Source organism: Nonomuraea sp. B5E05 (assembly GCF_039880665.1).
GTDB lineage: Bacteria > Actinomycetota > Actinomycetes > Streptosporangiales > Streptosporangiaceae > Nonomuraea.
In genome coordinates, this window is sequence record NZ_JBDPMJ010000016.1 from 1 (window position 1) to 110847 (window position 110847).

Annotated in this window: 116 protein-coding genes, 1 tRNA gene and 1 pseudogene (1 of these 118 only partly in view); 73 read left to right on the plus strand and 45 right to left on the minus strand. The window is 69.5% G+C overall.

Annotated features, from left to right (window positions below):
- Positions 1 to 30 precede the first annotated feature (30 nt).
- The 4 genes from ABGB01_RS27140 to ABGB01_RS27155 all read left to right on the plus strand — a co-directional run bounded on the left by ABGB01_RS27140 (position 31) and on the right by ABGB01_RS27155 (position 3834).
- Positions 31 to 615, plus strand: a complete 585-nt coding sequence (locus ABGB01_RS27140) for an ISAs1 family transposase (RefSeq protein WP_347776362.1) — start codon at positions 31 to 33, stop codon at positions 613 to 615.
- A 280-nt stretch (positions 616 to 895) separates the two neighbouring features.
- Positions 896 to 1162, plus strand: coding sequence for a hypothetical protein (locus tag ABGB01_RS27145; protein WP_347776363.1), 267 nt, complete (start codon positions 896 to 898; stop codon positions 1160 to 1162).
- A 559-nt stretch (positions 1163 to 1721) separates the two neighbouring features.
- Positions 1722 to 3176 (plus strand): S1 family peptidase, encoded by a 1455-nt coding sequence (locus tag ABGB01_RS27150; RefSeq protein ID WP_347776364.1) that lies wholly within the window; start codon positions 1722 to 1724, stop codon positions 3174 to 3176.
- 127 nt (positions 3177 to 3303) lie between these two features.
- Complete coding sequence (locus ABGB01_RS27155) at positions 3304 to 3834, plus strand: hypothetical protein (protein ID WP_347776365.1); 531 nt, start codon at positions 3304 to 3306, stop codon at positions 3832 to 3834.
- Positions 3835 to 4010: 176 nt separating this feature from the next.
- Here ABGB01_RS27155 and ABGB01_RS27160 read toward each other — a convergent pair whose 3' ends face one another.
- Positions 4011 to 5435 carry an IS1380 family transposase gene (locus ABGB01_RS27160; RefSeq protein ID WP_347776366.1) on the minus strand — a complete coding sequence of 475 codons (1425 nt, stop codon included), beginning with the start codon at positions 5433 to 5435 and terminating at the stop codon, positions 4011 to 4013.
- A 667-nt stretch (positions 5436 to 6102) separates the two neighbouring features.
- Between ABGB01_RS27160 and ABGB01_RS27165 the strand changes: the two genes are divergently transcribed.
- The 5 genes from ABGB01_RS27165 (at position 6103) to ABGB01_RS27185 (ending at position 9905) form a co-directional block, all read left to right on the plus strand.
- The gene (locus ABGB01_RS27165; RefSeq protein WP_347776367.1) at positions 6103 to 6321 is read left to right on the plus strand and encodes a hypothetical protein; all 219 of its coding nucleotides are present in this window, start codon (positions 6103 to 6105) and stop codon (positions 6319 to 6321) included.
- Positions 6318 to 8144: a cell division protein FtsK gene (locus ABGB01_RS27170; RefSeq protein ID WP_347776368.1), complete on the plus strand. Its 1827-nt coding sequence runs from the start codon at positions 6318 to 6320 to the stop codon at positions 8142 to 8144. The genes ABGB01_RS27165 and ABGB01_RS27170 overlap by 4 nt, the downstream gene beginning before the upstream one ends.
- A 147-nt stretch (positions 8145 to 8291) precedes the next feature.
- A complete protein-coding gene (locus ABGB01_RS27175) occupies positions 8292 to 8468 on the plus strand; it encodes a helix-turn-helix domain-containing protein (RefSeq protein ID WP_347776369.1) in 177 nt (58 codons plus the stop codon).
- A gap of 98 nt (positions 8469 to 8566) precedes the next feature.
- A complete protein-coding gene (locus ABGB01_RS27180) occupies positions 8567 to 8719 on the plus strand; it encodes a ribbon-helix-helix domain-containing protein (protein WP_106240258.1) in 153 nt (50 codons plus the stop codon).
- Between the two features lie 4 nt (positions 8720 to 8723).
- Complete coding sequence (locus tag ABGB01_RS27185) at positions 8724 to 9905, plus strand: site-specific integrase (protein ID WP_347776370.1); 1182 nt, start codon at positions 8724 to 8726, stop codon at positions 9903 to 9905.
- Positions 9906 to 10007: 102 nt separating this feature from the next.
- On the opposite strand, the gene ABGB01_RS27190 is transcribed toward ABGB01_RS27185, so the two are convergent.
- Together ABGB01_RS27190 and ABGB01_RS27195 are read right to left on the minus strand one after the other, a co-directional pair.
- Positions 10008 to 10081 (minus strand) — tRNA-Pro (locus ABGB01_RS27190).
- A gap of 65 nt (positions 10082 to 10146) precedes the next feature.
- On the minus strand, positions 10147 to 11010 hold the full coding sequence (locus ABGB01_RS27195; RefSeq protein ID WP_347776547.1) for a metallophosphoesterase: 864 nt from the start codon (positions 11008 to 11010) through the stop codon (positions 10147 to 10149).
- Positions 11011 to 11099: 89 nt separating this feature from the next.
- Here ABGB01_RS27195 and ABGB01_RS27200 point away from each other — a divergent pair, with 89 nt between their 5' ends.
- On the plus strand, positions 11100 to 11558 hold the full coding sequence (locus ABGB01_RS27200) for a GatB/YqeY domain-containing protein (RefSeq protein ID WP_347617307.1): 459 nt from the start codon (positions 11100 to 11102) through the stop codon (positions 11556 to 11558).
- Positions 11559 to 11775: 217 nt separating this feature from the next.
- On the opposite strand, the gene ABGB01_RS27205 is transcribed toward ABGB01_RS27200, so the two are convergent.
- Positions 11776 to 14025 (minus strand): transglycosylase domain-containing protein, encoded by a 2250-nt coding sequence (locus ABGB01_RS27205; protein ID WP_347776371.1) that lies wholly within the window; start codon positions 14023 to 14025, stop codon positions 11776 to 11778.
- Between the two features lie 243 nt (positions 14026 to 14268).
- On the opposite strand from ABGB01_RS27205, the gene ABGB01_RS27210 reads away from it, so the two are divergent.
- The gene (locus tag ABGB01_RS27210; protein ID WP_090771382.1) at positions 14269 to 14565 is read left to right on the plus strand and encodes a WhiB family transcriptional regulator; all 297 of its coding nucleotides are present in this window, start codon (positions 14269 to 14271) and stop codon (positions 14563 to 14565) included.
- A gap of 55 nt (positions 14566 to 14620) precedes the next feature.
- On the opposite strand, the gene ABGB01_RS27215 is transcribed toward ABGB01_RS27210, so the two are convergent.
- Together ABGB01_RS27215 and ABGB01_RS27220 are read right to left on the minus strand one after the other, a co-directional pair.
- On the minus strand, positions 14621 to 15748 hold the full coding sequence (locus tag ABGB01_RS27215) for an ArsA family ATPase (protein ID WP_132514715.1): 1128 nt from the start codon (positions 15746 to 15748) through the stop codon (positions 14621 to 14623).
- The gene (locus ABGB01_RS27220) at positions 15745 to 16746 is read right to left on the minus strand and encodes an ArsA-related P-loop ATPase (RefSeq protein ID WP_347776372.1); all 1002 of its coding nucleotides are present in this window, start codon (positions 16744 to 16746) and stop codon (positions 15745 to 15747) included. The genes ABGB01_RS27215 and ABGB01_RS27220 overlap by 4 nt, the downstream gene beginning before the upstream one ends.
- A gap of 119 nt (positions 16747 to 16865) precedes the next feature.
- Here ABGB01_RS27220 and ABGB01_RS27225 point away from each other — a divergent pair, with 119 nt between their 5' ends.
- From ABGB01_RS27225 to ABGB01_RS27240, 4 genes are read left to right on the plus strand one after another with little or no spacing between them, the layout of a single operon-like run.
- Positions 16866 to 17021 carry a hypothetical protein gene (locus tag ABGB01_RS27225; RefSeq protein WP_165959776.1) on the plus strand — a complete coding sequence of 52 codons (156 nt, stop codon included), beginning with the start codon at positions 16866 to 16868 and terminating at the stop codon, positions 17019 to 17021.
- Positions 17018 to 17476, plus strand: coding sequence for a RidA family protein (locus tag ABGB01_RS27230; protein ID WP_347776373.1), 459 nt, complete (start codon positions 17018 to 17020; stop codon positions 17474 to 17476). The genes ABGB01_RS27225 and ABGB01_RS27230 overlap by 4 nt, the downstream gene beginning before the upstream one ends.
- A gap of 54 nt (positions 17477 to 17530) precedes the next feature.
- Positions 17531 to 18328 (plus strand): NUDIX hydrolase, encoded by a 798-nt coding sequence (locus tag ABGB01_RS27235; RefSeq protein ID WP_347776548.1) that lies wholly within the window; start codon positions 17531 to 17533, stop codon positions 18326 to 18328.
- The gene (locus ABGB01_RS27240; protein WP_347776374.1) at positions 18325 to 19116 is read left to right on the plus strand and encodes an MBL fold metallo-hydrolase; all 792 of its coding nucleotides are present in this window, start codon (positions 18325 to 18327) and stop codon (positions 19114 to 19116) included. The genes ABGB01_RS27235 and ABGB01_RS27240 overlap by 4 nt, the downstream gene beginning before the upstream one ends.
- A 1-nt stretch (position 19117) precedes the next feature.
- Here ABGB01_RS27240 and ABGB01_RS27245 read toward each other — a convergent pair whose 3' ends face one another.
- Entirely contained in the window at positions 19118 to 19798 is a 681-nt protein-coding gene (locus ABGB01_RS27245; protein WP_347617301.1) for a Crp/Fnr family transcriptional regulator, read from the minus strand.
- Between the two features lie 213 nt (positions 19799 to 20011).
- On the opposite strand from ABGB01_RS27245, the gene nth reads away from it, so the two are divergent.
- Together nth and ABGB01_RS27255 are read left to right on the plus strand one after the other, a co-directional pair.
- Positions 20012 to 20734 carry an endonuclease III gene (gene nth / locus ABGB01_RS27250; protein ID WP_347776375.1) on the plus strand — a complete coding sequence of 241 codons (723 nt, stop codon included), beginning with the start codon at positions 20012 to 20014 and terminating at the stop codon, positions 20732 to 20734.
- A gap of 151 nt (positions 20735 to 20885) precedes the next feature.
- The gene (locus tag ABGB01_RS27255; protein ID WP_347776549.1) at positions 20886 to 21410 is read left to right on the plus strand and encodes a CoA pyrophosphatase; all 525 of its coding nucleotides are present in this window, start codon (positions 20886 to 20888) and stop codon (positions 21408 to 21410) included.
- 7 nt (positions 21411 to 21417) lie between these two features.
- On the opposite strand, the gene ABGB01_RS27260 is transcribed toward ABGB01_RS27255, so the two are convergent.
- Positions 21418 to 21930, minus strand: a complete 513-nt coding sequence (locus tag ABGB01_RS27260) for a HEAT repeat domain-containing protein (protein WP_347776376.1) — start codon at positions 21928 to 21930, stop codon at positions 21418 to 21420.
- Positions 21931 to 22012: 82 nt separating this feature from the next.
- Here ABGB01_RS27260 and ABGB01_RS27265 point away from each other — a divergent pair, with 82 nt between their 5' ends.
- The gene (locus ABGB01_RS27265; protein WP_347776377.1) at positions 22013 to 23206 is read left to right on the plus strand and encodes a MarP family serine protease; all 1194 of its coding nucleotides are present in this window, start codon (positions 22013 to 22015) and stop codon (positions 23204 to 23206) included.
- A 4-nt stretch (positions 23207 to 23210) separates the two neighbouring features.
- On the opposite strand, the gene ABGB01_RS27270 is transcribed toward ABGB01_RS27265, so the two are convergent.
- The 4 genes from ABGB01_RS27270 to acs form a co-directional block, all read right to left on the minus strand.
- Positions 23211 to 23654, minus strand: coding sequence for a DUF309 domain-containing protein (locus ABGB01_RS27270; RefSeq protein ID WP_347776378.1), 444 nt, complete (start codon positions 23652 to 23654; stop codon positions 23211 to 23213).
- Positions 23651 to 24571 (minus strand): alpha/beta hydrolase, encoded by a 921-nt coding sequence (locus ABGB01_RS27275; RefSeq protein ID WP_347776379.1) that lies wholly within the window; start codon positions 24569 to 24571, stop codon positions 23651 to 23653. The genes ABGB01_RS27270 and ABGB01_RS27275 overlap by 4 nt, the downstream gene beginning before the upstream one ends.
- The gene (locus tag ABGB01_RS27280; RefSeq protein ID WP_347776380.1) at positions 24561 to 25001 is read right to left on the minus strand and encodes a phage holin family protein; all 441 of its coding nucleotides are present in this window, start codon (positions 24999 to 25001) and stop codon (positions 24561 to 24563) included. The genes ABGB01_RS27275 and ABGB01_RS27280 overlap by 11 nt, the downstream gene beginning before the upstream one ends.
- 176 nt (positions 25002 to 25177) lie before the next feature.
- On the minus strand, positions 25178 to 27151 hold the full coding sequence (gene acs / locus ABGB01_RS27285; RefSeq protein ID WP_347776381.1) for an acetate--CoA ligase: 1974 nt from the start codon (positions 27149 to 27151) through the stop codon (positions 25178 to 25180).
- Positions 27152 to 27507: 356 nt separating this feature from the next.
- On the opposite strand from acs, the gene ABGB01_RS27290 reads away from it, so the two are divergent.
- The 9 genes from ABGB01_RS27290 to ABGB01_RS27330 all read left to right on the plus strand — a co-directional run bounded on the left by ABGB01_RS27290 (position 27508) and on the right by ABGB01_RS27330 (position 36715).
- The gene (locus ABGB01_RS27290; protein ID WP_347776382.1) at positions 27508 to 28287 is read left to right on the plus strand and encodes an oxidoreductase; all 780 of its coding nucleotides are present in this window, start codon (positions 27508 to 27510) and stop codon (positions 28285 to 28287) included.
- An 815-nt stretch (positions 28288 to 29102) separates the two neighbouring features.
- Positions 29103 to 30143, plus strand: a complete 1041-nt coding sequence (gene ssd, locus ABGB01_RS27295) for a septum site-determining protein Ssd (RefSeq protein ID WP_347776383.1) — start codon at positions 29103 to 29105, stop codon at positions 30141 to 30143.
- Complete coding sequence (locus ABGB01_RS27300) at positions 30140 to 31300, plus strand: TadA family conjugal transfer-associated ATPase (protein ID WP_347776384.1); 1161 nt, start codon at positions 30140 to 30142, stop codon at positions 31298 to 31300. Before ssd ends, ABGB01_RS27300 begins: the two co-directional genes overlap by 4 nt.
- Positions 31297 to 32007, plus strand: coding sequence for a type II secretion system F family protein (locus ABGB01_RS27305; protein ID WP_347776385.1), 711 nt, complete (start codon positions 31297 to 31299; stop codon positions 32005 to 32007). The genes ABGB01_RS27300 and ABGB01_RS27305 overlap by 4 nt, the downstream gene beginning before the upstream one ends.
- 80 nt (positions 32008 to 32087) lie before the next feature.
- Positions 32088 to 32861 (plus strand): type II secretion system F family protein, encoded by a 774-nt coding sequence (locus tag ABGB01_RS27310; RefSeq protein ID WP_347776386.1) that lies wholly within the window; start codon positions 32088 to 32090, stop codon positions 32859 to 32861.
- A 332-nt stretch (positions 32862 to 33193) separates the two neighbouring features.
- On the plus strand, positions 33194 to 33817 hold the full coding sequence (locus ABGB01_RS27315) for a DUF4244 domain-containing protein (RefSeq protein ID WP_347776387.1): 624 nt from the start codon (positions 33194 to 33196) through the stop codon (positions 33815 to 33817).
- Positions 33814 to 34209, plus strand: coding sequence for a TadE family type IV pilus minor pilin (locus ABGB01_RS27320; RefSeq protein WP_347776388.1), 396 nt, complete (start codon positions 33814 to 33816; stop codon positions 34207 to 34209). The genes ABGB01_RS27315 and ABGB01_RS27320 overlap by 4 nt, the downstream gene beginning before the upstream one ends.
- Entirely contained in the window at positions 34131 to 34625 is a 495-nt protein-coding gene (locus ABGB01_RS27325) for an Rv3654c family TadE-like protein (protein ID WP_347776389.1), read from the plus strand. The genes ABGB01_RS27320 and ABGB01_RS27325 overlap by 79 nt, the downstream gene beginning before the upstream one ends.
- Before the next feature lie 371 nt (positions 34626 to 34996).
- The gene (locus ABGB01_RS27330; RefSeq protein WP_347776390.1) at positions 34997 to 36715 is read left to right on the plus strand and encodes a hypothetical protein; all 1719 of its coding nucleotides are present in this window, start codon (positions 34997 to 34999) and stop codon (positions 36713 to 36715) included.
- 31 nt (positions 36716 to 36746) lie between these two features.
- Here ABGB01_RS27330 and ABGB01_RS27335 read toward each other — a convergent pair whose 3' ends face one another.
- Positions 36747 to 39170 (minus strand): DEAD/DEAH box helicase, encoded by a 2424-nt coding sequence (locus ABGB01_RS27335; RefSeq protein WP_347776391.1) that lies wholly within the window; start codon positions 39168 to 39170, stop codon positions 36747 to 36749.
- 409 nt (positions 39171 to 39579) lie between these two features.
- On the opposite strand from ABGB01_RS27335, the gene ABGB01_RS27340 reads away from it, so the two are divergent.
- The 4 genes from ABGB01_RS27340 to ABGB01_RS27355 all read left to right on the plus strand — a co-directional run bounded on the left by ABGB01_RS27340 (position 39580) and on the right by ABGB01_RS27355 (position 44573).
- Positions 39580 to 39930 carry an STAS domain-containing protein gene (locus ABGB01_RS27340; protein WP_043629845.1) on the plus strand — a complete coding sequence of 117 codons (351 nt, stop codon included), beginning with the start codon at positions 39580 to 39582 and terminating at the stop codon, positions 39928 to 39930.
- Between the two features lies 1 nt (position 39931).
- Positions 39932 to 40351, plus strand: a complete 420-nt coding sequence (locus tag ABGB01_RS27345; protein WP_138203197.1) for an ATP-binding protein — start codon at positions 39932 to 39934, stop codon at positions 40349 to 40351.
- A gap of 1067 nt (positions 40352 to 41418) precedes the next feature.
- Positions 41419 to 43734, plus strand: a complete 2316-nt coding sequence (locus tag ABGB01_RS27350; protein WP_347776392.1) for a sodium-translocating pyrophosphatase — start codon at positions 41419 to 41421, stop codon at positions 43732 to 43734.
- A 371-nt stretch (positions 43735 to 44105) separates the two neighbouring features.
- Positions 44106 to 44573 (plus strand): histidine phosphatase family protein, encoded by a 468-nt coding sequence (locus ABGB01_RS27355; protein WP_347776393.1) that lies wholly within the window; start codon positions 44106 to 44108, stop codon positions 44571 to 44573.
- 1 nt (position 44574) lies between these two features.
- Here ABGB01_RS27355 and serB read toward each other — a convergent pair whose 3' ends face one another.
- From serB to ABGB01_RS27370, 3 genes are all read right to left on the minus strand, one after another.
- Positions 44575 to 45795: a phosphoserine phosphatase SerB gene (gene serB / locus ABGB01_RS27360; protein ID WP_347776394.1), complete on the minus strand. Its 1221-nt coding sequence runs from the start codon at positions 45793 to 45795 to the stop codon at positions 44575 to 44577.
- Positions 45796 to 45999: 204 nt separating this feature from the next.
- On the minus strand, positions 46000 to 47022 hold the full coding sequence (locus tag ABGB01_RS27365) for an S-adenosylmethionine:tRNA ribosyltransferase-isomerase (RefSeq protein ID WP_347776395.1): 1023 nt from the start codon (positions 47020 to 47022) through the stop codon (positions 46000 to 46002).
- Entirely contained in the window at positions 47019 to 47675 is a 657-nt protein-coding gene (locus ABGB01_RS27370) for an SDR family oxidoreductase (protein WP_347776396.1), read from the minus strand. Before ABGB01_RS27370 ends, ABGB01_RS27365 begins: the two co-directional genes overlap by 4 nt.
- A gap of 94 nt (positions 47676 to 47769) precedes the next feature.
- On the opposite strand from ABGB01_RS27370, the gene ABGB01_RS27375 reads away from it, so the two are divergent.
- A complete protein-coding gene (locus tag ABGB01_RS27375; protein ID WP_347776397.1) occupies positions 47770 to 48885 on the plus strand; it encodes a GAF domain-containing sensor histidine kinase in 1116 nt (371 codons plus the stop codon).
- Positions 48882 to 49505 carry a response regulator transcription factor gene (locus tag ABGB01_RS27380; RefSeq protein ID WP_347776398.1) on the plus strand — a complete coding sequence of 208 codons (624 nt, stop codon included), beginning with the start codon at positions 48882 to 48884 and terminating at the stop codon, positions 49503 to 49505. The genes ABGB01_RS27375 and ABGB01_RS27380 overlap by 4 nt, the downstream gene beginning before the upstream one ends.
- 5 nt (positions 49506 to 49510) lie before the next feature.
- Here ABGB01_RS27380 and ABGB01_RS27385 read toward each other — a convergent pair whose 3' ends face one another.
- Entirely contained in the window at positions 49511 to 50230 is a 720-nt protein-coding gene (locus tag ABGB01_RS27385) for a hypothetical protein (protein ID WP_347776399.1), read from the minus strand.
- Positions 50231 to 50299: 69 nt separating this feature from the next.
- On the opposite strand from ABGB01_RS27385, the gene ABGB01_RS27390 reads away from it, so the two are divergent.
- The 4 genes from ABGB01_RS27390 to ABGB01_RS27405 all read left to right on the plus strand — a co-directional run bounded on the left by ABGB01_RS27390 (position 50300) and on the right by ABGB01_RS27405 (position 53213).
- On the plus strand, positions 50300 to 51088 hold the full coding sequence (locus tag ABGB01_RS27390) for an ABC transporter ATP-binding protein (RefSeq protein WP_347776400.1): 789 nt from the start codon (positions 50300 to 50302) through the stop codon (positions 51086 to 51088).
- Positions 51089 to 51194: 106 nt separating this feature from the next.
- Positions 51195 to 52118, plus strand: coding sequence for an SPFH domain-containing protein (locus ABGB01_RS27395; RefSeq protein WP_347776401.1), 924 nt, complete (start codon positions 51195 to 51197; stop codon positions 52116 to 52118).
- An 87-nt stretch (positions 52119 to 52205) separates the two neighbouring features.
- Complete coding sequence (locus ABGB01_RS27400; protein WP_347776402.1) at positions 52206 to 52961, plus strand: sulfite exporter TauE/SafE family protein; 756 nt, start codon at positions 52206 to 52208, stop codon at positions 52959 to 52961.
- A gap of 45 nt (positions 52962 to 53006) precedes the next feature.
- On the plus strand, positions 53007 to 53213 hold the full coding sequence (locus ABGB01_RS27405) for a hypothetical protein (RefSeq protein ID WP_246083453.1): 207 nt from the start codon (positions 53007 to 53009) through the stop codon (positions 53211 to 53213).
- Here the strand turns inward: ABGB01_RS27405 and ABGB01_RS27410 are convergent.
- The 5 genes from ABGB01_RS27410 to ABGB01_RS27430 all read right to left on the minus strand — a co-directional run bounded on the left by ABGB01_RS27410 (position 53206) and on the right by ABGB01_RS27430 (position 56558).
- Positions 53206 to 54039 (minus strand): NAD(P)H-binding protein, encoded by an 834-nt coding sequence (locus tag ABGB01_RS27410; protein WP_347776403.1) that lies wholly within the window; start codon positions 54037 to 54039, stop codon positions 53206 to 53208. The two genes, ABGB01_RS27405 and ABGB01_RS27410, sit on opposite strands and share 8 nt — an antisense overlap.
- Positions 54040 to 54067: 28 nt before the next feature.
- A complete protein-coding gene (locus ABGB01_RS27415; RefSeq protein ID WP_347776404.1) occupies positions 54068 to 54889 on the minus strand; it encodes a Rieske 2Fe-2S domain-containing protein in 822 nt (273 codons plus the stop codon).
- Positions 54890 to 55009: 120 nt separating this feature from the next.
- Entirely contained in the window at positions 55010 to 55621 is a 612-nt protein-coding gene (locus ABGB01_RS27420) for an HD domain-containing protein (RefSeq protein ID WP_132514844.1), read from the minus strand.
- Between the two features lie 153 nt (positions 55622 to 55774).
- On the minus strand, positions 55775 to 56425 hold the full coding sequence (locus ABGB01_RS27425; protein WP_347776405.1) for a hypothetical protein: 651 nt from the start codon (positions 56423 to 56425) through the stop codon (positions 55775 to 55777).
- 1 nt (position 56426) lies between these two features.
- Entirely contained in the window at positions 56427 to 56558 is a 132-nt protein-coding gene (locus ABGB01_RS27430) for a hypothetical protein (protein WP_281284129.1), read from the minus strand.
- A 739-nt stretch (positions 56559 to 57297) separates the two neighbouring features.
- Here ABGB01_RS27430 and ABGB01_RS27435 point away from each other — a divergent pair.
- From ABGB01_RS27435 to ABGB01_RS27455, 5 genes are all read left to right on the plus strand, one after another.
- Positions 57298 to 58161 (plus strand): helix-turn-helix transcriptional regulator, encoded by an 864-nt coding sequence (locus tag ABGB01_RS27435; protein ID WP_347776406.1) that lies wholly within the window; start codon positions 57298 to 57300, stop codon positions 58159 to 58161.
- A gap of 49 nt (positions 58162 to 58210) precedes the next feature.
- Positions 58211 to 58435, plus strand: a complete 225-nt coding sequence (locus ABGB01_RS27440) for a DUF397 domain-containing protein (protein ID WP_347776407.1) — start codon at positions 58211 to 58213, stop codon at positions 58433 to 58435.
- 1118 nt (positions 58436 to 59553) lie between these two features.
- Positions 59554 to 60444, plus strand: a complete 891-nt coding sequence (locus tag ABGB01_RS27445) for a CapA family protein (protein ID WP_347776550.1) — start codon at positions 59554 to 59556, stop codon at positions 60442 to 60444.
- 56 nt (positions 60445 to 60500) lie between these two features.
- Positions 60501 to 62225, plus strand: a complete 1725-nt coding sequence (locus tag ABGB01_RS27450; protein WP_347776408.1) for an SDR family oxidoreductase — start codon at positions 60501 to 60503, stop codon at positions 62223 to 62225.
- A 122-nt stretch (positions 62226 to 62347) separates the two neighbouring features.
- Positions 62348 to 62914 carry a TetR/AcrR family transcriptional regulator gene (locus ABGB01_RS27455; RefSeq protein WP_347776409.1) on the plus strand — a complete coding sequence of 189 codons (567 nt, stop codon included), beginning with the start codon at positions 62348 to 62350 and terminating at the stop codon, positions 62912 to 62914.
- Positions 62915 to 62918: 4 nt separating this feature from the next.
- Here ABGB01_RS27455 and ABGB01_RS27460 read toward each other — a convergent pair whose 3' ends face one another.
- Positions 62919 to 63254, minus strand: coding sequence for a hypothetical protein (locus tag ABGB01_RS27460; protein WP_347776410.1), 336 nt, complete (start codon positions 63252 to 63254; stop codon positions 62919 to 62921).
- A 157-nt stretch (positions 63255 to 63411) separates the two neighbouring features.
- Here ABGB01_RS27460 and ABGB01_RS27465 point away from each other — a divergent pair, with 157 nt between their 5' ends.
- Positions 63412 to 63942 (plus strand): tetratricopeptide repeat protein, encoded by a 531-nt coding sequence (locus ABGB01_RS27465; protein WP_347776411.1) that lies wholly within the window; start codon positions 63412 to 63414, stop codon positions 63940 to 63942.
- Between the two features lie 189 nt (positions 63943 to 64131).
- Here ABGB01_RS27465 and ABGB01_RS27470 read toward each other — a convergent pair whose 3' ends face one another.
- From ABGB01_RS27470 to ABGB01_RS27500, 7 genes and pseudogenes are all read right to left on the minus strand, one after another.
- A complete protein-coding gene (locus tag ABGB01_RS27470) occupies positions 64132 to 64794 on the minus strand; it encodes a hypothetical protein (protein ID WP_347776412.1) in 663 nt (220 codons plus the stop codon).
- Positions 64795 to 65018: 224 nt separating this feature from the next.
- Positions 65019 to 67589, minus strand: a complete 2571-nt coding sequence (gene clpB / locus ABGB01_RS27475) for an ATP-dependent chaperone ClpB (RefSeq protein ID WP_347776413.1) — start codon at positions 67587 to 67589, stop codon at positions 65019 to 65021.
- Between the two features lie 73 nt (positions 67590 to 67662).
- Positions 67663 to 67944 (minus strand): annotated as a pseudogene (locus tag ABGB01_RS27480) (helix-turn-helix transcriptional regulator); the annotation flags it as partial.
- A gap of 3 nt (positions 67945 to 67947) precedes the next feature.
- On the minus strand, positions 67948 to 69123 hold the full coding sequence (dnaJ, locus tag ABGB01_RS27485; protein WP_347776414.1) for a molecular chaperone DnaJ: 1176 nt from the start codon (positions 69121 to 69123) through the stop codon (positions 67948 to 67950).
- 21 nt (positions 69124 to 69144) lie between these two features.
- Positions 69145 to 69735 carry a nucleotide exchange factor GrpE gene (gene grpE / locus ABGB01_RS27490; protein ID WP_347776415.1) on the minus strand — a complete coding sequence of 197 codons (591 nt, stop codon included), beginning with the start codon at positions 69733 to 69735 and terminating at the stop codon, positions 69145 to 69147.
- Positions 69735 to 71609 (minus strand): molecular chaperone DnaK, encoded by a 1875-nt coding sequence (dnaK, locus tag ABGB01_RS27495; RefSeq protein WP_347617254.1) that lies wholly within the window; start codon positions 71607 to 71609, stop codon positions 69735 to 69737. The genes grpE and dnaK overlap by 1 nt, the downstream gene beginning before the upstream one ends.
- 231 nt (positions 71610 to 71840) lie before the next feature.
- Positions 71841 to 72299 (minus strand): hypothetical protein, encoded by a 459-nt coding sequence (locus tag ABGB01_RS27500; RefSeq protein WP_347776416.1) that lies wholly within the window; start codon positions 72297 to 72299, stop codon positions 71841 to 71843.
- A 58-nt stretch (positions 72300 to 72357) separates the two neighbouring features.
- On the opposite strand from ABGB01_RS27500, the gene ABGB01_RS27505 reads away from it, so the two are divergent.
- Entirely contained in the window at positions 72358 to 73239 is an 882-nt protein-coding gene (locus ABGB01_RS27505; RefSeq protein WP_347776417.1) for a proline dehydrogenase family protein, read from the plus strand.
- A gap of 60 nt (positions 73240 to 73299) precedes the next feature.
- Positions 73300 to 74094: a pyrroline-5-carboxylate reductase gene (proC, locus tag ABGB01_RS27510; RefSeq protein WP_347776418.1), complete on the plus strand. Its 795-nt coding sequence runs from the start codon at positions 73300 to 73302 to the stop codon at positions 74092 to 74094.
- 4 nt (positions 74095 to 74098) lie between these two features.
- Here proC and ABGB01_RS27515 read toward each other — a convergent pair whose 3' ends face one another.
- The 4 genes from ABGB01_RS27515 to ABGB01_RS27530 form a co-directional block, all read right to left on the minus strand.
- Positions 74099 to 74842, minus strand: a complete 744-nt coding sequence (locus ABGB01_RS27515; protein WP_347776419.1) for an ABC transporter permease subunit — start codon at positions 74840 to 74842, stop codon at positions 74099 to 74101.
- Positions 74839 to 75729 carry an ATP-binding cassette domain-containing protein gene (locus tag ABGB01_RS27520; RefSeq protein WP_347776420.1) on the minus strand — a complete coding sequence of 297 codons (891 nt, stop codon included), beginning with the start codon at positions 75727 to 75729 and terminating at the stop codon, positions 74839 to 74841. Before ABGB01_RS27520 ends, ABGB01_RS27515 begins: the two co-directional genes overlap by 4 nt.
- Before the next feature lie 80 nt (positions 75730 to 75809).
- Positions 75810 to 76481, minus strand: a complete 672-nt coding sequence (locus ABGB01_RS27525) for a response regulator transcription factor (RefSeq protein ID WP_347776421.1) — start codon at positions 76479 to 76481, stop codon at positions 75810 to 75812.
- A complete protein-coding gene (locus tag ABGB01_RS27530; RefSeq protein WP_347776422.1) occupies positions 76478 to 77605 on the minus strand; it encodes a histidine kinase in 1128 nt (375 codons plus the stop codon). Before ABGB01_RS27530 ends, ABGB01_RS27525 begins: the two co-directional genes overlap by 4 nt.
- Positions 77606 to 77729: 124 nt before the next feature.
- On the opposite strand from ABGB01_RS27530, the gene ABGB01_RS27535 reads away from it, so the two are divergent.
- The 6 genes from ABGB01_RS27535 (at position 77730) to ABGB01_RS27560 (ending at position 82400) form a co-directional block, all read left to right on the plus strand.
- A complete protein-coding gene (locus ABGB01_RS27535; protein WP_347776423.1) occupies positions 77730 to 78893 on the plus strand; it encodes an acetoin utilization protein AcuC in 1164 nt (387 codons plus the stop codon).
- Between the two features lie 15 nt (positions 78894 to 78908).
- Positions 78909 to 79697: a phosphatase gene (locus ABGB01_RS27540; protein ID WP_347776424.1), complete on the plus strand. Its 789-nt coding sequence runs from the start codon at positions 78909 to 78911 to the stop codon at positions 79695 to 79697.
- Between the two features lie 306 nt (positions 79698 to 80003).
- Complete coding sequence (locus ABGB01_RS27545; RefSeq protein ID WP_026214222.1) at positions 80004 to 80207, plus strand: helix-turn-helix domain-containing protein; 204 nt, start codon at positions 80004 to 80006, stop codon at positions 80205 to 80207.
- Positions 80208 to 80381: 174 nt separating this feature from the next.
- Entirely contained in the window at positions 80382 to 80480 is a 99-nt protein-coding gene (locus tag ABGB01_RS27550; protein WP_018654693.1) for an AURKAIP1/COX24 domain-containing protein, read from the plus strand.
- 25 nt (positions 80481 to 80505) lie between these two features.
- Positions 80506 to 81501: an NAD-dependent epimerase/dehydratase family protein gene (locus ABGB01_RS27555; RefSeq protein ID WP_347776425.1), complete on the plus strand. Its 996-nt coding sequence runs from the start codon at positions 80506 to 80508 to the stop codon at positions 81499 to 81501.
- On the plus strand, positions 81498 to 82400 hold the full coding sequence (locus ABGB01_RS27560) for a lysophospholipid acyltransferase family protein (protein WP_347776426.1): 903 nt from the start codon (positions 81498 to 81500) through the stop codon (positions 82398 to 82400). The genes ABGB01_RS27555 and ABGB01_RS27560 overlap by 4 nt, the downstream gene beginning before the upstream one ends.
- A gap of 101 nt (positions 82401 to 82501) precedes the next feature.
- Here the strand turns inward: ABGB01_RS27560 and ABGB01_RS27565 are convergent, their stop codons facing one another.
- The 3 genes from ABGB01_RS27565 to ABGB01_RS27575 are packed head-to-tail and all read right to left on the minus strand — an operon-like array spanning position 82502 to position 84777.
- Positions 82502 to 83365, minus strand: a complete 864-nt coding sequence (locus ABGB01_RS27565; RefSeq protein ID WP_347776427.1) for an HAD-IB family hydrolase — start codon at positions 83363 to 83365, stop codon at positions 82502 to 82504.
- A 30-nt stretch (positions 83366 to 83395) separates the two neighbouring features.
- Positions 83396 to 84079, minus strand: a complete 684-nt coding sequence (locus tag ABGB01_RS27570) for a DUF5667 domain-containing protein (protein ID WP_347776428.1) — start codon at positions 84077 to 84079, stop codon at positions 83396 to 83398.
- A 59-nt stretch (positions 84080 to 84138) separates the two neighbouring features.
- Positions 84139 to 84777 carry a sigma-70 family RNA polymerase sigma factor gene (locus ABGB01_RS27575; protein WP_347648335.1) on the minus strand — a complete coding sequence of 213 codons (639 nt, stop codon included), beginning with the start codon at positions 84775 to 84777 and terminating at the stop codon, positions 84139 to 84141.
- A gap of 239 nt (positions 84778 to 85016) precedes the next feature.
- Between ABGB01_RS27575 and ABGB01_RS27580 the strand changes: the two genes are divergently transcribed.
- Positions 85017 to 86468, plus strand: a complete 1452-nt coding sequence (locus ABGB01_RS27580; protein WP_347776429.1) for an antibiotic biosynthesis monooxygenase — start codon at positions 85017 to 85019, stop codon at positions 86466 to 86468.
- On the opposite strand, the gene ABGB01_RS27585 is transcribed toward ABGB01_RS27580, so the two are convergent.
- Positions 86465 to 86701 (minus strand): glutaredoxin family protein, encoded by a 237-nt coding sequence (locus tag ABGB01_RS27585; protein WP_347776430.1) that lies wholly within the window; start codon positions 86699 to 86701, stop codon positions 86465 to 86467. The genes ABGB01_RS27580 and ABGB01_RS27585 overlap by 4 nt on opposite strands.
- A 138-nt stretch (positions 86702 to 86839) precedes the next feature.
- Between ABGB01_RS27585 and ABGB01_RS27590 the strand changes: the two genes are divergently transcribed.
- The 6 genes from ABGB01_RS27590 (at position 86840) to ABGB01_RS27615 (ending at position 93050) form a co-directional block, all read left to right on the plus strand.
- The gene (locus ABGB01_RS27590; RefSeq protein WP_347776431.1) at positions 86840 to 87517 is read left to right on the plus strand and encodes a redox-sensing transcriptional repressor Rex; all 678 of its coding nucleotides are present in this window, start codon (positions 86840 to 86842) and stop codon (positions 87515 to 87517) included.
- Positions 87514 to 88770: a glutamyl-tRNA reductase gene (locus ABGB01_RS27595; protein ID WP_347776432.1), complete on the plus strand. Its 1257-nt coding sequence runs from the start codon at positions 87514 to 87516 to the stop codon at positions 88768 to 88770. Before ABGB01_RS27590 ends, ABGB01_RS27595 begins: the two co-directional genes overlap by 4 nt.
- Positions 88767 to 89687, plus strand: coding sequence for a hydroxymethylbilane synthase (hemC, locus tag ABGB01_RS27600; RefSeq protein WP_347776433.1), 921 nt, complete (start codon positions 88767 to 88769; stop codon positions 89685 to 89687). The genes ABGB01_RS27595 and hemC overlap by 4 nt, the downstream gene beginning before the upstream one ends.
- A 35-nt stretch (positions 89688 to 89722) precedes the next feature.
- Positions 89723 to 91237 carry a uroporphyrinogen-III synthase gene (locus ABGB01_RS27605; RefSeq protein WP_347776434.1) on the plus strand — a complete coding sequence of 505 codons (1515 nt, stop codon included), beginning with the start codon at positions 89723 to 89725 and terminating at the stop codon, positions 91235 to 91237.
- The gene (gene hemB, locus ABGB01_RS27610) at positions 91234 to 92217 is read left to right on the plus strand and encodes a porphobilinogen synthase (RefSeq protein WP_347776435.1); all 984 of its coding nucleotides are present in this window, start codon (positions 91234 to 91236) and stop codon (positions 92215 to 92217) included. Before ABGB01_RS27605 ends, hemB begins: the two co-directional genes overlap by 4 nt.
- Before the next feature lie 203 nt (positions 92218 to 92420).
- On the plus strand, positions 92421 to 93050 hold the full coding sequence (locus ABGB01_RS27615) for a bifunctional DNA primase/polymerase (RefSeq protein WP_347776436.1): 630 nt from the start codon (positions 92421 to 92423) through the stop codon (positions 93048 to 93050).
- Position 93051: 1 nt separating this feature from the next.
- Here ABGB01_RS27615 and ABGB01_RS27620 read toward each other — a convergent pair whose 3' ends face one another.
- Positions 93052 to 93459, minus strand: a complete 408-nt coding sequence (locus ABGB01_RS27620) for a PIN domain nuclease (protein ID WP_347776437.1) — start codon at positions 93457 to 93459, stop codon at positions 93052 to 93054.
- Entirely contained in the window at positions 93459 to 93692 is a 234-nt protein-coding gene (locus ABGB01_RS27625; protein WP_347776438.1) for a type II toxin-antitoxin system VapB family antitoxin, read from the minus strand. The genes ABGB01_RS27620 and ABGB01_RS27625 overlap by 1 nt, the downstream gene beginning before the upstream one ends.
- Positions 93693 to 93796: 104 nt before the next feature.
- On the opposite strand from ABGB01_RS27625, the gene hemL reads away from it, so the two are divergent.
- Positions 93797 to 95086 (plus strand): glutamate-1-semialdehyde 2,1-aminomutase, encoded by a 1290-nt coding sequence (gene hemL / locus ABGB01_RS27630; protein ID WP_347776439.1) that lies wholly within the window; start codon positions 93797 to 93799, stop codon positions 95084 to 95086.
- Positions 95087 to 95400: 314 nt separating this feature from the next.
- Here the strand turns inward: hemL and ABGB01_RS27635 are convergent, their stop codons facing one another.
- The gene (locus tag ABGB01_RS27635) at positions 95401 to 96294 is read right to left on the minus strand and encodes an EamA family transporter (RefSeq protein ID WP_347776440.1); all 894 of its coding nucleotides are present in this window, start codon (positions 96292 to 96294) and stop codon (positions 95401 to 95403) included.
- A 184-nt stretch (positions 96295 to 96478) separates the two neighbouring features.
- On the opposite strand from ABGB01_RS27635, the gene ABGB01_RS27640 reads away from it, so the two are divergent.
- On the plus strand, positions 96479 to 97399 hold the full coding sequence (locus tag ABGB01_RS27640) for a LysR family transcriptional regulator (RefSeq protein WP_347776441.1): 921 nt from the start codon (positions 96479 to 96481) through the stop codon (positions 97397 to 97399).
- Here ABGB01_RS27640 and ABGB01_RS27645 read toward each other — a convergent pair.
- Entirely contained in the window at positions 97392 to 98249 is an 858-nt protein-coding gene (locus ABGB01_RS27645) for a DMT family transporter (RefSeq protein ID WP_347776442.1), read from the minus strand. The genes ABGB01_RS27640 and ABGB01_RS27645 overlap by 8 nt on opposite strands.
- Before the next feature lie 113 nt (positions 98250 to 98362).
- Here ABGB01_RS27645 and ABGB01_RS27650 point away from each other — a divergent pair, with 113 nt between their 5' ends.
- The 5 genes from ABGB01_RS27650 (at position 98363) to ccsA (ending at position 103015) form a co-directional block, all read left to right on the plus strand.
- Entirely contained in the window at positions 98363 to 99001 is a 639-nt protein-coding gene (locus ABGB01_RS27650; RefSeq protein WP_347776443.1) for a histidine phosphatase family protein, read from the plus strand.
- 83 nt (positions 99002 to 99084) lie between these two features.
- A complete protein-coding gene (locus ABGB01_RS27655; protein ID WP_347776444.1) occupies positions 99085 to 99651 on the plus strand; it encodes a TlpA disulfide reductase family protein in 567 nt (188 codons plus the stop codon).
- Entirely contained in the window at positions 99644 to 100366 is a 723-nt protein-coding gene (locus ABGB01_RS27660; protein WP_347776445.1) for a cytochrome c biogenesis protein CcdA, read from the plus strand. Before ABGB01_RS27655 ends, ABGB01_RS27660 begins: the two co-directional genes overlap by 8 nt.
- Positions 100366 to 101925, plus strand: coding sequence for a cytochrome c biogenesis protein ResB (locus ABGB01_RS27665; RefSeq protein ID WP_347776446.1), 1560 nt, complete (start codon positions 100366 to 100368; stop codon positions 101923 to 101925). Before ABGB01_RS27660 ends, ABGB01_RS27665 begins: the two co-directional genes overlap by 1 nt.
- Positions 101915 to 103015: a cytochrome c biogenesis protein CcsA gene (ccsA, locus tag ABGB01_RS27670; protein ID WP_347776447.1), complete on the plus strand. Its 1101-nt coding sequence runs from the start codon at positions 101915 to 101917 to the stop codon at positions 103013 to 103015. Before ABGB01_RS27665 ends, ccsA begins: the two co-directional genes overlap by 11 nt.
- Here ccsA and ABGB01_RS27675 read toward each other — a convergent pair.
- The gene (locus ABGB01_RS27675) at positions 103012 to 103305 is read right to left on the minus strand and encodes a PLD nuclease N-terminal domain-containing protein (RefSeq protein ID WP_132592429.1); all 294 of its coding nucleotides are present in this window, start codon (positions 103303 to 103305) and stop codon (positions 103012 to 103014) included. The two genes, ccsA and ABGB01_RS27675, sit on opposite strands and share 4 nt — an antisense overlap.
- Before the next feature lie 134 nt (positions 103306 to 103439).
- Between ABGB01_RS27675 and ABGB01_RS27680 the strand changes: the two genes are divergently transcribed.
- Positions 103440 to 104627, plus strand: coding sequence for a hypothetical protein (locus tag ABGB01_RS27680; RefSeq protein ID WP_347776448.1), 1188 nt, complete (start codon positions 103440 to 103442; stop codon positions 104625 to 104627).
- 10 nt (positions 104628 to 104637) lie between these two features.
- A complete protein-coding gene (locus ABGB01_RS27685; RefSeq protein WP_347648356.1) occupies positions 104638 to 104880 on the plus strand; it encodes a hypothetical protein in 243 nt (80 codons plus the stop codon).
- Between the two features lie 145 nt (positions 104881 to 105025).
- Here ABGB01_RS27685 and ABGB01_RS27690 read toward each other — a convergent pair whose 3' ends face one another.
- Positions 105026 to 105247: a BldC family transcriptional regulator gene (locus ABGB01_RS27690; protein ID WP_026214226.1), complete on the minus strand. Its 222-nt coding sequence runs from the start codon at positions 105245 to 105247 to the stop codon at positions 105026 to 105028.
- A 256-nt stretch (positions 105248 to 105503) separates the two neighbouring features.
- On the opposite strand from ABGB01_RS27690, the gene ABGB01_RS27695 reads away from it, so the two are divergent.
- Positions 105504 to 105722: a DUF4229 domain-containing protein gene (locus tag ABGB01_RS27695; protein ID WP_132509280.1), complete on the plus strand. Its 219-nt coding sequence runs from the start codon at positions 105504 to 105506 to the stop codon at positions 105720 to 105722.
- On the opposite strand, the gene ABGB01_RS27700 is transcribed toward ABGB01_RS27695, so the two are convergent.
- The gene (locus tag ABGB01_RS27700) at positions 105719 to 106924 is read right to left on the minus strand and encodes a hypothetical protein (protein ID WP_347776449.1); all 1206 of its coding nucleotides are present in this window, start codon (positions 106922 to 106924) and stop codon (positions 105719 to 105721) included. The two genes, ABGB01_RS27695 and ABGB01_RS27700, sit on opposite strands and share 4 nt — an antisense overlap.
- Before the next feature lie 77 nt (positions 106925 to 107001).
- Between ABGB01_RS27700 and ABGB01_RS27705 the strand changes: the two genes are divergently transcribed.
- From ABGB01_RS27705 to ABGB01_RS27725, 5 genes are all read left to right on the plus strand, one after another.
- Positions 107002 to 107718: a demethylmenaquinone methyltransferase gene (locus ABGB01_RS27705; RefSeq protein WP_347776450.1), complete on the plus strand. Its 717-nt coding sequence runs from the start codon at positions 107002 to 107004 to the stop codon at positions 107716 to 107718.
- Positions 107719 to 108493: 775 nt separating this feature from the next.
- Positions 108494 to 108739 (plus strand): Scr1 family TA system antitoxin-like transcriptional regulator, encoded by a 246-nt coding sequence (locus tag ABGB01_RS27710; RefSeq protein WP_347776451.1) that lies wholly within the window; start codon positions 108494 to 108496, stop codon positions 108737 to 108739.
- 112 nt (positions 108740 to 108851) lie between these two features.
- Complete coding sequence (locus ABGB01_RS27715; RefSeq protein ID WP_347776452.1) at positions 108852 to 109055, plus strand: DUF397 domain-containing protein; 204 nt, start codon at positions 108852 to 108854, stop codon at positions 109053 to 109055.
- 191 nt (positions 109056 to 109246) lie between these two features.
- The gene (locus ABGB01_RS27720) at positions 109247 to 110566 is read left to right on the plus strand and encodes a geranylgeranyl reductase family protein (protein ID WP_347776453.1); all 1320 of its coding nucleotides are present in this window, start codon (positions 109247 to 109249) and stop codon (positions 110564 to 110566) included.
- 64 nt (positions 110567 to 110630) lie between these two features.
- On the plus strand, positions 110631 to 110847 hold the 5' portion of the coding sequence (locus ABGB01_RS27725) for an NADH-quinone oxidoreductase subunit A (protein ID WP_132592415.1). The gene runs 179 nt beyond the window's last position; only the first 217 of its 396 coding nucleotides appear in the window; its start codon is at positions 110631 to 110633; its stop codon lies beyond the right edge, outside the window.

A 110847-nucleotide genomic window follows, 5' to 3' on the forward strand; every position in this document is an offset into this window, starting at 1 on the left:
CACGCGCAGTAGCACCACTGGAGAGCCGCGATGCGGGGAAACTCGCCCGTCCGGTTCGGGGAGGGGCCGCGCGGAAACGCCCCGTCAAGGGAACCGCGCCGCGCGGCCTACTCCACGCCCACACTCCTGCGCCGGCTCAAGGCCCTGCCCTGGCGCGAAGCGATCCTCAACGACCGCACCGACGAGACCGGCCACGGCCGCCGCGAGATCCGCCGCATGAAGATCTGCACCGCCCGCCCCGCACTGCCCTTCCCCCACGCCGCCCAGGCCATCCAGGTCAAACGCCGCCGTACCGACCACCGCACCGGCAAGACCACCATCGTCACGATCTACGCCATCACCAACCTCCCACCGGGCCGGATCACCCACGCCCAGCTCGCCACCCTGATCCGCGGCCACTGGAGCATCGAGGCCCTGCACCACATTCGCGACGTCACCTACCGCGAAGACGCCTCCCGCGTCCGCACCGGCACCGCACCCCGCATCATGGCCGGCCTGCGAAACCTGGCCATCGGCCTGGCCCGTCTGATCGGTTGGACCAACATCGCCGCAGCCACCGACCACTACCGCAGTCACCCCGCCGACGGACTCCAGCTACTCGGTTTCACAACATGAGAACGCATCGGCCCTGGGTGGTCATGGCTACCTCCTTCGGTGGGGGTGCCAGCCGTCTCACGACGGCGTGCGCTCGGGGGTTCCGCAGCGGTTTCCACTGGGAAACTGTGGGAAACCGTGAGCGTGAGGCACGCCGCCCCTCTCCGGCAAAAGGTGAATGATTCCTATTTCTGCGAGCGTGTATTGCGGTGTTGCCCGCGCAAACAAATCCGCCTGCCACGATTAAATAGATTTTGGTATTGTTTTGAAGGCTAAAGCCTTGAATACGCCCGGCACGGATATGCTGACCGGCACGGTGGTCGACCGGCCCGCCGTCGGCGACCCCGCCCGTGCCGTGCGCGTCGAAGGCTCGCGCACCGTGCACCTCGCCGGCACCGGCGTCGACCGCCACGACGAGGAACTGCCCGCCCCGGCCTGCCACACTGGCATCGCGGGGTGGGATCCCCGCCGTCTGCGTTCCTCGCAGGCGCCGGTCACCTGCCGGCGGTGCCTGCGGCTTATTCAGCGCCTGCAGGTGTCGGTGCTGGCGCACGACACGCTCTTCTGACTCGCCACGGTGGCTGGCCCGGGATCTATTGGCTGGGACAGGCGTCGGCGGCCAGGCGCCTGTACCCGATGGTGTTAGCCGCAGCGTACTGGATGAGTGCGTGCCTGCGAGCGCTCACGGCCCGCCTCCGGCCGCGATGGCATCCTCATATTCGGTGATTGGCCCGGTGGATTCGTCACCGACTCCCGCCACCGGCGGCCTGACTGGCTGGGTACGCACGGCCAGCTTGGCCGGCTGCGGTGGCGGAGTGGGCGCGCAGCCAAGCGAGAGACTTATGAATCGAGCAGCCCGAAACGACGCCTTTTCTCCTGTTGGTTATTCCGTTGCGTTACGCGCCGCAACACTCCGTCATTTCGCAGATGCACAAAACGCGCCCATATGCTGCGCGTACTACTGTGAGCGATCATCGCAACACAATCCGCACGAAAAGGCTGCACGGTGGATCATAGATGACTACCCACGAACTTCAAGGGTTGATCTCAATGGGTTTATCGCGAAGGATTTTGTTGGCAACCTCCACACTTGTGCGGCGTTATAAACGTCGGGAATTGGAGAGTCCTTGCCGAAGCTCAGCCACCGCGCCGCCCTCGTCCTGGCAGTAGTGATCCCATTCGCTGCCGTTTCCCCGTCTTCTGCCTATGCGGCCAGCCCTACCCCGGAGCCGTCTCCGAGCACGGGAGCCATCACTCTCACGGCAGAGACTCAGCCTGTTCTAAAGCGACCCACGCTGGACAGACTGTCAAAGGAGGCGCGCAGTAAGGGAATCACGCTCAAGCAGGCTCTCGACAGATATGCCGCGGAGGTCATCGCCAAGAATCCATCCACTCAACGCGACATGCCGGACGGGCCCGTTCCTGACCCAACGATTGATGTCGACGGCATCCCCTTTGCCAGACTAATCGACCTCAACCGCATCGCTGAAGCGGAGGGGATCAGCTTCGAAGAGTCGATCGATCGCCATGCCTGGTCTCCACGCCTTTACCCCATCGCCGACTCGCTTCGGTCCAGGTTTCCTGATGACCTTGCCGGGCTTAAGATCACTGACGACGGCCGCGGTGCCTTCATCGCCTTCAAGGGCCAGATTCCACCGGAAGCTGTCAGCCTCGCCAAGCAGCTTCCCGTAGAGGTCGTGCTCGTCGGCAACAAGGGGTTCTCCGAAAAGGAGCTCGAGCAGCTCGCTAAGTCACGTTACGACGCACTTACGGGTCACCCAGAAGTGGCCCTGGCGGAGGCTACAACAGACTTCGAGACTGGGGCCGTCACTCTCACGGCCGAGCTCAAGAAGGAGGTCGCCGCGAACCGGGCAGCACTGCAGGCCACCCTCCAGCCGGAGCCTTCACCCAACGACAAGATCAATCTAAGTTTAAACATTGTCGACTCAATAGGGTATGAGCCCATCGACGACTACCTCAGGGGTGGAGGATTCCTGGAGGAAGGTTCACCCGGAACGACCAGATGCACATCGGCCTTCAACGCGATCTCTACCTCTGGAGAAAGAAATGCGGTAACCGCTCGACACTGCTCACGTCCACTCTATTTCTGGTACAGGAACCACCCGGACTACTACACCAAGGGAACAACGTTAGGCCGTACGGGTAATGGCGACCCGTATGATCTGGCTCGCTACGGAGGAGGCAGCCTTACATACACCCGAACCTTCTACTACGACCTGAACACTCCCCGGTACGTAAGAGAGATCATGAACGCCCCCTCGGTGAATCAGCGCATCTGCTCGTTCGGGAGAACAACCGCCGGAGCTGATCGCCCCGCCCAATGCGGAAAGGTCGTCAGGCTCCTCGCACAAAGCATTGCTGGCCCTCGCGCCATAGTAACGGACTACCTCATGCGTGAGGGGGACAGCGGAGGCCCGGGCTACTTTGACTCCATAGCGATCGGTGTAAATAGCGGGATTTATGCAGATAGGGGCGAGACGCTCCTATCATCTGTCAAGGGGTACTCATCCGCGGACGGTTTCGGCACCTCCTGGAAGGTATGGAGCTGTCCGACCTGCTGACCCTCGGTCTCCCCCGTTGCGGTGGAGTTCGCGGCACTCACAGCGGGACGCGACCCTGCGTTAAGCATTGATGCTCAAACTATGAGGAAGGTACTCATCCAAGCCCTCCAGATGGTTGGATGCATCTATGAGACTGTTACGCTGCCGTCCTCGACCCACCGGCACAGCCATCTTGGCTCTGCTGATACTCCTTGCGGCCTGCGCCTCACTGGACGGTGGCGTAGCGGTCACAGCACCTCGTACCGGCCAACCATCCGATGCCGCAGCAAGCGGTATCGACCATGTAACTGCGGTTGGTCACGACCCGAAGATCGTCGTACGCAGCTCAACTCTCAACTTCCTCGTCGCTGCAAGAGGGGAGCTGAACTACAACTCCGCGAACCGATGCTTAGAGCTGATGATCGCTGGCTCACCACCTGCTGGGCTTGTCTGGCCGAAGGGTACGACCCCGACACAGATCAACGGTAAACGCGGCGTTACTGTCCCCGATATCGGCAATATTCTGCAGGGATCTTCGATGGCCCTGGTCGGCGGGTTCGAGAAATGGGGCAAAAGCAAGCCCTTCGGATATAAGGTAGATGGGGACATCGACTGCCTCACTCATGCTCCGAATGGTGACGTCTTTGTCATCGGGTCTGTGGAAAAGGTCGGCGTCTAGCTAGCCTCGATGATTCACGGGTTTGGGTGGCTGCGCCCAGCGTGACGGCTGGATGATTTGTGGATCTTCAATTGGGTTTCTGGGCAGGGTGCTGGCCCCGGCGGTCACGCCGGTGGTGCCGGGTCCACGGGCCGGTGGTGTCTTGCCGGTCGGGGTGTCAGGGGCAGGGCTGGTGCTCAGGTGGGAGCGGGCAGCGCCAGGACGGATGCGATGGCGTGTCGCAGTTGGTGGGCCCAGGGCCAGGTGCAGGGGATCTTGATGGTGCGTCGCCGTTGGCCGCGGACCAGGCGGGCGCTGGTGTGCAGCAGTGTGTAGCGCAGCGTCGGCGGTTCGGCGATGGCCAGCTCGGCCGCGCAGCACAGCAGGCGGAACCAGGACAGCAGGTCGCAGCCGATCGCGGCGGCGATGATCCAGGCCTGGTTGATGGCCAGCGACCAGGACGGCAGAGCGGCCAGTCCGGTGTTCTTGCCGCACCGGATGAAGTCCTCCACCCGGGCGTGGACGCGGTGGCGCGCCTCGCCCTGCTGCAGCGGCAGGGCGGTGGCGGGGGTGTTGGTGGCGATCAGCTGGTAGCGCCAGCCGCGCGCCTTCTCGAAGTCGGTCAGCTTGGCGCCCGGGGCGGGTTTCTCCCGGCGGACCAGGATGCGCATGCCCGCCGGCCAGGTGGCCAGCTTGTCACCGCCGGCCGAGTGCCGTAGCAGGCCGGTGAGCTCGGCGGTGCCGGCCTTGTCCAGAGGGCGGGCCTGGCCTGTGTCGTCCAGCACGCACGACCACGCGTCGGCGGGCAGCGCGGCTATCGCGGCGCGGGCCCGCTGGTCGAGGTCGAAGCCGACCGAGTAGTGGGCCCGGCGGCTGCGCGTGTTCAGCGTGGTGATGAACTGCAGCAGCTCGATCGTGGCGCCGGCCCCGTCGCAGGTGATGAGGATCCGCCGGCGATGCTTCGGCGGGATCTGTGCGATCGCGGCGGCCAGCACCTCGAGGTGATCGGTGATGGTGTTGGCGCCCGCGTTGCCCGGACGCAGCTTGATGGCCAGGCACTCGCCGGTGTTGTCGCACCACGCGGTCAGCGGGAACAGCCCGTAGCTGCCCTTGAACGTCCCCGCCGCCGCCTCTTTGTCGCTGTGACAGACCTGGATCGTGGCATCCAGCCGGATCACGACCCAGTCGCCGAGGTCGCCGTAGCAGGTCCGCGAGGCCGGCACGCCACCGTGCCGGGCAGCGATCAACTCCCATACCCGCCGCCGGGCCTTCGCACGAGCAGCGGCGATCTTGTCGAGCTGCCGGGCGGTCACCTCCTCCAACGCCCGCCATGCCGTCGACGCCGAGGCCACCGGCCCGAATAACTCGCCCTGATCGCGCAGGGTACGGATGTGCCGGATCGCTGTCCCGCCATCAGCGATCATCACACTCAGATCGGACAGTACCTGGCCCCGGTCATGCACCACCTGCCGGCCGCGCACCCGCAACGCCGCCGACAGCTCGCTGGTCAGGCCGGACTTGAACGCCAGCATCCGCAGCCCCGCCGTACCGACGTGAGGGACCACGCCGTGACCGCCGACCGTGACCGCCAGCCCTTGCATCCACTTCGGGATAGTCTGCACGCGAAGAGTGCTCCTCGCTCTGGAAGGTTGTTGATCTCGACAATCCGTAATCTTCCAGATCAGGAGCACTCTTTGCTGTTCAACCGATCATCCGGTCTGAACTCTCACCAGCAGCCGTGAATCGCCGAGGCTAGTCGCCGGGGCACAGGAACAACCAGCGTGAGCAATCTCTTCTGGTAAGGACACAGCCCCCGGGCCAGCCAATGCCGTTTAGATAAGAAATGATCATGGTGTCGTCTGGGCGGTCGATGGCGTGGGCAAGAGTGCGACTGTCGGCGGTCCTGCGTATCGGATGCCCTTGTCGGAGGGGCATCGCTCGCGATAGCTGCTCTTGCGCGAGCGTTTGACGGCTCGCGGGTAGGAACGGTACCGGCGGCGCGGGTTCATGTTCCGTCCGTGCGCGACCTGGTGAAGGGCCCGAACCCAGGAGGCTTCGGGCGGCTCAGGGGGAAAGCCGCACGGTCGGTGACCGAGCGGCGCACGATGCGGACGGTGCCCAGAAACTTGATCCGGTCGGGGTCGAGCCCGGCCGTGGTGGCGGCGGTGCAGATCAGCGTGCATAACGCCCAGTGGTCAGCAGGAGGCCGCCCACCGCAACACCACCGCCGCCCAGCTCCTGACGGCACTCACCCACGACTCTTCGCCCCTGCTCCCGCTGTGGGAGTACGTGATCGCCGCGCTCGACGACATCGATACCGTCATCGACGAGGTGACCGGCCTGCGCGCCGAACTGGCCAGCGTCCGCTACCAGCGCGCCAACCTGCTCGCCGCCATCCGCGCCACCCTGGCCGCCCACCACGACGGCGACGACGACCCGCTCTATTACGTACGCGACGAGCTGCACGCCCAGATGCCCGCCGACCACAGGACGGGCGAGGGCCGATGAACAGACACCGCGCCTCACGCTACGAACTGCGGCGCAACGCGCGCCGGATGCGCCGCTACGGCGTGCAACCCATCGCCATGATCGACGATCTGGATCTGGCGCCCCTGGCCGTCGCCGGGATCGCCCGCCTGGCCTGGCGCTACCGGTCCGAACTCGCCCCGCTCACCATCGGCGTGAGCGTCCTGGCCGCGAGCATGGTCCTGCGGCGCTGGTTCCCCGACTGGTGGCCCACCGTCATCATCGCCACCGCCCTCGTGGCTGGCGCGCTGGCCCTGTGGGGACGGTGGGTCAACCTCACCCGCCCGGTCGAACGCGCCTACGCCGCCGTCACCACGGCGTTCGCCGGAACGTGGCTGACCCTGGCCACCTCTCTGGGCCCGTTCACCGACCCTCTACCCGCCGTGCTCGGCGGCGGCACCATCGTGCTGGCCGTGCCCTGGTGGGCGCACCGCCGCAGGCGTGCCCGCGTGCGCGTGGAGCGCACGCTGGCCGCCTGGCCGGACATCGCCCAAGCCGCCGGCCTGGCCGGATCCCGCATCCAATCGGCCATGGTCGATCTGTGGGGCTACCGCTTCCGCCTCGGGCTGGGCGTCGGCCAGACCGTCGAAGACGCCATCAACGCCGTCCCCCGCCTGGAATCGGCGCTCGGCACCACCCGCGGCGGCATCCGCGTCCAGCCCGTGGCCAGCAAGAAAGCCAACCGCGCCGACGTACGCGTCATCGAAACCGACCCGCACGCCGACGCGATCGCCTGGCCAGGCCCCGCCATCACCTCGATCACCCAACCGGCCAAGCTGGGCCTGTTCGAGGACGGCAGCCCGGTCCGCGTCCCCCTGCTCCGCCGACATGCGCTGTTCGCGGGCATGTCCGGGGCAGGCAAGTCCGGAGGCGTCAACGTCCTGCTCGGCGACCTGACCGCCTGCCAGGACGTGATCCTGTGGGCCGTCGACCTCAAACGCGGTATGGAACTGCTCCCGTGGGCGTCCTGCATCGACCGGATCGCCACCACCCCGCAGGAAGCAGAGGCTCTGCTCGCCGACGCCGTGGTCATCCTCGACGGCCGCGCCGACGACCTCACCACGCGCGGCGAACGCGTATGGGAGCCCTCACCGGAACGGCCCGCGCTGATCATCGTCATCGACGAGTACGCCGAACTGGCCAGCGAGGCACCACGCGCGATCGACCACGCCGACTCGATCGCCCGACGTGGCCGCGCGCCGGCGGTCAACCTGATCGCCGCCACCCAACGCCCTTCCAAGGACGCGATGGGCAAGAGCGCGGTCCGCTCCCAGATGGACGTCCGGCTGTGCTTCCGCGTCCGGGAAGCCCGCGACGGGGACCTCATCCTGGGACAGGGCATGGTCAAGGCCGGATGGCACCCGCACAAGCTGGACGCCCCCGGCAAGTTCCTGATCAGCTCGCCGGAACACGACATCCCCCGCCGCGCCCGCACGTACCTGCTCGACGATGAGGGCGTACAGGCCACCGCCGAACAACACGCCGACCACCGCCCACCCCTCGACGAGGTGTCCGCCCACGCCCTGGAACGCGCGGCAGAGATGCCCACCCAACCGCCGCACTCCACCATCCGGCCCTCACCCCGGCACGCACGCGACAACCCCGTACGAGCCGTTGAAGACACCCTCACCGCCACGCTGAGGCAGGCCCCGAGCGACGGGGTGAGCATCGGCGACCTCATGCGCGCGACCGGCATGCGCCGAACCTGGGTCTACCAACGCCTCCAAGAGCTGAGCCGCACGCGCCAGGTCGAACAGGTCTCACGGGGCCGCTGGCGAGCCCTTCCGGAAGTGCACGATCCGTAATCGTCCGCGTCCGCCGTCCGCGTCCGTCCGCGCGTCTGCGCGTATAGAGGCCGTGACAGGCGCGGACGGACGAACCGGCGGACGATCACCATCCGTAACCGGCGACCGTGCGCGGGCACACCTCGACGACCGAGAGGGGGGATGCACATGCAGGCATACACCGTCGAACAAGTCGCGGAGATGCTGAGCGTCGGACGTGACAAGGTCTACTTCCTTCTCCGTACGGGACAGCTCAAGAGCATCAAGATCGGCAAGCTGCGCCGGATCACCGACCGGCACCTTGCCGAGTTCGTTTCCTCACTGGAATCGATGGACGAGGCGTAGAGCATCGTGCTACTACGTTCTACAAGGCCGGTTGTCCGGAACCCCGCACAACCGGCCGGCGCCTCTTGATAACTGCATGACACGAAAGGAAGCCGTCTATGACGAGCGACCGAACGACCCTGCCTCCCGTACGCGTGGACACGGAACTGAAAGACCGTCTCCGCAAGTACGCCGAGTCGCAGGAACGAGATGTGTCGTGGGTGATCAGGAAGGCGATCGAGGAGTACCTCAACCGTCACGAGAAGGGGTGATCCCTTGGCCAAGATCCTGATCGGCAAGTACGAAGCGACCATCTATCCCGAGGGCGACGGCTACACCGGAGCCATCTCCCTCGGATTCGGCCCCGACGGCAAACGCCAGCGCCTCAAGCGCAAGGCCAAGACCAAGACCGCCGTCAAGGACAAGCTGATCAAGGCCGTCAAGGCTCTTGAGTCCGGCGTCACCGCATCGGAGACCTACACCGTGCGCGATGCCGTCAACGACTGGCTCAGCAAGGGCCTCAAGGGCCGATCCGAGAACACCGTCACCAAGCAACGCATCCTCGCGGAGACGCACGTTATCCCCAGGCTGGGGAAGATGAAGCTCCAGCAGCTACGTGCGGATCACGTGGATGAGTGGCTGGACACACTCTCCGGCGACCTGGCTACCAGGACGCTCAGAGACGTCCACAGCGTGCTGAAGCGGGCCATCCGGCAAGCTCAGGCGCGTGACCTGGTGCTGAGGAACGTCGCCGAGCTGGTCACCACGCCCACGGGCAAGGACGGCAGGCCCAGCAAGGCACTCACTCGCCATCAGGCGGACGCGATGCTCCAGGCTGCCGCGTCGTTCGAACTCCACGCCTACGTGGTGCTCAGCCTCACCACGGGCGTCCGTACTGAGGAAGCCCGCGCGCTGCGCTGGGATCACGTCGTCGCGTGGATCCCCAGCCTCAAGGCGTGGCAGCCGGTGACCGAGGCAGGGTTCAAACACAAGAGGTTCGCCATCTACGTGTGGCGAGCCGACCGAGTAGGAGGGGACACCAAAACTCGCAAGTCACGGCGCACGCTGGAACTGCCCAAGCTCGCCGCCGAGGCACTCCGGCACCACCACGCTCGCCAAGCCGCTCAGAAGCTCAAGGTGGGCGGGCTGTGGCAAGATCACAACCTGGTGTTCTGTACGAGCGTCGGCACCCCGCTGGACGCCGCGAACGTGCGGCGGGCGTTCCGGCAGATCACCAAGAACGCGGGGATTGGAACCGACTGGACACCCCGCGAGCTGCGTCACTCGTTCGTCTCCATCATGAGTGACCAAGGCGTACCCATCGAGACCATCGCCGATCTCGTCGGGCACGCAGGTACGAGCGTCACGGAAGCGGTCTACCGGCACCAGCTCAAGCCGGTGATCACGAAGGGCGCTCAAACGATGAACACCGTGTTCGGCGACAAGCCGACGGGTTGAGTCCGAGTGAGTTGGCTCCCCGATTGGCTCCTATCGACTTCCAGAAACGGAAAAGGGCCCGACCCGCTTAGCGGATCAAGCCCTCTACCTGGTCAAACTCTGTCGGGGTGGCGGGATTTGAACCCACGACCTCTTCGTCCCGAACGAAGCGCGCTGCCAAGCTGCGCTACACCCCGGTCGCACGCCGTCGTGCACGTGCTTGGAAAAGTCTAGCGGACTCCCAAGGTGGATGTGACCGCCTTTATCGCCGGGGGACCAGGGTGAGGAGCGTCGCTTCCGGGAAGCAGGCGAACCGGGCCGGTGCGTATGGCGAGGTGCCGAGGCCGGCGGACACGTGCAACCAGGCCGAATCGTGGCGGCTCAGCCCTTTCACCCTGGCCCGGTCGATGCCGCAGTTGGTGACCAGGGCGCCGTAGAACGGGATGCAGAGCTGGCCCCCGTGGGTGTGGCCGGCCAGCAGAAGTTGGTAGCCGTCGTCGGCGAAGCGGGTCATGTTGCGCGGCTCGGGGGAGTGCATGACGCCCAGCCGCAGGTCGGCGTCCGCGGGAGCGGGGCCGGCCACGAGGTCGTAGCGGTCGCGGGAGATGTGGGAGTCGTGGATGCCCGCCACGGCCACGTCGAGGTCGGCCACCTTGATGCGGGCCGTGGTGTTGTTCATGTCGAGCCAGCCCTCGGACGCCATGCCCGCGCCGAGCTCTTCCCACGGCAGGTTGGGGACGTGCTGGCGGCGTTCGTTCTTGGACGTGCGCCACAGGTAGCGGGCCGGGTTTTTCGGCTGGGGGGCATAGAGGTCGTTGGAGCCGTAGACGAACAGGCCCGGGCGGGACAGCAGAGGCTCGAGGGCGTGCAGGAGGGCCGGGACGGCCTCCGGGTGCGCGATCGAGTCGCCGGTGTTGACGACCAGGTCGGGCTCCAGGGCGCCCAGGGAGCGCACCCATTTGATGAGCATCGAGCGCCCAGGCGTCAGGTGCAGGTCGGACAGGTGGAGGATGCGCACGGGACGGTGGCCGCGCTCCAGCACGGGTACGTCGAAACGGCGCAGGCGGAACCAGTTGCGCTCCACCACGGAGGCGTAACCCAGTCCGGCCAGGCCGAGACCGAGCATGGACAGTGGCAATGCGACGGCTTTCCTCACCCATTCATGATGCCCGACATCCGGCGCGGGGCGTTCGCGCAGGCGGCAAGATGGTGCGCATGAGCGCATTGAAAGACAAGCTGAAGGCCGATCTGACGGCTTCGCTGAAGAGCCGGGACGAAGTACGCCTCCGGACGATTCGCATGGCCCTGGCGGCGGTGAACGTCGAGGAGGTCTCCGGCAAGGAGGCCAGGGAGCTGACCGATGACGAGATCATCAAGGTGCTGACCAAGGAGGCCAAGAAGCGGCGCGAGGCGGCGGAGGCGTTCGGCAACGCGGGGCGGGCCGAGCAGGCGCAGGCGGAGCTCGACGAGCAGGCGGTGCTGGAGGCATACCTGCCCGCTCAGTTGTCGGACGACGAGCTGGCGGCGCTGGTCGATGCCGCCATCGCCGAGACGGGCGCGTCGGGGCCGCAGGCGATGGGGCAGGTCATGAAGGCCGTCAACCCGAAGGTGGCCGGGCGGGCCGAAGGTGGCCGGGTCGCGGCTACGGTGCGCGCGAGGCTGGCGGGCAAGTAGTTTCGGGGCGGAATCGCCGTACAGCGTCTTCAGCCGCCCTCTGCGGCCCTCTGGCACGGCTGTCATGGCCGGGGCCTCCTCTCGGACGGGCGGAGGCCTCAGCCCGGCGCTCTGTCGGCCTGAGAGCCGCGCCCGCGCAAACCAGCCCGTGCGAGTAAACACGTGCCCGCGCCAAGCAGCCCGCGCAAGCCCGCGCCCGGGTGAGGACCGCGTCTGTTCAGCCGCGGCCGCGCCAGCCCCCGGGCCGTCCGTCGCCGCCGCGCCCCTCCCAGGCGGGCCTGTCGCCGTCACCGGGCCAGTCGCGGTTGCCCGGGTCGAAGATGTCGAGCGGGCCCCTGTCGCCTCGCCGGTCGTCGCGCTTCTTCTTGGGTTTGGGCGCGCAGTTGTCGGTGCACCCGCCGAACCGCGACTTGTCGACCGCCGTGAAGTGCCGCGGCTCGACCCCCTTCAGGGCGGAGAGCATCGAGTCTTTCCAGATCCGTCCGGAGATGGAGGACCCGTACACGTACGGGTAGTAAGTGCCGCCGATCGTGATGCCGATCAGCTTGTGGGCCGAGGTGCCGCGCGGGTCGCCGAGGCTGACCGCGGAGGCCAGGTTGGGCGTGTAGCCGGCGAACCACGCCGACATGTAGTTGTCGGTCGTCCCGGTCTTGCCGGCCGCGTCCCTGCCGATGCCGCCCACGCCGCTCATCGTGCCCTTGGTGAAGACGCCCTCCAGGATGCCGTTGACCGCGTCGGCGACGTCTTCGTCGATCGCCTGAGAGCACTTCGGTTCGTACTGCTTCGTCGCGCCGTTACGGTCGGTGATCTCAGTGATGGCCAGCGGCTTGCAGTATTTTCCGCGCGCCGCGAACACCGCGTACGAGTTGGCGATCGTTACCGGGTCGACCTCGTTGACCCCCAGCGTGAAGGTCTCCACCTCGGAGAGTTTCTGGCCGTCGGCCCGCTTGACCCCGAGGCGCTTGGCCATCTTGACGACCTTGCAGAGGCCGACCTCCTGCGACAGCTTGACGAAGAAGGTGTTGACCGACCCCCACGTGCCGGTCTGCAGGGTCTTGAAGCCGCCGCCGCCCTCGCTGGAGTTGCGCACGGTGTGGCTCGGGTCGCCGACGTTCTTGCCGTCGCAGTTCTTGAACGAGCTGTAGCTGCCGGCCTTGTAGCCGGAGGGGGAGGGGAAGCCGTCGCTGTACTTCATGCCCTCTTCCAGGGCGGCGGCCAGCGTGTAGACCTTGGCCGTCGAGCCCTGCTGGAAGCCGCGCCCGCCACCGTGCGCCGCGTCGGCCACGATGTTGTAGCTCATCTCGTTCTTCTTCTTGCTGCCGCCGAACTTGCGGGAGGCGGCCATGGCCTTGATCTCGCCGGTGCCGGGCACGATCATGGCCTGCGAGGCGACCGGCTTGTCCTTGGTGCTGACGTACTTCTTGATGGCCTTGTCGGCGGCGGCCTGCATCTTGGGGTCGATCGTGGTCTTGATCTTCATGCCGCCGCGCTGGAGCAGCTTGCGGCGCTCGTCCTGGTTCTTGCCGAAGTCTTCGTTGTTGAGAATCTCGTACTGGACGTAGAGGCAGAAGTATGGATATTTGCTGGACTCGCAGCCGCCGGACATCTTGATGTCCTCGTAGCCAAGCTTCTTCTTCTTGGCCTCGGCGGCCTCCTTCGGCGTGATCTTGCCGATCTGGGCCATCCGGTCGAGCACGACGTTGCGCCGCTCCAGCAGCCGCTTGCGGGAGTCGGAGTCGACGTTGGGGTCGGTGCGCGCGGGGTTCTGCACGGCACCGGCCAGCGTGGCGGCCTCGGCGAGGTCGAGCTCGGAGGCCGGCTTGTCGAAGAAGCGTTTGGCCGCGGCCTGGATGCCGTGGGCGCCGGCGCCGAAGTAAGCGATGTTCAGATATTTCTCGAGAATCTGGTCCTTGGTGTACTTCTTCTCGATCGCCATCGCGTAGCGCAGCTCGGTCAGCTTGCGGGAGAGGGTGGGCGCGATCGCCGCCTGGTATTCCTCCGGCGTCTCCGCCTTGTTGACCAGCACCTGCTTGACGTACTGCTGGGTGATGGACGAGCCGCCCTGTGTCACGCCGCCGCTGGTGAAATTCTTCATCAGCGCTCTGGCCGTTCCTTCCACATCGATCGGTCCGTGCTGGTAGAAACGGAAGTCCTCGATCGAGATGAGCGCCGTCCGCATGATCGGCGCGACCTTGTCGAGGGGCACGGACTGACGGTTTTCGAAGTAGAACCAGGCGATCTTCTTGCCGTTGGCATCGAGCAGCTCGGTCCGCTCGGGCAGAGGAGGCTCATCGAGGTTTTCCGGCTTGAGGTTGAGCCCTTCGACGGCGCTCTTCGTGGACATCCCGGCTCCGCCGACCGCCGGCAGCGCCACGGCGGCCGCGAGCACCCCGGCCGCCGATCCGGCGATGATCAGTCGCAGGATGTTGAGAACGGGGTTGGAGCGATCTTTGCCGCGAGCTTGCACGCTACCTAGCGTACGTCGAAACGGTGACCGAACCGGTAGCGCGACACCATTTCGCCTTGACTGACGGGGGTGACTAGTCATTCCCGGTCAAGATCACGCTCGAGAAATTGGTCCTCTGGGGTCTGTCGGCCCGAACGTCTCGTTGCGTACGTTCTCCCTGCGGCAACTGAATACGGAGGCTCGGCGCCCGCGCCCGTCGGCCCCAAATGACGACTGACCACCTAAGGGGAGTGGGGTCGAAAAATGTGGATCACGGATTGGACCTCCCGTGCCGCCTGTAAGGGTGCGGATCCGGATGCCCTGTTCGTGCAGGGCGCCGCGCAGAACAGGGCGAAGCTCATCTGCCGGGGTTGCCCGGTCCGCACGGAGTGCCTCGCCGATGCGCTGGACAACCGCATCGAGTTCGGGGTGTGGGGCGGCATGACAGAACGAGAACGGCGTGCACTGCTTCGTCGGCGTCCTGACGTCGACTCGTGGCGAGACTTGCTCGAGTCGGCCAAGGAAGAATACGAACGAACCAACGAGTTGATCGCGGGCTGATCAGGCCCACGAGCGAGTACGGCCGGCGCCGTCCGCCGGCCGTACTTTCTCTTTGTCAGGCGGTCGCCAGCAGGTCACCGATCTGTCGCAGACCTGTGAGATCGTGGACGTCCTCGGACATGGCGCGGACCTGCACCACGGGCACCGTGGGGTGGGCCGAGGCGAAGTGCTCCTGCTCGCGGCTCTCGCGGGCGGTGAGCTGCATCCGACCGGCGTGCAGCCGCAGCACGGCGGCGGTCAGCTCATGCTCGCCCCTCGACTCCAGGTCCTCCGCGGCCGCGGCGCTGCGGGCGGCTGAGAGCGCCGGGGCGGGCGACACGTGCACGCGGTTGACCACGAGGCCGGCCAGGGGCATGCGCTCCTCGGCCAGGCGCTCGACGAAATAGGACGCCTCGCGCATCGCGTCGCGCTCGGGCGCGGCCACCACGAGGAAGGCCGTGCCGGGGGCCTGCAGCAGCTGGTACGTCATTTCGGCCCGCTGCCTGAACCCGCCGAACACGGCGTCGAGCGCGGACACGAACGTCTGCAGATCCTTGATCACCTGAGCGCCGAGCAGCTTGGTCATCGCGCCCGCCATCAACCCGAACCCGGCGTTGAGCAGCCGGAACGCGCTGCGCCCCCCGGCCTTGGCCGGAGCCGTCAGCAGCCTGATGAACCTGCCGTCGAGGAACCGCCCGAGCCGCTCGGGAGCGTCGAGGAAGTCGAGCGCGTTCCGCGAGGGCGGGGTGTCCACGATGATCAGGTCCCACTCGTCGGAGCGGCGGAGCTGGCCCAGCTTCTCCATGGCCATGTATTCCTGTGTGCCGGAGAAGCTGGACGAAAGGGACTGGTAGAAGGGGTTCGACAGGATCTGCCGGGCCCGCTCGGGATCGGCGTGCGCCTCGATGATCTCGTCGAACGTGCGCTTCATGTCGAGCATCATGGCGAACAGCTGGCCGCCGCCCTCGGGGGAGCTGACGAGGCGCGGCGTGTTGTCCAGCTCGGTCAGCCCCATCGACTGGGCGAGGCGCCTGGCGGGGTCGACGGTCAGCACGACCACGCACCTGCCGCGCTCAGCGGCGCGCAGTCCGAGCGCCGCCGCGGTCGTGGTCTTGCCCACGCCGCCGGCGCCGCAGCAGACGATGATCCGGGTGCCCTGGTCGTCGAGGATCGCGTCGATGTCGAGGGTTGCGGGCTTCTTCACGCTGCTCCCTGGGTGCGCATGCTCTCCGCGAGTTCGTACAGGCCGGCCAGGTCGACGCCGTCGGCCAGCAGCGGCAGTTCGTAGCTCTTCAGGCCCGCCTCGGCCAGCGACTCGCGCTCGGCCTTCTCCAGCTCGGTGCGGTGGGCGTGCTCGACGAGTTCCTCGGCGAGCGCCTCGGCCATCGCCGTGGCCTCGGCGCCGTCGGCCACGCCCGCGGCCTTGAGCCCCAGCACGAACTCACCGGCGTCGAAACGGCCCCTGACAGCCGTGTCAAGAGCGGCCTGGGGCAGCAGCGACTCGCGGACCATGTTGACGAAGATGCCGCCGGCGGGCAGTCCGGCGGCGCGGAGCTCGGCGATGCCGTCGAGCGTCTCCTGGACCGGCATTTCCTCGAGCAGCGTGACGAAGTGCACGGCGGTCTCGGGGGATTTCACCACGTTGTTGACCAGCTCGGAGTGGTTCTTGATGGGCCCGACCTTGGCCAGGCCCGCCACTTCCTGGGTGACGTTGAGGAACCGCGCGATGCGGCCGGTCGGTGGAGCGTCCAGGACGACGGCGTCGTAGATCCGGCGGCCGTTCCTGCCCCGCCGGCGTACGGCCTCGGTCGTCTTACCGGTGACGAGGACGTCGCGGAAACCCGGCGCCACGGTGGTGGCGAAGTCGACGATGCCCATCTTGGTCAGCGCCCGGCCCGCGCTGCGCATCCCGTAGAACATCTCCATGTACTCGAGCATGGCCGCTTCCGGGTCGATGGACAGCGCGAAGACGTCGCCGCCCGAGGGCGCCACCGCGATCTTGCGCTCTTCGTACGGCAGCGGCGGCAGGTCGAAGATCTGCGCGATGCCCTGCCGGCCCTCCACCTCCACGAGCAGCACCTTTCGGCCGCCGGAGGCGAGAGCGAGAGCGAGAGCGGCGGCCACGGTCGTCTTGCCGGTGCCGCCCTTGCCGGTGACCACGTGCAGTCGCACGCCGGCCCAGTCCGTGTCCGGAGAGTCCACGATTCGAGGCTACCGAACGGTCACTTGTCGAAAGCCGACGACCACCCTTTGAGATTGCTCACACTGGCGCCGCGTCGGTGGCAGGTGGTGATGACGGTTCTTGTGAGACGCTGACAGCCATGAAGAAATGGGAATATCTCACAGCCCCGGTGTTGATCCACAACACCAAGATGATCCTCGACAACTTCGGCGCCGACGGCTGGGAGCTGGTGCAGATCCTGCAGGGCGCCACGCCCGAGCAGCTCGTCGCCTACTTCAAGCGGGAGAAGCAGTGACGCCTGAGCAGAAGATCGAAGAGCTGGGCCTGACGTTGCCGCCGCCCGTCGCGCCGGTGGGCTCCTACGTCGCCACCGTACGCACGGGCGACCTGGTCTACACCTCGGGCCAGGTGCCGATGCTGGAGGGCAGGCTGCACCAGACCGGCAAGCTCGGCGTCGACCTGGGCGTCGACGAGGGCCGGGCGCAGGCCCGCATCTGCGCGCTCAACGCCGTCGCGGCGCTCAAGGGCGAGCTGGGCGAGCTGTCCAGGGTGCGGCGGATCGTCAAGGCCGTGGTGTTCGTGGCCAGCGCGCCCGACTTCACCGAGCAGGCGCAGGTGGCCAACGGCGCCAGCGATCTGCTCGCGGAGGTCTTCGGGGAGCAGGGCAAGCACGCCCGCAGCGCGGTGGGCGTGGCCGTGCTCCCGCTGGACGCGCCCGTGGAAGTGGAGCTGATCGCCGAAGTAGCCTGAATCGGGATATGTCACCATGACCGAGTGATGTTCTAAGGAGGTCGGGTGACCGGAATTCCGCTTCCAGCCGAGCTCGCCGCGCGGGCGCGGGACGTTCTCGCCGGACGGGTCGAGCCGGTGCCCGCGCGGGACGCCGCCACCGTGGTGTTGCTGCGCGAGGGCCCCGAGGTCTACCTGCTCCGGCGCAAGTCCACGATGGCCTTCGCGGCGGGAGCGTACGTCTTCCCCGGCGGCTCCGTGGACGAGCGCGACGCCGACCAGGCGGTCGCCTGGGCCGGGCCGTCTCCCGCGGAGTGGGGCGCGGTGTTCAAGGCGAGCGAGCGGCTGGCGCGGGCGCTGGTGTGCGCGGCCGTACGCGAGACGTTCGAGGAGTCGGGCGTGCTGCTGGCAGGGCCCGGGCCCGGCTCCGTGGTCGCCGACACGACCGGCGACGACTGGGAGGCCGACCGGCTCGCCCTCATCGACAGGAGCCTGGCCTTCGCCGACTTCCTCGCCCGGCGCGGCCTGGTGCTCCGCTCCGACCTGCTCAAGCCGTGGGCGCACTGGATCACGCCGGAGATCGAGCGCAAGCGCTTCGACACGCGCTTCTTCGCCGCCGTGCTGCCCGACGGCCAGCGCACCCGTGACGTGGGCGGAGAGGCCGACCAGGTCGTGTGGCAGCGCCCGGCCGAGGCGGTCGAGCTGGCGCGCCAGGGGGAGATCTTCCTCATGCCGCCCACGCACCGTACGCTCACCGAGCTGGCGGCCTGCGACAGCGTGGGCGACGTCCTGGCGACGCCCAGGGAGATCGTGCGCATCATGCCCAGGGCGGTCGAGATCGAGGGCGAGATGCGGCTGGTGGTGGCTCCGTGAGCGGTCTGCGCATCCCGATCGGCACGCCCGACGGATCCCGTACGGAGCACGCCGAGAACCTGCTGGCCCCCAACCCCTCCGCCATGACGCTCGACGGCACCAACACGTGGCTGATCGGCGCGGGCGAGGAGGTGCTGGTCGTCGATCCGGGGCCCGAGGACGAGTCACATCTTCAGCGCGTACGCGACCATCTCGGCGAGCGCCGCGTCACCGAGATCCTGCTCACCCACGGTCATTTCGATCACAGCGGCGGCGCCAGGCGCTTCGCCCGGATGGTGAACGCGCCCGTGCGGGCCCTCGACCCGCGCCACCGGCTGGGCGACGAGGGCCTCGCCGACGGCGACGTGGTGACCGTGGCGGGGCTGGAGCTCCACGTGTACGGAACGCCTGGCCACTCGTTCGACTCGCTGTGCTTCTGGTTGCCCGCCGACAGGGCGATGCTGACCGGCGACACGGTGCTCGGCAGGGGCACCACGATCATCGCCCGCGACGGCGGCCTGGCCGACTATCTCCGCAGCCTCGACCGGCTGAGGACGGCGGCGGAGAGCCTGGAGGCGCGGGCGTTGCTGCCGGGCCACGGGCCGGTGCTGCCCGACCCGATCGGCGCGCTCGACGGCTATATCGCGCACCGGCGCGAGCGGCTCGACCAGATCAGGGCGGCGCGCGAGCAGGGCGCGCGCACGGCACGCCAGATCGTCAAGATCGTGTACGCCGACGTCGACCGGTCGCTCTGGCCGGCGGCGGAGATGTCGGTGCTGGCCCAGCTGGACTATCTCGACGCCTCATGACCTATCTGGACCGGTTGTAGAGCCGGTCGATGTCGAGGATGACCACGGCCTTGGCCTCGATGCGCAGCCAGCCGCGCTGGGCGAAGTCGGCCAGCGCCTTGTTGACCGTCTCGCGGGAGGCGCCGACGAGCTGGGCCAGCTCCTCCTGGGTCAGGTCGTGGTGCACCCGGACGCCGTCGTCGGTCTTGATGCCGAACCGCTCGGCCAGGTCGAGCAGCTGCTTGGCCACTCGCCCGGGCACGTCGGTGAACACCAGGTCGGCCAGCACGTCGTTGGTGCGGCGCAGCCGCTGGGCGAGCGCGCGCAGCAGGTGCAGAGCCACCTCGGGCCGGCCGGTCAGCCAGGGCCGCAGGTCGTCGTGGCCGAGCCCGGCCAGGCGCACCTCGGTCAGCGCGGTCGCCGTGGCCGTGCGCGGCCTCGGGTCGAACAGCGACAGCTCACCGAACATCTCGCTCGGCCCCAGCACGCTGAGCAGGTTTTCCCGCCCGTCCGGCGACGTGCGGGACAATTTGATCTTGCCGTCGAGCACGACGTAGAGGCGGTCGCCCGTCTCGTTCTCGTGGAAGAGCGTCTGCCCCTTGGGCAACTGGACCTCGGTGATGCTGGTGCGCAGCGCCGCGGCACTCTCGCGGTCCAGCGCGGCGAACAGGGGGGCCTTGCCCAGCACATCTTCGGTGTTCACACTGCCTCCTCTGCTGCCATTGTGACTCACCCCACTTCGGGCGGCACACACAGGTTATGGGAATGCCGGGGTGTTCCGGGTGTGCCCGTGTTGATCGGGTTTACCGGATTCCGGGAGGAAAGTTACCGGACGCCCCTCTGGGTGCCCGACAGGAGGCCGCCCGCTGCGGCCATCGCGGGTCCAACCGTTTGCCAGAGCTTCTACTCTTGCGGCATGGCCACGAACGCGGCGGGGCGCAAGCCGGAGACCCAGCTCGCACGGGTGCGGCGGGCGCGCAAGATGAACCGCATCCTCGCGGAGACCTATCCTGACGCTCATTGCGAGCTCGACTTCACCGACCCCCTTGAGCTGCTGGTGGCGACCATCCTGTCCGCGCAGTGCACGGACAAGCGGGTCAACATGGTCACTCCCATTCTGTTCGCGAAATATCCGTCGGTGGCCGACTACGCCGCCGCCGACCGGTCCGAGATGGAAGAGATCATCCGCTCGACCGGCTTCTTCCGCGCCAAGACCAACAGCATCATCGGCATGGCGCAGTCGATCTGCGAGCGCCACGGCGGCGAGGTGCCCGGCCGGCTGAAGGACCTGGTCAAGCTGCCCGGCGTGGGCCGCAAGACGGCCAACGTGGTGCTGGGCAACGCGTTCGACGTGCCAGGGCTCACCGTCGACACCCACTTCCAGCGGCTGGTGCGCCGCTTCGGCTGGACCGACGAGACCGATCCGGTCAAGATCGAGCACATCGTGGGCCAGCTGCTGCCCAAGCGCGAGTGGACGATCTTCTCCCACCGGGTGATCTGGCACGGCCGCCGCATCTGCCACGCCCGGCGCCCCGCGTGCGGCGTCTGCCCGCTGGCCGCCCTCTGCCCCTCGTACGGCACCGGCCCCACGGCCGCCGGCGAGGCGGCGAAGCTTGTCAGGAACGGCCCCTTCTCCTGAACAGGGGAAGTGATCGACGCCACGGCGTGTTGGAGGATGCGTGACACAAGTGCCCGACTGGCTCGACACCCTTGCAGCGCAGGCACAGCGCGCCCGAGTGCCCTTAGCACTGCGGCCACCCGTGACAGGCGGGAGGGAGGCGGCGGTGCTCATGTTGTTCGGCGACGGGCCGCTCGGGCCCGACGTGCTGCTCATCCAGCGCAGCAACCGCGGGCGCAGGCACCCGGGCCAGCCCGCGTTCCCCGGCGGCGGCGTCGACCCCGAGGACGCCGGTCCCGTCGAGGCGGCGCTGCGCGAGGCCGAGGAGGAGACCGGGGTCGACCCCGCCGGCATCCACGTGCTGGGCACGATGCCCGAGCTCTACCTGAGCTTCAGCGACAACCGGGTCACGCCCGTGATCGCCTGGTGGCGCGAGCCGACCGCGGTGCACGCCGCCTCACCCGACGAGGTCGACTCCGTCGAGCGGGTGCCCATCGCCGAGCTGGTCGATCCCGTCAACCGCATCTCCCTGCGGCACCCCCAGGGCATGCTCGGGCCGGCGTTCCGGGTGCGCGGGATGCTGGTGTGGGGGTTCACCGCGATGGTGCTCGACTCCGTGCTGCGCGAGGCGGGGCTCGACCGGCCGTGGGACCCCGCGCAGGTGGAGGACCTGCCGCCGCTGGCGGCCCGCGACTAGCCGTTCCTCAGGGAGCCGTACGCAGGGCCACGCCGAGCGAGGCCCAGCCGGCCACGTCGGCGTCGCTGTCGGTGGCCAGCGCGCGCAGAGTCTCCAGCCCCGCCCGGTCGGGCGGTTCGCCGAGCACGTGCTGCAGCGCGTACGCGGCCCCGTACCTCACTCTGGCGTCGCCGTGGCCGGCCAGGTCGATCACGGACGGCAGCGAGCGCGGGTCGGCCAGGTGGCCGAACGCGATCAGCACCGAATAGAGCACCATGGCGTCGTCCTCGCTGGCGGCCAGATAGCGCAGCACCGGCAGCGTCCGGTCCACGAACGGCTGCAACATGCCCATGATGTCCACGCCCAGCAGCCGCTCGGAGACCGTGTCTCCAGCGCACAACCGGCGTGCCTCGACGAACGACTCGAGATCGCTCCGCTGGCGCAGAATGGAGATCACATTCCAGCGCAGCGGGCCGTCCGGATCGGTGTCGTGCAGAGCTGCCTCGATGAGATCGCGCACTGTTACCTCGGCCGGCGGCATAGCGCCCAAGATAGTCAGCAGGGTGACACCGTCCTGGCGGAACACGTTCACACTTGACCGTATCGCTGGCTACCTTTGAAGCGTGCGCGGTGATCTGCTTGACCTCATACTGATCGGCCTCGTGATCGCCTTCGGCATCTCGGGATACCGGCAGGGGTTCATCATCGGAGCGATGAGCTTCGTGGGGTTCGTGGGCGGGGCCGTGCTGGGCGTCTTCATCGCGCCTCCCATCTCCAAGGCCGTCGTCGACGGTGACACGCCGCAGGCGCTGCTCGCCATCGTGATCGTCTTCCTGGCCGCCACCATCGGCCAGTTCGCCTCCTCGACGCTCGGCGCCGTCGTGCGCAGCCACGTCACGTGGGAGCCCGCCAGGGTGGCCGACGCCGTCGGAGGCACGTTCGCCAGCGCCCTGTCCGTGCTGGTCATCGCCTGGCTGATCGGGTCGCTGATCGTCTCCACCGCGTTCACCCCGCTGGTCGACCAGGTGAAGAACTCCGCGCTGCTGACCACCGTCGACGACGCGATCCCGCAGGCCGCGCGCAACTGGCAGGCGCCGTTCAAGAAGTTCATCGACCGCTCGGAGTTCCCGCCCGTCTTCGACGCCATCGGCGCCGGCACGATCATCGACGTGCCGCCGCCCGACCAGAGCGTGCTGAAGGGCGGCGAAGGCCTCGAAAGGGCGCGCAGGTCGATCGTCAAGGTGCAGGGCAACGCGCAGAGCTGCAACAAGCACATCGAGGGCACCGGCTTCGTCTACGCGCCCGGCCGCATCATGACCAACGCCCACGTGGTCGCCGGCGTGACCCGCGACCTCCAGATCATCGACTCGACCAACACGCGGCACAAGGCCACCGTGGTGCGCTACAACCCGCGGCGCGACATCGCCATCCTCTACGTCCCCGGGCTCAACCTGCCGCAGCTCGCCTTCGACGGCGACGGCGGGCGCGGCGACGACGCGATCGTGGCCGGCTTCCCCAAGGGCCAGGGCTTCACCGCCGTGTCGGCCAGGATCGGCGGCCAGCTCGACGCCGAGGGCCCCGACATCTACCGCGAGGACACGGTCACGCGCAAGGTCTACGCGATCCGCGGCCAGGTGCTGCCGGGCAACTCCGGCGGGCCGCTGCTCACGCCCGAGGGCCGCGTCTACGGCGTGATCTTCGCCGCCGCGATCAACGAGGAGGAGACGGGCTACGTCCTGACGGCCGAAGAGGTCGCCCCCGACGCCGCCAGGGGCCGTAACGACACCACGCGGGACAGCACGCGGGAGTGCGACTGACCCCTCAGCCCGGCAGCTTGGCCAGGATCAGGGCGATGGCCTCGCCGGGGTCGCTGTCCTGGCTCAGGCTGGAGGTGGCCTTGCCGACCGCGTCGTACGCGCCGCCGTACGACTGCGCCTTGGCGGCGCCGCGGCTGAGCAGGGTCAGCGCGCCGCGCCCGTTGCCGCGCTGGAGATGCGTGAGCCCGACGCAGATCTGCGCGAGCCCTTGCCACAGCTCGCGCTCGTCCTCCGGCGCGCACTTCCAGCGGCCCTCGAACACCTCGTGGGCGTTGAACGGCAGGCCGTCGCGCAGGAAACGGCGGCCGTCCGCCAGCGCCTGCTCGGTGGTGGGCGCGTAGTCGTCGGGCACCCGGGGCATGCCGGGCGAACCATAGGGGAGCGGCCTGCCGTACGCGTCGCGCGGCCTGGCGCTGCGCGGCCGGCCCTCGGGGTCACGGTCTCTCATCGGTCGGGCTCCGGGTCGGCCAGCCAGCCGAGCAGCTCCTGGTTGAACACGTCGGGAATCTCCTCGTGGGGGAAGTGCCCCGCACCTTCGAGCAGCCTCCACCGGTAGGGGGCCGCCACGTGACGGCTCGAACCCTGCGCCGTGCTCGGGAGCACCCGCGGGTCGAGCGCCCCGTGCACCTGCAGCGTGGGCGCCTCGATCTCGGTGCGCATGACCCTGGCGTAGCGCCGGCCGTCGGGGCGGAGCTGGGAGCGGCCGAACCAGCGGTGGTATTCCAGCGCGCAGTGCGCCACGGTGGGGATGCGGAACGCCTCCCGGTAGGTGCGCGCGGTCTCCGGCTCCGGCCAGCCGGGGCGCGACCACTCGTCGAGGTAGCGGCCGACGCGCCTTCCGTCGCGGCGGGTGAGCAGGTGCTCCGGCAGCAGCGGCAGCTGGAAGCCGAGGGCTTGGATGCTCGCCTTGAGCTGGCCGAACGGGTCGGTCGCCAGGGCGCCGCGCAGCCGCAGCGGATGCGGGGCCGACACGGTGATGAGCCGGCGTACGCACTTCGGCTCCAGCACGGCCATCGTCCAGGCCAGCAGCCCGCCCCAGTCGTGCCCCACCACGATCGCGCCGGACTCGCCGAGCGCCCGGATCAGCCCCGTCGCGTCGGCCGCCAGCGTCGGCAGGTCGTAGCCGCGCGGCGGCTTGTCGCTGCCGCCGTAGCCGCGCAGGTCGACCGCGACCGCCCGATAGCCGGCGGCGGGCAGCGCTTCGAGTTGGTGGCGCCACGTCCACCAGAACTGCGGGAACCCGTGCAGCAGCATCACCAGAGGCCCGTGCCCCGCCTCCACGACGTGGAAGCGGGTGCCGCCCGCGTGCACCGAGCGGTGCGTCCAGGGCCCCTCGATCTGAACGACCGACTCGTCAGGCGCCATCACGCGTCACCGGCTCGCGATCAGGCGTGAGCGCGGGCAGCGTCTGGTCCTCCGGGGTGGCGATCTCCCTCAGGCCCTTGATCGACCTGGTGGTGCGCTTCATTCCGGCCAGGCCCTTGAGCCGGCGGATCCCGATGAACACCAGCAGACCCGCGACCAGCAGGTAGAACACGGTCACGATGAGGAAGGCCGCCCACTGAGGCATCCACTGCGCCAGCACGTAGGCGATCGTGAACGAGGCGAGGATCAGGCACAGATGAGCCATGAAGGCGGCGGCGGCGAACATGCCCCCCGCCATGCCGACCCGCTTGGCGTCGAACCTGAACTCGGCCTTGGCCAGCTTGATCTCTGAACGGACGAGTTCGGAGATGTGATCGCTCGCCCGGGCGATCAGCGAGCCCAGGGATTCTTCCTCGGGAGTCTGCGGCATGAACGTCTCCTATCGAGGCCTGGTGGCCGTGTCAAACATCATCCAGCGACGCGCTGGGGGCGAGCCTCGCCATCACTCCCAGAACTACCCGATCAGCCAAGATAACGCTTGTGCCGCTTGGGCGTACGCAGAGGGCGCATGCTTCCGTCACGGAAACATGCGCCCCTGCTTTTACCTCAGTCCTCGGACTTCGCGGACGGGAGCTTCTCCGAGATCAGGTCCATCACCGTGCTGTCGGCCAGCGTGGTGACGTCGCCGATGCTGCGGTTCTCGGCGACGTCGCGCAGGAGACGGCGCATGATCTTGCCGGACCGTGTCTTGGGCAGCTCGGGCACGACCAGGATCTGGCGCGGCTTGGCGATCGGGCCGAGCGTCTTGGACACGTGGTTGCGCAACTCGGTGGCGATGTCGTCGTTCTCCTCCGCGGCGCCGCGCAGGATCACGAACGACACGATGGCCTGGCCGGTCACCGGGTCGGTCGCGCCGACCACGGCCGCCTCGGCCACCTTCGGGTGGCTGACCAGCGCGCTCTCCACCTCGGTGGTGGAGATGTTGTGGCCGGAGACCAGCATGACGTCGTCCACGCGGCCGAGCAGCCACAGGTCGCCGTCGTCGTCCTTCTTGGCGCCGTCGCCGGGGAAGTACATTCCCTCGAACCGGCTCCAGTAGGTGTCGATGTAGCGCTGGTCATCGCCCCAGATCGTCCGGAGCATCGCCGGCCACGGCTCGCGCACCACCAGGAAGCCGCCGCCTCCGTTGGGGACGCTGGTGCCCTGGTCGTCGACCACGTCGGCGACCACGCCCGGCAGCGGGCGCATCGCGGCGCCCGGCTTGGCCGAGGTCACGCCCGGCAGCGGGCTGATCATGATGGCGCCGGTCTCCGTCTGCCACCAGGTGTCCACGACGGGGCAGCGGTCGCGGCCGATGTTCTCGCGGTACCAGACGTACGCCTCGGGGTTGATCGGCTCGCCGACGGAGCCCAGCACCCGCAGGCTGGACATGTCGTACTTGGCGGGGATGTCGTCGCCCCACTTCATGAACGTCCGGATCGCCGTGGGCGCCGTGTAGAGAATCGTGATCTTGTACTTCTGCACGATCTCCCAGAAGCGGCCGCGGTGCGGAGTGTCGGGGGTGCCCTCGTAGATGACGCTGGTCGCGCCGTTGGCGAGGGGGCCGTACACGATGTAGGAGTGGCCGGTCACCCAGCCGATGTCGGCCGTGCACCAGTAGATGTCGGTCTCGGGCTTGAGGTCGAAGACCGCGTGGTGCGTCCAGGCGGTCTGCGCGAGATAGCCGCCCGAGGTGTGCAGGATGCCCTTGGGCCTGCCCGTGGTGCCGCTGGTGTAGAGGATGTAGAGCGGGTCTTCGGCGCCGTGGGGCTCGGCGGTGTGCTGGTCGCTCTGGCGGTCGACCACGTCGTGCCACCACAGGTCCTTGTCGGAGACGGCGACGTCCTGGCCCGTGCGGCGTACGACGAGGACGTTCTCGACCTGCGGGCACTCGGCGACGGCCTCGTCCACGATGGGCTTGAGCGCGCTCGGCTTGCCGCGGCGGTAGCCGCCGTCGGCGGTGATCACGAGCTTGGCGTCCGCGTCGTCGATGCGGCTCTTGAGCGCGCTGGCCGAGAACCCGCCGAACACGACCGAGTGCACGGCCCCGATGCGGGCGCAGGCCAGCATCGCGATCGGCAGCTCGGGGATCATCGGCATGTAGATGGCGACCCGGTCGCCCTTACGCACTCCGAGCTCGTGGAGGGCGTTGGCGGCCTTGCTGACCTCGGCCTTCAGGTCGTTGTAGGTGAGGGTGCGGGTGTCGCCCTCGGGCTCGCCCTCCCAGTGGTAGGCGACCCTGTCGCCGCGTCCCTCTTCGACGTGCCGGTCGACGCAGTTGTAGGCCACATTGAGCTCGCCGCCGACGAACCACTTGGCGAACGGCGCGTTCCACTCGAGTGTCTTGTCCCACCTCTTGGCCCAGGTCAGCCGCTCGGCTGTGCCCTCCCAGAAAGCGAGGCGGTCGGCGGCGGCCTCGTCATATGCGGCGGCGGTCACGTTCGCGGCCGCCGCCAGGTCGGCCGGAGGTGCGAACCGGCGGTTCTCCTGCAGCAGGTTGGACAGCGCCTGGGTTTCGTTACCAGGGGTCTCCGGGGCCACCTCGTGCTCCTTCTATGGCCAGATTGGATAGGTCGTGTCCCACTTCACCAGCTCACGACCTCCGTACACAAGAGGTCTAGACAGGTCTGTACCGTCCGGCTCCGTGGGCGTTCGTACTTACCCACTTGCATGACAAACGCAATTAAAACGTTGTCATCCTGAAATCCGAAGAATACGCGCCGGCGCGATCGCCCAGGTGTGGCGGAGGGTGGTTCGGGGATTTATAGGCCCCCTGGAGCCGGGCTGCTGCCGGGGCTTTCTCCCCTTGCGGGCGTCATGCCGTCCGGTCGCGAGCACGCTGGGTCACCGCGCCGCGGTGGCGGGGCGCGCATTACCCGCAGGTAGGGTCGGGTTCCGTGAGTGACCCCCTGACCGTCATCGCGCGGTTCCCCGGTGTTTCCGAGGCGGTCGACGAGGCGCGCAAGGCCGTCGACCGGCTCTATCGCCACCGTGTCCTGCGCCGGGCGAGCCCTGCCGTGTCCGCGGAGTCGTCGTTGCGCGGGGCGCGCGCGTCGGCCGCGCTCGAAGGCGTGGACGTGTCCCTTGACGCCCTGCGCCGTGACGAGGTGCACGACCCACTCGTCCAGGGGGCGCTGCGCGCGTCCGCGGAGCTGGGCCGCATGGGCCCGACCTGGCGGAAGGCGCCCCGGCAGGTACTGGCACGGCTGCACACCGTGGCGGCCGCCGGTCTCGCGCCGGAAGCCGCTCTCGGCCGGCCGCGCACCTTCGACACGGTCCCCGACCCTCTGGGCCTGGGCGCGGCGCCGACCGCCGGCGAGACGGCGACCCGCATGGAGGCCATGCTGGGCCTGCTCGAACGGCCCACGAGCGCGCCCGCGATCGTGCTGGCCGCCGTGATCCACGCGGAGCTGGCCGTGCTGCGGCCCTTCGGCACGGCCGACGGGGTCGTGGCGCGTGCGGCCGAACGGCTGACGCTGGTCGAATTCGGGCTCGATCCCAAGTCTTTGGTCGCCGTCGAGGTGGGGCGGCTGGAGGTGCCGTACGCGGAGGGGCTGCGGGCGTACGTGAGCGGCACGCCGGAGGGCGTGAGCCGGTGGGTACAACAATGTGCCTCCGCGGTAACCCTCGGAGCGCGCGAGACCACGGCCATCTGCGAGGCCATGCAGAGAGGCTGACGGGTTCCTGCGGAGACGCTTGGGGAGATGCTTTGGGGCGAATCCGACATAGCTGACGGCGTCTCCGTCAAGAGACGCCGCCGCCGGTGCATCACACCGGGTTACCAAGCGTGCACCTGTATCCGTCGGAGCGGGTCAAGCCCGTCACGACGCGCCTCCCGCGGCTGGTCGCGCGTGGGTACCCGGCTGATGCACCCGGACAAGTGGTCCGTAACCCCTTTCTACGACGGATGTGCCCTGTTGGGAACCCCTTGGAGCAAGACCTTTGCCCGGCGATGGGCGTGTCGCGGGCGTCCCGCGCCGATCCGGTTACCGAGTCGCGGTGATCACGGAGAGTGATTGTCTTTATGTGATCGTTATGTCGCAGCGAAAAAATTTGGCGAAAATGCAGGATTGCTCCTCGACGAAACTCGAGTCGATCGGGCAGCATACGGTGGTATCACCAGAAACTGGGGAGACCGTGCATGCCGTGCGTTTGCAAGTGCCTTGCCAGGTGCTGGTGAAGTGATGAAAGCTTTCTTCTGAAACGGGACCGGCTCTACCCCCCCGGAGCCGGACCGGTCAGGCGACCCCCGCTCTCCCCCCCGGCGGGGGTCGCCCCTTTTCCCACCTCCGCCCGCAACTCCCGGGCCTAGCGTGCTTCCCACGGCCTTACGGACCGCCGGGCCTTCGTCCACAGCCTCATGGGCAGGCGGCGGCTCTATCCACAGGCTTATGGGCCTGCGGCGTCTCCATCCACAGAATCGCGTTCGCCCGGCCGGCGCCCTCGCCGCCTCCAGCAAGGTAGGGCCTCCCACCCACGCAGGAGGCCCCCGATGCACCGTCCCCTGGTGATCACCGAAGACCACGCTCTGCTCGACGACCTGGTCCGCATCGCGGCCGCGGCCGGCGCCCACCTCGACGTGGCCCACGTCCCCGCCCACGCCCGCCCCTACTGGAACCTCGCGCCGCTGATCGCGGTGGGCGCCGACCAGGCGGACGCGGTGGCCGCGGCCTCACTCCCGGCCCGAGACCAGATCCTGCTCGTGACGCGAGATCCGGACGACCTCGACGCCTGGCGAAAATGCGTCGCCGTGGGCGCCCAATCCGTCGTGGCCCTCCCGAACGACGAGCGCCATCTGGTGGAGCGGCTGGCCGACGCCATGGAGCCCGACCCCCGTTCCGGGGCGTTGATCTGCGTGATCGGCGGGCGCGGCGGAGCGGGCGCGAGCGTGCTTTCGGCCTGCCTGGCGCTGCGCGCCTCAGGCGATCACTTCCGCACGCTGCTGGTCGACGCCGACCCGCTGGGCGGCGGCATCGACGCGCTGCTCGGCCACGAGGAGGCGCCGGGCGCACGCTGGGGAGACCTCGTGGCCAGGCAGGGCCGCATCAGCGCCAGCGCGCTGCAGGCCGCGCTGCCGTCGTTCGGCGACCTGGCGGTCCTCTCCTTTCACAGAGGCGAGGTGGCGGCGATCCCGGCCCAGGCCATGCGCTCGGTCCTGGAGGCGGGCAGGCGCGGCTTCGACCTGATCGTCGCCGACCTTCCCCGCCACCTCGACCCGGCCGCGGTCGAGGCCCTCACCAGGGCGAAGACCACACTGCTCGTGGCCACGGCCGACGTGCGCGGCGTCCTCTCCGCGGCCCAGGTGCTGGGCGAGGCCCGCAAGCACACCTCGGATCTGCGGGCCGTCCTGCGCCCGGGAGTTCTGGACGACGACATGGCCACCGGATCCCTCGGCATCCCCGCCGCCGGCAGCCTGCCCGACCAGCCGCGCCTCACCGCCACACTCAACCGGGGCGAGCTGCCCAGACTGGGCCCCCGCACCGTGCTCGGCGCCCTGTGCTCCTCGCTGCTGCGCGACCTCCTCCCGGCATGACGCCCCTGGTCTCGCCCGAGCTGGTGGAGGCGGTTCGGGTACGCCTTGCCCGCACGGGCGCCGAGCCCAGCGCCGCCCAGGTGGCGGTCGCGCTCAGAGCGGAGAAGGCCGTCTACGGCGACGCGGAGATCCTCGCCGTGGCCAGAGCCCTCTGCGCCGACCTGATGGGCGCGGGCCCGCTGGAGCCGCTCCTGGCCCGACCCGAGGTGACCGACGTCCTGGTCAACGGCCCGCGTGAGGTGTGGATCGACGAGGGCGGCGGCCTGCGCCGCACGTCGGTCACCTTCTCCGACGACGGCGCCGTACGCAGGCTGGCCCAGCGCCTGGCGGCCGCCGCCGGGAGACGCCTCGACGACGCCTGCCCCCACGTCGACGCCCGGCTCGCGGGCGGCGTGCGCCTCCATGCGGTGCTCCCGCCCGTGGCGTCCGGCGGCACCTGCATCTCGCTACGCCTGCCGCCCCGGCGCACGTTCACCCTGTCCGACCTCGTCGCAGCCGGCACCATCACCCCACCCGCGATCCCCGTGCTGTCCGCCATGGTGACCGCCAGACTCGCCTTCCTCGTGACCGGCGGCACAGGCACTGGAAAAACCACGCTTTTGTCGGCCCTGCTCTCCCTGGCCGACCCGGGCGAGCGCCTTCTGCTGGTGGAGGACTCTGCCGAGCTGCGCCCGGTCCACCCGCACGTGGTTCGCCTGGAGACCCGCCCGGCCAACCTGGAGGGCGCGGGCGGTGTGGGCCTGCGCGATCTCGTACGCCAGGCGCTGCGGATGCGTCCTGACCGCCTGGTGGTCGGTGAAGTGCGCGGATCGGAGGTGGTGGATCTGCTGGCGGCCCTCAACACCGGGCACGAGGGCGGCTGCGGCACGCTCCACGCCAACACCGCGGCCGACGTACCGCCCCGGCTTGAGGCGCTGGGTTGTGCGGCGGGCCTGAGCAGGGACGCCGTGCACAGCCAGCTGGCGGCCGCGCTCGACGCGGTCGTCCACCTGACCCGCGACCGCCCCGACGGACGCCGGCGCATCGCCGAGATCTGCCTGCTCACCAGGACCCCGACCGGCCTCGTCGAGTCGATCCCCGCCCTGACCTTCGACGCCGACGGCCACACCCACGTCGGCCCCGGCCACGAGGCCCTGGCCCGGAGGGCTCTGACATGAGCAGCGCGCTGATCGCCGCCGCTGTGTGCACGGCGTGCGCCGTGTGGATGTGGACCGGCCCGGACCTCGCCACGACCCGCCTGAGCAGGCTGACCGAGGGCCCGGCCGGGCCGCGGTGGCGCTCGCTCGGCCGGCTGCTGACCCGTACTCACCCGGCCCGGCACGCCGACGCCTGGCGCAGCGCGTCCATCGAGCTGTGCCAGGCCCTGTCGGCCGAGCTGTCCGCCGGCCGCACCCCCGGAGAGGCCCTGACCAGGGCCCTGGCATCGGTCGACTTCCCCGACCCGGAGACCCTGCGCCCGGTCGTGGCCGCGGCGCGAGACGGCGGCGACGTCCCCGCGGCACTGATCGCCGCGGCCCCGCCGCAAGGAGGCGAGGGCCTGCGCCGGCTTGCCACCTGCTGGGAGGTCGGCGTCACCGTGGGCGCCGGCCTGTCCGCCCTGGTCGATCGGGTGGCGAGCACGTTACGCGCGGCACAGGCCCACCGTCAGGACGTCGCCGCGCAACTGGCCGGGCCTCGCACGACGGCGAAGATGCTGGCCGCGCTCCCGGCCCTCGGTCTCCTCATGGCGGCGGCCCTCGGCATGCGCCCCCTCACCTTCCTGCTCGGCAGCCTGCCGGGCCTGATGTGCCTGGTGGCGGGGGTAGCCCTCGACGCGTGCGGCCTGTGGTGGACCAACCGCATGGCCGCCCGGGCACAGAGCTGAGCCCCGCTGCGCTCTCGGGCAGGCCCCGGGCTGAGTCCTGACGTCATCCTCGCTCGTACACGACCGAACGGATCTCACCGATGTTTCCGCTGCTGTCCGCCCTGTCCGCCGGCCTGGCCGCGTGGTTGTGGCTCTCCCCGATGACCCCGGCCGGGCGCCTGGCCCGGCTACGCCCTCCCGACGAGCTTCCCGGCAGCCAGACCGAAGACGCGCCGGCCTGGCTCGACCCCTCCCACGAGCCCCCGAAACGGATGACCCGCAAGACCGCAGTCACCGCCACCTGCGCGGGGTTGATGGCCACCCTCCTGTTCGGAGTCGGAGCCACTGGAATCATCGCCGGCGTGCTGACCGTCGCCGCGGTCGCGGTGTTCCTGCACAGGCAAGAGCCGCAGCAGGCGCGGCAAGACCGCGAGCGAATGGCCGCCGACCTGCCTTTCGCCGCCGACCTGATGACCGCGTGCCTGCTCGCCGGCCGCCCGGTGAGCGCGGCCACCGAGATCGCAGGCCGTACGATCGGCGGTCCGCTCGGCCGGAGGCTGGGCTGGGTGAGCAGCCGGCTGCGCCTGGGCGCCGACCCGGAAACCACGTGGGCGGCCCTCGCCGGAAACCCCGCGATGGGCGGGCTCTGCCGGGCGATGGGCCGGGCGGCTCAAAGCGGCGCGCCGGTGGCCGATGTCCTGACCCGCCTGGCTGACGACGCCCGAGAGGCCGCCAGAGCCGGATCCGTCGCCTCGGCCAGGCAGGTCGGCGTCAAGGCCGTGGCACCGCTGGGTCTCTGCTTCCTGCCGGCGTTCGTCCTGCTCGGCATCGTCCCGGTGATAGTCGGCCTGGCGTCCGCAATCGTCCTGCCTTGACGTACATCTCCCGGCATATGCGAGCGGCCGCCACGTTCGCCATGCCCGCGCGAGCCTGCCATTCACCTCGGATGGTTGGTAAGACAGACCCGCTCGTGGCGTGACTCGCCCGTCCCGCCAGGGGCGAGCCGGACACGACGGTTCGCCGTGCAGCAGGTTCTGTCCCTTCCATCCCCAAGGCCGGGACCTCGTCAGGACCGGTTATCCACAGGCCCACCTCTAAGGTGGCCCTTGTCCACAGAACCGCGCTCGGTCCACTGGCCGCAGAGCCCTTCGGCGAACCTTGGACTCCCGCCGGGCAAGACCCCGGCTCCGACCCACCTGGAGGCCCGATGCATGGTTCCACCCTCACGCCAGCAGCGACCGCACCACGCCCCCACACAGCCCACTGGGCCCGCAGCATTCCCGCCACCGGCCACACACCTTCTACCGGCCACACAGCCGGCACCGCGACGGCCGCCCCGCCAACGTCGACCTCCTTCCCACCCGCCGACCCGTCGAGCTCTGCCCCTGCTGTGTCGGGCCGCTCCCACCCCACCCCCGGCGACTCGTCGCCCCCTGCCCGTGCGCTGCCGGGGGACCTGCCAGTGTCCGTGTTCTCCGGCACCACACGCGGCGACGCATCGACGCCCGCCCGTCCGGACCCGAGCACCTCGCCGACGCTCGTCAGCGCCCCCTCGGACACCCAGCCGAGGCCCGCCGACACCGCACCAGGCAACTCGCCGGCTTCCTCCGTCAGGGAAGCCGCCGGAGCGCGCTCGCGGTGGCGATCCAACAGATGGTTTCACCACGCACTGGCCAACCGCGAACGAGGAATGTCCACGGCCGAATACGCGGTGGGCACCATCGCGGCCTGCGCCTTCGCCGCGCTCCTGTTCAAGGTCGTGAGCAGTCCGGAAGTGCAGGAGATGCTGACCTCCCTCATAGACCGGGCACTCAAGACGACCGGCAAATGAGCCGCCGCCCCGGGCGGATCGCCGTGGGCAGGAGACGGTCGGCATCGCGGGGCTCGGTGACGGCCGAGACCGCCGCGATGTTGCCCGCTCTCATGGTCGTCCTGGCTGCCGCGTTGTGGGCCATCCAAGCGGTCGGCGCCCAGCTCGAATGCGTGGACGCTGCCCGCGCGGCCGCCCGGGCAGCGGCCAGAGGCGAACCACTGAGCCAGGTCCGCGATCGCGCCAGGGCGGCCACCCGTGCCGACGCGCGGATAGCCGTGTCTCGTGACATCGATCTGACCAAGGTGCAGATCACCGTCGAGGTGCGCCCGGCATGGGGCGCGTCACTGCCCGCCGTCCACGTGTCCGCCACGGCCACGGCCGACACCGAACCACACCGTTCAGTCCCCTGAGCGGAGCCGTGCAGGCATCAGACCGGCGGCGCCGAGGAGTAAATATCAATAACAAGGAACGCGGCTCGGCCACGCTGTGGGGCGTCGCACTCATGGGTCTTCTGATGGCCGTCGCCACGGCGTTCGCCACGGTGGGCTCCGTACGCGTGGCCGGCCACCGGGTCAGCAGCGCCGCAGACCTCAGCGCCCTGGCGGCGGCCGAAATGGCGTTGGCCGACCCGGAGGGCGCCTGTTTGCGGGCGTCGGCCATCGCTGCCCGAAACGGCGTCAAACTCGCCCGCTGCGAGATCCGTAACGAGATCGCCGACGTCTGGACCTCGTTGTCGATCTCCCTGCCGATCGCCGGCACCCGCACCCTGACCGGCAGATCCCGTGCGGGCACCGCGACCGTGGCCCCGGCAGGCCCTGCGATGTGACTGATATGGATGACCTGCCCTTACTTAAGCGGTGAGTCGTAATTTTGGCTATTTGCACAAATATGCGTGAGTGAGCAAAAGGGTGACTTTGCTGCTAAGTGGTGAGTGTGGCTTACGGGAGCAATGTCGCGATCCCGTTACGACTTCTTAGACGCAGTGTCCAAGAGTTGCGCAGTTCCCGTAAGGTCCCGCTTACCCTCGGTTCATGCCATATGCGGCAGGGCTCTGTGACAGCTCTGATCAAGTCGCTAGGGTGCGGTCCGGGGGCGGTCGGTGACCGTATCGGCCGGGCGGACTGCACTTCCGGTCGTCGCGTGAACGCCCCCGAAGGGCGGTCGGGCGACGCGAGGCTCTCGATGGAGGGAAGCGTCGTGACGGTAGTCGGCAAAGTGGTGGCCGCAGGAGTGATGGTGGCGGTGTCCGTCGCGCTGGGCGGATCCGCGCGGGCCGCCTCCGCGACCGGACAGGCCGGCACGTCAAAGCGGGCCGACACGTCCGGGCAGATCACGTCGCCCGCCGACGGTCAGGTGATCTCGGGCTCGTCCGTCACTGTCTCCGCCCGTACGGGGATGATCCAGCTCAACATGGGCCTGTACGTCGAAGGTCCGGCCACCCCCCGTCAGAAGGTCGCCGGAGGCGGCGCCAACCAGACACTCTCCGGGACGTTCGACGCGAGGGACGCCCCCAACGGCCCCTTCACCGTGACTCTCAAGGGAGAGCTCACCGGAAGGGAGTACGCCACCAGCACGTTCAAGCTGCGACGGCCGGCCGAGACTCCGGGCAACGTGAACGTGGCGAGGCAGGGCGCCGACAAGGTTCTCGTCACCTGGACCAAGGGCTCCGAGCCTGATCTGCAGTCCTACGAGGTCTCCAACACGCTGACGGGCATCGTCGGGAGGCTGCCCGCCGACGGCGCGTGTGCGGGCTCCTCGTGCAGGGCGGCGCTCGCGGTGCCCGCCAGGGCGGAAGGGCAGCGGGTGGGGTTCACCGTCAAGGCCTTCAGGGGCGACGGCGAAGGAGGCTCGATCGGGTCGGACCCGTCGGCCTCCGCTTACCTCGCTTTCTCCGCAAAACCCACAGCTAAGCCGAAAAAGACCACCAAACAGACGCCGAAGAACCGAGACGGCAAGAATGTCGACGCGCTGCCGACCCTGCCCGCCAAGAGGCAGCCCCTGCCTGCGGACAAGCCGACGACCCGTAACCCGACGACCTCCAAGTTGCCCGACATCCCCGACACCGACGCTGACGGCAACCTGCCCATCCCGACAGCCGACGACGAGTCGGGCGGGCTCGTCCCGTCCGGAGCCAGGGACGGCACGGACACCGCGCCCGTGACGACCGGCGGCGTGCGGGCGCAGTCGAGCGATTCGCCGCTGGGGAACATCGGACAGTACGGCCTCTACGTGGCGGCCGGCCTCCTGTTGCTCCTGCTCGGCGCGCACGCGGGCGCCTGGGCGCGCCGGCGGGCGCTTGCCGGTGATGGGGCCGCAGCAACGCCCGCGCAGGTGACCGTGGCCACGCGCGCCGGCCCTGCTTTCGCCGGAGGCGGTACGCAGGCCACGGAGAGCGATGACAGCATCCAGCCTGCCGCGACGCCGCTCCGGCGGCGGCCCACGGTGATCCTGGCCGTGGCGAAGACGCGCGTACCCGATCATTCCCGGACCGAGCAGCCCGCAGAGCATCAACAGTCGGCGAAGCCGGAACGGTCTCGGGATACGCCCGCGGAACGGGCCGCCGCGTTCCCCCGATCCGATCCGGCGCGTAAGGAGATATCCGTCCAGATCGAGGTGGACGACGTTCGGGGAGTACGCGACGCGGAAGGCACCCGGCAGGAGCCCATGCGGATCGCCCTGCCTAGTTCGGCCGTGACAGACGTGCCCGAGGGTTCGGCCTCCATCGCCCCGCCCGCCGTCCGTATCGAAGACCACTGGGACGACTACCTTCCGCCGTCGCCCAAAGCCATGGAGGACAGCGGGTTCTGGGAACGGCCGCAGCCGGGCTCTGCCGATTTCTGGGCCGCAGACGAAGGCGACGACGACAAGAATGAGCGCGCTTTCGCTGGTCGCAGGCACAGGGGCGGCGACAGTTGAGCCCACCCGAGCAAGATGCTCTCTTGCTGGGTCAGCAGGATGTCGAGTGCTGGGTCAGCAGGGTGTCGAGGAGGCGGATCGCGCCTCGTTTGTCCAAGGGTTCGTTGCCGTTGCCGCATTTCGGGGACTGGATGCAGGAAGGGCAGCCACGGTCGCATTCGCATGAGGTGATGGCCTCGCGCGTCGCCGTCAGCCAGTCCGTCGCGCGGGCGTAGCCGCGTTCGGCGAAGCCCGCGCCGCCCTCGTGGCCGTCGTACACGAAGACCGTGAGCAGGCCCGTGTCGGCGTGCAACTCGGTGGAGACGCCGCCGATGTCCCAGCGGTCGCAGGTGGCGAACAGGGGGAGCAGGCCGATCGAGGCGTGCTCGGCGGCGTGGGCGGCTCCGCCGAGGTCGATGCCGGCTTCGGCGAGTGGGGCCACCGCGGACGCGGGCAGCGTCCACCAGACCGCACGGGTACGAAGGGTCCGAGGAGGCAGGTCCAGGGGCTCGTCGCCGAGCATCTCGCCCGACTGCAGGCGTCTCTTGAGGTAGGAGACGACCTGCCGGGTCACCTCCACCTCGCCGAAGTGCAGGGTGCCCGGGCCCAGGGCATGGGAGCGTTGGGTGCCAAGGATGGAAATGTCAGTGATGTCCCGGGCGAACGTGGTGTAGTCGGGGCTTGCGCTGGAGACCAGGGCGACCCCAGCTTCCAGATCGAGGAGTTCCACGACGAAGGTCTCGCCCTGGTGGAGGTAGACCGCGCCGGTGTGCACCGCGGTGTGGGCGGAGGGTTCGTCCACGCTGCCCAGCAGGCGGCCGGTCGACGACTCCACGACCTGGATGGGAGAGCCCCCGCCGCCACGGATGTCGGCGAGGTCGGTGGCCCGCTCGCGCCTGGTCCAGAACCAACCCGCCGGACGTTTCCTGAGCAGATTCTGGGCGACCAGGTCTTCCAGGACGGCCGGGGTCGTGTCGCCGAAAACGGGCAGGTCGTCTTCGGCCAGCGGGATCTCGGCGGCCGCGGCGCAGAGGTGCGGGCCCAGCACGTACGGGTTGTCCGGATCGAGGACGATCGCTTCCACAGGCCGGCCGAACAGGGCATCAGGGTGGTGCACCAGGTAGGTGTCGAGGGGATCGTCCCGGGCGATCAGCACGGCGAGTGCGTCCCGGCCGTCCCGGCCCGCCCGGCCCGCCTGCTGCCAGAGCGAGGCCCGGGTGCCCGGCCAGCCGGCGATCAGCACGGCGTCGAGACCGGAGACGTCCACGCCCAGTTCGAGGGCGTTCGTGGTGGCCAGGCCCATGATCGTGCCCGCGCGGAGCGCATTCTCGAGGAGCCTGCGGTCTTCGGCGAGATAGCCGGCCCGGTAGGCGGCGATCTTGTCGGGGAGGCTTGCCCAGTCGGAGGTGTCCGGGATCGACCACCCGAGCGAACCCCTTTCGGGTAGATCCCCCTCATCAGCCCCGCCCTCGTCCACAGGCTCTCCGGGGGTGATGAGGCTCGCCGCCCGGCTGAGGGCGTGGTGGTCGGGTTCGCCGGGCGGGCCGGACGCTGAGGCGTGGTGGTCGAGGTCGTTGGGTGAGCTCGGTGCTGAGTTGTGGTGGTCGGGTTTGCTGGGCGGGCCGGGTGTGGGGGTGTGGTGTGCGAGGTCCTCGGGTTCTCCTGGTGCGGGGTTGTGGGGGTTGGTCGTGGTGGATGAGCCGGGCGCCAGAGGGTGGTGGTCGGTGGGTGTGGTGAGGGAGAAGGCGACGTCGGCGAGTTTGGCCCGGGCGGACAGCGCCACCGTTTCCGCGCCGCGGCGCGAGCGGACGAAGGCGAGTGTGCGGATGTCGGCGAGAACGAGGTCCGCCAGCAGGTCGGCCGCCTCTGCCGTGGCCGTGCGCCGTACGGGCGCCCCTCCCTCGCCCCGGAGGTCCGTCAGAGGCGGCTCCCACAACGCGATGGTCGTCGACCCCTTGGGCGAGGCGTCAACGGTCACCTCGTGCATCTCAAGCCCCGTCAGCCTCTTCGCGAACGCCCCCGGCTCGCTGGCCGTCGCCGAGGCGAGCAGGAACGTGGGGTCGGAGCCGTATCGTGCGCACACCCGGCGAAGGCGGCGCAGGATCTGGGCGACATGGGAGCCGAAGACGCCGCGGTAGCCGTGGCATTCGTCCACGACGATCATGCGCAGCCGGCGAAAGAACGACGACCACTGGGCATGGCGGGGCAGGATGCCACGGTGCAGCATGTCGGGGTTTGTCAGTACGTAGTTGGCGTGTTGGCGTACCCACTTCCGCTCCTCGAACGGAGTGTCGCCGTCGAACGTGGCGGCCCGCACCTTGGTGATGCGCAGCTCGCGCAGGGTGCGCAGCTGGTCGGCGGCCAGGGCCTTGGTCGGCGTCAGGTACAGGACCGTCCCGCCGTCCAGGCACGCCGTGACCGCGGGAGTGAGGTACGCCAGCGACTTCCCGGACGCCGTTCCCGTCGAGATGATCACGTTTCGGCCACGGAATGCCAGGTCGGCGGCCTCGTACTGGTGTGGCCAGAGTCCTGTGACCCCGCGGTTCGCCAAGCGCGTAACAAAGACTTCAGACGTCCATTTGGGCCATCGGGCTTGACCCGCCTGACGTGCTGGAACATGCTCCACATGAGTGACGCGCTCATGACGTGCGGGAACACCAAGCAGGTGGTGGAGGAGTGGACCTGCCTGTTCTGGGGAGGATGCGGTGGAAGTCACTGTTTCCAGTCTTGCATCGGTGGGCAAAGTCGCCGGGAATCGTGATTTCGTATAGACACAAGCCAGGCACGTGGTTGAATGCCGCGCGTCAGGGTCGGACAGTCTGGGGCCACGCTCCAGATTGCCAGGCCCGTAAGACTACTTTCGCAGGCGAGGCGCTGGAGGATCTGTGGATCTGAAGTTGGATCACCGCACCGAAGACCGACTCACCATCGTGGAGGTCGAGGGTGAGATCGATGTCTACACGGCGCCGAGATTGCGTGAGCTCCTCATCGACCTGGTGAACAAGGGCAACTTCCACCTTCTCGTCAACATGGAGAAGGTCGACTTCCTTGACTCCACTGGGCTGGGCGTCCTGGTCGGTGGGCTCAAGCGGGTTCGCGCGCACGACGGCTCGCTCGAGCTGGTCTGCACGCAGGAGCGCATCCTCAAGATCTTCCGGATCACCGGACTGACCAAGGTCTTCGGGATTTACGCTTCGGTCGACGAGGCCAAGGAAGCTCACGGCAAAGACAAGTAGCATGGCTACCGTCGAGCTGACGTTCAGCGCTCTCCCCGCGCATGTGCGGACCGCACGGCTGGTGGCCACGGCGATCGCCCGCCGCACCGGCGTGGAGGAGTCCCTGCTGGACGAGGTCAGGCTCGCCGTGGGTGAGGCATGCTCCCGGGCGGTCGAGGTGCATCGCGCCCACTGTCCGGGCGAACCCATCCGCATCGAGCTGCGTGACGACTCCGGACGCTTCGAGGTCACGGTCAGCGATCACGCCCCCAGCGATGAGATCAAGCCGGAACAACCCCTCGACCTGGGCATGCTTTCTGACTCGTTCATGTCGGGCTTCGGCATAGCGGTCATCGAAGGCCTGGCCGACGACGTCGAGGTCTTCCCGGGTCCGAAGGGCACCAACATCCGGATGAGCTGGCCTGCCGCCAACGGCGCGTGATCGGTTCCGTGCGGGTGCCTTGCGCCGCCTGGCCGCTGGGCGCCTTTCTGGCGCCCAGCAACAAACCTTCCATCCTGTTACGGCAAGCCAACGAGACCCACCCGCCGACCATGGCTCAGGGCCTCCAGGGAGACGCCGACTGACCCGCACGGGATGCCCCGCCGTCACGGCGCACGGTCACCATGGCCTCCGTTCACGCCTGCCCGAGTCCGCCGGGCCATGGCGCGTCACCGCCTCCCGCGCACCAGGCCACCGCCGCCCCCCACGGTGACCACGTGAGCGGCGGCGCTTCCAGCATGCTTCGGGTTCGGAGGGCTGGGGCCGTACACGGACATTTGACTCCGAGGCCGAGCACCTGCATGACCCTCTTGACACCTTGACGCGGCTCCCTGGCCCATCCCGCCGACGCCCGACGCCCGACGCCCGACGCCCGACGCCCGACGCCCGACGCTGTCGCTGACCGCCATGCCGGGAGGGATCGGCTATGGCCGGCGGTGGTCCTCGGAGCCCGCTGGATCCAGCTCCCGGGGAGCGCTCAGCGGGACCTTCACGCGCTCACCTGGCCGGTCGGCCAGCTTGCAGGCCAAGGACGGGAGTGTACTTTCTCGGCAGATCCTGCGTAAAAGCCCTCCACAGTTGGTGACAGACGACCATGATCGAGGGCGGCGGACGCAGGAGTCGCGGCGGCCCCGATGCCGGCGGCGGTTCCGGCGCTTCGCGGACGACTGTCCACAGCCTGTGGACGAGGCGCCCTCACCCCCGCCTTCCCTGGTTTCGGTCGGCACGTATCATGGCATTGTCATGACCGTAAACCAGGAGAAATTTCGCCTGTCAGACCCCAAACCGGGTTGCTGGCAGGGATTTACTGGACGCTTGCACAATTAGCGGCCTTCAGAGCCTTCATATCCGTGGAGTGCCTGCGTAGACTCCCGGCACCGGCCAAGGTGATCCGGCGGAACGCGGATTCAACCGGAAGCGGCACCCACAACCCGGATGGTGCCGCAACACCCGCCGAGGAAAAGTGCAGCACCGCCCGGGCAGGACGACCGGTCTTGCCGAGGAGAACGATGAGCAGGCACATGCTGGCACTGGAGCCAGCGTCCAATCTGGCCCTGAGCGGAAACAATCTCACCATCGTGATCGTGGTCGCCGCGGTCGCACTTATCGCCCTGGCCGTCGCCGGCGGCCTGGTACGCGAAGTGCTGTCCGCCGGCCAGGGCACCGAACGCATGCAGAACATCGCGCGCGCCGTGCAAGAAGGCGCCGCGGCCTACCTAGCCCGCCAATTCCGCACGCTGGCGATCTTCGTCGTCGTGATTCCCTTCCTCCTGCTCCTCCTACCCGGAGAGATGGACGTCCGCATCGGGCGATCGATCTTCTTCGTGGTCGGGGCGGTGTTCTCCGCGCTGACCGGGTTCATCGGCATGTGGCTGGCCGTGCGCGGAAACGTGCGCGTCGCCGCCGCGGCCAACGACTCCGGCGAGAAGCGGGCCATGCGCATCGCGTTCCGCACCGGAGGCGTGGCCGGGATGTTCACCGTGGGCCTCGGCCTGCTCGGCGCGGCCGTGGTCGTGTTCATCTACCAGGGCAACGCGCCCGGCGTGCTCGAAGGCTTCGGCTTCGGAGCGGCGCTGCTGGCGATGTTCATGCGAGTCGGCGGCGGCATCTTCACCAAGGCCGCCGACGTCGGCGCCGACTTGGTCGGCAAGGTAGAGCAGGGCATCCCCGAGGACGACCCGCGCAACGCCGCCACCATCGCCGACAACGTGGGCGACAACGTCGGCGACTGCGCCGGCATGGCGGCCGACCTGTTCGAGTCGTACGCCGTCATGCTGGTCGCCAGCCTCATCCTGGGCCGCGTGGCCTTCGGCGAGGAGGGGCTCGTCTTCCCCCTCATCGTCCCGATGATCGGTGTGGTCACCGCGATCATCGGCATCTTCGTCACCGGGATGCGCGACCGCGACCGCAACGGCATGGCGGCGATCAACCGCAGCTTCTTCATCTCGGCCGCCATCTCGGCGGTGCTCGTCACGGCGGCCGCGTTCTGGTACCTGCCCAGCAGCTTCAGCGGCCTGACCGGCGCAGCCGTCGAGTCCACCGCCGACCCGCGGCTCATCGCCATCGGCGCGGTCCTCATCGGCCTGGTGCTGGCGAGCGCCATCCAGCTGCTGACCGGCTACTTCACCGAGACCAACCGGCGTCCCGTGCGCGAGATCGGCGAGAGCTCGGCCACCGGCCCGGCCACCGTCATCCTGGCCGGCATCAGCGTCGGCCTGGAGTCGGCCGTCTACTCCGCCCTGATCATCGGCGGCGCGGTCTACGGCGCGTTCCTGCTCGGCTTCGGCAACGTGACGATCGCGCTGTTCGCGGTGGCCCTGGCGGGCACCGGCCTGCTGACCACGGTCGGCGTCATCGTGTCGATGGACACCTTCGGCCCGGTCTCCGACAACGCCCAGGGCATCGCCGAGATGTCCGGTGACGTCGAGGGCGAGGGCGCCCGCGTGCTCACCAGCCTGGACGCCGTCGGCAACACCACCAAGGCCATCACCAAGGGCATCGCGATCGCCACGGCCGTGCTGGCGGCGACCGCGCTCTTCGGCGCCTTCCGTACGGCGGTCGAAACCGAGCTGACCGCGGCGAGCGCGGCGGTCAAGGAGACGCTCGGCACGTTCGCCTCGTTCAGCCTCAGCATCGACCAGCCCAACGTGCTCGTCGGCCTGATCATCGGCGCCGCGGTCGTGTTCCTCTTCTCGGGGCTCGCGATCTCGGCGGTCGGCCGGGCCGCCATGCGCGTGGTCTTCGAGGTACGCGACCAGTTCCGCAACAACCCGGGCATCATGGACGGCACGCAGAAGCCGGAGTACGGCCGGGTCGTCGACATCTGCACCCGCGACTCGCTGCGTGAGCTGGCCACGCCCGGCCTGCTGGCGGTCATGACCCCGATCGCGGTCGGGTTCGCCCTCGGTTATGCGCCGCTGGGCGCGTTCCTGGCCGGAGCCATCGCCTGCGGCACCCTGATGGCCGTCTTCCTGTCCAACTCGGGTGGGGCCTGGGACAACGCCAAGAAGCTGGTGGAGGACGGTCACCACGGCGGCAAGGGCTCTGAGGCGCACGCCGCCACGGTCATCGGCGACACGGTCGGCGACCCGTTCAAGGACACCGCAGGCCCGGCCATCAACCCGCTGATCAAGGTGATGAACCTGGTGGCGCTGCTGATCGCCCCGGCGGTGGTCCTGTACGCGGGCAGCCCGGCCATCCGCATCGGCATCACCGTGGTCGCCGTGGGCGTGGTGGTCGCGGCCATCATCGTGTCCAAGCGGCGGTCGGTGACGAGCGAGCCGGCCAACGACAACAACCGCGACAAGGAGCCGATCGCGTCGTAACCGGCAGAACCGGCGAACGCCCGCTCCCTCAGGGGGCGGGCGTTCCGCTTCCCCGGGGTCCCGCCGTCTCCGGGCTCGGCTTTCAGGGTCCTGCCTTCTCCGGGTTCGGATTTCGGGGTCCCGCCTTTCCCGGGGCAACGCCCGCTTCACCAGGAAGTGCCCAGGGGAACGTCTTCCACAGGAAGTCCGGGGTAGATCCGGATTTCCAGGGGAGTCGAGGGACCCGAGCATCCCGATGGGAGACTGGGCACGTGAACGATGACAAGCGGCCGAGCGGAGGCAAGGCCCTGGGTTTCATCCTGCTGGCGATGCTGGTCGTCCTGGCCGTGCTCGTCGGGCTGGCCACCTGGGCGACGAGGAATGGATGACCGGTGCGGACCTTGATTGTGCTGCGTCACGCGAAGGCCGCCCAGATCGCCGGCCTGCTCGACCGCGAGCGGCCGCTGACCGACCGGGGCGAGCGCGACGCCGAGCGGGCCGGCGACGAGATCAGGGCGGCCGGGTTCACCCCCGAGGCGGTGCTCTGCTCGCCGGCGCTGCGGACCAGGCGCACGGCGGAGCTCGCCTTCCCCGACGCTGAGATCAGCTACGAGCGCGACATCTACGAGGCGTACCCGGACGAGCTGCTCGAGTTGGTGCGCAGGTGTGATCCCGGGCTGGGCACAGTGGTGTTGTGCGGGCACAACCCGGGCGTGCACGAGCTGGCGCTGGGGCTGGCGGGCGGCGACTACGTGTTCAGGCCCGGGGCCTTCGCGGCGATCGGGGTGGAGTCGCCGTGGGCGGAGCTTTCGCCGGGTGAGGGCCGTCTGGTCACCCGCTGGGACCCCAAGGAGGGCTGACTCAGCCGGCCGTGAGCACGCCGTCCTCGGCGTCGGCCGCCTCCACCTCGTCGCGCGAGATGCCCAGCAGGTAGAGGATGGAGTCGAGGTAGGGGGTGTTGACCGCGGTGTCGGCCGCCTGGCGTACGACAGGCTTGGCGTTGAAGGCGATCCCCAGCCCGGCCGCCGCGATCATGTCGAGGTCGTTGGCGCCGTCGCCGATGGCCACCGTCTGCGAGATCGGCAGGCCGGCCTCGCGGGCGAACCTCTCCAGCGCCCGCGCCTTGCCAGGACGGTCGACGACCTCCCCGACCACGCGGCCGGTCAGCCGGCCGTCGATCACTTCGAGCACGTTGGCCGCGGAGTAGTCGATGCCGAGCTCCTCCACCAGGCCGTCGGTGATCTGCGTGAACCCGCCGCTGACGATGGCGAAGCGGTAGTCGAGCCGTTTGAGCGTGCGGACCAGCGTGCGGGCGCCCGGCGTGAGCACGACCTCTTTGCGCACGTGGTCGAGCACCTCGGCGGGCAGCCCTTCGAGCAGCGCCACCCGCCGCCGCAGGGACTCGGCGAAGTCGAGCTCGCCGCGCATGGCCTCCTCGGTGACCCTGGCCACCTCCTCGAGGCAGCCCGCGTGCGCGGCCAGCAGCTCGATGACCTCGCCCTGGATGAGGGTCGAGTCGACGTCCATGACGATCAGGCGCTTGGCCCGCCGCGACAGGCCGGTGCGCTGCACGGCCACGTCGACCTCCTGGGCGGCGGCTTCGGCGGCCAGCTCGACCCGCAAAGACGTGGGGTCGGCGCCGGAGACCGACAGCTCGATGCACGTGACGGGCCACTGGGCGAGGCGTTCGATGCGGTCGATGTTGGCTCCGGCGGCGGCGATGCGGCCGGAGATGCCCGCGATGGCGGCCGGCTGCAGGGTGGCGCCGAGCACGCTGACCGACAGGCGGCCGCGGCGGCGCTGCTCCTTGGCCTGGGAGCCGGTGGACAGCTCCACCTCCATGCCGAGGTCTTCGGCCACTCGCTCGACGGCGGTCCACATGGCGCCGAGTGTCGTGCCGGTGCCGGTGGAGGGGCCGCCGGCGTAGGCGACGAGCACGCCGAGCGTGAGCCGGCCTCGGATGACGACCTGTTCGATGTCCGCAACGGTCACCGGAAAGCCGGACAGAACGGAAAAAAGCCGTGAAGTAACGCCCGGGCGGTCAGGGCCGTTCAACGTGATCAGGAGGGTGCGCTGGTCCACATCCAGTCACGGTACTGCGCCCGCTCGGATGCTCGCGAAGCAGGATGGGCTTTGGGGTGTGGGCGTGACCATCGGAGTACGCCGGTTCACCGGCCCGTCGCCGCTCGGCAAAATGTCGGCAAAGGCCGGGGATGTCGGCGCCAGCGAGGGGTGGCGAGGCCAGCGAAGACCCGGTGACGGCAGCACAAGGCCGTCGGCCACAGGCTAGCTCCGCAGGATCAGGTGGGTGTCGCCGAACTCGTGCCACAGATACCGCTCCCGCAGCGCCGCCTCGTACGCGCGGGCCAGCACGTTCTCGCCCGCGATCGCGCTCAGCATGAGCAGGTGGCTGGAGCGCGGCTCGTGCAACCCGGTGATCAGGCCCGTGACGGCCCGCACGCCGAGCTCAGGCGTGACGATGTGCCGGGTCCAGCCCGCCGACGCGGCCACGCGCCCGTCCGCGCCGGCGGCCGTCTCCAGAGCGCGTACGACGGTCGTGCCCGCGGCCACCACCCGGTTGCCGTTCTCCCTGGCCAGGTTCACCAGCCGCGCCGTCGGCCCGGGCACGTCGTACCGCTCCGCGTAGGGCGGCTCGTCCTTCTCGGGCGAGGCCACGCCCGTGTGCAGGGTGATCGGCGCGATACCGATCCCGTGCGCCACGAGCGCCGCCACCAGGTCGGCGGTGAACGGCCGGGCCGCGCTCGGCATCTCGGCGCTGCCCGGCACGGTCGCGAACACCGTCTGGTAGTCCTCGATCGGCCAGTCCCGCTCCACGTACGAGTAGCGGATCGGCACCCCGTGACCGCGCAGGTACCGCTTCACGTCCCGGTCGAGCTCGGCGCGCCACAGGCGCGGCGTCTCCCGCTCGATCAGCCGCAACGTGGCCCGCCCCGGCAGCGGCAGCCACTCGCCGGGCTCGCCGCCGCCGTATGGCTCGGACGCCTTCGCGGTACGGCGGCGCAGCTCCACCAGCCACGTGCCGTCCTCCCGCGCGGTCGAGAAGTGCACGGCCAGCCGGTCCAGCCGGACCGCGGCCGGCAGGGTCGCCGAGTTGTTCACCACGATCAGGTCGCCGGGGTCGAGCAGCTTCGGCAGGTCGGCGAAGCGGTGGTGGAGGGGGTCCAGGTCGCCGTGCGAGACCATCAGGCGTACCGCGTCCCTGGCCGTCCCCCTCGCCTCCGGCGGCTCGTGGGCGGACAGGCCGGGCGGCAGCGAGAAGTCCAGCGCGCCGGTCAGCGACGCGGTCATTGCAGGCTCACCTTGCCGCTGGCCGGGCGGGCGCCGACCAGGTCGTGCAGCGCCGCGGCGACCTTGGCGGGGTCGGCCGCCGCGCCGGCCTCCTCGGCGCCCACGGCGTCGGCCAGCATGCGGGTGTTCATCTCGCCCGGGTCCACCCACCAGACACGCAGCTCGGGCTCCTCGGCGGCCAGCACGTTGGACAGCTGCTCCAGCGCCGCCTTGGTGGCCCCGTAACCGCCCCAGCCCTCGTACGGGCCCGTGGCGGCGTCGGAGGTGACGTTCACCACCGCGCCCTGGACCGCCCGCAACGCGGGCAGCGTGGCCTGGATGAGGGCGAGGGGAGCGGTCACGTTCGTCTCCAGCAGCGCCCTGAACGCCTCCAACGGGTAGGCCGCGAGCGGGGGCAACGGGGTCACGCCCAGGTCGCTGGCGTTGTTGACCAGCAGATCCAGCTCGGGAGCGGCCCCGGCGAGCCGCCGGACGTGCGCCGGGTCGCGCACGTCGCCGGGTATGGCGGTGGCGCCCAGCTCGGCGGCGACCCGTTCCAGATCGTCCGCGCCGCGGGCGGTGAGCACGAGGTTCCATCCCGCTCCTGCCAGGGACCTCGCCAGGGCGAGGCCGAGGCCGCGGGACGCGCCGGTGATGAGTGCGGTGTTCGTCATGCCCACGACGTTAGGAACGCGACGTGCGGCGGACATCGGGCTGAGGGCCGGACCGGCCCTGGGAACATGGTCCTAGGACCTTAAGGTAGGTGACGTGGCCACCGACCGAGACGCAGTCCTGCAGGCGGTGAGCTCCGCGGTGCTCGCGGTCACCCGCCACCTGTCGGTCCGCGAGGTGCTGCAGGTCATTGTCCGCTCGGCGCAGCGGCTGCTCGACGCCCGCTACGCCGCGCTCGGCGTGCCCGACGACGACGGGTCGTTCGCCGAGTTCGTCGCCGAGGGCATCACCGACAAGCAGTGGGACGCGATCGGGCCGCTGCCGAGGCAGCACGGCATGCTGGGGGCGATGCTCCGCGACGGCGTCTCCGCCCGGCTGCCCGACCTGCGTGAGGACCCGCGGTTCGAGTGGTGGCCGAAGGCGCACCCGGTCATGAAGGACTTCCTCGGCGTCCCGATCCGCGACGGCGACGAGGTGCTCGGCATCATCTTCCTGGCCAACAAGCGCACCCCCGGCGGCTTCACGCAGGAGGACCAGGACCTCCTCACGCTCTTCGCGGCGCACGCCGCGATCGCGCTGACCAACGCCCGCCTCTACGAACGCGGCCGCGAGCTGGCCATGCTGGAGGAGCGCAACCGGGTCGCCCACGAGCTGCACGACGCGGTCACGCAGAAGTTGTTCTCGCTCAGGCTGACCGCCCAGGCGGCGCAGGCCATGCTCGACAAGGCCCCCGGCAAGGTCGCCCCTGAGCTGGAGCGCGTCCAGCGGCTGGCCGGCGAGGCCCTGGCCGAGCTGCGCGCCGTGATCGTCGAGCTGCGCCCGGCCGAGCTCGACCGGCACGGACTGCCGGAGACGCTGCGCAAGCACGTGCGCATGCTCGACCGGCTCCACTCGTCCCTGGTGGTGTTCGAGTGCGGCGAGTTGCCGCCGCTGGACCCGGCGGTCGAGGTGGCGGCGCTCAGGGTGGCCCAGGAGGCGCTGCACAACGCGCTCAGGCACTCCGAGGCGCCCCGCGTCTCGGTGCGCCTGGCATACGAGGAGGGCAAGCTGGTGTTGACCGTCGAAGACGACGGCAGAGGCTTCGAGCAGGCCGACTCGCGTGGGCTTGGCCTGGCGTCGATGCGTGACAGGGCCGAGTCCGTCGGAGGCGTCATGACCGTCGAGTCGGCCCCGGGCAGGGGGACCATGGTGCGCGTGGAGGTGGGCGCGTGATCCGGGTGCTGATCGCCGACGATCACCCGGTGGTGCGTCAGGGGCTGCGTACGTTCCTCGACCTCCAGGACGACATCACCGTGGTCGCCGAGGCGGGCGACGGGGCCCAGGCCGTCGAGCTGGTCGGCGAGCTCTGCCCCGACGTGCTGCTGCTGGATCTGAAGATGCCCGTGCTCGACGGCCTCGGCGCGTTGGAGCGGCTGACCGGCACGGCGACCAGGATCGTCGTGCTGACGTCGGTGAGCGACCGCTCCGACGTGGGCCCCGCGATGCGGGCGGGAGCGTCCGGGTTCCTCTACAAGGACGTCGATCCGTCCGCGCTGGTCCAGGCGGTGCGCGCGGTGCACGGCGGCCAGGTGCTGCTCGCGCCCGAGGCGGCGGAGGCGATGCTGGCCTCGCCCAACGGCGCGTCCGGCGTGTCGGGGCCGGTGCCGCTGACCGAGCGGGAGCGGGAGGTGTTGTCGCTCATCGCGGCCGGCCGGTCCAACAGGGAGATCGCGCGGAGCCTGGCCGTGGCGGAGAAGACGGTCAAGACCCACGTGTCCAACGTGCTGATGAAGCTCGGCGTGCAGGACCGCACCCAGGCCGCGCTCTACGCCGTGCGGCACGGCCTCGGCTGAGCCGGCTACTGGTTCCTGATCGGCTCGAAGATCGCGTGGTGGGCCGCCACGAGCGCGCGGCGTACCGCACGGTCGAGCTCGCGCAGCGCTGCCCCGCGCGCCGCGACCTGCGCGACGGTGAGGCCGCGGTCGTCGGCCAGGCGCAGCACGGTGGCCAGCCGCGTGGCGAGGGTGGCCACGCGGTGCGCGCGAGCCGGATAACCCGGCGCCAGCTCGCCGCCGCGCTGTCCCAGCCGGTCGGGACGGTCGGCCACCGGGCCGTCGACGGAGGTCAGCGCTTCGGTGGCCGACCGCATCGCGTCGGACAGGTCGCGCTCGGCCTCGGCGAGCGAGGGCAGGTCATGGCGTACGGGGCCGGAGTCGTGCACTTCCAGACGCACACCGACATAGGACGATCCACGGTGGTCCGGCAGGGGCAGCAGGCCGGTGTTCCGGCCGTCGGCCACGGCGATCGCGGCCTGGCCGACGTCGACTGCGGCCGAGTTGAACGACGCCGGGCCCGACAGGCCCAGCGGGTCGCCCGGCGCCGGCAGGGCGAGCCGCAGCTCGCGCAGGCCGCCCACGCGGAGATCTGCGAGGTATTTACGCAACGGAACGTCGCCCGCGACGACGGGACCGCCGGCGGCTTCCACGTGGTCAGCCGCCTCGTCGAGGCCGACGTGACCGGCGAGCCAGGCGTTGCCCCAGGCGACCAGGGAGGGACAGACAGGCGATTCAGGGCGCACCGATCCACGATAAGCGCTCGCCCTGCAATAGGTTTGTCCCGTGGGTGACTCCTGAAGGAGGGATCGGGGATGGGTGGTCAGGTGCTGCGGTTCCAGGACGTCGCCGTCAGGCGCGACGGAGCGGCCCTGCTGCGCGGCATCGACTGGACGGTCAACGAGGACGAGCGTTGGGTGGTCATCGGCCCCAATGGCGCAGGTAAGACCACGTTGCTGCAGGTCGCTGCCACGTTGCTCTATCCGAGTGAGGGCCTGGTCGAGGTGCTGGGCGAGCGGTTGGGGCAGGCGGACGTCTTCGATCTGCGGCCGCGGATCGGGCTGGCGAGCGCCGCGCTGGCCGAGCGCATCCCGCCCGAGGAGAAGGTCATCGACCTCGTGCTGACCGCGTCGTACGCGATCATGGGCCGCTGGACGGAGGAGTACGACTCCAACGACGTCACCAGGGCCGTCGAGTTGATCGACATGATGGGCGCGGCCCATCTGATCAGGCGGCGGTTCGGCACGCTGTCCGAGGGCGAGCGCAAGCGGGTGCAGATCGCCCGCGCGCTCATGCCGGACCCGGAGATGCTGCTGCTCGACGAGCCGGCCGCCGGGCTCGACCTGGGCGGGCGCGAAGACCTGGTGCGCCGTCTGTCGCTGCTGGCGGGCGACTACCGCTCGCCGACGCTGGTGCTGGTGACGCACCACGTGGAGGAGGTGCCGGCGGGGTTCACGCACGGGCTGCTGCTCCGGCACGGCTCCGTGGTGGCCCAGGGGCCGCTGGAGCACGTGATGACGTCCGACAATCTCTCCCACACGTTCGGCGTGCCGCTCTCGCTGGAGCGGAGCGGTGAGGGCCGCTGGTACGCGCGTCCGCACTAGATCGCCATTTATGCCGATAAAGTCGCTCGCCACTGAGTGGACGCTGTGGAGAGCGGAAACCAAATAAGATCTACGGAGTCGGTCCCCTCGACTTCGGAGCGTCGCCATGTCCATCGAGCAGCTCATCGTCGCCCTTGTCCTGGTCGCGGCGGTGGGCTTCGCGGTGGCTCGCACGATCCGCATCATCCCGCAGGCCACGGCGGCCATCATCGAGCGTCTCGGCCGCTACCACCGCACGCTGACGCCGGGGCTCAACCTGGTGGTGCCGTTCATCGACCGCATCAAGGACCTGATCGACCTGCGCGAGCAGGTGGTGTCGTTCCCGCCGCAGCCCGTGATCACCTCCGACAACCTGGTCGTCTCGATCGACACCGTCATCTACTTCCAGGTCACCAACCCCAAGGCGGCCACCTACGAGATCGCCAACTTCCTGACCGGCGTCGAGCAGCTCACGGTCACGACGCTGCGCAACGTCGTCGGCGGCATGGACCTCGAGCGCACGCTGACCTCGCGCGAGGACATCAACACCGCGCTGCGCGGCGTGCTCGACGAGGCCACCGGCAAGTGGGGCATCCGGGTCAACCGGGTCGAGCTCAAGGCCATCGACCCCCCGGCCTCCATCCAGGACTCGATGGAGAAGCAGATGCGCGCCGACCGCGACAAGCGCGCCGCGGTGCTGGCCGCCGAGGGGCAGCGCCAGGCCTCCATCCTCGCGGCCGAGGGCGACAAGCAGGCCTCGGTGTTGCGGGCGCGCGGCGAGGCGGAGGCGGCCGTGCTGCGCGCCCAGGCGGACGCCGAGGCCCAGGCCATGCGCGCCAAGGGCCAGGCCGACGCGATCGGCATGGTCTTCAAGGCCATCCATGAGGGAAAGCCCGACCAGCAGCTGCTCGCCTACCAATACCTGCAGACCCTGCCGGAGATCGCCAAGGGCGAGGCCAATAAGATCTGGATCGTGCCGTCGGAGATGGGCAAGGCGCTGGAAAATCTCGGCGGTCTTTTCACACCCCCCAAAAACTCGGACACCCAGTGAGCGACCCGCTGCGAGGGCCATCGCCCCGGCCGTAGGCATGGCCGGACGGCGGTCCGACGAGCGGGTTTCTCGGGTCAGGGAGGGTTTGTGACGGGGTGGGAGCTGGCTGCGGTCTGCGTGGCCGGGGTGATGGCGGGCGCCATCAACGCGGTCGTCGGGTCGGGGTCGCTGATCACGTTCCCCACGCTGGTGGCGGTGGGCGTCGATCCCGTCACCGCCAACGTGTCCAACACGATCGGGCTGGTGCCGGGCTCCTTCACGGCCGCCTACGGCTACCGCGTGGAGCTGCAGGGCCAGCGCGACCGTCTGGTGCGCCTGGGCGCGGCCTCGGCGCTCGGCGCGCTGATCGGCGGCATCCTGCTGCTGTTCCTCGACCCCGACGTGTTCGAGGTGGTCGTCGTCGTGCTGATCGCGCTGGCCTGCCTGCTGGTCCTGGTGCAGCCCAGGCTCAACGCCTGGCTGGCCGAGCGGCGGGGGCGGGCGCATCCGCACGGCGGCCTGGCGTTGTGGCTGGGCGTGCTGGCCTCGGGCGTCTACGGCGGCTATTTCGGGGCCGCCCAGGGGGTGCTGCTGATCGGGTTGATCGGCATCTTCCTCGACGACGGCCTCCAGCGGGTGAACGCCGCCAAGAACGTGCTCGCGCTGCTGGTCAACGCCGTGGCCGCGGTGTTGTTCACGGTGGTCGCGGACGTCGACTGGCAGGCCGTGGCCGGGGTGGCGCTGGGCGCGATGACCGGCGGCTTCCTGGGGGCCAGGCTGGGCAGGCGCATCCCGGCGCCCGTGCTGCGCGGGGTCATCGTCTGCGTGGGAATCGCGGCCATTATCGTACTGGTGTACGGATAAATTTCCGGCTATCTGGGTATGAATCTGTACATGAAGGGTGATTGGGTGGAGATCGTCATTGACGCGGGAGGGTCACCGCGTACCTACGAGATCACGGCCACCCGCGCCGGCCGGCGAGTCGAGGTGAACACGCGGCGGGGGCTCGTCGAGGTCAGCGAGGTCACCAGAACCGGCACCCCGGTGCGTACGGCCCGGTTCATGTCCAGCCGCATCCTCGCCCTCGTCGAGCACCCCGCCGACGAGGTCAGCTGAAGTCCGCCGCGCGATCCTCCGCCCACCGGCGGAACGTCAGCGCGGGCCGGCCGAGCAGCCGCTCCACGGTGTCGGTGACCCGCTCAGGACGGGTCACGAAATCTCCCCACGCGCGCAGTGCGGTGTCCACGAAGGTGCGATCGCCCCAGGCCGCCAGGAGCTGCTCGCGGGCCTCGTCCACGGGCAGCTCCTCCCAGCGCACCTCGCGGCCGAGCACCTCGCCGATGATGCGCACCTGCTCGGCCTGGGTGAACCGCTCGGGGCCCGTGAGCACGTATTTCGCGCCGTTGTGCCCGGCGGAGGTGAGCACGTGCACGGCCACGGCCGCGATGTCCTTCTCGTGGATCAGCGACCTGGACGCCTGCCCGAACGGCCAGCGCACGACGCCCTGCCTGATCTGGTCGGCCCATATGAGCGTGTTGGCCGCGAATCCGCCGGGCCGCAGGAACGTCCAGCCGATCCCCGAGTGCCGGATCAGCCGCTCCACCCCCTGGTGGAAGTACGACGGCTCCTCGTCGTCCGCCAGATCCTCGACGTCCGCCGACAGGTAGACCACGCGCCGCGCGTGCTTGGCGATCGCCGTGATCGTGCCCGCGGCGCTCTCGGCCGAGAATCCGGGCCAGAGCAGGAACACGCTCTCCACGCCGTCGAGCGCCGGCTCCAGGGTCTCGGGGGCGGTCAGGTCGCCGCGTACGGTCTCGACGGGCAGTTGCGCCCGTTCGGGATCCCTGGCGAGCGCCCGGACCTCCAGCCCGGCCTTCGCGAGCCGGGTCACCACATGCCTGCCAACGTTGCCGGTCGCGCCGGTCACCAGAATCTTTCCCATGCGGCGACCGTAGGACCTGAAGTTAAGTTCAGGTCAACCCCGGGCGCACCTGGAGCGTGCCGTCGCGCCGCACGCGCGTCTCGAACATGGGCGCGGGGGCGGTCGCGGGGCCGTGTTTCACCGAGCCGTCGGCCAGCCGGAACGTGCTGCTGTGCCACGGGCAGACCACGCACGCCTCGCCGTCCTCCATGACGAGCCTGCCCTGGTGCAGCGGCCCGGCCAGATGGGGGCAGCGGTCGCCGAGCACGGTCACGGCCTCGCCCTGGCGCAACACGAAGAGCTGGATGTAGCCGAGCCTGCGCGCCACGGGACGGCCGTCGGGCAGATCTTTCAGCGCGCACAGGTCGTGCCAGCCCAGCGGCACCAGATGGGTGACCTGCGGGGCGTGGTTGGCCCCTGCCGCCTGCCGGTAGGCCAGGTGGCCGCCGAGATAGGCGCCGAGGCTGCCCACGCCGAGCCCGGCGAACGACAACAACCGGCCGGGACGCTCGTGCCCGCGCATCCGTGCCAGCAGCGAGGCGGAGAACAGGCCGAGGGCGGCCACGTTCGACGCCATGTGCACGAGACCCACCCGCTGCTGCTCGCGGTGGAGGGACGACCAGTCGGTCAGTCCCGCCGCGGCCGTCGGCAGGGCGTTGGCGATGCCGGTGGCCAGCAGCAGGCGTGAAGCCCGGGGGTCGGCGCGCGCCAGGTCCAGCACGGCGGCCGACATCCAGCAGCCGAGGCTCACCGTGGCGAGCGGCGGGTGCAGCGGCTTGCCGGTGGGCACGCCGTGCAGCAGGTCGCGGACCCGTCCTTGGGGGATGCGCCGGCGTACGGCCTTCGCCAGCGCCATGACGGCTTTGTCCATGGCTCTCGACTTCTCGAGCCGATCGGCGAGGGCGACCGGCCCGGCGAAACCCCTTAGCTGCCGACGCTTCGCTCGCACTTCCTCTTTCACGACAAGTCCCCTACCCCGGCCATGAGGGCATCACTCGGACAGGTGGCCTCTCGCCACAGAGAGCTCAACCAGCTCCAATGCGTACGAACCGAGTGAGGGCGAGCCCTCCTCAATGATCCGCACCTTCTCCCTGACCTGGGCGGCCGTCACCTTGAACAGCGGCCAGGTGCCGCCCTCCGTGTGGTGGTTGGCCAGGATCGGGGCGAAGCGATCGAGCGCCTTGGCGAATTTCGCCTCCGGCGTCTTCCTGGCCTCGAACTCGTCCCACAACTCCCGCATCCACGCCGCCTGGTCGGCGGGCAGCAGGCCGAAGATGCGGTCGGCGGCGGCCCGCTCGGCCTCGGCCTGGGCCGAGACGGCCACCGGATCGTAGACGAAGGTGTCACCGGCGTCGATCTCCACCAGGTCGTGCACCAGGAGCATGGCCACCACCCGCTGGAGGTCGGTCCCCGGTGGGGCGTGCTCGCCGAGGACCATCGCCAACGTGCCCACGTACCAGGAGTGCTCTGCGGTGTTCTCCCGTCGCGAACCGTCGATGAGATGGTTGCGGCGGATGATCCGCTTCAACTTGTCGATCTCGATGGCGAAGGCGATCTGGGTGTTCAGGCGGTCCTCTTCTGGTGCGATAGTCACGCGCGACACCCTAATGTGCGGTGATCACCCGGGATGGTGAAATCCTGACCGGATCTCCGTTGAACAGTGCGTGACCACTCGGAACGTCGAGCGCATGGGGAAGCCCCGGAGCCCCCGCGGTCTCCGGGGCTTGTGCCCTGGGGTAGGCGCGGTCCCCCAGGTCTAGTGGCCGGCCCGCGTCAGCGTCACCTCCGCGCGGAGATCAGGCGGCTCCTCGAAGTCGGGCCGTAGCGAGATCCACGCTCGCCGGCCGTACACCCTGTCCAGGCCGGGGGAGGCCGCGCCCGGCACCTCGTCGCGCCGGACGATCTCCACGATCAGGAACTGCGACCGCGTGCGGTGCCGGTAGACGTTCACGCTCCTGGCCCAGCACGCCGCGGCGATCTCCTCGCTGTACGCCTCGAACTCCTCGGCGCAGATCCCGGCCCTCGTCAGGATCAGCGCCTTCTCGCCCCTGGACGTGGGCGTGATCCAGAGCACCAGCGGGATCCGCCCCGCCCTGGTGTGCATCGTGGTCTCCAGGCAGACCCGCTGCAGGCGGTGCCGGGAGATCACGCACCAGGCGTGGGAGGTGACCCAGTTGCGGCCGGTCCTGGTGACGGCCGGCACCGAGATGGCGCTGCTCAGCAGGATGAAGGGCATCCACCGGCCCTCCTGGGTGGCGCCGAGCAACGACAGCGTGAACAGCGTCAGCGCCGCCGCGAGCAGCAGCTCCGTACGGATCCGCCAGAGCCGGACGAGCCGGCCGCTCCGGCCTGCGGCGGGCAGGTCCTCGTAGCCCGGGTAGATCTGGTTACGCGGGTTCCTTGGCACGTCAAGACACCTCCTCCGTCACGCGGTGCGGGAGGCGGAGCTGGTCGAAGCGCGGGTCGCGGTAGCGGCGGGCGCCGAGTCCCACCCGTTCGACGGTCCAGCCCATGCGGTGCGCGAACTCGTCGGGCTCCATGCAGATTTCCCGGTCGGCCCATGCGACGAGTTCCCGGATCCGGGACTTGATTCGACTGAGTCCCTTGGTACCTTGTGAGTACATAGAAGACCCCTTTCGCGGCATTTTGAGGTGGCTTCTTCGCCGGTCCGACGGCTGATGGCCGGTCTCGTCGCAGGGTGGCAGCCCATATGCGGCGAGTCGGATATCGGCCTCGGACCGGCTTTTTGCGTGCTCGAATGAGCGGACTCTCGCTGCGCGGTCAGGCGATGAAGTGGTCCTTCCGGCAAGTGGCCTCCCTGGGGCGGATTCTCAGTTCCGGGACGGCGACGTTGCCGGCGAGGCGGCCCGCGTGAGGGCGCGCGATCGTGGGCGGAAGGCCTGATGCGTACGGCCGTGTGGTCATATCGGCCTCCTCACCATCCAAGGTCCCTCCTGAGATCGATCGTCCCCCTAGGTCCGCGATGCTGCAAGTCTTTAGGCAAGGGAAGATTTAAGTTTCTTCGCGACTTGCTTCACTGTTTGCGCTGCAACTTGCACGAGAAGAGTCATAGGGCGTCGACCTGGCACGAACTCCGGCTTCGCCGCCCCTACCGAGCTTGTCTTGCCCCTACGCTCTCCCCGTGAAAGCCTTCATGGCAAGGCCGTACGCGACTATCCATGCAAGTTGCATGTACGATTGGCCCGTACGGCCCACAAAGCCGGGCCCCCAAACGACCCCTTCCGGCTACACCTTCATTCCCGACAAGGAGAGTGGACGGTGCCATCGCAGCAGGGCAGTCCCACAGTACGCAGGCTCCGGCTCGGGCAGGAGCTGCGCCTCCTCCGGGAGCGAAGGAAACTCACCGGCGCCAAGGCCGCCCGCGAGCTCGGCTGGTCGGCGAGCAAGGTCAGTCGCATCGAGGCGGCCAAGACCATGCCCGTCGCCGACGACATCAAGGCCCTGGCCGGGCTCTACCGCATCGACGGGACGAAACTTGACGAGCTCTTCGGCCTGTTGCGGGATGCGGAGCAGCGCGGGTGGTGGGAAGATTACGAAGATACTCTTCCTGAGGAATACACAAGATTCCTCGGGCTTGAGGCGGAGGCGACATTCCAGCGCGACTGGGAACCCCAGGTTGTGCCGGGTCTGTTGCAAACTGAGGACTATGCCAGGGAAGTAATCCTGGCAACCCGAGGTATCGCGCGCATCACGCACAGTGGTGTCAGGAGCCGGGTCGAGGCTCGTCTCGACAGGCAGCAGCGAGTGCTCCACAGGGCCGATCCCTGCTCTGTTGTCGCGGTGCTCGATGAGTCGGTGTTGATGCGCCGTTTCGGCGAGCCCGCCGTGATGCGGGAGCAGATGGAGCATCTCCTGGAGATCTCGATGTTGCCGCACGTCAGTGTCCGGATCCTCCCGTTGGATGCACTTCATCCGGTTAATACAGGTGCCTTCATTCATTTGAACTTTTCGGCGTTTGATGATGTTGTGTACCTTGAGCAGCTGTACACGGCTGACTTTGTCGAGGATCTCGAACGAGTGGCTGGCTACGAAATAGCGTTCGATCACATCCAATCGGAGGCTCTGAGTGAGGATGAATCCCGTGTCCTGATTCAGCGTAAAACCATGTTCTGGCGACGGTAGTAAAAGCCATAAGAGGGCGATGGGGCCCTTTTGTGTATTTGGAGAGATAATGTACATCCATACTGAGAAGGAAGCGTGGCGGAAGAGCACCTTCTGCAACGGTGCAGGAGCCTGTGTCGAGGTTGCGCCCTTGGCCGATGGCAATGTGGCGCTGAGGGACAGCAAGACGCAGGACGGGCCCGTGCTGGTCTTCACGCCAGGCGAGTGGGAAGCCTTCACGGCAGGTGTTCGCCAGGGTGAGTTCGACCTGACCGCACGAGGGGCGAGCGCATGACGAACGGCCCTGGCAAGTTGGTGGCACAACTTGCAGGGCCGTTCGGGTGGAGGCATGGCACGCCTCCGGACTTCCCGCACTTTCGCAGTATGGAGCAGAGAAGACCTGCACATCATGGCACATCTGCGGCCGTGATGATCAATCATCGGCGCGCATCTTCTTGGTTCGGCTCAACCATGTGATCCCGACTCCGACCAGCGCAGTCACCGCAGCGGCACTGAGCGCGGCAAGCAGGCTCCTCTGGGCTTTCGGGACGCTCTGACGTGGTGGCTGAGTGCCCCTGCGTCTCCACCGTCTGCCGCCAGGCGCGGTCGATCACTGTGACGAATTGCTTGCTCTGGCGGTCCTTGGCCAGGGCGAGTCGACGGCCTCGCGTGCCCTCCCAGAAACGCCTGCCGACTTCCGTGCCGAGGAAGTCGTGGCGCGTTGAGGTAGAGGTGCAGTCTCGGGTCCAGCTCGCTATCCGCTCGGTGCATCGCGCCGCTCAGTACGGGATTTTCTATCTGCAGCTGCAGGAGCTGGAAATGGTGGGCCCGCTCCGCTTCTTCGCGTGAGAATTTCATTTCCCTGGCTTGCAGGGAAAGAGAAGCGCCGATGGCGATGAGCTCCAAGCGCGATCGTCGTGAGAAGGAACGCCGACGAGCGCGACGGGCGCCGAGGGTGACGGGGGGCCATAGGCACAAGGTGTCATACGAACGACTCGCGCCCTAGAAGCAGCGCGTGCCGGCTCCTGTGCCGAGCACGACCAGTCTCGCGGCCCTTCGCAAGCCCCGGATGATCGCCGGCACGTCGATGGATGACGAGACGCGCCACGAAGTGTCCGATTTGTTGTCAAACGTGTGGACTGCACGGTAACCGCCCTGCATGGCATGCTCGATCCCTAGAAGACAGGATTCGAGTGGAAGTGGCGGTAGATGAGACTCCCCCATGCCCTCCCGGTGCTCGCTGTCGTCGTGTCCCTGGCGGCATGCTCGTCGCCGCCGGAGAGGGAGCCGCAACGCGGGCAGGTGGAGCAGCAGCGGGCACCCTCCACGCCCTCGGCCACGCCCTCGGCGAAGCCAACGCCGCAGCGGCGGCCGTACACGATCGCCTTCGGCGGGGACGTGCACTTCGAGGGGATGTTGCGCCCCCGGCTCTCCAGCCCGCGCACGGCGCTGGGGCCGATCGCGAGCGTGTTGCGCAAGGCGGATTTATCGATGGTGAACCTGGAGACGGCCATCACCACCGGAGGTACGCCGGCGCCGGGCAAGGAGTTCACGTTCAGGGCCCCGCCCAGCGCGTTGAGCGCGTTGAAGGCCTCCGGGGTCGACGTGGCGTCCATGGCCAACAACCACGGCATGGACTACATGGACGACGGGCTGGCCGACACGCTGGCGGCGATCAGGCGCAGCAAGTTCCCCGTGGTGGGGATCGGGAAGGACGCGGCGCAGGCGTACCGGCCGTACCGGAAGACCGTGAACGGCAACCGGGTGGCGATCATCGGGGCCACCCAGGTCATGGACGCGGAGTTCATCCAGTCGTGGACGGCCACGTCCGGCAAGGGCGGGCTTGCTTCGGCCAAGGACGAGGAGAGCCTGCTCCGGGCCGTACGCAAGGCACGCAAGAACTCCGACACGGTGATCGTCCACCTGCACTGGGGGACCGAGATGCAGAAGTGCCCCAACCCGGCGCAGCGCTCGCTCGCCCCCAAGCTGGTCAAGGCGGGCGCCGACGTGGTGGTCGGCGGGCACGCCCACATCCTGCTCGGATCGGGATATCTCAAGAACGCGTACGTCAACTACGGCATGGGCAACTTCGTCTTCTACAACTCCAACCCGGCGACCACGGGCAGGACCGGGGTGCTGACGTTGACGATCAACGGGCGGAAGGTGCTGAAGGACACCTGGACGCCGGCCACCATCCAGGGCGGCGTCCCGGTGCCGATGAAGGGGTCGTCCAGGACGCGGGCGGTCGCGGACTGGAAGGAGTTGCGCTCCTGCACGGGCCTGTCGGCCCGGCCCGACAGGTGATCCGCGCGGACCCTCGTTGGTATTCTGCTGGACGGTGCGTCCAATAGGAGGTCGCGATGCGGTGGGTCGAGTCCGGTGACGTACGCCTGGCGCTGTTCGAGGAGGGCGACCCCGGCCGGCCGACGATCCTCCTCCTCCACGGTTATCCCGACACCCACCGCGTCTGGGACGAGGTGGCCGCACTCCTGCGCGACCGCTTCCACGTGGTGCGCTACGACGTGCGCGGGGCGGGCAGGTCCTCGGCCCCGCGCGACCGGCGCGCCTACGACTTCGACCACCTGATCGCCGATCTCGGCGCCGTGCTCGACGCCGTGGGCAAGCCCAGGGTCCACCTCGTGGGGCACGACTGGGGATCGCTGCAGGGGTGGGAGGCCGTCGCGCGGGAGGGGATCCGTGACCGGGTGGCCTCGTTCACCAGCCTGGGCGGGCCAGGGTTGCGGCAGATGCGGCATTTCATGCGGTACGGGCGGCGGCGTGACGTCGCGGCGCAGCGGATGAGGTCGTGGTACATCGGCGCCTTCCTGCTGCCCGCGCTGCCCGAGCTGGCCTGGGGCTCCGTCATGCCGCGGATCGTCACCCGCACCCTGCTCGGCGAGGGCGTCACACCACGGCCGGGGCATCCGGCGCCCACCCTGGCCGAGGACGGGCGCAACGGGCTCTGGCTCTACCGGCGCAACATGGCCGCCACGCTCGGCGACGCGGACCTCGACCCGCGCGTCTCCGACGTGCCCGTACAGGTCATCGAGGCCACGCGGGACCGGTTCGTGACGCCCGCGCTGCCGGCCTCGTTCGACCGGTGGGTGAGCGGGCTGTGGCGCCGCAGGCTCGCGGCCGGGCACTGGGCCCACCGCAGTCGTCCCGGCGCCGTCGCCGGGATGATCGCCGAGTTCGCCGGCCATGTCGACGGCGACCGGGCCGGCACGGCGTTGCGGCGGGCGCGGGTGGGGAGCGGGCGAGGGACGTTCGGCGGGCGGCTGGTGGTGGTGACGGGGGCCGGGTCGGGGATCGGGCTGGCGACGTCGCGGGCGTTCGCGGCGCACGGCGCCGAGGTGGTCTGCGCGGACATCGATCTCGCCGCCGCCGGGCGGGTCGCCGAGATGATCGGGAAAGATCTCGGGGGTACGGCACACGCGGCGCGGGTCGATGTCGCGGATATGGAGGAGATGGAGAATTTCTCGCGAAATATCATCGCTCAATATGGAGTGCCGGACATTGTGGTGAACAATGCCGGGATCGCGGTCGTCGGATCGTTTCTCGACCACACCATGGACGACTGGCGCAGGACCGTCGACATCAATCTGTGGGGCGTCGTGCACGGATGCCGTCTGTTCGCCGCCGCCATGGTCGAGCGCGGCCAGGGCGGCCACATCGTCAACGTCGCCTCCCTGGCCGCCTTCGCGCCCTCACGGCTGCTGCCCGCGTACTCCGCCTCGAAGGCCGCGGTGAAGATGCTCAGCGACTGCCTGCGAGCCGAGCTGGCCGGGCACGACATCGGGGTCAGCGCCATCTGCCCGGGCTTCGTCTCCACGGCCATCGCGCGCAACGCCACGTACACCGGTGCGGACCTGCACGACGACGCCGTACGCGGCCTGGCGCGGCGCGGATATCCACCCGAGCGCGTGGCCGCGCACGTTCTGCGTGCGGTGCACAGAAATCAGGCGGTCGTTCCGGTCAACCTGGAAGGAAAAATCGGATACGCCCTATCGCGGATTTCGCCACGGGCGATGCGCGGGCTGGCACGGTTGACCGGAACCACGACGGTATCCAGAAATCGCGGGTAACGATCGCACGTACGGGAGAAGATGATTCCGTGTCCTCGCCGCAAATTGATGAAGACTGCAGCCAGCCCAAAGCACTCAGGCGGCAACCCGCACAGCGCCGAAGCGCCCGGCGCGTCGAGCGCATGCTCGACGCCTGCGCCGAACTGCTCGACGAGACCGGGTACGAAGCCCTGTCCACCACCCGCATAGCCGAGCGGGCGGGCGTGGCGATCGGGTCGGTCTACCAGTTCTTTCCCGACAAGCGGGCGATCACGCAGGAGCTCACCCGGCGCAACGTCGAGGAGTTCGTCCGCCGGGTCGACCGCAAGTTCCTGGAGGAGGACCACCGAGGGTGGTGGGAGGCGGTCGACGCGATCATCGACGAATACGTCGATATGCACCGCACGGTCGCCGGCTTCAAGAGCCTGCACTTCGGTGACGTCGTCGACCTCAACCTGCTCGACTCCGACTCCGACAACAACACCGTGATCGCCGGGCGGCTGCGCGGGTTGTTCCTGAAGGAGTTCGGCCTGGCCGACAGCCCCGAGCTCGACCTCGCGGTGCTGGTGGCGGTCGAGGCGGGCGACGCCGTGCTGAAACTCGCCTTCCGCCGCGACCCCGACGGGGAGCCGGAGATCATCGAGGCGGCCAAACACCTGATCCGCGGCTTTCTCTCCCGCCAGCTGCGTTCATGGTCGCCGCTCGACTGAGCGCTCAGTGGCCGCCCGCGTACGGGGGCTCCGTGACCAGGCCGGGCAGCCAGGCGGGCACGTCGTCCGGCTGCCAGTGCCGCCGCTGGCCGAGCGCGGCCGTCGGCACCTCCTCATAGCCCGGCGCGGCAGGCGTGCGCAGGCACGGCCCCGGGTAGGAGACGGGACGCGCGTCCCTGGCCTCCCTGATGTGCAGCCGGGTCTCCAGGGCGCGCAGGCTGCGCTCCGCCGACTCGATGGCCTCGAGACGGGCCGACAGATAACCCGCGAGGCCGGGGATGAGGGCCGACAGTACGACAGCGCAGGCCAGCGTGAAGGTCATCTGCTTGGACACGCCCATCACGGCCCCCTTCGCTCGCTTGACAGCGGAGCATCTGCTATATGCCCGTGACCTGCACGAACACGCTCAGGAGGCGCAGAGTTGGGCGAGTCGTTACCGATTTGTGAGTGTGTGGATTGACCAGGCAAACGGCCGGGCGGCTCGGTAGTCTCGCGTTGTGGCGCATGTGACCCGTGAGCACCTTGATCGTCTGCTTGAGCAGGCTCTATTGGCCGACGACCACGATTCCCTGGCCAGTCGGCTCTACGACGTCGCGCTCGACTATTCCTCGGGCGACGTCTCCCGGGCTTCCATCCTGGTCCTCGCCGCCGAGGAGTGGCGAGCGGCGGGCCAGCCCGCGCGCGCGATGGAGTGTTTCCAGCGCGCGGTCGAGGACGGTGGCGAGGCGGGTTTCGACCCGCGTGCCGGCATCGCCGACACGCTCTTCGAGCTCGACAGGCCCGACGAGGCGAGGGAGGTCATCGAGACGATACGCGCTGAGGGCGGCGTCTCCACGGCGACCGCCCACACGATCGCCGAGACGCTCGTCGCCTACGGAGACCTCCGGGGTGGGCTCGAATGGGCCACCCAGGCGGTCCTCGACTGTGACGAGAACGACCCCGAGCAGGTGGCGCTGCTGCGCACCCGCTACCGCATCAGGGTCGATCTCGGGCTCCCCGAGGACGAGCTCGACGAGATGGTCTCCTGACCCGATCGCCCTCGCGCGACGTCGCGGCCCGTCCCCTGGCGGGGCCGCCGGTGGCCGGAGTTCACTGCGCCATGCCCGCACAAAGGCCGAAGGGGCCGCGGCCGGACGGCCGCGGCCCCTTCGGTTATGGAGATCCGGGCGCGGCAGGCACGTTCCGCGCCCGGACGAGATGGCCGGCGGACGGCGTGCTCACCGCAGGCCGAGGCCGTCCGTGAGCCCCGTGACGCCCGGCACCGCGGACCGGCCGCCGGTCAGCATCGAGGTGCCCTCGACGCTCTCCACCGCCTTCGGCAGCAGCACGCCGACGACGTCCTCGCCGACCTCGCGGACGGGCTTGTCCAGCTCCTTCGGCGACCGGATGCGGGAGCCCGCGATGCGGTTGTCGTGGGAGGCCTGGCCGAGCGACATCTCCGCCGGCAGCTTGGCCAGCAGCGGCGTCTCGGGCAGGGACGGCAGGGAGGGCAGCGCCGGCACGCTCGTCAGGGTCGACATGTCCTTCATGCCGGCCCGGCCCGGCACCGTGGGGAACACCACGGGCGAGGCGGAGGTCAGCATCGGCATGCCCCAGGTCGCCGCGACCCCGCCGATGTCGGCGCCGCCCAGCGCCGGCTTTCCGGCGGCCAGGCCCGTCAGGCCCAGCTGCCTGGCCAGCCGCCCGGTCGCCATGGCCAGCTTGCCCGACTCCTCGGCGACCATCCGGCTGCTGCCCGAGCCGCCGTCGTTGATGTCCACCCTCGACTGCTCGTGGCAGAAGGACAGGGCAGAGTCCGGTGACAACACGACCGGCTTGGTGTTCGAGCAGGAGTCAGCCGTCGAGGGGGTCGCGGCCCACCACGTGACACCAGCGGTCACCGCCGCCACCGCGAGGATGCTTCGGACTTTCTGGGATGACACTGCACGTCCCCCTGATCGATATCGCTGATCTGACGAACGCTGAACGTAGCCAGCCGGCCGGCCGGGGGAGCGCGGCTTGTCCGAAGTGTGGGGCGAACCTTACCCAGCTCCGTGCCGCATGACCGCGGCATGACACGCCGGAGCCCGGAGCCCGTTCGGGTCTCCGGGCTCCGGGGCGGGCCTCAGCCGCGCTGGATGAGCAGCTCGTCGTCGCCGAGTTCCACCATGACCTTGTCGCCGTCGGCGATCTCGCCCGACAACACCGCCTTGGCCAGCTTGTCGCCGATGGCCGACTGGACCAGGCGGCGCAGCGGGCGGGCGCCGTACATCGGGTCGTAGCCCGTCAGCGCCAGCCACTCGCGGGCCGCCGGCGTGACCTCGAGCGTCAGCCTGCGGTCGGCCAGGCGCTGCGCCAGGCGGTCGACCTGCAGGTCGACGATGCGTGCCAGCTCCTCGGAGCCGAGCGCGTCAAAGAGGATCACGTCGTCGAGCCGGTTGAGGAACTCCGGCTTGAACGAGTTGCGCACCGCCCCCATGACGGCCTCGCGTTTCGCGCCGTTCTCCAGCTTGGGATCGACGAGGAACTGCGAGCCGATGTTGGAGGTGAGGATCAGGATCGTGTTGCGGAAGTCGACCGTGCGGCCCTGGCCGTCGGTCAGCCGCCCGTCGTCGAGCACCTGCAGCAGGATGTCGAACACCTCGGGGTGGGCCTTCTCCACCTCGTCGAGCAGCACCACGGTGTACGGGCGCCGCCTGACGGCCTCGGTGAGCTGGCCGCCCTCCTCGTAGCCGACGTAGCCGGGAGGCGCGCCGACGAGCCTGGCCACGCTGTGCTTCTCGGAGTATTCGCTCATGTCGATGCGGGTCATCGCCCGCTCGTCGTCGAACAGGAACTCCGCCAGCGCCTTGGCCAGCTCGGTCTTGCCCACGCCGGTCGGCCCGAGGAACACGAACGAGCCCGTCGGCCTGTCGGGGTCGGCGATGCCGGCCCGGCTGCGGCGTACGGCGTCGGAAACGGCCTGTACGGCCTGCTGCTGGCCGATGAGCCGCCTGCCCAGCTCCTCCTCCATGCGCAGCAGCTTGGCCGTCTCCGCCTCCAGGAGCCGCCCCGCGGGGATGCCGGTCCACGACGAGATCACCTCGGCGATGTCGTCGGCCCCGACCTCCTCCTTGACCATCGTGTTGTCGGGCTGCGCCGCCTCGGACGCGGACTTCAGCACCTGCTCCAGCCGCGGCACCTCGGCGTACATGAGCCGGGACGCGGCCTCGAAGTCGCCGTCGCGCTGGGCCCGCTCGGCGGCGCTCCTGGCCTCGTCGAGCTGCTTCTTCAGCTCGCCGACCTTGTTGAGCCCGGCCTTCTCGTGCTCCCAGCGGCCGACGAGGGCGTTGAGCTCCTCCTGGCGGTCGGCCAGCTCCTGGCGCAGGCGTTCGAGCCGCTGTACGGAGGCCTCGTCGGTCTCCTTCGACAGCGCCAGCTCCTCCATCTTCATCCGGTCGACGTTGCGCTGGAGCTGGTCGATCTCCACTGGACGGGAGTCGATCTCCATGCGCAGCCGCGAGGCGGCCTCGTCGACCAGGTCGATGGCCTTGTCGGGGAGGAAGCGGTTGGTGATGTAGCGGTCGGACAGCGCGGCGGCGGCCACCAGCGCGCTGTCGGCGATCTGCACCTGGTGGTGGGCTTCGTAGCGGCCCTTGAGCCCGCGCAGGATCGCGATCGTGTCCGGGACCGTGGGCTCGCCCACGTAGACCTGCTGGAAGCGGCGCTCCAGCGCGGGGTCCTTCTCGATGCGCTCACGGTATTCGTCGAGCGTGGTAGCGCCGATCATGCGCAGCTCGCCGCGGGCCAGCATGGGCTTGAGCATGTTGCCGGCGTCCATCGCGCCCTCGGCGGCCCCCGCGCCGACGACGGTGTGCAGCTCGTCGATGAACGTCACGATCTGCCCGTCGCTCTCCTTGATCTCGGAGAGCACGGCCTTGAGCCGCTCCTCGAACTCGCCGCGGTATTTCGCGCCTGCCACCATCGCGCCCAGGTCGAGCGAGATCAGCCGCTTGTTGCGTAGTGATTCGGGCACGTCGCCGGCCACGATGCGCTGGGCCAGCCCTTCGACGACGGCGGTCTTGCCGACGCCGGGCTCGCCGATGAGAACCGGGTTGTTCTTGGTGCGGCGGCTGAGCACCTGGACGACGCGGCGGATCTCGGAGTCGCGGCCGATGACGGGGTCGAGCTTGCCGCCCCTCGCGTGCTCGGTCAGGTCGACGCCGTACTTCTCCAGCGCCTGGTAGGTGTCCTCAGGGGTCTCGCTGGTGACGCGGGCGTGGCCGCGTACTTTCTCGAAGGCGTCGAGCAGCGCCTGCGGCGTCGCGCCCTGCGCCTTCAGCAGGTCGGCCACCGGTCCGCCGTCGGCGGCCAGGCCCACCAGCAGGTGCTCGGTCGAGACGTAGAGGTCTTCGAGCCGGTTGGCGTGCTGGGCGGCGGTGTTCATCACCGTCAGGAGGTGGCGCGAGCTCGACGGCGCCCCCACGGTCGCGCCCTGCGCCTTCGGCAGCGTTGCCAGCTGCTCCTCCGCCCGCGCCCGTAGCGTGCGCCAGTCGGCGCCGACGGCTTCGAGCAGTGGCACGGCGGTGCCGCCGGTCTGGGAGAGCAGCGTGCTCAGCAGGTGAACGGGGGCGATCTCGGGGTTGCCCTCGGCGGCGGCACGCCGCATGGCACCCGAGAGCGCCTCCTGGCTCTTCTGGGTGAGCTTGTAGTCCATCGTTCTAGGCCCCCGGTGGCAGCTCGTAGCGGATCAGCGCTCGGACCATCCGCATCTCGGCACGCAGGCGGTGAACCTCCTCCCGCAGCCGCAGCGCTTCGTTCTCGAGCTCGAGAATCCGCTTGATGCCCGCGAGGTTGATGCCCTCCTCCTGGGAGAGCCGCTGCACCTCGCGGAGCTGGATGATGTCGCGTGTCGAGTAGAGGCGGCCGCGCCCCGCGGTGCGGCCGGGGCTGACCAGCCCCAGCCGGTCGTACTGGCGCAGGGTCTGGGGATGCAGCCCCGACAGCTGCGCGGCCACCGAGATCACATAGACGGGTGTGTCATCTGACAGGTCGAAATAGTTGGCGTCCATCGGCTACTCGCTTCTGGCTCGCTGAATGAGCTCAGCGCGTGGGTCCTCACTGGCGTTCGCGGTGTTGAACTCGGTGAGGAGCTCGCGCGACTTGTCGTCGAGCGTCTTCGGCACCACCACTTCGACCGTCGCGAGCAGGTCGGCTCTGGTGCCGTCTTTGCGGGTGACGCCCCTGCCGCGCACGCGGAACGTGCGGCCGTTGGGCGTGCCCGGGGGGATGCGCAGCGTCACCGGCATGCCCTTGAGGGTGGGCACCTTGATCTCGGCGCCCAGAGCGGCCTCCGTGAACGTCACCGGGACGGTGATCGTCAGGTTGTCGCCCGACCTGCCGAACACGGCATGTGGTTTGACGTGCGTCTGGATGTAGAGGTCGCCGGCGGGGCCGCCGTTCTCGCCCGGGGCGCCCTTGCCCTTGAGCCTGACCCGCTGGCCGTCGGCCACGCCCGCGGGGATGCGGGCCTGGATGGTGCGGGTGCTCTTGGCCCGGCCGCTGCCCTCGCACACGGGGCAGGGGTCGTCGACGAGCAGCCCGCGGCCCTTGCAGTCGCGGCAGGGCTCGGAGAAGGCGAAGTTGCCCAGGTTGCGGCTGGCCGCCCCGGTGCCCTCACAGGTGGGGCACACCCTGGGGGTCGTGCCCGCCCTGGCGCCCGTGCCGGTGCACGCGGCGCAGGCGGCCGAGCTCGTGAGCCTGAGCGACACCGTGGTGCCCTCGGCCGCTTCGGTGAACGTCAGCGTCACCTCGGACTCGACGTCCTGGCCGCGCCGCGGCCTGGACGTGGTCGAGGTGCGGGTGGAGCCGCCCCGGTTGAACAGCCCGCCGAACAGGTCGCCGAGCCGGTCACCCGCGCCTCCGCCGGAACCCGGCTGCGCCGTGCCGCCGAACAGGTCGCCGAAGTCGAACGGGAACCCGCCACCGCCGGCCCGCTGGCCGCCCACCCCGGACCCGAACAGCGTGCGCGCCTCGTCATATTCCTTGCGGCGCTTGCTGTCGGACAGGACGTCGTAAGCCTCGGAGACCTCCTTGAACTTGGTCTCCTTGGCGGCGTCGCCCTTGTTGGTGTCGGGGTGGTACTGCCTGGCCAGCTTCCGGTAGGCCTTTTTGATCTCGTCGGCGGTGGCGGTCTTGGGCACACCAAGGACGGCGTAGTAGTCCTTCTCCAAGTAGTCCTTGGTGCTCATCTACGGCCCTTCGTCCTCGTGTCAGTTGTCGTCGTCATCGGACGCGGGGGTGGCGTCCTCGGGCTCGGCGACGGCCACCCGCGCCGGGCGCAGCACCCGGTCGCCCATCCGGTAGCCGAGCTGCAGCACCTCGACGGCGGTCGGCTCGGTCACCTCGGTCGAGTAGCTGTGCATCAGCGCCTCGTGAACCGTCGGGTCGAACGGGTCGCCCTTCTGCCCGAAGGGACTGAGCCCCAGCTTGGTGAGCACTGCTTCCAGGGACTCCGCCACCTTCGCGAAGCCTCCGGTCAGCTCGCCGTGGTCGCGGGCCCTTCCGATGTCGTCGAGCACGGGAAGGAGCTCTGTCAGCGCCCCCGCGACCGCCTGCTCGCGGACCGCCACCCGGTCGCGCTCGACCCGCCTGCGGTAGTTGGTGTATTCGGCCTGGAGCCGCTGCAGGTCGGCGGTCCGCTCGGCGAGCTGGTCCGCCAGCTCGCCGTTCTGCGCCTGCGGTGCCTCGGCGGGCGCCTCCTGCTCGTCGGCCGGGGCCTCGCGCACCTGGCCCGTCTCGGGGTCGATCTTGCGGTTGTCGCGGATCACTGGCTCCTCGTGCCCGTTCTCACGCGCCGGCATCACTTGTCCTTCTTCGGCTGGTCTTCGTCGACGATCTCGGCTTCGACCACGTCGTCATCGGCCTTCTGGCCCTCCTGGCCGGACGCGGCGTCCTGCGGGGCGCCCTCGCCGCCGGCCTGCTGGCCCTGGCTCTGGGCGTAGATCGCCGAACCCATCTTCTGGCTGACGGTGGCGAGCTTCTCCGCCGAGGTGCGGATGACGTCGGTGTCGGTGCCCTCCAGAGCCTTCTTCAGCTCGGCCAGGGCGTCGTTGACCTCGGTCTTGATCTCGCCGGGGACCTTGTCGTCGTTCTCGCGGAGGAACTTCTCCGTCTGGTAGGCGAGCCCGTCGGCGTTGTTGCGGACCTCGGCCTCCTCGCGGCGCTTCTTGTCCTCCTCGGCGTACGACTCGGCCTCGCGCATCATCCGCTCGATGTCGTCCTTCGGCAGCGCGGAGCCGCCGGTGATCGTCATCGTCTGCTCCTTGCCCGTTCCCAGGTCCTTGGCGGAGACGTTGACGATGCCGTTGGCGTCGATGTCGAAGGTGACCTCGATCTGCGGGATGCCGCGCGGCGCCGGCGCGATGCCGGTCAGCTCGAACGTGGCCAGCTTCTTGTTGTAGGAGGCGATCTCGCGCTCGCCCTGGTAGACCTGGATCTGCACCGACGGCTGGTTGTCCTCGGCCGTGGTGAAGACCTCGGAGCGCTTGGTCGGGATCGTCGTGTTGCGCTCGATGATCTTGGTGAAGATGCCGCCCTTGGTCTCGATGCCCAGCGACAGCGGGGTCACGTCGAGCAGCAGGACGTCCTTGACCTCGCCCTTGAGCACGCCGGCCTGCAGGGCGGCGCCGATGGCGACGACCTCGTCGGGGTTGACGCCCTTGTTGGGCTCCTTGCCGCCGGTCAGCTCCTTGACGAGCTCGGAGACGGCGGGCATGCGGGTCGAGCCGCCGACGAGCACCACGTGGGCGATGTCGGCCACCTTGATGCCGGCGTCCTTGATGACCTGGTTGAACGGGCCCTTGGTCCGCTCGAGCAGGTCGGCCGTCAGCCGCTGGAACTCGGAGCGCGTCAGCTTCTCGTCGAGGTGCAGCGGGCCCTCGGCCGAGGCCGTGATGTAGGGCAGGTTGATGTTGGTCTCGGACTGGCTGGACAGCTCGATCTTGGCCTTCTCCGCCGCCTCACGCAGGCGCTGCAGGGCCATCTTGTCCTTGGCCAGGTCGACGCCGTGGGCGTTCTGGAAGCGCTTGACGAGCTCGTCGACGACGCGCTGGTCCCAGTCGTCGCCACCGAGGTGGTTGTCACCGGAGGTGGCCTTGACCTCGACGAAGCCGTGGCCGTCCTCCTGGCCGACGTCGAGCAGGGACACGTCGAAGGTGCCGCCGCCGAGGTCGAAGACCAGGATGGTCTGGTCCTGCTCCTTGTCGAGCCCGTAGGCGAGGGCCGCGGCGGTCGGCTCGTTGATGATGCGGAGCACGTTGAGGCCCGCGACCGTGCCGGCCTCCTTGGTGGCCTGGCGCTGGGCGTCGTTGAAGTAGGCGGGGACGGTGACCACCGCGTCGGTGATCTTCTCGCCCAGGTAGGCCTCGGCGTCCTGCTTGAGCTTCTGCAGGACGAAGGCGCTGATCTGCTGCGGCGAGAACTTCTTGCCGTCGATCTCCTGGGACCAGGTGGTGCCCATCTCCCGCTTGACCGACCGGATCGTCCGGTCCACGTTGGTGACCGCCTGGCGCTTGGCGACCTCGCCGACCAGGACCTCGCCGTTCTTCGCGAAGGCGACCACGGACGGCGTGGTCCGCGAGCCCTGCGCATTCGCGATGACGGTGGGCTCACCGCCCTCGAGGATCGAGACGACGGAGTTGGTCGTCCCAAGGTCGATACCTACCGCACGTGCCATGAGTGAGTCCTTGTGGTCAAAGTTGAGTCTGGCAGACTCAAGCTAGCGGATGTGTGTCGTCTTTGGCAAACGACTTGAGCCTACTCGACTCAACCCTCATGAGCGCCGAGACATTCCCGCAATAAAGGCCACATCACGAGCAACGGGGCAGCAGGGCCGGGGGTTCCGCGCACAGCGAACCCCCGGCGCCGTGGGTGCGTTGCCGGGGGTTCGCGGGCCGGGCTGCTCGCGTTACGGCTTGGCGCCGTCCACCACCTTCCGCTCGCCGAGCGGCTTCTTGAGCTTGACCGTGGTGGTCTTCTCGATCGCGATCATGATGCAGGAGACGTTCTTGGCCTTGGGGGACGTGCCCTCATACAGGGTGACCGTGACGCGCTTGGACGTCTCCTTGACCTTGACGCGGTCCAGCACCGTGCAGGGCTCCACCCCCGACTCCCACGTCAGCTGGAGTTTCTCGCCCTTGGCGACCGGCTTGGCCTTGGCCCAGCGGGCCTTGTGCACGTTGATGGCGTCGCCCGTCGGCTTGACCTGCTTGGGGCCCTTCGGGGGCGCCTTGCTGGGCATGGTGCCGACCGGGTTGGACACGACGGGCGGCTTGTCCTGGCTGGGGGAGGAGACCCGCTCGGCAGGCTGGGCCGTGCCGCAACTCGTCGCCAGCATCAGACATCCGGCCAGAAGGGGCGCTGTCATTGTCCGCATACTCCTACCACGGATCACGCCGGCCGCCGGTTCACCATAGTCTGGTCATGTGCTCCGTCAGGCATTGCTCGCTGTCTCCAAGAGCCGGCGCGCCGAGCGCGTCATCACCGCGTCGCCGCTGACCAGGGATGTGGTCAGGCGCTATGTCGCCGACGACGTCGGCGCCGCGGTCGACGAGCTGTCCCGCAGGGGGTTGCGCGTCTCCGTCGACCACCTCGGCGAGGATGTGACCGGCCGGGCCCAGGCCGAGGACACCGTGACCGCCTACCTGTCGCTGCTCCGCCTGCTGCCGGCGGGCGCCGACGTTTCGGTCAAGCTCACGGCGCTCGGGCTGCGGCTGTCGGAGGAGCTCGCGTTCGACCACGCCGCGGCCGTCTGCAGGGCCGCCGCGGCCAGAGACGTCACGGTGACGCTCGACGCGGAGGAGCACGACACGATCGCCATGCTGCACGCCGTGCACGCCGCGCTGCGCAAGGAGCACCCCGACGTGGGCGTGGTGGTGCAGGCCTACCTGCCCGACTCGCTCGACCGCTGCGAGCAGCTCGGCGACGCCAGGGTGCGGTTGTGCAAGGGCGCCTACACCGCTCCCGGCGCCTACACCTCGACCGCCGACATCGACCGCTCGTTCGTACGCTGCCTGAAGGTGCTGATGGCCGGCGCCGGCTATCCCATGGTCGCCACCCACGACCCCAGGCTGGTGCGCATCGCCTCGACGCTCGCCGTGCTCGACGGCCGCGACCCGGCCGGCTTCGAATATCAGATGTTGTACGGCGTGCGCCCCGACGAGCAGGCCCGCCTGGCGGCCCTCGGCTTCACGATGCGCGTCTACGTCCCCTACGGCGCCGACTGGTATCCCTACCTGATGCGCCGCCTGGCCGAGCGCCCCCGCAACCTGGCCTTCTTCCTGCGCTCCCTGCTGTCACGAGGCTAGCCCGCGAGACCAGGGACGGGCCGGTAAGCTGCATCAGCGTCTATTCCTCGAGGGGCGGAAATGATCGCGATTCTGGGCACGGGCAAGATGGGCGAGGCGCTGCTGTCCGGGCTGCTGCGCGCCGGCTTCATGCCCGGCGACATCATGGCGACCACGCGCAGGGCCGAGCGGGCGCAGGCGCTGCGCGAGACCTACGGCGTGCGCACCGTCACCAACTCCGAGGCGGCCAAGGCGGCCGACACGCTGATCCTCGCCGTCAAGCCCCAGGACATGGCCACGCTGCTGGCCGAGATCGCCCCCTACGTGCCCGCCGACCGCCTGGTGATCACCGCCGCGGCCGGCATCACGACGTCGTTCGTGGAGCAGCGGCTCGGCGTCGAGGTGCCGGTGGTCAGGGTGATGTCCAACACGCCCATCAAGTTCGACGAGGCGATGAGCGTGATCTCGGCGGGCGCGCACGCGGGCGAGGAGCACCTCAAGCTCACCGAGGCGCTGCTCAGCCCCGTCGGCAAGGTGCTGCGCATCCCCGAGTCGCAGCAGGACGCCGCCACCGCGCTCTCCGGCAGCGGCCCCGCCTACTTCTTCTACCTCGTCGAGGCCATGGTCGACGCGGGCATCCTGCTCGGCATGCCGCGGGCGGCCGCGCTCGACATGGTCACCCAGTCCATCGTCGGCGCCGCCGTGATGTTGCGCGACTCGGGCGAGCACCCGGTGATCCTGCGCGAGGCCGTCACCTCTCCTGGCGGCACCACGATCGCGGCCATCGCCGAGCTCGAGCGCCACAGCGTGCGGGCCGCGTTCCTGGCCGCCATCGAGGCGGCCCGCGACCGCGGCCGCGAGCTCGCCTCCGGCTGACCGCTCAGGCGTCGCGCCGCCGCAGCAACACGGCGCCGACGATCATGGTCACGGCGATCCAGACGAGATAGACGCCGAAGCCGCTCCACGGGCCGAGCGAGGCGTTGCGGACCAGCGGGACGGCCACCTGCATGCCCGCGTTGGTGGTGAAGTGGTCGGCCACCGTCCGGCCCACCTGGCCCGGCAACATGCCGGTGATCTGGGGCAGCACCAGCATCAGCGCGATGGCCGAGACGATCGCGCCGGGCGTGTGGCGTACGAGCGTGCCCAGCGCCAGCCCGAACAGGCCACACGCGGTGAGGTAGAGGCCGCAGCCCACCACCGCCCGCACGGCCTCCGCCATGTCGAGCGAGGGCGGCTGGGTGATGGCGACGCCCACGGCGAGCGAGGCGGCCGACGCGAGCGTGCACACGACCAGGGAGGTGACCGTGAACACCACGACCTTGCCGGTCAGCAGGCTCATCCGCTTGGGCACGGCCATCAGCGACGTGCGGATGCCGCCCGTACGGTATTCGCTGGAGATCACCAGCACGCCCAGCGTGGCGATGGACAACGACGCGAACATGATGCCGGTCAGGCTCAGCATGACGGCCTGGGCGCCGGGGATGTCGTCCTCGGTCGAGCCCTTGGCCGCGGAGGCGATGAGCGTGCCGATGCCCAGCATCAGCCCGGCGGTGACGGCCAGCGTCCACATCGTGGAGCGGACTGAGCGGATCTTGGTCCATTCGGACCTGAGGATGTCGATCATGAGGTGAACTCCAGGCTGTCCTTGGTCAGCTCCATGTACGCCGCTTCCAGCGAGGGCTGCACGAACGTCAGCTCCGCCAGCGGGATCCCGGCCCGCGCGGTGAGCGTGCCGATCTCGACCGGGCTCATCGCGGTCACCCGCAGGTGGTCGTGGTGGAGCTCGCCCACCTTGATCAGCTCGGCGACATCGGCCAGTCGCGGTGAGCGCACCCGTACGTAGCCCTGCGAGCTGCGCCCGATGAACTCCTCCACGCTCGTGTCGGCGATCAGCATGCCCTTGCCGATCACGATCAGATGGTCGGCGGTCTGCGCCATCTCGCTCATCAGATGGCTGGAGACGAACACCGTGCGGCCCTCGGCCGCCAGCTCGCGCATGAACGTGCGGATCCACAGGATGCCGTCGGGGTCGAGCCCGTTGACGGGCTCGTCGAACAGCAGGATCTCCGGGTCGCCGAGCAGCGCTGCGGCGATGCCCAGGCGCTGCGACATGCCCAGCGAGAACCCGCCGATCCGGCGCCCGGCCACCTCGCGCAGGCCCACGGCCTCCAGCACCTCGTCCACGCGGCCCTTCTGGATGCCGTTGCTCTGCGCGATGGCCAGCAGGTGGTTGCGGGCGCTGCGCCCGCCGTGCACGGCCTTGGCGTCCAGCAGCGCGCCCACCTTGCGCAGCGGGTGTCGCAGCTCGGCGTACGGCAGCCCGTCCACGAGCGCCGCGCCGTCCGACGGCCGGTCGAGCCCCAGGATCATCCGCATGGTCGTGGACTTCCCCGCGCCGTTGGGGCCGAGGAAACCGGTCACCCGGCCGGGCTCGACGTCGAACGACAGGTCCGACACGGCGACGGTCTTGCCGTAGCGCTTGCTCAGGTTCGTTGCCCGTATCGCGGTCATGATCCCAGCGTGCCGTCGCGGGAGGTCGTGTGCCTCCTGCGCGGGAACCGCTTCCCTGGCGGGGGTCTGGGAGCCTGGTCCTACTCTCCCGGGTGGACGAGCGCCGCCTCGTAGGCGACGATCACCGCCTGCGCCCGGTCCCTGACGCCGATCTTGGCGAACAGGTTCGTCACGTGGTTCTTGACGGTCGAGGGGGAGACGGACAGGGCCGTGGCGATCTCGGCGTTCGACCGGCCGCGGGCGATCAGCACGAGGATCTCCCGCTCGCGCTCCGTCAGGCCGGCCACCCCGGCGGGCACCGGGCGCCGCGGGCTCGCCTCAAGGGCTCCTGCGGCCCGTACGAACGTGCCGATCAGCCTGGTGAGCAGGCGCGGCGCGACGGCGGACTCGCCGCGGTGCACCACGCGCACGCCCTCGATCAGCTCCTCGGGGGAGACGTCCTTGGGCAGGAACCCCCCCGCTCCCGCCCTGAGCGCCGCGACCACGTTCTCGTCCAGGTCGAACGTGCTCAGCGCGAGCACCCGGACCTCCGGCAGCTCCGACGTGATCAGCTCGGTCGCGCGCACCCCGTCGAGGCCCGGCATGTGCAGGTCCATCAGCACCACGTCGGGGCGCAGCCGCCGGCTCAGGTCCACCGCCCCCGCGCCGTCGCCGGCCTCGCCCACGACACACATGTCCGGCTGGGCGTCGAGCATCAGTTTGAAGCCCACGCGCACCAGCGCGTGGTCGTCGGCCAGCAGCACTTTGATCACGGTGTCTCCAGGGGGATGCGGGCGTGTACGCGGAAACCTCCTTGCGGGGCGCGGGGCCCTGTGGAGAGTTGTCCGCCGCACAGCGCCACCCGCTCGGCCATGCCTCCGAGCCCGAACCCCGGCGACCCGGTCCCCTTGGTGCTGCCGTCGTCGACCACCTCGACCTCCACGGCGTCCGGTTCGTACGCGAGCCGCACGCTCGCCCGCGCGCCGGGTGCGTGCTTGCGTGTGTTGGTCAGCGCCTCCTGCACGATCCGGTACACCGCGTGGTCCACGACGGCCGGCAGCGGGACGGGCTCACCGGTCACGTTCAGGTGCGCGGGCAGCCCCGCCGATCTGGCCTCCTTGATCAGCGCGGGCAGCCGCTCGGCTCCCACCCCCGTGGCGGCGTCCGGCCCCTCGTGGCCGTCGGCCCTGAGCACGTCGAGCAGGCGGCGCATCTCGGACATCGCCTGGCGGGCGGTCTGCTCGGCGCTCTCCAGAGCGTCCCTGGTGACCTCCTGCTCGGCTGGGAGCGTGGCCCTGGCGCCGCCGACCAGGGCGTTGATCACGGTGATGTGGTGGGCGACCACGTCGTGCAGCTCCCTGGCGATGCGCCGCCGCTCGGCGCGGACCGCGGCGTCGGCGGCGTCGCGCCTGCCGCGTTCGTTCAGCTCGGTCCTGAGCCGGACGAGCTGCCCGACCCCGACGGGCACGCCGACGTTGAACAGGGCCATGACCCAGCCGCCGTTGACCTGGTCCAGCTCCAGCACTGTCGCGTAGGCGACGAACGCCGCCGCCGCGACGATCGCGGTCGTGCGGCCGGCGGTGTAGCGGCCCAGGCTGTAGTAGGCGACGAGCGCGGGGACGTTGCTGGACGGCACGACGTCCGCCGCCACGCCCACGGCTTCGAGCCCGGTGACCAGCGCGGTGACCAGGACCGGCCGGCGGCGCCGCATGAGCAGGAGCACGACGGCGACCAGGTAGGGCAGCGCGGTCAGGGCGAGCGCGGTGTTCCCCATGACGAGCATGACGGGGATCCCGATGATCCCGGGAAACCCGAGCACGATCACCAGCGTCCTGTCGAAGACCTGGGGACGCCGGAAGAAGCGGATGAGCCTGAGTAAGGACCGTGCTGGGCGCACGCTAAGACACTAAGTCACGAATCGGCGAGGTCGCGGGGAGATGTCCACCGGATGAACCCGGGCTACAACGAGGTGTCTGCGCTGCGGTAACGTCGGCGGGACAGGGCGATCGCGGAGGGGTGGCATGAGCCGGTCGACACAGGTGATCTGGGACGACGCTCTCACCTCCTACGACTTCGGCCCTGGCCATCCGCTCGCCCCCGTGCGGGTCGAGCTGACCATGGCGCTCGCCCGCGAGCTCGGCGTCCTCGACAAGGTCGAGGTGATCGGATGCGTGCCCGCCACCGACGACGAGCTGGCCATGGTCCACGAGCGCGGCTACATCGAGGCCGTCAGGCGCGTGTCCGCCGACGGCCGGCCCGACCTCGGCGCCGGGCTCGGCACCACCGACAACCCGGCGTTCAAGGGCGTGCACGACGCCTCCGCGCTGATCGCCGGCGCCTCGCTGGCCGCCGCCCGCGCGGTCTGGGAGGGCTCGGCCGAGCACGCCGTCAACATCGCGGGCGGGCTGCATCACGCGATGCCCGCCACGGCCAGCGGGTTCTGCGTCTACAACGACCCCGCGCTGGCGATCGCGTGGCTGCTGCGCCAGGGTGCGAGCCGCATCGCGTACGTCGACGTGGACGTGCACCACGGCGACGGCGTGCAGGCGGTGTTCTACGACGACCCGAGGGTCCTGACGATCAGCCTGCACGAGAGCCCGCGCACGTTGTTCCCCGGCACCGGGTTCCCCCATGAGACCGGCGCCGACGGCACCGCCGTCAACGTGGCGCTCCCCGCCGGCTGCGGCGACCCCGGCTGGCTGCGGGCCTTCGACGCGGTCGTGCCGCCACTGCTGCGCGAGTTCGGGCCGGAGATTCTGGTGACGCAGCACGGTTGCGACAGTCACGCGCTCGACCCGCTGGCCAACCTGATGCTCAGCGTCGACGGCCAGCGCACCGCCTACTCCGCCCTGCACCGCCTGGCTCACGAGACGGCGGGCGGCCGGTGGATCGCCACGGGCGGCGGCGGTTACGAGCTGGTGCAGGTGGTGCCGCGGGCGTGGACCCATCTCATCGCGGAGCTGGCGGGCCATCCGATCGATCCGGCCACGCCGACGAGCGACGAGTGGCGCCAGTTCGTACGCGATCGCACCGGCGAGACGGCGCCGCTGACCATGACCGACGGTCGCCATCCGGAATTCAACGACCTTTCCGGTGGTTATGACCCATCTGACCCCATTGACCGTGCGATCATGGCGACCCGAAACGCGGTCTTCCCCCTGCACGGGCTCGACCCCCTGCCCTGACGAGGAAGAAAAGCAGTGCTGAGCCGCGACGAACTCCGAGAGCACCTTGTCCAGAGCCGCATCGCCGGCGATGTCGCGACCTCCCGCGAGAACAACCTCGACCACTACAGTTCCCTGGCCAACGGCGACCCCTACTACATGCTGGGGCTCACGTTCGACCAGCCGTGGTCCTACCGCGACATCCTGGCGCTGATGGCGAAGTCCGCCGGCGTGGTCTCCGACCCGTCGCACCGCTGGGGCCAGGACACCATCGACCCCGATCTGACGATCGACGCGGTCGACGCCATGGCCGAGCGCGTCGCCGCCGTGCTGTCGCGGCCCGGCCCGTCCGTGTTGTTCGCCACCGGACACCCGACCGGCCTGCTCGCCGTCCACCTGCCGCTGGCCAGGCTCTGTGCCGAGCGCGGCGCGCGGCTGCTGACCCCCGGGGAGGGCTGGACGTACTCCGGGTCGGGGTTCGCCCGGCCGCGGCAGATCCGCTATCTGCAGGGCGTCGCGATGCTCGACGACAAGGGCGGATTCGTGCACACCCACGACGCCGACCCGATGCGCCACATGCTCTCCGAGCTTGACGGCGAGCTGCCCGACCTGGTTATCGCCGACCACGGCTGGGCAGGAGCGGCGGGAGAGGCAGGTGCGCCCACTGTGGGGTTCGCCGACAGCAATGACCCGGGGCTGTTCGTCGGTGAGGCTGAAGGGAAGATTGACGTAGTAGTGCCACTTGACGACAATGTGCTACCGCGATATTACGCTCCGTTGACCGAGCGGCTCGTCACTCTGGTCTCACGAGCCCTTCAGGTCTAATTCGGTCATCCCCATACCGTCTTTTCGCGCCTGCATTCCAAGAGGCTCGCCGTCCCTTTGCCAACTTTTGGCGGCGCTCCGGCGACTCTTATGTGTGGCAACTTGGACAGTTCCAACGTCCGGGTGAGGTGCTCGGCCCGGCTGCTGGCCAGCGACTTCGCTGGTTCGGCTGACAGGTGGCTCCGTTGACTGAGAAAATAGGGGGTTTGCGCACTCGGAGTCCCGACTTACGCTGACGGCAGTACACGTGCGTGAGCAATGGCACCAGTGGGGATAACCCGTAAACACGTGCGGAAGAGGCGTCCGATGGGTGCAGGCGAAAGACCTCTCAGTGAGGTGAAGTTCCTGACCGTTGCTGAAGTGGCCACGGTCATGAGGGTGTCCAAGATGACGGTGTACCGGCTCGTCCACTCTGGCGAGCTGCCGGCCATCCGTGTCGGCCGGTCGTTCAGGGTGCCTGAGCAGGCGGTACACGACTATCTGCGGGAGGCCTACATCGAGGCTGGTTAGCGTAGCGACGTGGACGACCATGTCGTGAGTGCTGTCGCGGGAGAGGCCCGGTCGCCATAAGACGCGACCGGGTGCTCACCCCCCCCAATGGGCGATCTACCGCCGATCGCCGGTAGTCTGTGAGCCGGTGTGCGCTCGCACACCGTTCAGACTTAGTCACGACCTGGGGGTCCCGTGGGCTCTGTGATCAAGAAGCGCCGCAAGCGGATGGCGAAGAAGAAGCACCGCAAGCTGCTCAAGAAGACGCGCATCCAGCGGCGCAACAAGAAGTAACACCGACGCAGCTGCGAGGGCGCTGATGACCCACACTGTGCTCGTCACCGGGGTCTCACGCCACATAGGCGCCCGGGTGGCGAGCGTTCTAGCCGCCGACCCGGACATCGGCCGTGTCATCGGAGTGGACACCGTCCCGCCCCCCTCGCTGACGCGAGACGGTGGCATCTCGCTCGGACGGACGGAGTTCGTCCGGGTGGATCTGCGCAGCCCCGACATCGCCCAGGTGATCGCGGCCGCGGACATCGGCACCGTTGTGCACATGAGCCTGGTCAGCGCTCCGTCAAGGAGCGGCGGCAGGGCCGCCATGAAAGAGCACAACGTCATCGGCACCATGCAACTGCTCGGTGCCTGCCAGCGGTCGGCGACCGTGCGGCGCGTGGTGGTCCGCTCCACCACCGCCGTCTACGGCTCGTCGCCGCGCGATCCGGCGGTGTTCACCGAGGACCTGGAGCCGCACGACGGCCCCAGCCACGGCTATGCCAAAGACGCGGTCGAGGTCGAGGGCTACGTGCGGGGTTTCGCGCGGCGCCGTCCTGACGTGACGGTGTCGCTGCTGCGCTTCGCCAACTTCATGGGTCCCGGCGTCGACTCGCCGTTGACGCGCTACTTCACCCAACCGGTGTTGCCGACCGTGCTCGGCTTCGACCCCCGGCTGCAGTTCGTCCACGAGGACGACGCGGTCGAGGTGCTGCGGCGGATGGCGACAGAGGATCACCCCGGCACGTTCAACGTGGCCGGGGTGGGCGTGTTGCTCCTGTCGCAGTGCACGAGAAGGGCGGGGCGGCCGTCGCTGCCGCTGCCCGCGCCCGCCTTCACGACGCTCGGCAACGCCGCGCGCGGGCTCGGCCTGGTCGAATACTCGCCCGAGCAGCTCAGGCTGATGAGCCACGGCCGGGCGGTCGACACCTCCAGGCTGGAGAACGAGCTCGGGTGGAGGCCCAAGTTCACGACCGCGGCGGCCTTCGACGACTTCCTGCGCTCGCGCCGGCTGCAGCCGTTCGGAGGTGTGCGGAGATGAGCGTTCCCGACGAGGACGACGCTCGCGTCATCCCCATCAGCGCGGCGCCGTCCTACACCGGAGAGCCCGAGCCTCTGGCGAAGCTCCTTGCCTTCCTGCGCAGGCGCATCAGCGGCGACTACGACGTCGACGAGTTCGGCTACGACGCCGAGCTGACCGACAAGGTCGTCCTGGAGCTGATCAGGCCCCTCTACCGCCACTGGTTCAGGGTGGAGACGGCCGAGCTGAAGAACATCCCGGACGAGGGCGGCGCGCTCGTCGTCGCCAACCACTCCGGCACGCTGCCCGTCGACGCGCTGATGTTGCAGGTCGCCCTGCACGACGAGGCGGGCAGGGCGCTGCGGCTGCTCGGCGCCGACCTGGTCTACCAGCTGCCGCTGCTCAGCCACCTGTCCCGCAAGACGGGCCACACGCTGGCCTGCCGCGAGGACGCCGACCGGCTGCTGCGCAAGGGTGAGCTGGTCGGCGTGTTCCCCGAGGGGTTCAAGGGCGTCGGCAAGCCGTTCTCCGAGCGCTACAAACTGCAGCGGTTCGGCCGTGGCGGCTTCGTGGCCTCGGCCATCCGTGCCGGGGTGCCGATCGTGCCCACCGCGATCGTCGGGGCCGAGGAGATCTATCCCAAACTCGGCGATCTGAAGTTCCTGGCCCGGCTGCTCGGCCTGCCCTACCTGCCGATCACGCCGCTCTTCCCGCTGCTCGGGCCGCTCGGCCTGGTGCCGCTGCCGTCGAAGTGGGTGATCGAGTTCGGCGAGCCGATCCGCACCGACGACTACGAGCCGTCGGCCGCCGACGATCCCATGCTGGTCTTCAACCTCACCGACCACGTGCGCGAGGTCATCCAGCAACTGCTCAACGAGCTGCGGCTGCGGCGCGGGCCGGCTTTTCCACTCCTTCTCTGACGGCCCAGGCCTCGCATGGCGAGTGCGCCCACGCGGTGGCCGACTCGAGCGGGTTTGTGGCGAGCCCTCCGTGACCGGCCTTCCGTCGAGAGAACAGGTCGTCAGACCTGTGTGCGGTAGTGCCTGCGCAGAGCGATGCCCGCGGCGACGCCGCCCGCCACGGCGCCCACGCCCGCGGCGATGGGCAGCGCCGTCAGCGTGGCCTTGCGGCCGGTCCTGAAGTCTCTGATCGGCCAGTCGTGCTTCTTGGCGTATTCGCGCAACTCGCTGTCGGGGTTGATGGCCACGGCCCGCCCGACCAGCGACAACATCGGCAGGTCGTTGGCGGAGTCGCTGTAGGCCGTGCACTGGGTCAGGTCGAGCCCCTCCCTGCGCGCCAGTGCCCTGACCGCCTCCGCCTTGGCCGGGCCGTGGAGCAGGTCGCCGACCAGCCGCCCGGTGTAGACGCCGTTGCTCGACTCGGCGACCGTGCCGAGGGCGCCCGTCAGCCCGAGCCGCTGCGCGATGACCCTGGCCAGCTCGACGGGGGTGGCGGTGACCAGCCAGACCCGCTGGCCCGCGTCGAGGTGGCTCTGCGCGAGCGCCCGCGTGCCGCCCCAGATGCGGTCGGCCATGACCTCGTCGTAGATCTCCTCGCCGAGGCGTACGACGTCGTCGACCTTGGCGCCGGCGACGAACGCGAGCGCGGTCTCCCTGGCCACCGCGATGTGCTCGGGGTTCTCGTTGCCGCGCAGCCGGAACACCGCCTGCCCCACCGCGAACTTGAACAGGTCGGACGTGGTGAACATCCCCCGGGTGGCCAGCCCGCGGGCGAAGTGGTAGATCGAGGCGCCGCGCATCATCGTGTTGTCGACGTCGAAGAAGGCCGCCGACTGGAGGTCGGGCTCGACCGGCGCGACGGTGACCGCTGCCTGTGCCGCGGCCTCGCCGGCGGCCTGGGGCTCCGTTTCGTGTCGTCGTCGCATTAGCCGCCACATGCGCTTCAGCTTATCGACCTACCCGGGGGCGACCAGACCCTTGATGTAGTCGAGGTAGCCCTCGGCCTGGGCCAGCTGGTCCCGCTTGAGCTGCCGTAACATCGGCCCGACGACCTCCTGCTGGTGGCGGGCGAATTTTTTGATCTTCGGAGAGCGCGGTTCGGCCCGTCTCAGCCTGCTGATCCCCGCGCGCGTCGATTCCTCCATGTCCTTCAGCGTCCTGCCGACCAGCGGGCCGCCGTTGGACGAGCCGAGCAGGCTGGCGACCTCTTCCGCGCGGGCCTTGGCCGAGCGGAGCTCGCGCTCGGCGCGCGCTGCCTCGTTGGTGCTGAGCCCGACGAGAGCGCTCTCCGCGGCGCGCTTGAGAGGGTAGAGGGAGTCGCCGGGGACCGCCTGGTAGGTGGCGAAGGACGCGACCATCATGGCCGCCGACAGCCCGAAGGCGGCCAGCTGCGACAGCAGCGGCCTCGGGCGCGCGGGCCGGCGGTGGGCGTGTCTGGGGCGGGCCGGCCTCTCGGGCAGGAGTTCGCCGGTGGTCGGCCCGGTGGTCGGCCCGGTGGTCGGCCCGGTGATCGGCTCGGAGAGCAGTTCGGCGCGGAGCCGGTCACGGAAGGCGGGGTCAGGGGCGCCGCCGAGAGGCAGTCTGGGCAGGTCCGTCAGTTGCTCGAGCACGCGCTCCCGCCGATCGCGTGCCCTACCCATGACGGCTCCCTTACGGATCCTGCTGTGACATTTGCCTAACGAGGTGCGGATGGTGGAGGTTACGCCAGGTCGTGCTTGAGAGCCCTGGCCAGCGCCCGGATGGCCCGGAACTGCAGCGCTTTGATCGCTCCGCTCTTCTTTCCCATGATGAGCGCGGTCTCCGCGAGCGACAGGCCGTGCAGGAAGCGCAGGACCACGCATTCCTGCTGTTCGGGATTGAGATCCCGGACGGCACGCAGCACCCGGTCGTTGATGATGGCCGTGACCACGGCGTTCTCCGGGATGTGCGAGCCGTCGAGCGGGACATCGATCACCTCTCCTGTCGGCACCTCGAGCCGGTAGCGGCCGGACTTGAAATGGTCGGTCACCAGGTTTCGCGCGATGGTCACGAGCCAGGCGCCGAAGTCGCGGCCCTGCCAGGTGAAGTCGGCGATCCTGCGCAGCGCGCGCAGGAAGGTCTCGCTGGTCAGATCCTCGGCGAGGGGGTGGGAGCCCACCCGGAAATAGATGTAGCGGTAGACGAGGTCCACGTAGCGGTCGTAGAGCGTGCCAAACGACTCCGTGCAACCGCTCTTGGCATGAAGCACCAGCGTACGTACGTCATCGGGCACTTCTTCGTGCACGGCGAGCTCGCCCGTCAGGGCAGGCGCGGCGCCCGCTGGCGCAAGCAGCCCGGCGAACGGCGACGAGTCAGGCATCCGGTATCCCTGGGGGTAAGGGGTGCGGCTGCTCGAACACTCTAGAAATCAACCGGAAATTCCACAATCCACAGCATGCTGGCATGACTAGGCGTAATCGGAAGATACCGTGTTACCGCGAACCCCCGCCGCCTGCGGCGCGCATCTCGCTGCCCGTGGCCCTCAACGGAGGCCCGAGCAGGCACGTTTCGTCTACGGCTACCGGCTGGGAGGCATAGTCCGGCAGCATTGGAGTCACCATGGAGATCCTCGTTGCTGTCATAGCCCTTGCCGGTGCGCTCCTGGCCGCGTTCGCGGCGGGCGCCCTGATCCAACGCCTGAGGGACGAGCCGGACGGGTGGTTGATCGCCTGGACCGTCGCGGTGGCGGCGCTCGCGCTGTCACTGGGCATGATCGCCATCGGCTCCTTCTTCGGGTTCGGCAGCGTCACATTCCGGATCTACCAGGTGACGGGGTCGCTGCTGGCCCCGCTCTGGCTGGCCGTCGGCATGGTGCAACTGCTGGCGGAGAAGGCGCCGCCGAGATTCCTGGCCTGGCTGGTCGGCATCGCGCTCACCGTCGTCTCCGTCGCGATCATGATCTTCGATCCGCTCCGCGTCGAGCAGATGGGCCAGGCGCTGCCGTCGGGCTCGGCCGTCTGGGCGATCATCCCCAGCTACCTGCTGACCGGCGTGCACGCCATCGACGCGCTGGTGATGCTGGCGACGCTCGTGGTCGCCGGGCTCAGGTGGCGCGACGGCGACGAGTACGACACCGACAACCTGCACGCCTCGGCCGTCATCGTCCCGTCAGGGCTGGCGCTCGTGGGCGCGATGCGGTTCTCGGTGCCCGCGGTGTTCACCACGGCGCTGCTCGCCGTCGCCGCGGCGGCCGTCTGGTACACCGTGCTGCGGCCCCTGGCGCCGTACGAGGACGACGAGGACGACTTCGCCGCCGAGCGCGACGAGCGCCCGCCGCGCGGTGACGATCGCTCTCAGCGCCGCGACGTACGGGCGCAGCACCGCGAGGAGCGGCCGGCGCCCGCGGTCCCGCCAGGGGAGCGCCCGATGTTCCGCGACGAGCAGCCGGGCCACGGGGGCAGGCCGGAGAGCGTGCCCGCCGCCGAACCGCCGCGCAGATCGTCGGGGCTGGGCGATCTGGTGGCCGAATATCGCGCGGGCGACCAGGAGGTCGACTACGCCGCCCGCATGGCGCCGCCGCCCGACGCCGGGCCCTCGACCGGCTACATCATGAACGGCGCGCCGCCCGCCGGCGGGTCGTCCCAGCGGCCCGACTTCGCCATGCCGGGCACGGGGTCGGTCTTTCCCGGCGCCGACGTGTTCACCCCGGCGCAGCAGCAGCAGCAGGCCGGCGGCAAGCCCTCGCCCAACATCTACGGCCTGCTCACCGTCTTCACGATCATGGACGGCGCGGGCGACGCGTTCGACATGCTGGCCGAGGCCACGGTCGAGGCGGTGCGCCGCGGCGAGCCCGACACGCTGGTCTACGCTTGCCACGCGGTCAAGTCGGCGCCCCTGCAGCGCATCGTCTACGAGCTCTATCGCGACGAGATCGCCTACCGCGACCACCAGCGCCAGCCGCACGTCGAGAGGTTCATCAACGAGCGGCAGGCGATGGTGCTGGCCACCAACGTCATCGAGCTCACCGTCAACGCCGCCAAGGTGGTGCCGCTGCCGACGGTGATGTTCTAGGCGCTGAGCGCGGCGCGCAGGCGGGTCTCGTCGACCCGCCAGAAGTCGTGCTGCACGCCGTCGATCAGCGTGACCGGGATCATCTCCCAGTATTTCTCCTTGAGCTCCTCGGAGGAGTCGATGCTGACCTCCTCCCACGGCACGCCGAGCTCGCCGGCCACTCTGGCGATGACCTCGCGCGCGTCGTCACACAGGTGGCAGCCGGGCTTGCCGAGCAGGGTGATGCGATGCATGAGGCCAACGGTATGCGAGACGTCCGCCACTCCGCGCCCGCGACTTTGTGCATCGGTTCACAAAGGGATTAACCTGAAAGACGGTTCGATTCCGTTCACCGCGGTCCCCAAGCCGCCTGTTCCCTGGAGCTCCGGCACGTGAAGAGCCCGTCCCAACCCCGTGACCGCGGCATTCCCGAGGCGACGGTCGCCAGGCTTCCGTTGTACCTGCGGGCGCTGCACGGGATGGCCGAGCGGGGCGTCGCGACCGTCAGCTCCGAGGATCTGGCCGGGGCCACCGGGGTCAACTCCGCGAAGCTCCGCAAGGATTTGTCACATCTCGGTTCGTACGGCACGCGTGGCGTAGGCTATGAAGTCGAATACCTCGTCTACCAGATCTCGCGCGAGCTCGGCCTGACGCAAGACTGGGCGGTCGCCATCGTGGGAGTCGGCAACCTCGGGCGTGCGCTGGCCAACTACGGCGGCTTCGTCTCCAGGGGCTTCCGGGTCGCGGCGCTTGTCGATGCCGACCCCGAAGTCGTGGGCGACACCATCGCGGGATTGAATGTGGAGCACATCGACGACCTGGAAGCCGTGATCGTTCAGCGTGGAGTCTCGATCGTGGTTCTGGCGACACCTGCGGCGGCGGCGCAGAAGGTGTGTGATCGCGTGACAGCCGTGGGAGTGACCAGCATCTTGAATTTTGCCCCAGTTGTGCTTTCGGTCCCGGACGGCGTCGATGTCCGTAAAGTCGACCTATCAATCGAACTGCAGATTCTCGCGTTCCACGAGCAACGCAAGGCTGGGGGGCCACTCATGGCGGTGGACAGTCAATGAGTGTTCTGGCTATCGGACTCAGCCACCGGACGGCGCCGGTGGCCCTGCTCGAGCGCGTCTCGGTGACGGGTGACGCGCTCGCCAAGCTCCTGCACGACGTGCAGGGCGACCCCTGCGTGGCGGAGGCCATGGTCGTCTCGACCTGCAACCGGGTCGAGGTCTACGTCACGGTCGACCGCTTCCACGCCGCCGTCACCGCCGTCAGCCGCCTGCTGGGCGTGCACTCGGGTGTCCCCGTCGACGAGCTCACGCCACACCTCTACGTGCACTACGAAGAGCGGGCCGTCGAGCACCTGTTCTCCGTGGTGTGCGGCCTCGACTCCATGGTCGTCGGCGAGGGTCAGATCCTCGGCCAGGTCCGCCGCTCCCTCAAGCTGGCGCAGCGCCGTGGCACCGTCGGCGCCACCCTCAACGAGCTGGTCCAGCAGGCGCTGCGGGTCGGCAAGCGGGCCCACCACGAGACCGGCATCGACCAGGCCGGCGCCTCCCTCGTCACCGCGGGCCTCACGCTGGCCGGCGACCTGGCCGGGCAGCGGGCGCTGGTGGTCGGCGCGGGCTCCATGAGCTCGCTGGCCGCCGCCACGCTGGCGCGGGCCGGGGTCACCGACATCGTCGTGGCCAACCGCACGTACGACCGCGGCGCCCGGCTGGCCGAGTCGGTCGGCGGCCGGGCGGTCGAGTTCTCCGCCGTGGCCGACGAACTGGCCGGCGCCGACCTCGTCATCACCTGCACAGGCGCGGGCCGCCACGTCATCACGCCCGGCATGCTGACCCGGCCCGTGTTCCTGCTCGACCTGGCACTGCCGCACGACATCGATCCCGCCGTACGCGCCGTGCCCGGCGTCACGCTGGTCGACCTGGAGACGATCCAGGACTCCGGCGTCGGCGCGCGCGAGGGCGACGCGGTCGAGTCCGTACGCGCCCTCGTCGCCGAAGAACTGCGGGCCTACCTCGACGCCGAGCGGGCCTCCAGGGTCACGCCGACCGTGGTGGCGCTGCGCAGCAAGGCGGCCGACGTCGTCGAGTCGGAGCTCGGCCGCCTCCTGATGCGGATGCCCGACTTGGACGAGCGGGCGCGCGACGAGGTCGCCATGACCGTGCAGCGGGTCGTCGACAAGCTGCTCCACGAGCCGACCGTGCGTGTCAAACGGCTCGCCACCTGCCCAGGCGGCGATCATTACGCCGAGGCGCTGCGCGAGCTGTTCGGCCTGGATCCGAAGATGCCCGAGGCTGTGACGGAGGTGGAGCTGTGACCTCGCTCCCGCACGCGCTGCGGCTGGGCACCCGCCGCAGCCTCATGGCGACCACGCAGTCCCAGATGGTGGCCGACGCCTACATGGAGCGCACCGGCCGCGCGATCGAGCTGGTCGGCATCACGACCTTCGGCGACGTGACCAAGGCCCACCTCGCGCAGCTCGGCGGCACGGGCGTGTTCGTCAGCGCGCTGCGCGACAAGCTGATCGACGACGAGATCGACTTCGCCGTCCACTCGCTGAAGGACCTGCCCACCACCCAGGACCCCCGCTTCACGCTGGCCGCGCTCCCCGCCCGCCACGACCACCGCGACGCGCTGGTCGGGCCGCGCAAGTTCGCTGATCTCGCCCCCGGAGCCAGGGTCGGCACCGGCTCCCCCCGCCGGGTCGCCATGCTGAGCGCCCTGCGGCCCGACCTCGAATACGTCCCGATCCGCGGCAATGCTGACACGCGCATCGGCAAGGTCACCTCCGGCGAGCTCGACGCCGTCGTGCTCGCCTCCGCCGGCCTGAACAGGATCGGCCGCGACGCGGAGGTCGCGCAGATCTTCGAGGTCGAGGAGCTGCTGCCCGCGCCCGGGCAGGGCGCGCTGGCGGTGGAGTGCCGCGCCGACCGCGCCGACCTGGTCGAATTCCTCGCCGTTCTCGACGACCCGCGCACCCGCTCCGCTGTGACGGCCGAGCGCGCCGTGCTGAACGCGCTCGAGGCCGGATGCTCCGCACCGGTGGGTGCGTTCGCGGCCGATGACGGGCACACTCTGAACCTGACCGCAGTGGTCGTCTCGCTCGACGGCCGCGAGGCGGTCCGCAAGTCCGCCGCCGGCTCTCCTTCGGAGGCTGCTAACCTGGGCCGCCTCCTGGCGGCCGAGATGATCTCCGAAGGGGCCGACAGATTGATGGGGGAGCAGTCCCATTGAGCTCCGATAGTCCAACCTCCGGTCTCGTCGCGTTCGTGGGCGCGGGACCCGGCGATCCCAAGCTGCTCACGCTCCGCGCCGCCGAGTTGCTCGGTAAGGCCGGCGTGGTGGTGCTCGACACGGAAACGCACGGCCCCCTGCTGGGGCACTGCCGCGAAGGCGTCGAGGTCGTCGAGGACGACCTCCAGTCCGCCGTCAAGCGCGCCGCGCGTGGGGAAGTCGTGGTCCGCCTGTGCGAGGGCGACCCGACGCTGTTCTCGTCGATCACCGAGGAGGTCGCGGCCTGTGCCGCGGCGGGGGTGGACTTCGAGATCGTGCCCGGCGTGCCGCCCGCGACCGCCGTGCTCGACTACGCCGGCATCCCGGCGGCCACCGAGGTGCCGGAGTTCAGGGTCGTCGACGCGGCCCGGGACCAGGACTGGGCCGTCCACGCCGGCTGCCGCGGCACACTGGTGATCTACCACGGCATCGGCGACGCCGTGGCCATCGGCAAGGCGCTCATCGCCGGCGGCAAGCCCGACACCACCCCCGTCGCGGTGACCAGCGGCGGCACCACCACCGAGCAGTACACCGTGGTGTCCTCGCTCGGCCGGCTCCAGGCCGACCTCAAGCACGCCGGGTTCACCGAGCCGGCTCTCATCGTGGTCGGCGACGCCGTGGAGGCGCGCGACAGGCTGTCGTGGTTCGAGACCAAGCCGCTGTTCGGGTGGCGGGTGCTGGTGCCGCGTACGAAGGAGCAGTCCCGCAGCCTGTCGGAGCAGCTCATCTCGTACGGCGCGGTGCCCGAGGAGGTGCCGACCATCTCGGTCGAGCCGCCCCGCACCCCGCAGCAGATGGACCGCGCCATCAAGGGCCTGGTCACCGGCCGCTACGAATGGGTGGCCTTCACCAGCGCCAACGCGGTCAAGGCCGTGCGCGAGAAGTTCGAGGAATACGGCCTCGACGCGCGCGCGTTCGCCGGGCTCAAGGTGGCCGCGGTGGGCGACGCGACCGCTCGGGCCCTGGTCGAGTTCGGGGTCAAGCCCGACCTGCTGCCGTCGGGAGAGCAGTCGTCCGAAGGGCTGGTGGCCGAGTGGCCGCCCTACGACTCGATGCTCGACCCGATCAACCGCGTGCTGCTGCCGAGGGCCGACATCTCCACCGACACGCTCGTGGCCGGGCTCACCGAGCTGGGCTGGGAGTGCGACGATGTCACCGCCTACCGCACCGTGCGGGCCGCGCCGCCGCCCGCGCCCATCCGCGAGGCCATCAAGGGCGGCGGCTTCGACGCCGTGCTCTTCACGTCGTCGTCCACCGTGCGCAACCTCGTGGGCATCGCGGGCAAGCCGCACAACGTCACCGTGATCGCGGTCATCGGGCCGCAGACGGCCAAGACCGCCGAGGAGTTCGGGCTCCGGGTCGACGTCATGGCCGGCAAACCGTCCGCGTCCGCCTTGGCCACCGCGTTGGCCGAGTTCGGAGCCAAGCAGCGCCAGGCGGCCGTGGCCGCGGGTGACACCCCGCGCCGGCCTTCGCAGAACCGCCGCGGCGCCAGGAGGAGGGCCAGATGAGCGCGCGATTCCCCGTCGCCCGTCCCCGCAGGCTGCGCAGGAGCCCCGCCCTGCGCCGCATGGTGGCCGGCACCAGGTTGCACCCCGCCGACCTGATCCTGCCCGCGTTCGTCAAGGAGGGCATCGCCGAGCCGCAGCCCGTGGCCTCGATGCCGGGCGTGGTCCAGCACACCCGCGACTCGCTGCGCAAGGCCGCCCACGAGGCCGCGCAGGCCGGTGTGGGCGGGCTGATCCTGTTCGGCATCCCCGCCGTGAAAGACGCGCGCGGCTCGGCCGCCGACGACCCCGACGGCATCCTGCAGGTCGCGCTGCGCGAGGTGAACGCCGAGGTCGGCGACGCCGTCGTGGTGATGGCCGACACGTGTCTCGACGAGTTCACCGACCACGGGCACTGCGGCATCCTCACCTCCTCGGGCGACGTCGACAACGACGCCACCCTGGAGCGGTACGCCTCGATCGCGGTCGCCCAGGCTGCGGCCGGGTCGCAGATGGTGGCGCCGAGCGGGATGATGGACGGCCAGGTGGGGGCGATCCGGGCGGCGCTCGACGGCGCCGGCCACGGCGACGTCCCGATCCTGGCCTACACCGCGAAATACGCCTCGGCCTTCTTCGGGCCGTTCCGCGAGGCCGCCGAGTGCGCGCCGCAGTTCGGCGACCGCAGCACCCACCAGCAGGATCCCGCGGGCCTGCAGGAGGAGGCGCTACGCGAGCTCCGCCTCGACCTCGCCGAGGGCGCCGACGCGGTCATGGTCAAACCGGCCATGGCCTACCTCGACATCATCACCCGCTTCCGCGACGAGGCCGACGTGCCCGTGGCGGCCTACCAGGTGAGCGGCGAATACGCCATGATCGAGGCCGCCGCGGCCAACGGCTGGGTCGACCGCGACCGGACGATCATGGAGTCGCTGGTCGCGATCAAGCGTGCGGGGGCCGACCTGATCCTCACCTACTGGGCCACCGAAGTGGCGCGGCGGCTCTAACCGAGGGGTTCCCGTCAACGCGTGAGGCGCGTGCGTTAGAGTGCGAGCAGACGAGAAAGCTGTTACACGGCTGCCGCTACGGCCTCGACCTGGCGCGCACATGAGCAGGTTCTCGTCAGGCAACCAAGTGCCGGTGTGTCCCGCGTGTGCGTACGGCCCGGAGCCGGGACCTCCTCAGGCGCTGGACTCGACGGGAGACACCAATGGTGGGGGTACCACTGGCTCGGCGTACCAGAAAACGGTCGCGGCCTACACGCATCGATCTCGTGCTCGAATACGCCGCGATGGGCTGGCCCGTGGTGCCAGGGGCGTTCCCGCTGCGACAGGGGCCGCGCGCGTGTTCGTGTGACCGCCTCGGCTGTCCCGACCCCGGCGCCCATCCGCTGTCGCCCGCCTGGCACCTGCAGGCCACGACCGACCCGGCGCTGCTCACGCGCTGGTGGCAGGCCGAGCCGGAAGCCAATGTGATTCTTCCCACCGGCCGCGTGTTCGACGTCTTCGACGTGCCGCTCGCGATCGGGCTCTCCGCCCTCACCCGCATCGACAACACCGGAGCGCACTCAGGCCCGGTCGCCGCAAAAGGCGACCGGGTCTTGTTTTACGTGGCCACACGGGGCAACCCGGAGGACGAGGACGAGTGGTGGTCGTGCCACCTCGACTGCGACCCCGCCATGATCGACGACACGCCTGGGCTGCGCTGGCACTGCCGTGACAGCTACGTCGTCGCGCCGCCCTCCACCCTGCCGGCCGGCCAGCCGGTCTCCTGGCTGCGGCCGCCCGACGGCCTGCCCCTGCCCGACCCGCTGCGCATCCTGGAGTGGCTGGCCGACTGAGTCACGACCGGCGGACGTCGCGCTGGCCTACCTCGGTCATGACCTGCGCCACCGTGGCGAAGTCGTCGTCGACGTGCAGCACCGTGAGCCCATGGTGCACGGCGGTGGCGCACACCAGCAGATCGATGGGTCCGGCCGAGCGGTGCTGGCCTTTTTGGGTGAGTTTGTACTGTGCGTTCTCCACCCAACGCCAGGCGGTCTTCGGGACTGGCACGAACTCGCAGAGCGTGTTGAGCTCCTCTTCCAGGTGGTCTCTATGGGCGGGGCCGGTGGCCGAATAGAGGAACTCCGCCCTGGTGGGCTCGCAGATCCGGAGCGGTTGCGTGGTGATCCGGTCGGCCCACTCCTCCAGCACATCGGTGTTCCGCAGGAGATGCCACAGCGCCGACGTGTCGACGAGGTAGGACATCAGGTGATGGCCCTTTTCCAAGCCGCCTTCGCCGCGCGGCGGGCCTGCGCCGCCTCGTCGAACTCGCCACGCTCTGCCCGGGCGGCCAGCTTCTCCAGGGCCTCGATCCGCTTCACCCGGGCGACGTACTCACGAAGGGCGACGTTCACGGTCTCCTTTTTGGTCGTCGTCCCCATCATGCGCATGGCCTCTTTGAGGGCGTCGTCATCGACGTCGATCTGTGTTACAGCCATGAATCCTCCCGATGTTGATGACCCTTATAGGTAGCATACATTGCCACCATGGCGAGGTCGTCCCGTTACGAGGGGCGAGGGGGCCCGCGGCTAACCTGGGTCGGGTGAGCCGTACACAGAACTCCGAGGACCTGTTCGCCCGCGCCCGCCGGCTCGTGCCCGGGGGCGTCAACTCTCCGGTGCGCGCGTTCGGCGCGGTGGGCGGCACACCCCGCTTCATGGCCTCGGCACAGGGCCCCTACCTCACCGACGTCGACGGCAACCGCTACGTCGACCTGGTCTGTTCCTGGGGCCCGATGATCCTCGGCCACCGCCATCCCTCAGTCGTCGAGGCCGTGTCCGAGGCGGCCGCCCACGGTTTCTCCTACGGCACCGCCACGCCCGGCGAGGTCGAGCTGGCCGAGGAGATCGTCGGCAGGGTGGCGCCCGTCGAGAAGGTGCGGCTGGTCAGCTCCGGCACCGAGGCGACGATGAGCGCCGTGCGGCTGGCGCGCGGCTTCACCGGGCGATCCAAGGTGATCAAGTTCGCCGGGTGTTATCACGGGCACGTCGACGCGCTGCTGGCCGCTGCCGGGTCGGGGGTGGCGACGTTCGGGCTGCCGGACACGCCGGGCGTGACCGGGGCGGCGGCGGCCGACACGATCGTGTTGCCGTACAACTCGGTCGAGGCCGTCGAGCAGGCGTTCGCCGCCGGCGACGTCGCGTGCGTGATCACCGAGGCGTGCCCGGCGAACATGGGGGTGGTCCCGCCGCGCGACGGCTTCAACGCGCGGCTGCGCGAGTTGTGCACGGCCCACGGCGCACTGCTCGTGGTCGACGAGGTGCTGACGGGCTTCAGGGTCTCGCGTTCCGGCTGGTACGGCCTCGACCCGGTCGACGCCGACCTGATGACGTTCGGCAAGGTCATGGGCGGCGGGCTGCCGGCGGCGGCGTTCGGCGGCCGGGCCGACGTCATGGCCCACCTGGCTCCTGAGGGCCCCGTCTATCAGGCGGGCACGTTGTCCGGCAATCCGCTGGCCTGCGCGGCGGGGCTGGCCACGCTCCGGGCGCTCGACGACGACGCCTACGCGCGCGTGGACGCCGCGGCGTCCCAGGTGGGCGGGGCGGCCTCCGAGGCGCTCGCCGCGGCGGGAGTGCCGCACCGGCTGCAGCGGGCGGGCAGCCTGTTCTCGATCTTCTTCACGGAGTCGGAGGTCACGAGCTTCGACGAGGCCAGGACACAGGACACCGCCGCGTTCACCGCGTTCTTCCACGCGATGCTGGAGCAGGGCGTCTACCTGCCGCCGTCGGCGTACGAAGCGTGGTTCCTGTCGGCCTCGCACGACGACGAGGCGCTCAACCGCGTCGCCGACGCGCTCCCGGCGGCGGCGAAGGCGGCCGCGGCCGCCGCCTAGTGCTGCGATGCGCCTGCAAGTGATCGTCAAGTGCGTGCGTCTACCTTGATCGAACGTGGTTTGCCCGAGGGGGCAGCGGGCCATCGGCGGCGGGTACGCCTATCAGGGCGACCACAGCCTGGAAAGGCCTGTGATCGTTGAGGAGAACGCACCGGGCCGCACGAGCGATAGGCCCGACGCCGTGGCCGACGCCTGAAACCTCTTCTTCCTCAACAGCAAGGACAAGACGATCACCGTCGAGGTCCATGTGATCTGCACACCGATCGACTAGGCCCAGGGCGGGTGCACCCGGTGAACGTTTCCTGTCGCGGCACCTAGGCCCGCCGCGCGAGGGTGCTCTCCAGGCGCTCGGGGCTCTGCTGGACGCGGTGGCGAGGCCTGCTGCCGGCGTAGAGCACGCCCGCGATGATGAGCGCCGCCGCCAGCACTGTGGGCCACGACAGCGGCTCGCCGGTCACCAGCGCCGCCGACGACATGCCGAACACCGGCACGAGCAGCGCGTACGGCCCCACGGTCGAGGCGTCGTAGCGGCGCAGCAGGAATCCCCAGGCGCCGAAGCCGCCCAGCGTGGAGATGAACGCCACGTACGCGAGGGACAACCAGCCCTCGAGCGGCGCGTCCAGCGTCGGCGCGCCCTCCAGCAGGAAGGACATGAGCAGGAGCGGCGGCGTCGACAGGGCGCTGACCCAGACCATGAAGCGCAGCGAGTCGGGGGGCGCGGCCCTGCGCTGGATGATGATGCCGACGCTCCAGGCGGCCGCGGCGGCCACACAGAGCGCGAAGGCTCCGATCGGGCCCGACACGCCGAAGTCGAAGGCGACCAGGGCGAGCCCGCAGAACGCGACGGCCAGCCCCGTGACGCGGCGGGCGGTGAGCCGCTCCCCGAGCAGCGTCGCCGCGAACAGCACGGTGAACAGTGCCTGCGTCTGCAGGACGAGCGAGCTCAGCCCGGCCGGCATGCCGGCCCGCATGCCGACGAGCAGCAGGCCGAACTGGCCCACGCCGATGGCCGCGGCCACCCCGGCCACCCAGCGCCATGCGACCCCCGGCCGCCCCACGAACAGCAGGGCGGGGAACGCCGCCAGGGCGAACCTGAGGCCGGCGTACTGCAGGGGTGCGAAGTGTCGCAGGCCGGTCTGCATGACGACGAAGTTGAAGCCCCAGACGGCGGCTATGCCGACGGCGAGGGCGAGGTGCCGGGGGCTCATTCAGCGAGCGGGCTTCTGGTAGCGGATGCGCTGCTCGCGGGCCTGCTCCGCGAGGACCTTGAGGTACGAGACGGTGTCGGGACGCTGCCTCTTCAGCTTGATGATTCTCATGCATCTATTTTCATCTGCTACACAGTCAACTACAAGCGAGACTTTCTACGCTAAACCATTTAGACTGGCTTACATGTTGGACTTGAACCGGCTCAAGGCTCTTCACGCTGTGCACGTCTACGGGTCGGTCGGCGCCGCCGCCGACGCGCTGATGGTGACGCCGTCGGCGGTGTCCCAGCAGATCGCCAAGCTGGAGCGGGAGACCGGCGCCAAGCTCATGGAGCGCAACGGCCGCGGCGTGCGGCTGACGGACGCGGCCGGCCTGCTCGCCGAGCACGCCGAGCGCATCCTCGCCCTGGTCGAGACCGCGGAGGCCGACTTCGAGGCGCTGCGCGGCGAGGTCGTCGGCCGGCTCAACGCCGCCGCCTTCCCCACCGCCGCGCGCGGCCTCATGCCCGCCGCCCTCGTCGCGCTCAGGAAGCGCCACCCCGACCTGTGGGTGCAGCTGCACGAGCGTGAGCCGGAGCGCGTCGTGCGCGACGTGGCCAGGGGCGAGCTCGACCTGGGCGTGATCCAGGACTGGCTCAACAGGCCCATGGCCATCCCCGACGGCCTGTCCAGGGCCACGCTGCTCGACGACATCGCCGACGTCGCGATCCCCGCCGGCCACCCGCTGGCGGGCAGGAAGGAGGTGGAGCTGGCCCAGCTGCACGGCGAGCGGTGGGTCAGCGGTTCGCCCGGCACCGTCTGCCACGACTGGCTGGTCTTCACGTTGCGCAGCGCCTCGATCGAGCCGGTGATCGCCTGCATGGCCGATGAATATCCGACCCAGCTCGCGCTCGTGGCCGCCGGGCTGGGCTGCGCGATCGTGCCCCGGCTCGGCCGGGACTGCGTGCCCGACGGCGTGAGCCTCGTCCCCCTCAGGCCGCGCCAGTCACGCCGCATCTACGCGATCTGGCGCTCCGACGCCGCCCGCCGCCCCGCGATCAGGGCCATGGTGGAGGCGCTCGCCGATGCCAGCAGGACTCAGGAGAACGCCTGGGCGGTCAGCTGAGCGTGACGGCCACGATGCCGCCGACGATCACGCCCGCCGCCGGCAACCTGCGCCGCAGGTCGCCCTCGGCCAGCAGCCGCCCGCCGAGCAGGACCCCGATCAGCACGCTGACCTCCCGGGCCGGCGCCACCACGCTCACCGGCGCCATCGTGAAGGCGAACAACACCAGCACGTACGAAACGAAGATCAGCACAGCCGTCCCCACGATCCGGAACCGGTGCTCGCGCCACACGGGCAGCACCAGCTTCCGCCGCGTGCCCAGCACGACGGGCGCGAGCACGAGGGCACGGGCGGCCTCGCCGAGATAGTTGAGCATGAGCGGCGCCACCGCGAACGCGGTCACCACCTGCGAGTCCCACACCGTGTAACCCGCGATGAACACCCCCGTGGCCAGCCCGGGCGCCACCGCCTTGAGCCCGGCCCTCGCGTTGCCGCCGCTGAGCATGAACACGCCGATGCCGACCAGCACGATCCCCGCCACACCGGCCGGCGACGGCCGCTCGCCGAGGAACAGCACGGCGAAGAGGCTGGCCAGCATCGGCCCGGTGCCGCGCGCGACCGGATAGACGACCGACAGGTCCGCGGTGCCGTACCCCCGCTGGAGCAGCACGAAGTAGCCGAGGTGCAGGGCCATGCTGCCGCTGATCACGGCGAGGTCCTGCCAGGTGGGGAGGTCGGCCGTGGCGATCAGGTAGCCGGCGAACAGCGGCGCCCACACGACCGCGGCCGCGACGGCGACGAGCCAGACGAAGACGAGGCCGTCGGCCTGGGAGGCCTTCTTGCTCAGGATGTTCCACGAGGCGTGGGCGACGGCGGCGACCAGAACGAGGACGAGTGCCCATGGACTCAACGCGGCGCCTCCCCTCGGGGGCGACTTTACCGTCGCGTGAACGCCGGGCTGACGCGAGCCCAGTGGCCGGGCGCGTGGCTCGGCGCGGCCGAGCGGATAGGCTGTGCCACACCATGGCTGAAATGACCGTCGTCCACCTACTGCGCCACGGTGAGGTGCACAACCCCAAAGGCATTCTCTACGGCAGGCTGCCCGGCTACCACCTGTCGGAGACCGGCCGGCTCATGGCCGAGACGGTCGCCAAGGCGGTCGGCGGCCGTGACATCGTCGCCGTCTACAGCTCGCCGCTCGAGCGGGCGATGGAGACGGCGACGCCGCTCGCCGACAAGCTGGGCCTCGACATCACGCAGGACATCCGGCTGATCGAGGCCGGCAACCTGCTGGAGGGCCGTACGGCGGGGCCCGGCCTGGCGCTGCTGCGCAACCCGCGCAACTACCGCTATTTCTGGAATCCGCTCCGCCCGTCATGGGGCGAGTCCTATCCGGCCATCGTCCAGCGCATGCGCTCGATGATCGACGACGCCAGAGCGGCGGCGCGCGGGCACGAGACGGTGCTCGTCAGCCACCAGCTCCCCATCTGGGCGATCAGGATGGCCGCCGAGCGTCGCAGGCTCTGGCACGATCCCCGGCGCAGGCAGTGCGCGCTGGCCAGCCTCACCACGTTCACGTTCGACGGAGATCGTCTGGTCAGCGTGGGCTACAGCGAGCCGGCCGGTTCGCTCGATCCCGGCCCTTCCGTCCCCGGAGCCTGAGGCGCTCCCCGATGTCCGGGGCGGGCGGCGTCGCCGGTAGAGTTGCAAGCTCTACCGGTTGTAGTACAAGGAGATCTTCCTCCGTGCGCACCAAGTCCATCCTTCTCGTTCTCCTGGCTGCGACCGTCGCCGGCTGCGCGGGCAACCAGAGCGGCCAGCCGCAGGCGGGTGACACCCGTTTCGTCGCGGGCGACGGGAAGATGCAGGTGTTCGAGGCGGGCGAGCGCAAGCCGGCGCCCGCGATCGAGGGCCCCACGCTCGACGGCGGCACCGCATCGCTCGCCGCGCACAAGGGCAAGGTGGTGGTGCTCAACTTCTGGGCCTCGTGGTGCGGCCCGTGCCGGGCCGAGGCGCCCGTGCTCAAGGAGGTCGCCGCCAAGACCAAGGACAGCGGGGTCGAGTTCCTCGGCGTCGACTTCAAGGACCGCCAGGCCGACGCGCTGGCGTTCGAGCGCACCGAGAAGACCGGCTACCCCCACATCTTCGACCAGCCCGGCAAGGTCGCGCTGGCCTTCCAGGGCACGGTGCCGCCGGCCGCCATCCCGTCCACGCTGATCATCGACGAGCAGGGCCGGATCGCGGCCAGGGCGCTGGGCGCGGTGAAATACACCGACCTGCTCAACGCGGTGACCAAGGTGCGCGATGAATGACGTCGTCGCCTCGGGCTCGCTGCTGCTCGCGGTGCCGATCGCGGTGCTCGCCGGGGTGGTGTCGTTCCTGTCGCCGTGCGTGCTGCCGCTGGTGCCCGGCTACCTGTCCTACGTGACCGGCATGAGCGCCGACCCCAGGCGCGGGCGGCTGGTGCTCGGCACGGTGCTGTTCGTGGCCGGGTTCGGGCTGGTCTTCGTGCTCAGCGGGGCGCTGTTCGGCGGGCTCGGGTCGATCATGCTCGGCAACGCCGAGATCATCACGCGGGTGCTCGGCGTGCTCACCATCCTGCTGGGGCTCGCGTTCCTGGGCGTCGTGCCCGGCCTGATGCGCGACGTGCGCATCCACCGGATGCCGTCCGCGGGGCTGGCGGGCGCGCCGCTGCTCGGGGTGGTGTTCGGGCTCGGGTGGACCCCGTGCATCGGGCCCACGCTGGCCGTCGTGCTGGCGCTCGGGCTCAACGAGGGCAGCGCCGGGCGCGGGGCGCTGCTCGCGGTCGCGTACGCACTCGGGCTCGGGCTGCCGTTCGTGGGGGCGGCGCTCGCCTACAGCAAGGCCCTGCGTACGTTCCGTGCCATCCGCAAACACTCGCGCCTGATCACCAGGATCGGCGGCGGCATGATGGTGGCCGTCGGCGTGCTGCTCGTGACCGGGCTCTGGGGAGAGATGATCGCGGCCATGCAGGGTCTGATCGGCGCCTTCGAGCCGGTGATCTGATGAGCATCCAGGAGCTGGAGAAGCCGCGCACGCCCGGACCTGCCGGGTTCGGGCCGGTGGGCTGGCTGCGCTGGGGATGGCGCACCCTCACCTCGATGCGGACGGCGCTGATCCTGCTGTTCCTGCTGGCCCTCGGCAGCGTGCCCGGCTCGGTGGTGCCGCAGCGCGGCGTCGAGCCCGGCAAGGTGGCCACGCTCTACGAGCAGAACCCGGCCCTGGCCGAGTGGTACGACAGGTTCCAGCTCTTCGACGTGTTCGGCTCGACCTGGTTCGCCGCCGTCTACCTGCTGCTGTTCACCTCGCTCATCGGCTGCATCGTCCCGCGCACCACGACCTACCTGCGCGAGTTGCGACGCAAGCCGCCCGCCGCGCCGAAACGGCCGTCCAGGCTGCCCCACTCCGCCACGTTCGACGGCGACCTCACGGTCGAGCAGGCCGCCCGGCGGCTGCGCAGGATGCGTTTCCGCGTCGCCACCGGCGACGGCTGGGTGTCGGCGGAGAAGGGCTACCTGCGCGAGACGGGCAACCTGTTCTTCCACGTCGCCCTGCTCGGCATCCTGGTCGCGATCGGCGCCGGCTCGCTCTTCGGCTACCGGGGCAACGTCCTGGTCGTCGAGGGCGACGGGTTCGCCAACACGGTGGCCGCCTACGACCGGTTCATGCCCGGCAGCCAGGTGTCGGCCGAGTCGCTGGAGCCGTTCTCCTTCCAGCTGGCCGACCTCGAGGTCTCCTACCAGGTCACGGGCGAGAGGAAGGGCCAGGTGCTCGACTACGCGGCCCGCCTGAAGGTCAACGACTCGCCCGAGGCGCCCGCCCGCGACTACGAGCTCAAGGTCAACGAGCCCCTCGACGTCGGCGGCACCCAGACCTATCTGATCGGCAACGGCTACGCCCCCGTCTTCAGAGTGACCGACGGCAAGGGCCAGGTGGCCTTCGAAGGGCCCGTCCCGTGCCTCATCGAGGACAAGGCCACGATGACCTCGGGATGCGTGGTCAAGGCGCCCGACGCGCAGCCGCAGCAGTTGGGCTTCCTGCTGCGGTTCCTGCCCACCAGCGTGCCGCTGACCGACGGCGGCCACGCCTCCGCCTTCCCCGGCGAGCTCAACCCCGAGGTGCAGGTGCTCGGAGCCTTCTCCGGTGACCTGGGCGTGCGCTCGGGACGGCCGCAGTCGGTCTACGAGCTGGCGCCGCCCGAGGTGATGAAGAAGCTCAACCCGCTGCTCATGGCCTCCGACACGCCCAAGCCGCTGGCCGTGGGCCAGTCGGTCGACCTGCCGGGCGGCGTGGGCACGATCGAGTTCACCGGGGTCAAGGAGTGGATCACGCTCCAGACGACCTACGACCCCGGCCGCATTTCCGCGCTGGTGGCGGGCGGCACCGCCGTCGTCGCCATCGCCCTGTCGCTGATGATCAGGCGGCGCAGGGTGTTCGTCAGGATCGAGGGCGGCAAGGTCGAGGTGGGCGGCCTGACCCGCACAGAGGGCTCCGCGGCGGGCTTCGCCGAGGAGTTCGCCGACATCGTCAAGGATCTATCAGCAGGAGAAAAGGATGTCCGCTGAGCAACTCGCCGAGCTGAGCGACCTTTTCGTCGTCGCCGCCGTCCTGCTCTACCTCGTCGCCATGATCGGGTTCGCGATCGAGCTCGCCTTCGGCCGGGCCCGTCCCGGTGTGGCCGCGCGGTCCGCGGCCGGCCCGCTCGCCGCCAAGAAGCCGGTCACGGTCGGTGCCCCTGCCGTTGACGGGGCCGTTGACAGGGCCGTTGACAGGGCCGGCTCCCCGGTCGGCGACGCGGCCGGTGACGGGGCGCCGGGCCGCGACGCGGTCACGGGGCTCCCAGGTGACCACGTGGACGCGGGCGGCGACGCGACGGCGCCCGGAGGAGACGTCGCCGCGGCGGCTCTGGACGACGGCGCGCCACAGTCGAGAACCGCGGTCAGGGCCGGCACTGCCGCCCTGGTCCTCGCCTGGCTGGGCTGGGCCGCCAACCTCGGCGCCATCGCCACCCGCGGCCTGGCCGCCGACCGGTGGCCCTGGGGCAACATGTACGAGTTCGTGGTGGCCATCTGCTTCGCCGCCGTGACCGCGTTCCTGGTCACCCAGCTGCGCACCAACGTGCGCTTCCTCGGCTCCTTCGTCATGGTCACCGTCGCGCTCGGTCTCGGCCTCGCGGTGAAGGCCTTCTACACCACGGCGGGGCCGGTGGTGCCGGCGCTCGACACGTACTGGATCGCCATCCACGTCTCAGCCGCGATCGTCGCCAGCGGCCTGTTCACGCTCGCGGGCGTGTCAGGCGTGCTCTACCTGCTGCGCGGCGACGGGCTTTCGCGGCTGCCGGCCCGCGCCGACCTGGAGCGGGTGGCGCACCGGGCGATCGTGTTCGCCTTCCCGGTGTGGACGTTCGCCGTCATCGCGGGCGCCCTCTGGGCCGACCGCGCGTGGGGCCGCTACTGGGGCTGGGACCCCAAGGAGGTGTGGGCGTTCATCACGTGGGTCGCCTACGCCGCCTACCTGCATGCCAGGGTGACGGCCGGTTGGCGGGGGAGGTCGGCGACGATCGTGCAGTTGGTGGCGTTCGGTTGCCTCCTGTTCAACCTGATCGGGGTCAACATCTTCTTCGAGGGCCTGCACAGCTACGCCGACGTGGACTAGCTGACGTCGTCACCGCGCATGCGGCGGTCGAGATCACGGAGGAAGTCGGGGTCGTCGTCCGGTCCCTTCGGCGTGCCTGGGCCCGGGGGGACGGGCCACGCCGCCCGCGGGGCCCGCGGGCGGCCACGGGCCATCCACACCAGGCCGCCGAGCAGCGGGATCAGCACGACGATCAGGATCCAGAGCGCCTTTGGTACGTTCCTAACTTCGTCTTCCGGCGTGGTCACCACGTCGAAGAGGGAGAAGAGCCAGAAGGCGAGCAGCCCAAGGCCGATAAGAACACCTGCCATGCCCGAACTGTAAGCCATCCCCAGCGTGATCGTGCCGCTTGATGTCCCATTTCGGGTGACTAGGAGAAGATCGACGTCGTACGGTGGAACCCGATGTGCCGGTCTGCATGGGCTTCACGGCGTTGAGAGGTGCGATGGCCTTTTCTCACGACAAGGGCCGGCATCGACGCGGTCGTTGGTGGCGGCGCGGTTCCTACCTCTTCTCCCGGCGCGGCGAGGCGCCGCCCGACTCCGAGCGCTCGTTCTGGTCCAACGCCCGTGAAAGGCGCAGGGAGGCTCGCGCGGCGGCCAGAGAACGCGAGGGAACGGACCGCCGGCGTCCGGCGGGCAGCGGCAAGCTCAGCGGCCGCCAGGAGCGGTCGGCCTGGCCCGGCGCGGGCCAGCCGGAACGCCGGTCCTGGCCCGGCGCGGGCCAGCCGGACCGCAGGTCGTGGCCGGGGGCCGACCACCCGGAGCACGGAGCCTGGCCGATCGCCGGGCAGCCGGAGCGAGGATGGCCGGGTGGTGACCGTCCGGAGCGCGGGGCCGGGCCGGGCGGGGAGGCGGGGACGCCGCCGGGCCGTCGGGAGCGCCAGGCGACGTGGGACGCCTTCACGGTGCGCGAGCGCCGCGCGCGGCTGCCCGCCGCCGTGGCCGAGCGACCCCGCTACACCTGGTACGACTTCGAGCTCAACGACGAGCCGCTCAGAGCGCAGCCGAACCGGCCCGACGTGCCCTCGATGGGCGACGGTCTACGCCACTGCGGCAAGCTGGAGGAGATCCTGCACCGGCAGTGGGACGTCCGGAGAGGGCCGCCGTCCCCCGAGGTCGTCCACGCGGTGGAGAGCCTGGCCCGACTGCCCGACGGGCTCAAGGACAAGCTCGCGGCCGGCCTCGAAGGCATCTACGTCGGCCGTGGAGGCGTGCCCGACCTCGACGACATGGGCTACTTACGCGGCGCCCCCTTACCGTCGGGCCGCGCGACCTGGGACATCTGTGCGGGTGCGTACGGGGACCGCAAGATCGTGGTGGGCGACCGCCCCTCGCCCACTCCTGACGTGATGATGCACGAGGTCGGCCACGCCATCGACGACGTCGACTCGGCGCACGGCGAGTGGGTCTCGGACTCGCCTGAGTTCGTGCAGCTCTACGAGACGGCCATGCCGGTGCTGGCCTCGACGTTCCACCGCCAGGGAGGCGGGCTGGGACGCAAGGAGTTCTTCGCCGACGCCTTCGCCGCCATCGCCTCCCGCCAGCGTCCCGCCCTGGTGGACATGCTCGGGGGCGACACGCGGATGGCGCTCGACGTCATGCTGTTCTTCAACCGGCGCTACGGAATCTAGGTGGTCCACCATGTACGTCATCCGGCTCGCGGACGGGACGCTGCGCGTGCCGCAGAGCCTGACCAGCGAAGACGGTCGGCTGATCGGCAACGCGTACGTGGAGCTTCAGCCCGATGATCCCGATTACGAGACGTTCTTGCCCGAGGCGCTGACGGAGGAGGAGGCGGCCGAGCGCCGCCGGCGCTGGGAAGAGGAGAACGACGATCTGGAACGCGAGTTCCTGGCCTTCAAGGCCGAGCAGGAAGGTGCCTGAGGGGGAACGGACGGACAGGCGCCAGCCACGGTCGGCGGATGGCGCCGCCCCATGCTCACCGTACGGAAGTGTGGCCGGGAAGCACGCAACAAGTCGATCCCGTCCGCGGTGATCCTGGCGACAGGATCACCGACTGGACGGAACGTCAGACGCGCGGGGACTCACCTGCCGGCCTGTCGGCCGTGAGAACGTCCTCGCCTCGGAGAAGGGCGTGGACTTCCGACTCGCGGAAGCGCCGGTGCCCTCCGGGGGTGCGGATACTGCTGATGCGGCCTGCCGCAGCCCAGCGCGTAACCGTCTTTGGGTCTACCCGGAAGAGGGCGGCAACCTCTCCTGGGGTCAGCAGACGCTCGCTGCTACTCTCCACCAATCTCTCCCCCTCGCATCCCGCTTCCTGCCAGCGGGCGGACAGGTAACCAGTGTGTCGAGCGAAGCCTGATTTATCCGTGGTTTTCTACAAAGATCACGGGTTGTTATCAGCTGACTGCCCGATTGTTATATGATAGAGCCTCTTTGGGGCTCTCGTGGGTGTTTCTTTACGAAACTCCCTGACTGGGACAGTAGCAGTGCTCGCGTCTGATGCGAAGAGCGACCGCGCCACAGGTCCGAGTAACCTCGAACCCGTGCGTCCCGTTCTCGTTTACACCGCGTCGCGGATCGGCCTGTTTCTGGTGACCCTGGGTGTGCTGTGGCTGCTCGGACTGACTAACCCGCTGGTGCTGATCGTCTGCTCATTCTTGATCAGCGGCATAGCCAGCTACGTCCTGCTCTCCAGGCAGCGTGATGCCGTGAGTGCCCGCATCAGCGACAAGGTCGACCGCCCGAAGCCGCACGACGACTAGGGCAGGGGGAACATGCCAATCCGGGCATGGTACTCCCGTCCGAGTCTCGTCGTGTCGCTACCGACAAGTAGTCCGGTGGGGTGCGCGTAAAACGCCTTCACGCCGATCCCGCGCTCGCGCGTCGGATTCCAACTCAGAGCCTTTCCCGTGCGCGGATGAATGGCGCCGATGCCGGGCCGTGACACCGCTCCAGGGCCGGCGGAGTCGCGGCCCCGCGGATTGTCCAGCCAGCGCAGGTGCCCGCCCACATAGACCGCCGCCCCCGTCACCGAGACCGCGTAGAGCGAATCGCCCCCCGTGCTGTTGACCCAGGTCGGCTTGATGCGCGAGCCCTTGGCATAGGTCTCGAATCTGGCGGTCGTGTCGCACATGCCGGCCCTCGGGCCTCCCGTGGTGACCACCGCGAAATAGCGGCCGTCGGGGGAGAAGTCGAGGCCGCGCACGTACGACGGGAACCCGGCCATGCACTTGCGCGCGTACACGTCGGTCCGCCACGGAGCGACCCTGGCCACGCGCCCGCTGACGTCGATCAGCCCGAGCTGCGGCCTGGACGCGCCGTCGAGCGTGGTGAACGTGCCGTCCACCGCGAGCCTGTCGCGTGAGACGGCCAGCGCGTAGACCTTCACCTGCCTGGTCAGCGGCTTGCCGGGCGTGATGGCGAAGTCGGGGTCGGCCGCGCCGGTGACCGCGTCGAGCCTGGCCAGCGCGGTGCGCGGGCTGACGAAGTCGCCGCCGACGTACAGCTTGGAGCCCTGGCGGGCCAGCGTGGTCACCGTGCCGCCGCCGATGCGCGGTGCGAAGCCGGGCACCAGCGCGCCGTCGGAGAGGCGGAGTTTGGCCAGCGCCCTGGACGGCTCGTTGTTGACGCCGTAGAACTGGCCGCCGACGTAGACGGTGCCGCGCTCGCCCGCGGCCAGGCCGTGCACCGCGCCGGGGACGACGGGCGCGAAGTCCTCCAGGACCCGGCCGGTGGCCAGGTCGTAGGCGAACACGTTGGAGCGCGGATAGGTGGTGGTGCGGGCGGCGTCGGCGACCTCGCTGAACGCGCCGCCGACCACGACGGTGCGCCCCACGACGGCGATGGCGTTGACGATGCCGTCGAGCACGTGGGGAGTGCTGTCGATCGGGTCGGCCAGTACGACGCGAGGATGCGCGGTGGGGGCCGAGGCGATGATCGCCGCAAGGGCGAGACGGGCAAGCATTCGCCAATTTCTAGCAGACGTTGCGTAATGAGGTGGATACTTTCCGTTGAATGTTCCGATGGCCATATGGTTTGGGCATGACGCGCGCTCAGTTGGACAAACAGCCGGACGAGGTCGCCGCGATGTTCGATCGCACCGCCCGGCGTTACGATCTGGTCAACGATGTGGTCTCCCTGGGGCAGGTCAGGCTCTGGCGCAGGGCGGCGGCCGCCGCGGTCGACGCGGGGCCCGGGGAGATCGTCCTTGACCTGGGGGCCGGCACGGGCACCTCCACCGACGCGTTCACCTCGCTGGGCGCGCGGGCGATCGCCTCCGACTTCTCGCTCGGCATGCTCCGCACCGGCGTGCGCCGCCACGGCGGCAACGCGTTGACGGGGCAGGGGGTGCCGTTCGTCGCGGGTGACGCGCTGCGGTTGCCGTTCGCCGACGGCTCCTTCGACGCGGTGACGATCTCGGTGGCGCTGCGCAACGTGCACGACACCATGGGGGCGCTGAAGGAGATGTTGCGGGTGACGAGGCCGGGCGGGCGCCTGGTGATCCTCGAGTTCTCGCACGTCACGTTCGCCCCGTTCGACCTGGTCTATCGCGAATATCTGATGAAGTTGCTGCCCAAGGTGGCCAAGGTGTTCGGGTCCAATGACGACTCCTACGAATATCTGGCGGAGTCGATCCGCGACTGGCCCGACCAGCCGACGCTGGCGCGCATGATTCAGGACGCCGGCTGGGAACGGGTGGCCTGGCGCGATCTCACGATGGGGATCGTCGCCATGCACAGGGGATTCAAGCCCGCCTGAGCTCGATGGTGATCAGGTGGGCCCAGCGGTGCGACAGTGGCGCGCGCCCCATCGCCTGACATGTCCGCGGCTCCGGATTTTGGTCTGAGTCAGGGTCAGGGCGCGGCGCGGCTACGGGCGGGTGTGTTCCGGCCATCCGCCCATTCGCGCACCCAGGTTTCCCCGGATCGGCCCCTCCCTTCTTCCCCCGCATTCCTTCATGGCGGGCCACCCTGAGGGTGTGCCGGAGGGCGTTCCCGTGCAATTCCCGCGGAGATGACGGCAGGGACTCTTTCCGGGACGAAAGCAGACCTTCCCGGCGAGGGTTGCCCAGTAGTTGAAATGGGCATAATCAGTGAATTCCTTGGGAGGGGCCGAGTGGTCGGAGAAATCAATCCGACACTCCGCCGCCGGAAGCTCGCCGCCGAGCTGCGGCGGCTTCGTGAGGAGGCGGGGCTCCACGGCGTGCAGGTCGCGCGGTCCTTACGCTGGTCGACCTCCAAGATCTCGCGTCTCGAAACGGGCCAGGTGGCCCCTTCGGCCAAGGACGTGGAGAAACTGCTCAAGCACTACCAGGTCGACAGCGAGCGGAGCGCATTGCTGCTGGGGCTCGCCGGCGGCGACACCAAAGGCTGGTGGGACTCCTACACCGACGTGCTGTCCGACACCGTGGTGGAGCTCTTCGGTCTGGAGGACGGCGCGAGCAGCGTCAGGGCGTGGGGCTCCTTTTCGCTTCCCGGCCTGCTGCAGACACGCGACTACGCCTGGCACATCTGCGTGCTCTACCGCACGGGGTGTGCTCAGGCTGGATCAGCCCCATCCGACCGACATCACCAACTTCATGCTCTTCGGCTTTCCCTCCGTGCCCGTGCTGGGCAGCATCTCCGGCGAGGTCGTCTACTACGAGAACTACCCGAGCTTCACGCTGTCCGAGGACGAGGAGACGGCCATGCAGTATTCGATGGTGCTCGACCAGCTCGAAGCCGCGGCCATGAACGAGGCGGACTCGCGGGACTTCATCGCCTCGCTCGCCGGACTCTAGAGATCGTGTCGGGATCGTAATTTTTTGGTCTACGGAACTGTCGCGGCAGCGCCATCTTGACGAGGCACCTAGTGTGAGGCAGGTGACCTTGTGCCGAGGAGGATGCCGTCCGATGAACGGTGCTGATCTGTCGGATGGTTGGCGGAAAAGCTCCTTCAGCTCCGGAGCCGGTGAGTGCGTCGAGTTCGCCAGAGGCGCCGGCGGAGAGATCATGATCCGTGACTCCAAGGACCCCTCCGGACCGGCCCTGGTCTTCACTCCTCGCGAGTGGCGGGCCTTCGTCAAGGGGGTCCGGAACGACGAGTTCGACGTTTGACGGCGCCCGGCACGCAGGTAAAGGCCCTTCGTCAGGACGAAGGGCCTTGTCGTGTCCGCGAAGTGCCCCCCGACTGCCACTATGTGCACGAAAAGCAGTAGACTTCGGGCCGACAAGTTTGTGAAGGGGTTCACAAAGGAACGAAGGCGCGACACCCCAAGGCCTTCGAGCGTGTAGGACAGGACAGTCCAGTGACCGTGCCAGCAGCCCGACCTCAAGCGCAGGAGCTCGTCCCGAGAGAGCGAAGCCGACAGAGTGGCGCTGACGCGACCAGGGGCACAGCTGACGCTGATGTCATCGTCGTCGGCGCCGGCCCGGCCGGCTCCGCAGCCGCCTTCTACCTCGCCCAGGCCGGCCTCGACGTGCTGCTCCTGGAGAAGACCAGGTTCCCCCGCGAAAAGGTCTGCGGCGACGGCCTGACGCCGCGGGCGGTCAAGCAGCTGCTCAACATGGGGGTCGACATCGACGCCCCCGGCTGGGTCAGGAACAAGGGCCTGCGCGTCGTGGGCGGTGGCCTGAGGTTCGAGCTCGACTGGCCTCAGCTGGAGCGGTTCCCCGACTTCGGGCTCGTACGCACCCGGCAGGATTTCGACCAGATCGTCGCGGCCACCGCGGTGAAGATGGGCGCGCGCCTCATGGAGGGCGTCACCGTCACCGGTCCGGTGCTCGACGACCGCAGCGGCCACATCGTCGGCGTGACCACCAAGGACGGCCGTACGTTCCGCTCCCGCGTGGTCGTGGCCGCCGACGGCAACAGCACCCGCCTCGCCCTCGGCATGGGCCTGCACAAGCGCGAGGACCGCCCGATGGGCGTGGCCGTGCGCACCTACTTCGAGAGCCCCCGCCACGACGACGACTACCTGGAGACGTGGCTGGAGTTGTGGGACGGCGACACGCTGCTGCCCGGCTACGGCTGGGTGTTCGGCGTCGGCGACGGCACCGCCAACGTGGGGCTCGGCCTGCTCAACACCAGCGCCCAGTTCAAGAACATCGACTACCGCGACCTGCTCAGGCGCTGGTGCCGGTCGATGCCGGCCGACTGGGGCTTCACCGAGGAGAACATGACGGCGCCCATCCGCGGCGCCGCGCTCCCGATGGCCTTCAACCGGCAGCCGCACTACACGCGCGGCCTGATGCTGGTGGGCGACTCCGGCGGCTCGATCAACCCGTTCAACGGCGAGGGCATCGCGTACGCCATGGAGACCGGCGAGATCGCCGCCGAGATCATCGCAAAGGCCCTCAGGGGCGCCACTCCCGCGCAGCGCGAGCGGACCCTGCGGACTTACCCCCGCGTGCTGAAAGACGCATACGGTGGTTACTTCACTCTCGGCAGATGGTTCGTCGAGGCGATCGGGAAGCCGGGCGTGATGCGCTTCGGCACCAGGCACGGGCTTCCCCACCCGAGGCTGATGCGCTTCGCGCTCAAACTCCTTGGTAATCTCACCGACCGGCGAGGCGATGCGTCGGACAAGATCATAAACGCACTCTCGAAGGTCGCGCCACCAGCATGAATCTCAGAACTGACAGATCCGGCTGCGCGCCCGCGCGCGCGGCGACTCCAGAGGAGGCGTAGCGATGGACCTTTACGTGCCCATCCTGGTGCTCGCCGTTCTCGCGGGGGGCTTCGCGATCTTCTCGGTCGCCATCGCTCCCTTCACCGGCCCCAAGCGCTGGAACCGCGCCAAGCTTGACGCCTACGAATGCGGCATCGAGCCGACGCCCCAGCCGGTCGGTGGCGGACGGTTCCCGCTCAAATACATGGTCACCGCGATGCTCTTCATCGTGTTCGACA

Bases quoted from the DNA above. Each gene is read 5' to 3' on its own strand.
- ABGB01_RS27140 (WP_347776362.1), top strand. From the start codon at position 31: ATGCGGGGAAACTCGCCCGTCCGGTTCGGGGAGGGGCCGCGCGGAAAC.
- ABGB01_RS27145 (WP_347776363.1), top strand. From the start codon at position 896: ATGCTGACCGGCACGGTGGTCGACCGGCCCGCCGTCGGCGACCCCGCC.
- ABGB01_RS27155 (WP_347776365.1), top strand. From the start codon at position 3,304: ATGAGACTGTTACGCTGCCGTCCTCGACCCACCGGCACAGCCATCTTG.
- ABGB01_RS27170 (WP_347776368.1), top strand. From the start codon at position 6,318: ATGAACAGACACCGCGCCTCACGCTACGAACTGCGGCGCAACGCGCGC.
- ABGB01_RS27175 (WP_347776369.1), top strand. From the start codon at position 8,292: ATGCAGGCATACACCGTCGAACAAGTCGCGGAGATGCTGAGCGTCGGA.
- ABGB01_RS27180 (WP_106240258.1), top strand. From the start codon at position 8,567: ATGACGAGCGACCGAACGACCCTGCCTCCCGTACGCGTGGACACGGAA.
- ABGB01_RS27195 (WP_347776547.1), bottom strand. From the start codon at position 11,010: ATGCTCGGTCTCGGCCTGGCCGGACTGGGTTACGCCTCCGTGGTGGAG.
- ABGB01_RS27200 (WP_347617307.1), top strand. From the start codon at position 11,100: ATGAGCGCATTGAAAGACAAGCTGAAGGCCGATCTGACGGCTTCGCTG.
- ABGB01_RS27210 (WP_090771382.1), top strand. From the start codon at position 14,269: ATGTGGATCACGGATTGGACCTCCCGTGCCGCCTGTAAGGGTGCGGAT.
- ABGB01_RS27225 (WP_165959776.1), top strand. From the start codon at position 16,866: ATGAAGAAATGGGAATATCTCACAGCCCCGGTGTTGATCCACAACACC.
- nth (WP_347776375.1), top strand. From the start codon at position 20,012: ATGGCCACGAACGCGGCGGGGCGCAAGCCGGAGACCCAGCTCGCACGG.
- ABGB01_RS27255 (WP_347776549.1), top strand. From the start codon at position 20,886: ATGTTGTTCGGCGACGGGCCGCTCGGGCCCGACGTGCTGCTCATCCAG.
- ABGB01_RS27260 (WP_347776376.1), bottom strand. From the start codon at position 21,930: ATGCCGCCGGCCGAGGTAACAGTGCGCGATCTCATCGAGGCAGCTCTG.
- ABGB01_RS27270 (WP_347776378.1), bottom strand. From the start codon at position 23,654: ATGAGAGACCGTGACCCCGAGGGCCGGCCGCGCAGCGCCAGGCCGCGC.
- ABGB01_RS27275 (WP_347776379.1), bottom strand. From the start codon at position 24,571: ATGGCGCCTGACGAGTCGGTCGTTCAGATCGAGGGGCCCTGGACGCAC.
- ABGB01_RS27280 (WP_347776380.1), bottom strand. From the start codon at position 25,001: ATGCCGCAGACTCCCGAGGAAGAATCCCTGGGCTCGCTGATCGCCCGG.
- ssd (WP_347776383.1), top strand. From the start codon at position 29,103: ATGCACCGTCCCCTGGTGATCACCGAAGACCACGCTCTGCTCGACGAC.
- ABGB01_RS27300 (WP_347776384.1), top strand. From the start codon at position 30,140: ATGACGCCCCTGGTCTCGCCCGAGCTGGTGGAGGCGGTTCGGGTACGC.
- ABGB01_RS27305 (WP_347776385.1), top strand. From the start codon at position 31,297: ATGAGCAGCGCGCTGATCGCCGCCGCTGTGTGCACGGCGTGCGCCGTG.
- ABGB01_RS27310 (WP_347776386.1), top strand. From the start codon at position 32,088: ATGTTTCCGCTGCTGTCCGCCCTGTCCGCCGGCCTGGCCGCGTGGTTG.
- ABGB01_RS27315 (WP_347776387.1), top strand. From the start codon at position 33,194: ATGCATGGTTCCACCCTCACGCCAGCAGCGACCGCACCACGCCCCCAC.
- ABGB01_RS27320 (WP_347776388.1), top strand. From the start codon at position 33,814: ATGAGCCGCCGCCCCGGGCGGATCGCCGTGGGCAGGAGACGGTCGGCA.
- ABGB01_RS27325 (WP_347776389.1), top strand. From the start codon at position 34,131: ATGGGGCGCGTCACTGCCCGCCGTCCACGTGTCCGCCACGGCCACGGC.
- ABGB01_RS27345 (WP_138203197.1), top strand. From the start codon at position 39,932: ATGGCTACCGTCGAGCTGACGTTCAGCGCTCTCCCCGCGCATGTGCGG.
- ABGB01_RS27350 (WP_347776392.1), top strand. From the start codon at position 41,419: ATGAGCAGGCACATGCTGGCACTGGAGCCAGCGTCCAATCTGGCCCTG.
- ABGB01_RS27365 (WP_347776395.1), bottom strand. From the start codon at position 47,022: ATGACCGCGTCGCTGACCGGCGCGCTGGACTTCTCGCTGCCGCCCGGC.
- ABGB01_RS27370 (WP_347776396.1), bottom strand. From the start codon at position 47,675: ATGACGAACACCGCACTCATCACCGGCGCGTCCCGCGGCCTCGGCCTC.
- ABGB01_RS27390 (WP_347776400.1), top strand. From the start codon at position 50,300: ATGGGTGGTCAGGTGCTGCGGTTCCAGGACGTCGCCGTCAGGCGCGAC.
- ABGB01_RS27395 (WP_347776401.1), top strand. From the start codon at position 51,195: ATGTCCATCGAGCAGCTCATCGTCGCCCTTGTCCTGGTCGCGGCGGTG.
- ABGB01_RS27410 (WP_347776403.1), bottom strand. From the start codon at position 54,039: ATGGGAAAGATTCTGGTGACCGGCGCGACCGGCAACGTTGGCAGGCAT.
- ABGB01_RS27415 (WP_347776404.1), bottom strand. From the start codon at position 54,889: ATGGACAAAGCCGTCATGGCGCTGGCGAAGGCCGTACGCCGGCGCATC.
- ABGB01_RS27430 (WP_281284129.1), bottom strand. From the start codon at position 56,558: ATGGAGCCCGACGAGTTCGCGCACCGCATGGGCTGGACCGTCGAACGG.
- ABGB01_RS27440 (WP_347776407.1), top strand. From the start codon at position 58,211: ATGTACATCCATACTGAGAAGGAAGCGTGGCGGAAGAGCACCTTCTGC.
- ABGB01_RS27445 (WP_347776550.1), top strand. From the start codon at position 59,554: ATGTTGCGCCCCCGGCTCTCCAGCCCGCGCACGGCGCTGGGGCCGATC.
- ABGB01_RS27450 (WP_347776408.1), top strand. From the start codon at position 60,501: ATGCGGTGGGTCGAGTCCGGTGACGTACGCCTGGCGCTGTTCGAGGAG.
- ABGB01_RS27455 (WP_347776409.1), top strand. From the start codon at position 62,348: ATGCTCGACGCCTGCGCCGAACTGCTCGACGAGACCGGGTACGAAGCC.
- ABGB01_RS27460 (WP_347776410.1), bottom strand. From the start codon at position 63,254: ATGGGCGTGTCCAAGCAGATGACCTTCACGCTGGCCTGCGCTGTCGTA.
- clpB (WP_347776413.1), bottom strand. From the start codon at position 67,589: ATGGACTACAAGCTCACCCAGAAGAGCCAGGAGGCGCTCTCGGGTGCC.
- dnaJ (WP_347776414.1), bottom strand. From the start codon at position 69,123: ATGAGCACCAAGGACTACTTGGAGAAGGACTACTACGCCGTCCTTGGT.
- grpE (WP_347776415.1), bottom strand. From the start codon at position 69,735: ATGCCGGCGCGTGAGAACGGGCACGAGGAGCCAGTGATCCGCGACAAC.
- dnaK (WP_347617254.1), bottom strand. From the start codon at position 71,609: ATGGCACGTGCGGTAGGTATCGACCTTGGGACGACCAACTCCGTCGTC.
- ABGB01_RS27500 (WP_347776416.1), bottom strand. From the start codon at position 72,299: ATGACAGCGCCCCTTCTGGCCGGATGTCTGATGCTGGCGACGAGTTGC.
- proC (WP_347776418.1), top strand. From the start codon at position 73,300: ATGATCGCGATTCTGGGCACGGGCAAGATGGGCGAGGCGCTGCTGTCC.
- ABGB01_RS27515 (WP_347776419.1), bottom strand. From the start codon at position 74,842: ATGATCGACATCCTCAGGTCCGAATGGACCAAGATCCGCTCAGTCCGC.
- ABGB01_RS27520 (WP_347776420.1), bottom strand. From the start codon at position 75,729: ATGACCGCGATACGGGCAACGAACCTGAGCAAGCGCTACGGCAAGACC.
- ABGB01_RS27535 (WP_347776423.1), top strand. From the start codon at position 77,730: ATGAGCCGGTCGACACAGGTGATCTGGGACGACGCTCTCACCTCCTAC.
- ABGB01_RS27545 (WP_026214222.1), top strand. From the start codon at position 80,004: ATGGGTGCAGGCGAAAGACCTCTCAGTGAGGTGAAGTTCCTGACCGTT.
- ABGB01_RS27555 (WP_347776425.1), top strand. From the start codon at position 80,506: ATGACCCACACTGTGCTCGTCACCGGGGTCTCACGCCACATAGGCGCC.
- ABGB01_RS27560 (WP_347776426.1), top strand. From the start codon at position 81,498: ATGAGCGTTCCCGACGAGGACGACGCTCGCGTCATCCCCATCAGCGCG.
- ABGB01_RS27565 (WP_347776427.1), bottom strand. From the start codon at position 83,365: ATGCGACGACGACACGAAACGGAGCCCCAGGCCGCCGGCGAGGCCGCG.
- ABGB01_RS27570 (WP_347776428.1), bottom strand. From the start codon at position 84,079: ATGGGTAGGGCACGCGATCGGCGGGAGCGCGTGCTCGAGCAACTGACG.
- ABGB01_RS27575 (WP_347648335.1), bottom strand. From the start codon at position 84,777: ATGCCTGACTCGTCGCCGTTCGCCGGGCTGCTTGCGCCAGCGGGCGCC.
- ABGB01_RS27580 (WP_347776429.1), top strand. From the start codon at position 85,017: ATGGAGATCCTCGTTGCTGTCATAGCCCTTGCCGGTGCGCTCCTGGCC.
- ABGB01_RS27585 (WP_347776430.1), bottom strand. From the start codon at position 86,701: ATGCATCGCATCACCCTGCTCGGCAAGCCCGGCTGCCACCTGTGTGAC.
- ABGB01_RS27595 (WP_347776432.1), top strand. From the start codon at position 87,514: ATGAGTGTTCTGGCTATCGGACTCAGCCACCGGACGGCGCCGGTGGCC.
- hemB (WP_347776435.1), top strand. From the start codon at position 91,234: ATGAGCGCGCGATTCCCCGTCGCCCGTCCCCGCAGGCTGCGCAGGAGC.
- ABGB01_RS27615 (WP_347776436.1), top strand. From the start codon at position 92,421: ATGGTGGGGGTACCACTGGCTCGGCGTACCAGAAAACGGTCGCGGCCT.
- ABGB01_RS27620 (WP_347776437.1), bottom strand. From the start codon at position 93,459: ATGTCCTACCTCGTCGACACGTCGGCGCTGTGGCATCTCCTGCGGAAC.
- ABGB01_RS27625 (WP_347776438.1), bottom strand. From the start codon at position 93,692: ATGGCTGTAACACAGATCGACGTCGATGACGACGCCCTCAAAGAGGCC.
- ABGB01_RS27635 (WP_347776440.1), bottom strand. From the start codon at position 96,294: ATGAGCCCCCGGCACCTCGCCCTCGCCGTCGGCATAGCCGCCGTCTGG.
- ABGB01_RS27640 (WP_347776441.1), top strand. From the start codon at position 96,479: ATGTTGGACTTGAACCGGCTCAAGGCTCTTCACGCTGTGCACGTCTAC.
- ABGB01_RS27650 (WP_347776443.1), top strand. From the start codon at position 98,363: ATGGCTGAAATGACCGTCGTCCACCTACTGCGCCACGGTGAGGTGCAC.
- ABGB01_RS27660 (WP_347776445.1), top strand. From the start codon at position 99,644: ATGAATGACGTCGTCGCCTCGGGCTCGCTGCTGCTCGCGGTGCCGATC.
- ABGB01_RS27665 (WP_347776446.1), top strand. From the start codon at position 100,366: ATGAGCATCCAGGAGCTGGAGAAGCCGCGCACGCCCGGACCTGCCGGG.
- ccsA (WP_347776447.1), top strand. From the start codon at position 101,915: ATGTCCGCTGAGCAACTCGCCGAGCTGAGCGACCTTTTCGTCGTCGCC.
- ABGB01_RS27675 (WP_132592429.1), bottom strand. From the start codon at position 103,305: ATGGCAGGTGTTCTTATCGGCCTTGGGCTGCTCGCCTTCTGGCTCTTC.
- ABGB01_RS27680 (WP_347776448.1), top strand. From the start codon at position 103,440: ATGGCCTTTTCTCACGACAAGGGCCGGCATCGACGCGGTCGTTGGTGG.
- ABGB01_RS27685 (WP_347648356.1), top strand. From the start codon at position 104,638: ATGTACGTCATCCGGCTCGCGGACGGGACGCTGCGCGTGCCGCAGAGC.
- ABGB01_RS27700 (WP_347776449.1), bottom strand. From the start codon at position 106,924: ATGCTTGCCCGTCTCGCCCTTGCGGCGATCATCGCCTCGGCCCCCACC.
- ABGB01_RS27705 (WP_347776450.1), top strand. From the start codon at position 107,002: ATGACGCGCGCTCAGTTGGACAAACAGCCGGACGAGGTCGCCGCGATG.
- ABGB01_RS27715 (WP_347776452.1), top strand. From the start codon at position 108,852: ATGAACGGTGCTGATCTGTCGGATGGTTGGCGGAAAAGCTCCTTCAGC.